This is a genomic window from Candidatus Enterovibrio escicola, from assembly GCF_002464935.1.
In the GTDB taxonomy this organism is placed as follows: Bacteria; Pseudomonadota; Gammaproteobacteria; order Enterobacterales; family Vibrionaceae; genus Enterovibrio; species Enterovibrio escicola.
This window is the reverse complement of record NZ_NBYY01000003.1, coordinates 1-82,658: the sequence shown is the minus strand read 5'-3', so window position 1 is coordinate 82,658 and position 82,658 is coordinate 1. Positions and strand designations below refer to the sequence as shown.

Below are 82,658 nucleotides of genomic sequence, written 5' to 3'. Positions count from 1 at the left end.
TGGAAGTGCCCTAACTGTGGCATTCAACATGACCGAGATATTAATGCAGCCTTGAATATTCAGCATCAAGGAATAATTGAAATAAAAGCGGCGGGACACGTCGTTACTGCTTGTGGAAGCTTGCGTAAATCTCGTCACGAACGAGTTGCGGCCTAAGAAACAAGAAGCCTAGCCCGATTAGGGCGGGGAGTAGTCACTGAGCATGGTCATGTTTGCATAAAATATGCACCCTGAAGACTAAATTTAAGTCTGCAGTACGCCATTTTTCAATATAGCTGTTAATATGGGTGTTGTTGATTAAATTATGACTATAAAGCATTGCTTCCAATCTTTCTTACAGTCTTAATTTATCTGCGGGTAAACAGACATACTTGAGTTTTATAACTTTATTCCTTCACCTAGTAACTTCCTTCTACCACTATATGTTGTGAGGCTTAAGGCATGTCCCTTTCTATGATACATTTAGCACGATTAAACAGATAAAAGGTATGAATGAATTTCAAAGGTATCAAATCGAAGCTGCTCTGCTTTAAACTTATCTTTACTACGAATTGGGCCATATTCGTACCCAGTCATCCTTGCTATGACACCGATTATTATCATGCAGAAATCGCTAAGATGCTGAAGGGTGGAAGCCTAGAAAATGGCTTTACCACTTACCAATGCTTGGGTTGAGGTCAAGAGCAACATAAAGTTAACTTTGGTTGTAAGGGGAAAGCTTCTCCGCAATGTGGGAAGCGTTATGTACGGGAGAGTATGGTCAAAATAGGCGTTTACCTGTTTCCTAGAGTGAGCTATCAGCAAGTTGTCTTAACATTGCCTGAGCAACTTCGTATTCCTTTCCATAATCACTCCAATCAAAAGCGTTTATATTCTGGGTTTATGGTCTTGGCAGAAGCCTGCTTATCAGCGTTGATTCAGGCGAACTTTAAGACCGATACGTATGAAATTTTCGTCATTTTTTTCATCCACATCCATAGTCGTAATGGCAACTATAATCCGCATTTACATGTAATCTTGGCTGGAGGTGCATTCTTTCCTTCAAATTAGGATTGGAAAGGGTTTCAGCATTTATCGTTATCTTAATTACGATTACGTTGGTAAAAAAACTTACTGAAATTAATGGAGATTGAGTTTCCGGCGCGTCAATATATTATTAATCTAAGCTGCGCTTAAGAAATGAACTAAATGCCAAAGTCGAGATCTGATTGTCTGAAAAAAACTATTGACTGAAGAAGGACTTGGGCATGAATAACTTAGACGCGGTTTTCGTCGATGTCGACGACTTCTCCAGATTTTCCTCCATACATGGAAAAAACACCTCATTTCTTCCGGTATAAAACAAAGAAATAAGCCTTTTCACCTCTCAGTTAACGAAGTGATGAGGATAGTGATAGCTTTCCATCAATCTTGGTATCGAGACTTTAAAACCTATTACATCCACTTTATTTTCTGCTACCTCATCACCAAATCTCCTGAATTAGTCAGCTATATGAAAATGCTTAAGCTCATGCAAGGTGTTTTGGTTCCTCTTTGCTCTTACCTCACTCACGACTAAGTCTCGCCTTCGTTGATTCATCCAAACTACAGGTTTGTCACAACCTACGTATTTTTAAACATCAAGTTTTTAAAGGTACCTCGAAGCGAGGAAAAGGAACGATGGGGTGGTTCTACGACTTTAAATTATACCTTATTATCAATGACCAAGGTGGTATTATCTCAGTCTGAGTGACAACGGTTAACGTGGATGATAGAAAGCCTGTATCTGAAATGTCTGACGAGCTTTGGGGTGTTTATACGGAGATAAAGGTTATATCTCTGATCCATTGGAGCGGGAACTTGCAGATAAGGGAGTGACGCTAATAGCGGGTGTAAAAATAATATGAAACACAAAGTGATGAAACTTTGAGACCGCCTGATACTTCGGAAATGATTTATTATTAAACCCGTTTTTGACTAACTAAAAATATATCTCAAATCAAGCATTTTTGGCAACGGAGTTGCGTTAGCTTTATGGTCAACTTGCTGGCGGGCCTCATCGCGTATTCATTTCAACCAAAGAAGCCGAGCATCAAAATGACGCGGCTTGAGAAGTAAGTACTTATGCAGATCTGAGGTTAATGAGAACCTTATGGGCTAATTATCCTGATGGTTTCTATACCCCCCCTGTTAATGGTCGTAAAATAAAGTCCCAAGCAAAAGATACCGAGGGTTAATACGATACCTACCCAACTATTTGTTATCCCAGCTGATAGGCTTATCTAGGATATTTTAGTATTACTATCAAGCACATAAAACGAAATCAAAAATGTATGAGACAGTGGATGCTCAGGTATTTGTTGGTAGGCTAGTTTAACACATTCTTCCTAAATGATTTCAACGAGTGAGATATTATGGTCTTCAAACGACAGCGAGTTTTAATAAGTGGTATCGAAGTGATAGCGAGAACAGCAGGAGACTTGGTGGATACAATGATGAGCTATACTAAACGTATTAGCTATGTAGAGCTTTTCGAAGAGGTAGCACGTTGTAATCCTTACAATGTGTTTTTTGTGGGAGAGGGACGGGGATGGAGTTTATTTGGCTCTCCCACCCAAAGCATGGTATATTCTTCGATTTATTTGCTTCAGATAGTGGTTAATTGCTATTGTTTTTGTTCTCGTTATCACTCCGCCTTTTGCAGAATCTAACTGTGTTAGTATTCTAGAAAAATACTATTGGCGAGGACTCAATTTTCAATATCAATTGGGCCAGAGAGATGATGTTTACGCGCGATCTAGTGTGACGTACATAGGCATTGACACCACGGGTCTTGCTTAGGCGTTTGGGATTTGGTATACGCTATATGCGAATCATCCCCTCAAAGCCGTCGCAATTTACTATAATAATAAAACGAAGGAACGACCCGTATTAAAAATGCTCGACGTGATAGACGCCCATCGGCTGCATTTTGATTTGGAATATAAAAACTTCATCCTAGCATTCATGTTTATAAAACGAGTGATCCACGGAAGTGGAAATATAATTAACTTTATATCTCGAACCTTTGGGACTTTGAGGGTAAGTTCGCTGAACTCAGTTTGTAGGTGACGCTCAGGCAAATGGCCATTGCGAACCACTCCCTGCTTTCCGTTATCTTGAAGTGATGTAAAATTATTAAGCAATGATTGAACCTCGGCTTCTATAGCTTGAGCAACAGTCTCTGTGCATCTTGTTTTAGCAGTTTATTAAGCGGTTTTTACAGTTTATGAAGCTTGGTAAAGTTATGATTAATGTCCATTCGGTGTATGCCTTGTTGGTTATTGATCTGGCGAGATCAATCAACAGATTACACCGCATTATTTCCTACCCATATACTAGAAATCACTATAGCTCTTAGATCGTGACGTTGGCATTTAGTTCATTTCTTATGCGCAGCTAAGGTTAAGTTAGTTCTCTTGGATGACAATCGCCTTATCAAACTATTAGTCTACTCATTCAGTTTCCGATTACTTGACAGATAAGATCTGTCAAAATAGAAATAAGCGTCTGTAATTTCGGCAATCTCTTCATGTTCGGCGAACTTTATACCGTTGTCTGACGTGAAAATTTTTAATTTATGGACGGTGGAATCTACAATATCAATACATGTTTCTACCACGTTAAGCAGAAAACATTTGTGCTAAGTCCCAACGATAGTGTTAATTTCGAAATGATCAAACTCGGTCTTCTCGTCTGCAATATCAGGTCGTTTCTCAAAACTAACTAGGTTTTTTATCTTTACCTTATCGTCGCTAATCACATCCGGTGACGTATGTGTGCTGAGGTGCTTATGAATGAACGCCTTCGTTCTCTCTGGAATACACAGCCAAAAGCCAGCCTATTCGTAGCGTTATAGCGGGGAGATTTGATAGTAAAACTGATTTTGAAACAAGGCTATTTATCACTTGTGATAATGCTTTTTTAAGGGATTTGCTACTGTTGCAAAGGATCCAATGAAATCAACACGAGTGTACTTACATTTTTACCACTTGAGTGTCATCTGGGTATTGGACTTACCTTCCTTAGGCTCTAACCCTACACTCAGTCCAATAAGACGGATTCCTCGTCCATTGACACGCGACAAAGCTTCTTTTAATAAAGCAGAGAAAAAAGCTTTATCAATGATGATTTGTTTGTTCTCAACCGTTGTTTGCTGGAAATCATCGAACTTGAGCTTGAGGCCTTACCGTATGATTCTTTTTTCATGAGAAATTTCACTTAATCGTCTTTCTAATTCTTCATAGAGTGATTCAATAGCTTCCAAATATTCTTGTTCAGTCCAAATATCTTGAGTGAATGTTTTTTCAACTCCCAACGACTTCCTTATTCTCGTTTATGTGACTTCACGCCGATCAATTCCATGACAGCGTTCCCATAAAGAGATGCTAAACTTACCAAACTGTTTGAGGAGCATGAACTGATCATAATTCTTTACATCAATGCCTTTGTAGAGCCCTAGGTTGTTTAATTTTTCCAGCGTCACCTTCCCTACGCTAGGAATTTTTCATAATTCTAGATCGTCAACAAAGCCCTCAATATTATCAGGTATTACAACACAAATTCCGTTGGGCTTGTTAATAGAAAAAGCGACTTTTGCTACAAATTTTATAGGCGGAATACCAGCACTGGCCGTAAGATTTAATTCTAATTTAATCGCCTTGCGTATATCCTTTGCGATTAATGTTGCCTCTCCTTTAAATAACTGATAAGTAGTGACATTGAGATAGGCTTCATCCAAGGAGAGGGGTTCTATAAGCTCTGTATATCGAGAAAAGATCGCATGGATCTGTTTGGATACAGTTTTATATTTCTCCATATCGCCACGTATAACCTTTAGATTTGGGCGCAATTTGAGAGCACGGGCTGTCGCCATTGCCGAGCGAACGCCGGATTTTCTGGCAATCTAGTTACACGTTGATATCACACCTCGCCGCTCAGGGGAGCCACCAATCGCCGATGGTATTTCCCTCAATTCTAGATTATCTCTCATTTCAACTGCGGCATAGTAGCAATCAAGATCTATATGGATAATTTTTCTAGTTATTAGACAACCTAGAAGCAACTGGTCATTTGGCACATCTTGCACGAGAACCTAATTGTGGAAGCCCCTTAATAAAGGGAGTGGCTTCCACAGTGAAAATGTTATCTACCTGAACAGGATGGCTTGGCACTTTCTTTTCATGTCGATTTATCGATTTCACATGCTGTTTTCTTAGGCAGGCTGTTAAGCCAGAAGTAGTCAAGGATAACCTAATCTACGAATAAAAATGAACTAAATTCCCACGTCGTGATCTTTTCGTTTGAAAAGAACTATTGACTTCATAAGGACTTTGGCATGAGAATTTAGACGCTTTTTTTGTCGATGTTGACGACTTCTGCCAAACTTTCCTCCCTGCATGGGAAAAACATCTAATTTCTTCCGGTGTTAAACAAAGAAACAAGCCTTCTCGCCTCTCAGTTAGCGAAGTGATGATGATAGTGATAGCTTTCCATCAATCGGAGTCTCGAGAGTTCAAAACCTATTACATCCACTTTGTTTGCCTCTACCTCACACAAATCTCCTGAATTAGTCAGCTACACGTGAATGCTCAAGCCCATGTAAGGTGTTCATCGATTTCACATTTTCCAGTGCTTCACTAACTTGAGAATTGTAATTAGATCTGCATAAACGCTTGCTTATTAAGCCTAGTTATCTTGATGTTAGGTTTCTTTGGTTGAAACGAATACGTGATGATCTCTGCCAGTAAGTTGGCCATAAAACTGACATAACTATGGTGTCGAGAATACTTGATTTGGGATGTTTTTTTATACCACTTATAAGTGGTTACTCCCTTGTCTGTAAGTTCCCGCTACAATGGATTAGAGATATAACCTTTATATCCGTAGAACCACCCCATCGTTCCTTTTCCTCGCTTCGTGGTACCTTTAAGAACCTGATGTTTGAGAATGCGTAGGTTATGACAAACCTGTAGCTTGGATAAATCAACGAAGCAATCCCTGTAGGTTTTATTTGACGGTGAGTGAGGTAATAGCAAAGCGGAACTAAAACACCTTGCATGAGTTTAAGCATTCGCATGTAGCTGGGCGTTGTTTCCAAAAGATCTGAACTAATCGCTATTCCTAGGATCAGATCATCATAGAATTAAGCGGGAGATTATAATAGGAAAGGTCAAGCACAAGATCAACAACTGGAAACAATATAATCAAACATTAGTAAACCGTGGTTCAGTCACTTTTGGGATAGACGACGATGCCATTGAGGCATGGCATTGTCCAAAGCATCACGGCCGGGGGTTTATATTTGTCGCAATCGCGATTGAAACGGTACTGATGGTGAAAGGTATTTGTGAGTTCACTCTTCGTTATTACAATATTCAAGTTGCTGAGGCACTGACAAATCTGACAGCAATAAACAAAGTTATCAGACTCGGTGTGCCTATTCGACAGCAGACAAATTAAGACTGAAAATAAGATTGGAATCACTGTATTATAGGCTTGATTTAATCAACAACGCCACTTTAAAACACTTATTGTTTAAGAAAGTTGTATCCACAATACTAAAGAGTAGTCATTTGCTTTTATCATGCTAACTTGTGTTTTACCGTCGGTGATCAAGTTAAATAACTTACCTTTAGATCATAAGATATTAGTTACACTTCTAATCATATTTCTTGTGACTTAATATGGTTTGATCCACATTAAATAACAATGATATCTGTAGAATTAATTCTTAAAAACGTGATAATAACTTGATAAATTATAAGCAGGATGTATCCTTTAAAAGGCTAAACCATTAGACATCTAAAGGATTTGTTAATCGAATGAGCACCCCTAACATTTACCATGATTCGTGGTTCACGTGTTTAAGTCAGGATGAAAATCCTTGGGTAATGCGGGCGCCAACCCTGAGAGATGGTATAAAGATCCACGACCTCATTACTAGTTGTCCCCCGCTTGATAAAAACTCCACCTACTGCAATTTCCTTCAAGCCTCCCACTTCCATAAAACCTGCATCCTTGCAGAAGACGATGATAAAATAGCTGGCTTTATTTCAGCCTACTTAAAGCCTGATGTAAACGATGAACTATTTATTTGGCAAGTAGCAGTATCACCAACGATGCGTGGTAAAGGCCTTGCGGGACGCATGTTGAAAGCATTGCTTATGCGCGAGCATTTACAACTTGTACAAGCTGTAGAAACCACAATAACAAAGTATAATGATGGATCATGGAATTTATTCAATAAACTAGATAAAGCAAATGGGAATAGTGGTTCGGTGTCAGTTTTTCTCGATGAACAAAAGCACTTTAAAGGGCATCACGACACGGAGTTCCTTTACCGTGTTCCATTGAAGAACAATCAATAATCTGGAGATGAAACGAAAGAATCATGGATATATTCAAAAAACAAGAATCAAATGTAAGATCTTATTCGAACAGTTTCCCTGTTGTTTTTTCTTCTGCAAAAGGGTGTTGGTTGGAAACTAATAACGGTGATAGATACATCGATTTTCTCGCAGGAGCAGGGTCACTAAACTACGGACATAATAACACTCTTTTAAAAAAAGCACTTATCAACTACATAGAGAACGATGGCGTAACACACGGCCTTGATATGCATACCGAAGCCAAAGCTTCTTTCTTATTCGCACTTCATAATCATATTTTTGTACCTAGAGATCTTGATTACAAAGTACAATTTACGGGCCCAACAGGTACTAATGCGGTTGAAGCCGCCTTGAAATTAGCCCGTAAAGTAACAGGTCGTACTAATATCATTGCATTCACCAATAGCTTCCACGGCTGTACTTATGGTGCACTAACAGCAACATCTAATCAGCATCACCGTGGTTGCTCTGGTATGCCGTTAGTAGGCGTGTCTCGTTTACCTTATGAGGGTTATGCTGATGTTGATGGCCTAGCGTTACTTGAAACCATGCTCAATGACAATTCAAGTGGTTTAGATAAACCTGCTGCAGTACTTCTTGAGGTTTTGCAGGGTGAAGGGGGATTGAACGTAGCCTCTAAAGCATGGCTTCAAAAACTCAGTAGGATCTGTAATGACAACGATATCCTAACGATCGTAGATGATATTCAAGCTGGCTGTGGGCGTACCGGTACCTTTTTTAGTTTCGAGCCCTCCGGAATTAAACCTGACATTGTTACCCTCTCTAAATCCATTGGTGGCTATGGTTTACCGATGGCGCTAGTGCTATTCAAACCAGAACTAGACGAATGGATACCAGGTGAACACAATGGTACTTTCCGAGGCAACAATCATGCCTTTATCACTGCAACTAAAGCCATTGAGAGCTATTGGGTTACCAACGAATTTGAAAAACATATTGCTGCATGTAGTAAACAAGTGAAAAAGGTTATCGATTGTACATTGCAGCGTTTTCCCTCCATTCTTGTTCGCGGAAAAGGGCGTGGTATGATGCAAGGTATCGAATGTAAAAACGGCGCTCTGGCATCTGCAATTTCCAGTCGCTGTTTTGAAAAAGGCATGATCATTGAAACGGCAGGATCGAATGATGAAGTGGTAAAATTTTTCTGCCCGTTGACCATCAGCAAATCTGAGCTTGAACAGGGCCTCCACATTTTCGAACAAGCAGCAGAGTACATTGCTCAATGTACCACCAGAAAGGCGTCTTAAAAACCAGATAAATGGTCGAAGAGCTCTGGAAGAGAGTACAAAAACGTGAACTTCGTGTCATATCTGAATCATAGTGCTTGTCTTCTTCTTGAAGATGGCAATATAGGTCTCTCTTTCTACATCACCCCAATTTACCAAAGTACTGAACCCTATATTTGCTATCATCAGGCTATATATAAATAACCTAAGGTTTTTATAAACACCGCTTATTCATTTCAACCAAAGAAGCCAATCATCAAGATGACTAGGTTTGATAAGCAAGCGCTTATGCAGATATAAGGTTAATTAACCTTATGTATACTTTCTTGGAAGGAAAAAGAGAGCAGAAAGGCGGAGAAATTAGCGAGTATTTGTTTTAAAGTATATTATGAATTACTATCGTGAAAACATATCTGGTATTGATATATTCTACATGTTCCTTTACGTGTCAACGCTTGCTATACTCTCGGCTCTGATATAAACCAGTAATTGTTTATTAGAGACAAAGAATGACAGATCTAAATAAATACAGAAACATCGGTATTTTCGCGCATGTTGATGCGGGTAAAACCACTACGACTGAACGCATCTTAAAACTGACCGGTCAGATTCATAAAACTGGTGAGGTTCATGATGGTGAATCTACTACCGACTTCATGGAACAGGAAGCTGAGCGTGGTATCACCATCCAGTCTGCAGCAGTAAGTTGTTTTTGGAAAGAGCACCGCTTTAATGTTATTGATACTCCAGGACATGTCGACTTCACCGTAGAAGTGTACCGTTCACTAAAAGTACTTGATGGCGGCATTGGCGTATTCTGTGGTTCAGGGGGTGTGGAACCACAGTCAGAAACTAATTGGCGTTACGCCAACGACTCAAAAGTTGCACGTATCATCTTTGTAAATAAACTAGATCGTATCGGAGCTGATTTTCTTAATGTTGTTGAGCAAATCAAGAAGGTTCTGGGTGCTCCTCCTTTAGTGATGACTCTACCCATTGGCCGTGAAGACGACTTCGTTGGTGTTGTCGACATCCTAGATCGTCAAGCTTACGTTTGGGATGATACTGGTTTGCCAGAAAATTACACTATCATAGATGTTCCTGATAGCATGGTTGACGATGTTGAGATGTACCGTGAAGAAATAATCGAAACTGCTGTTGAACAAGACGACGATCTGATGATGGGATACATGGATGGCATCGAACCTTCTATTGATGATATCAAGCGTTGTATCCGTGCCGGTACTCGTACTTGTACTATTTTCCCAACATTTTGTGGTTCTGCATTCAAAAATAAAGGAATGCAGCTCATTCTTGACGCAGTTATTGACTACTTACCTTCTCCTACAGAAGTAGATCCCCAACCGTTGAGTGATCTAGAAACGGGAGCGCCAAATGGTGAATTCGCACTGGTATCTGTTAATGAACCGTTGAAAGCGCTTGCGTTTAAGATCATGGATGACCGTTTCGGTGCCCTAACATTCGTTCGTATTTACTCTGGCAAAATAAACAAAGGTGATACGATTCTTAACAGCGCAACCGGTAAGAATGAACGTGTTGGTCGTATGGTTGAGATGCAAGCTAATCAACGTACCGAATTGACTTCTGCACAGGCAGGCGACATTATTGCTATCGTTGGGATGAAGAATGTTAAAACCGGTCACACTCTGTGTGATGTTAAGTTCAAGTGTACACTTGAACCGATGATTTTCCCAATTCCAGTAATCTCAATAGCTGTTGCTCCTAAGGATAAAGGTGGTTCAGAGAGAATGGGTATCGCGATCGGTAAAATGGTTGCGGAGGATCCAACGTTCCAAGTTGAAACTGACGAAGATTCAGGCGAAACCATCCTTAAGGGTATGGGTGAACTTCACTTGGACATTAAAGTTGACATTCTTAAGCGTACTTACGGTGTCGATCTGATCGTTGGTAAACCCCAAGTCGCTTACCGTGAAACTATCACTAAGGAAATTGAAGATAGTTACACTCATAAGAAACAATCTGGCGGTTCAGGCCAATTTGCTAAGATTGATTATCGTATCAAACCAGGCGAGATAAACTCAGGATTCACTTTTAAATCATCTGTCGTTGGTGGTAATGTGCCCAAAGAATTTTGGCCTGCAATTGAAAAAGGCTTCAAAAGCATGATGAATACAGGTGTTCTTGCTGGATTCCCTGTGCTTGATGTCGAAATTGAACTGTTTGATGGTGCTTTCCACGCAGTCGATTCATCTACAATCGCATTTGAAATCGCAGCTAAAGGTGCATTTCGTCAGTCTATGCCTAAAGCAGGAGCACAACTTCTCGAACCAATAATGACTGTTGACGTGTTCACACCCGATGATCATGTTGGTGATGTTATCGGAGACCTTAACCGTCGTCGAGGTATGATCAAGGATCAATTACCAAGTGTTACCGGCGTACGTATCAAGGCGGATGTACCTCTTTCAGAAATGTTCGGTTACATAGGTACTCTACGTACTATGACATCTGGTCGTGGTCAGTTCTCTATGGAGTTCACACGCTACGCACCATGTCCCACCAATGTTGCTGAAGCAGTGATTATTGAGCAAAAAGAAAGGAACGCTAAGAAGTAATTTATAGCTGAAGATTGTGCGGCTTGAAAAATTATGGAATCTTTGCTCAGCAAAGACTAATGCAAGGTAGCTTGCGTTTCTCGTCGCATTCCTTATGTTCTTTTTATTCCTCGTCAGATCAACAACTAACAATGCATACACCGCATGGACAATAATCATAACGTTACCGAGCTTAATAAACTAGAAAACACGCTTAATAAACTGCTTAAAAAAGGCATACAGCAGTTGTTGGCACAATCTATAGAAGCCGAGGTTCAATCCTTGCTCGATAATTTTACATCACTCCAAGCTAACAGAAAGCAGGGAGTGGTTCGCAATGGCCATTTGCCTTAGGGGCACCTACAAACTTGGCTCGGCGACATTACCGTCAAAGTCCTAAAGGTTCGAGTATAGAACAGGGAGAGGGATCAAGTTCAATAGCACACTGGTTACGCCCTATATCAAGCAAACCAAAAACATAAAAGAACTTATCCCTTGGCTCTATCTGCAGGGGATCTTCACGGGAGGTATGCAGCCAGCCCTAGAATCGCTCTTAGGTAAGCAAGCCAAGGGGTTGTCAGCAAACTGTGTTTCTCGATTCAAGCAGCAGTGGGAAGCAAAATAAGACCAGTGGTATAAGCGCGACCTAAGTAACCTCAGATCTGCATAAGCGCTTGCTTCTCAAGCCGCCTCATTTTGATGCTCGGCTTCTTTGGTTGAAATGAATACGCGATGAGGCCCGCCAACAAGTTGACCATAAAGCTGATATAACTAAGGTGCCGAGAATGCTCGATTTGGGATATGTTTTTTAGTTGGTCAAAAACGGTTTTGATAATAAATCATTTCTGAAGCATCCGTCAGTCCCAAAGTTTTATAACTTTAGGTTTCATATTCTTTTTCATACCTGTTATAAGTGTCACTCCCTTATCTGCAAGTTCCCGCTCCAATGGATCAGAGATATAACCTTTATCTCCGTATAAACACCCCCTCGTTCCTTTTCCCCACTTCAAGGTACCTTTAAAAACCTGATGTCTGAAAATGTGTAGGTTGTGACAAACCTGTAGCTTGGATGAATTAACGAAGACAATCCCTGTTGGTCTTGCCTCACGATGAGTTAGGTAAGAGCAAAGAGGAGCTAGAATACCTTGCATGAATTTGAGCATTCGCGTGTAGCTGACTAATTCAGGAAATTTATTGGTGAGGTAGCGGAAAACAAAGTGGATGTAATAGGTTTAAAAGTCTCGATATCCAGATTGATGGAAAGCTATCACTATCGTCATCACTTCGCTAACTAAGAGGCGAAAAGGCTTGTTTCTTTGTTTGATACCGGAAGAAATTAGGTATTTTTCCATACAGGAAGTAACGTCTGGCAGAAATTGTCGACATCGCTGAAAACAGTATCTAAGTTATTCATGCCCAAGTCATGGGGCAGTAAATAGTTTATTTCAAACGATCAGATCGCGACTTTGGCATTTAGTTCATTTCTTATGCACAGCTCAGGTTATTTAGCTATAAGTTGTGCATTTCACCTGAAGGAGGGCGTAAGAGTTACACAGTCAACCTAGAAGGGGAAATAAAGAAAACCCACTAAGTTATATTAGTTATAACCTATCACTATCTCTAATGATCTCTAATGGATAAAGATGTTGTTGTGGAGTATGTTTTTTGGATGACATGCGTTGAGAAATACCCTTTAATCGTTGTTAACTCCTCTTGTTTGGAATAAACTAAAGGTTATATTATGGTGCGGCGCAATTGCTAAAATGTTGAACTAATCACAATCCCTACAATCAGGTCATCATGGAATTAAGCGGGAGGTTACAATGGGAAAGCACAAGATCAGTAACTGAAAACAATATAATCAAGCATTATTAAACCGTGTCTCAGTCACTTTTCGGATAAATGAAGCTGCCATTAAGGCATGGTATTGTCTAGAGCATCTCGATTAGCGTGGTCGTGAGTTTGTATTTTAGATACCGCAATTTAAACGGCACTGATGGTGAAAGGTATTTTCAATCTCTCACTCCGTGGATTAGAAGACTTTCTTAATTCGCTTCTTACATTGATGCATCTCCCTATGAAATTCCCTACATACACTTGCATAAGTAAGTGTTCTAAGATCGTAGAAATTAAGTAGCGTTTACTGAGTTGAGGAGCTGTCTCCCACGTCGTTATTGATACTACAAACCTAAAGGTATATGTAAAGGTGAATGGAAAACACGTAAATACGTTAAGGAGAAGCGGCGGATTTGATGCCAACTTTATCTTACCTGTGAGGTGTCTACTCATGGGGTTATTGCTGTAAAAGTTAACCTATTTTCTGTGGGTGACAATGAGGTTTTAACTATATTGCTTAACCTATTACGACGAAAGATATAGTAAGTCAGTGCTGATGGAGCCTATGATATAAGAGCATGTCAACATGGACTGAAAAACAAAGGAATAATGCCTAATATTCTACCTCTAAGGTAACGCGGGGTACTGGGAGTATAGCATCCTAGACATGAAGCTATAAAGGTTTTAAAAGATGACAAACAGGCGGCGTGAAAAAATGATAGGGGTTATCATAAACGTTCATTAGCAGAGACAGCAATATTTCGCTATAAACAGTTGCTAAGACCTAAAATAACGCTTCGTGATTATAATGCTCAAGTTGGTGAAATGCTGGTAAATGTGAAAGCGATGAACAACGTTATAAGACTCGGTATGCCTGTTCGCTAGCAAATAAATTAAGACTGTAAAAAAGATTGGACTCAGTGCGTTATACGCTTGATTTAATCAACAACGCCTTCTTGTAGTATTCTAGTTTCAAGCGGAAAGCATATGCGAGTTAATGTCTTTCTTTAAGGCATCAAGTAATGCTTTCTGTGTTATGTACTTACCCTGTAATACTTCTAAGATAGTCATATCAATAGAATCAGTAACGGCTAAATGATGAATGAACACAGGTTTTGTTTGGCCTTGTCGGTGAAGCCGAGCATTAAATTGTTGATATAGTTCAAGCGACCAATTCAAGCCAAACCAGACCATAATATTTCCACCATGCTGCAAATTTAGACCATACCCAGCACTTGCTGGGTGCGCTAGTAGTATTGGTACTTTTCCTTCGTTCCAACGATCTAGTGTGTCAGTAGCGTTGGTAATGTGCTCAGCTTGCGGAAACTTCTGAAGGATACGAACAAGATCTGACTTATAATTGTAAGCAACCAATACAGGCTGACCTACTGCCTCTTGAATAATTTCATCCAATGCTTCTATCTTGGCATCATGTACAATTTCAAAATTCCTTTTATCGTCCGTGTACACAGCACCATTACTGAACTGAAGAAGTTTATTTGTTAGTGTTGCAGCATTACTTACTTCAATCATTCCTTGCTCTAATTCCAGAAGGAATTCTTTTTCTAATTCTTTATATTGCTTAACAGCTTTCGGTGGAATTGACAGTGGCATGATATTATTAATCTTTTTCGGCATTGTTAGATAATCCTCAGCCGATAGTGTTAGGCAAACATCTTGAAGTTTTGCGTATATAGTTTCTTCAGTGTTGGGTCGAGGTTCAAAGCTGTACCCCATATAGTCACCTATGAAATAACGGTCACGAAATTTGCTGAATGTTTTACCCAAACGTTTACCTTTATCAAGAAGGTATACTTGTGACCACACGTCCATCAATCCGTTACTGGCAGGCGTTCCCGTCAGTTCTACCATACGATCTATCTTTGATAGAATTTTCTTAAGGGCTTTAAATCGTTGAGCTTTTGGCGATTTAAAGCTACTGGCTTCATCTATCACAACCATGTCATAAGGCCACTTATCCCCTAATAGGTTAACCAACCATGCTACCAACTCGCGGTTAATTATATGAATAGCAGATTTTGTTGCTAACTTGATATTTCGTTGTGATGGGGTTCCTGTGATCAGGTTAAAGGATAAATGTTTGGTATGCTCCCAACGACGTAATTCTGTAGGCCATATGTGTAAAGCCACACGAAGGGGGGCGATAATTAACACCCGTCCTACTTCGCAGGTATCAAGTAAATCTGCAATAGCTGTCAGTGTGGTTACTGTTTTACCCAGCCCCATATCAACCCACAGGGCACAAGAAGGTTTGTCTTTTATCCACTGTACCATGCCGTTTTGATATTCGTGTAATAGCTCTCTATTTTGTGTTGGATTCATGTCGCCACTTTTTTCAGTTAATTAATAGTGTCAGTGATTAAATAAATCTATTGGTAACCTAATTTAACACTGTCTACAACAATCATCCGAAATCCGTTGTCTTGTAGCTTCTGAAGTTTTTTATCGATGGCCTTAAATTCTAAAAAATGGACAGATCCTGCGTGTAAATACATCCTGTCAGGTTTTCTCCTGTTGGGTTGACCAGTTAGTTTTAGAAAATTCCACTCTTTTTTGTAAGCATACTCCGTCACTATTTTTTCGATAGTAGACTAACACATCAATGTAATTCATTAAAATTCTGAAATAAAATATCATCGGCAATATTCGTTAATATAATTTAGTTTGATATTACACCAAAGAACATGCATCAAAAAGTTCTTTAAATTAGAGTCGTTTTAGCTCCCCAATACCCGCGTGTTGGGGTACAATGGGACTAATATCATGGATATTTTGAATTTGTATAATTCATTATTTTATATACCGAGTGCAATGAAGATTGAGGGACGATGATAGTAATTGTACTCTTCTTCCCGAGCATTACGTTTTATAACATAAGACCTTCGCCAAGGTCGACACATAAAGTGCCACTTAGTACTTCTCAGACGAAAATAAAACCACTTACAAGTGGGGTGTGCTTTTATACAATGGAGTGTATTTGCGTTTACAGAAGTAACATTGGTCAGCAATGACTCATTGCCACTAAAGAAATGATGTAATTGATCAAATATCATTTGGATAAAATAATGAATGTTCTGCAATAAATCGTAGAATTATTGGTTCAGATGCAGCAATTAAATTAGGGCAAACACTTGCTGGTCTGGGACTCTACGTCCCAATTAAAGCGATTAAATACCCTCTTTGATGTTGGTGTAGGGTGAAGCACTGCTTCCAATCTTTTTTATAGTCTTAATTTATCTGCTGGCAAATAAGCATACCCTGTCTTATGGTCTTATGATTTTTTTCATTACTTTCACATTTGCCAGTGCCTCACCAACTTGAACATTGTAATCAGGAAGGGGCAGTTTAGGACTGAGCTACTTCTTATTAGAGATAGATTGCTGTTTCGGCTAATGAGCGTTTGTGATAACTCCTCCGCTTTGTCATCTTTTAACGCCTTTACAGCTTAATTTTTAGAATGCCCTTCCTCCCAGTACCCCGCATTACTTCGAGGTGGAAGTAGTAGGTGTTATTCCTTTGTTCTTCAGTATGTGGTGACATAATCTTGTATTATAGGCTCCATCAGCACTGACTTGCTGTATCTTTCGTCATAATGGGTTCCGCAATATAGTCAAAAACTCATTGTCACCCACAAAAACTAGGCTAACTTTTATAGCGATAACCTCATGAAGAGACACCTTAACGGCAAGATAAAGTTTGCGTCAGATCCTCCTCTTCTCCTTCAACGTATTTACGTGTTCTCCATTCACCTTTGCATATACCTTTAGGCTTGTGGTATCAATAACTACGTGGGAGACAGCTCCTAAACTCGGCAAATGCTACTTAACTTATACGGTCTTCGAATGCTTATTTATGCAAGGGTATGTAGGGAATTTCATAGGTAGATTCATCAACATAAGAACTGAATTAAGAAAGCCGTCTAATCCATGAAGTGGGAGATTGAAAATACCTTTCACCATTAGTGCCGTTTCAATTGCATATCTGAAAATATAAACTCATGACCACGCTGATCGGGATGCTTTAGCAAATGCCATGCCTTAATAGCTAGTTACGGCTATCTAACAAGTGACTGAACCACGGTCTATTAATGCTTGATTATATTGTTTCCAGTTGCTAGTTTTGTGCTTTGGCTTTCCCATTGTAACCTCCCGCTTAATTCCATGATGATCTGATTGTAGAAATTATGATTAATTCAGATAGTTAGGAAATAACGCCGAGTGACACTGATAACTGGTATGAAAAAGAATATGAAACCCAAAGTTATAAAACTTTGGGACTGACGGATGCTTCAGAAATGATTTATTATCAAAACCGTTTTTGACCAACTAAAAAACATATCCCAAATCAAGCATTCTCGGCACCGTAGTCGTATCAGCTTTATGGTCAATTTGCTGGCGGTGATTATCGCGTATTCATTTAAACCAAAGCAACCGAGCATCAAGATGACTCGGCTTGATAGGCAAGTGCTTATGCAGATCTGAGATTAATTAAAATACTCAAGTTAGTGAAGCACTGGCAAATGTAAAAGCGATGAAAAGAATTAATAAGACTGGATATGCCTATTTACTAGCAGACAAATTAAGACTGTAAAAAAGATTTGGTGCAGTGCATTATAGGCCTTATTTAATCCACAATGCCTATTAAGAATTGGGAATTATCTCTTCGTACACGCTTGAAACTACCCAATCTAAAAACTATTGGACACTAAAAATCAACCTAAATGCACGACAAAGTGAGCGGTATATTCATTTAAATTATAATCGACTTATTGAATAGATAACTGGAAACACAGTGAATAAACACCTACAGAGGCTCTATTTAAAATCAACTACCGACCGAAAAATAGATAGAATACGGGCAAACAGAAAAGGAAGAAAATTCTCCTTTTCTGATGTTAGTCATTGGGTTATGACATCGTTTTATTAACTTCTCTCTCCAAACGCATCAGTTCCTTAATTTGACGGGTAGTTTCGCCGCGTTCTTTAGAAATTTCAGCACCTTTGATGATGTGGTCATCAATGCGGTCTTCATAGTCCACTTTCATATTTTTGACAATTTCTACGATATCTCCACGGCTCATTTCTGGCTGAATATAGTCAAGCAGGTTCTCAAGCAGTGTAACACGCTTTTGGTTGTCGCGAATCTTTCTATCGTTATCCTGAATTTCACGCTTCAGTTTATTTTTACGACGTAAGAACTTGACGATTTCGAATACGTTACTCATAGGTTTATAACCTTCCATGTATGATCCTGATGAAATTAAACCACATCACTAGCCTTTGAAACAGTTTTTTGATGAAGGAAATATCAGGAATTTTAGTGGTGATTTAGGTTTATATAAGCGTACTCTCCTAGAGCTGATTTACTTTAACTCTATGTTTTTTAGTGAAAATGTATAAGCAATGACTCCCGCAATCAAGTTGATCATAAAGTTTATTTTAAAACTATAAAACCATCCAATTTTTCCCTTACCTTATTTAGCCACCACATTGAACACGCGATGCCCTAGCATACATAACTTATGACAGACCTATAGCTAGCTCAAAATAAATTAGCATAATCTACATGCTGATAAAACAGATCGTCAATGAAAAAGCGCTCTTTCTTTCTTCATAGACTTCACATCTACCCATTTATATTCTATTGGGTTGACCTAAGCTGCGCTTAAAAAATGAACTAAATGCTAAAGTCGCGCTATGACCGTTTGAAATTTTTGTCGATGTCGATGACTTCTGCCAGACTTTCCTTCCTGCATGGGAAAAACCTCTAAAATTTTTCGGTATCAAATAAAGAAATAAGCCTTTTCGTCTCTCAGTTAGCGAAGTGATGACGATAGTGATAGCTTTCCATCAATAGGGAGATCTAGACTTCACAACCTATTACATCTACTTTGTTTGTCGCTACCTCACCCACGAATTTCCTGAATTAGTTAGCTATACGAGGATGCTCAATCTCATGCAAGGTGCTCTGGTTCCGCTTTTCTCTTACCTCACTCACCGTCAGGGATTGCTTTTGTTAATTCGTCTAAGCTACAGGTTTGTTACAACCTACGCATTTTTAGATATCAGGTTTTTAAAGGTACAGCGAAGCGAGGAAAAGGAACGATGGGCTGGTTCTACAGTTTAAAATTACACCTTATTATCAATGATCAAGGTGGTATTATCTCAGTCAAAGTGACGATGGCTAACATGGATGATAGAAAGCCTTTATCGGAAAGGAAGTTATACTGATAACGAGTATAAAAAACATATCCCAAATCGAGCATTTTCAGCACCATAGCTGTGTTAACTTTATGGGCAACTTGCTGGCAGGGATCATCACGTATTAACTTCAATCAAAGAAGCCTAGCGTTAAGACGATTCGGCTTGATAATCAATCAGCTTATGCATATCTGAGGTTGATTAGATCATGTTTATAATACACTGATCCCAATCTTTTTTAAAATTTTAATTTGTCTGATGGCGAACAGCCATACCGAGTTTTATGACTTTTTTCGTTGCTTACACATTTACCAGTAGAGTAAATTTAGGACTTGGCAACTACTTATAGCTCTTTACTTTCCACTTGGTTATCTATATTCGATGTTGCATTTTGATGCATACCCAGTTTCAATGTATACGATATTTATTTCGACAATACACACCGTATTTAGAGGGAAAACTTGACCCTCCATAACACGTTTTAAACGACTAAATCGAAAATAATTGAATATTTAAAGTTAACTAAAATGTACAATAAAGTGATTGGTACACTCATTATATCTGAATATTACTTTTAAAGTATAATCAACTTATTAAATACAGACCGACTTGTCTAAGTTACGAGAATAAAAAAGCCAACTTAACCTCTATGCTTCAGATAATTATACATCTACAGTATGACATCACCCCCGCGCTCTCGATTAAAGCGACGCTCACCTCGGACACGTTGACCACTGTTGTTATCACAACGACGACCATTAGTACGATCCCCAGTGCTACGACGACGTGGTGGTTCCATGTTTACATGGCCTTCCACCAATTCAGCCTCAGTCACTTTCTGACGAATACGCAGTTGCTTAAGTTGGTTCAACAAGTGTTTTGGCATTTTCTTCGGAAGTTGAACATAGGTATGGCCAGTAGCCAGCTTGATAGAACCAATAGAGTTTTTATCAAGACCCAGTTCGTTTGCAATAGCACCCACGATATCTTTAACTTGTACACCTTGATCCCTACCAACTGCAAGTTGGTAAGTATCCCAGTGGTCTGAATTGTGGCTACGACGTTCACCTCGACTTTCTGAGCGAATACCATCACGTCCACCCCGATCGTCACGACGTTTACTATCACGTTGAATAGCCGAAATCATTGGGTCTGGAGTAGTGTAGAACAATGGACGCTTACCTTGTTGATGTTGAAGCAACATTGCAGCAAGTATTACTGTATCTACACCCATTTGTGTTTGCAGTGTCTCGATCAAACCAACAAAAACTTCTAAGCTATCAGATTCTTTTTGCTGCTCAAGGTTGATTGCAAGTGCTGCTAGACGCGCAGCTGCAACTTGATCACGCATTGGGAGCTGAAGTTCTGACATACGTGTTGAAGTTACACGTTCGATAGTGCGGAGCATTCGAACTTGGTTTGTACGCACCAACAAAATCGCTTTACCTTCCCGACCCGCACGGCCAGTACGACCGATACGGTGGATGTATGATTCAACATCGAATGGAATATCATAGTTGAATACGTGAGTAATACGTGAGACATCAAGGCCACGAGCCACAACGTCCGTCGCAACCAAGATATCAATTACACCACGCTTGATATGATCAACAGTACGTTCACGCAGCGACTGAGGAATATCACCATGCAGTGCTGCAGCTTTGAAGCCACGCGAAGACAACCAGTCGGCTAGGCGCTCAGTATCCTGACGTGTACGCACGAATACGATAGATGCATCTGCTTTTTCTGTCTCCAGCAAACGTGCCATTGCTTCATCTTTTTGTACGCCTTTAACAATCCAGAACTGTTGTTTTACAGTTTCAACTGTTCGATTACTACCCGCCACATCGATACGGGATGGGTTGCGTAGAAAGCGATCGACAATGTCTTTAACCATGGGTGGCATTGTTGCAGAGAATAGCACTCGCTGTGCAGTTTCTGGCGCTTGTTCCATGATCCAAGTAACATCATCAACAAAGCCCATTTTCAACATCTCATCGGCTTCATCTAGAACAAACGTTTTAACTTCATCCAGATGAAGACGTTCACGTTTAATCAGATCTTTAACACGACCAGGTGTACCAACAATAATATGAACACCGATACGAAGAGCTCGCATTTGATCAACAATGGAAGCACCACCGTAGATTTCAAGTACTTTTAATCCGCTAATTTTTTGACCAAGCAGTTTAACTTCTGCTGCGACTTGAATAGCCAACTCACGTGTTGGAGCCATTATGATTGCTTGAGGTTTGTGTTGACTCAAGTCAATTTTATTCAGAACTGGCAATGAAAATGCAGCAGTTTTACCTGTCCCAGTTTGGGCTTTACCCAGCGCATCTACGCCTGTAAGAAGAAGAGGAATCGAGGCTGCCTGAATTGGAGTCGGTGATGTAAAGCCGATTGTTTCAAGAGCAGAAAGAAGGCACGGTGCTAGGTCAAGTTGGCGAAATTCAGTAACAGTATCTTGCATTAGGATCCCGATATGTAAACGAAAAGTAAGGAGCCTCTACTAGCAGTTTTGCACTGTTATCTTTTACTGATACTGGGTCACTTTTAGTTAACAAAATGACACCCCACTCTCTGTAACAGCAATCAACGCTACGAGCCTCGACAAATAAGGGAGAGAATTCTGCGCTAATAAACCAAGAAAATCCAGGGAAAAATTGAACAACTTCACATTTTTCTACGACTGGTAGATTTTTAGCTGTAAACATTTAGTTCTTTAACAATGTACTGTTACTCCTAAAATTAGCTGGTTAAGCTGTATTAATCATGATGATCCAGTTTATGCATAAAGAGTTTTTTACCTATTACTTTCGCCATCAAACAGGTTTTATATGTCTCAAATAATATTTTTCGCAACCTTACCAAGGGTGTTGATCTTTGCTGTACATAACTCGTTTAACAATATAATGACAGCCATATTAACATGAACTTCTAGGATACCATCTAGGCGTACTTTAGTTCCAATTATAATTGGAACTGAATGATATTATTTAATTCGCCTAAAGGCATTTTTTACTAAATGACAATACTTATTATAGAGATAAGCTTATACCACTTTTATTGATATCTCACCCCTAATTCCGTTTAATAATGACGGTCTTTGCACTTTAATAAGCAGCGTTGTCTCCTAAATAACCTCAGATCTGCATAAGCGGTTACTTCTCAAGCCGAGTCATCTTGATGCTCGGCTTCTTTGGTTGAAATGAATATGCGCGATGAACCCTGCCATAAAGTTGACAAAACTACGGTGCCGAAAATGCTTAATCTGGGGTATGCTTTTTAGTTAATCAAAAACGGTTTCAATAATAAATCGTTTCCGGAGCATCAAACGGTTCCAAAGTTTCATCATTTTTGGTTTCTTATTCTTTTTCACACCCGCTATCAGTATCACACCTTTGTCTGTAAGCTCCCGATCCAATCGGACTAGAGATATAACCTTTGTCTCCGTATAAACATCCTTAAAGCTCGTCAACCATTTCCGATATAGGCTTTCTATCATCCACGTTAGCCATCGTCACTTTGACTGAGATAATGCCACCTTGGTCATTGATAATAAGGTGTAATTTGAAACTGTAGAATCAGCCCATAGTTCCTTTTCCTCGCTTCGCAGTACCTTTAAAAACCTGATGTCTGAAAATGTGAGGTTATTACAAACCTGTAACTTGGATGAATCAACGAAGGCAAGACCTTGTGGTGAGTGAGGTAAGAGCAAAGCAGAACCAATACACCTTGCATGCGCTTGCGCATTCGCGTGTAGTTGACTAATTCAGGAACTTCGTTAGTGAGGTAGCGGCAAACAAAGTGGATGTAATAGATTTTGAAATCTCGATACCCAGACTGATAGAAAGCTATCACTATCGTCATCACTTCGCTAACTGAGAGGCGAAAAGGTTTGTTTCTTTGTTGGACACCGAAAGGAAATTAGGTATTTTGCCCATGCAGGGAGGAAAGTCTAGCAGTTTTCGTCGATATCGACGAAAACTGCGTCTAAGTTATTCATGCACAAGTCCTTGTGCAGTCAATAGTTTATTTCAAATGATCAGATCGCGACTTAGGCATTTAGTTAATTTCTTAAGCGCAGCTTAGGTTAACTACAAGTAAGAAGAGTATAAATGTTAAAAATGATCCCTCATGATAGGGGATCATAAGTATTAATGGCTGTGATATTGACATTTACGTGAGCAATTCTTTTGCTGTATTAACGACGTTCTCAATGGTAAAACCAAACATCTCGAATAGTTTACTAGCAGGCGCTGATTCACCGAAGGTGTGCATGCCGATGATCCGCCCATCAAAGCCAACATATTTGTACCAGTAGTCTGCAATACCTGCTTCAACAGCGATACGGGCCTTCACATCTGAAGGCAAAATTGATTCACGGTAAGAAGCATCTTGTTTGTCGAATGTATCCGCTGATGGCATTGAAACCACACATACTTGCTTACCATCTATCGCTAGTTGCGCCGCTGCTTCTACTACAAGTGGAACCTCTGAACCCGTTGCTATTAAGATAAGTTTAGGCTTGCCTTCACACTTTCTTAGGATATAAGCACCTCTGGTGATGTTTGCGACTTGTTCCGTATCACGCCCTTGTTGTTCTAAAGTTTGACGTGAGAAGATCAACGCAGTAGGGCCATTCCTACGCTCAATAGCCAGCTTCCACGCGACCGCAGATTCTACTTGGTCACATGGCCGCCATGTGCTCATGTTGGGTATCAGGCGTAGCGAGGCTATTTGCTCAACAGGTTGGTGGGTTGGTCCGTCTTCACCGAGACCAATGGAGTCGTGGGTGTAAACTTGAATATTCGGTACTTTCATTAGTGCTGCCATACGCATCGCGTTACGGGCATATTCCATGAACATTAGGAAAGTCGCACCGTAAGGTATAAAACCACCATGTAGTGAAATACCGTTGATGATAGCTGTCATCGCAAACTCACGCACCCCGTAGTGGATATAGTTTCCAGACGGATCGTAAGCTGTGATGGCTTTTGATCCAGACCACATGGTTAGGTTTGAAGGCGAGAGGTCAGCCGATCCACCTATTAATTCTGGCAGAATTGAACCAAAAGATTCCAATATATTTTGTGAGGCTTTACGTGACGCAATATTCGCTGGGTGTGCTTGCAGATCTGCAATAATTTGTCTAGTTTTGGCCTCCCACTCTACGGGAAGTTCACCGTTTACGCGGCGTTTGAATTCAGCAGCTAGCTCAGGGTGTTCGTTTGCATACTTAACCAGTTTCTCATCCGAAGCAGATTCTTTTACAGCTCCGGCTTCCTTGGCATCCCAGTGACTATAAATTTCAGCAGGAATCTCAAATGGACCATACTCCCAGCCAAGTTGTTTACGCGTGGCTGAAATTTCCTCAGTACCTAGAGGAGCACCGTGGCAGTAATGTGTGCCCGCTTTGTTTGGTGATCCGAAACCGATGATGGTTTTGGTGCAAATTAGGGTTGGACGACCAGTTTCTGCTTTCGAGTCTTCTATGGCAGTATTGATTGCATCTGCATCGTGACCGTCTACTCTTGGGATAACATGCCAACCATAAGCTTCAAACCGTTTTGGTGTGTTATCTGTAAACCAACCTTCAACGCGCCCGTCGATAGAAATGCCGTTATTATCCCAAAAGGCGATTAGTTTTCCAAGACCTAATGTACCTGCAAGTGAACACGCTTCATGAGAGATACCTTCCATTAGACAGCCATCTCCCAAAAAAACAAAGGTGTGGTGGTTAACGATGTCATAGCCGTCACGATTGAATTGTGCAGCTAGTGATTTTTCTGCTATCGCCATACCAACTGCATTAGATATACCTTGTCCCAGTGGACCAGTGGTGGTCTCAATACCGGGTACGTAACCGTATTCAGGATGACCTGGGGTTTTTGAGTGCAATTGGCGGAAGTTTTTCAGATCGTCAATCGACAGATCATAGCCTGTCAGGTGAAGTAGTGAATAGATCAACATTGAACCGTGGCCATTTGACTGTATGAAGCGATCACGGTTTGCCCATTGAGGGTTTGTAGGACTGTGGTTCATATGGTTTCGCCACAGGACTTCAGCAATATCAGCCATACCCATAGGGGCACCTGGGTGACCAGAATTAGCTTTTTGTACGGCGTCCATACTCAGAGCACGGATGGCATTGGCAAGGATCCTACGTTCCATCTTGAGTTTACCTTGTTAAATGATGTTTAGGTTTATACCTATCTTATCTTGAATTAGCCATATTGTTGACTGCATTCTTTCAGTCCTATTACCTAGCTTGTTTATATTCATTGGTATAGTTCACTTGTTATTTAACCTCAGATCTGCATCAGCGCTTGCTTATCAAACCTAGTTATCTTGATGCTTAGCTTTTTTGGTTGAAATGAATACGCGATAAGCCACGCCAGCAAGTTGACCATAAATCTGATATAACTACGGTGCCGAGAATGCTCGATTTAGGAGATGTTTTTTAGTTAGTCAAAAACAGTTTCAATAATAAATTGTTTCCGGAGCATTAGGCGGTTTCAAAATTTTATCACTTTGGGTTTTATTTTTTGGATTGATATACTTCACTCCACCAAGAATGACATTATTCCTGTGCGACAGTGAAGCGTCTAGGATATCTCTGTAATGCTGATTGTTAAAGACCTAGATGAATTTACAAAGAAAAAACCACATTTCCTGTGTGCAATTTAATTGATTAAATATCAACAAGTTAAATTTACTCTGAAAAATATAGTGTTATTTCATCTAAGAATTTCCTCTCAGAAACTAGATGTGGTGGGGCTTAAGCAATGTCCCTTTTTGTTATATATTTAGCACGATTTAAGAGACAGCAAATCTTTACCGCCCAACGACGGCTCGTAGTTGATCAATTTAAGATTGAATGTCGCCAGTAGTTTTTCTATTCATATTGCACTTTTCCCCATTGCAGCAACTCTTACGAACACTTAACTCTTATCAAATTGTTTAGGCATAGGCCGCTGAATATCACATATTTGTTTTATGTTTGATTTGTCTTTTAAACGGTTTTGGTTTCTTGCTGGTAATGAACCAGCGCGATACTTATCAACGTATTTCTTCAATACCCTCCGGTATTTTGATCTTTCGTCTCTCTCACTCAAATAACTACGGCACAGAAAACCTACCTATTACATCGCCCAGTATTCGATATCGCTTTCTGGTTTCCTGCGAATCATTTGATCGAAAGCGTTATTAAAATTGACAATCGCTTGTCAGCCCAAAGAAATAAACTCCGATAAGCTTGGTAGCCATACATCGACTTTCCGCAAAAAGTAACTAACAACCCTCCACACATTTCGTTTGGATCCAATCCTCCCCGCTTCACTGAACCAATTGACCTTCTACTCGGTGCTGAAGAGTGGCAATAACGCTTGAGCAGCACCGCGTTGTGTTGTTTATATCGGTTTTGTTGATGGCTTGTTTTATCAGTCCTTGGTCGATTGCTTTCATAGTCATTACTCCAGCGTTCTTGGTTCAAGTAAGTCGTAAGGTGTAGTTTATTGAATCCGAATTGTTGGTTACCCATTCGGGTTTTAATATGCTGACAGAGTATGTTTATAAATTCATCCACTGGCTCATTTCTTGCTTGAAGCCAACTCTTAAATTTTGCCAAAAAAATTTTTTTAGATTTCTTCGTTGGAAACTCAAACCACACACGCTCTAAATAGCGTTCAATTTCAGTCACATATTTTGTTTCTTTTTTATAGATTCTAATTGACTGGTTCTGGGTAACACAGGATCACTAGGTTGGTGATAGTGTGTCACTAGGTAACCTGAGCTGCGCTCAAGAAATAAATTCGATGCCTAACTCAAGATCTGATCGTTTGAAAGCCACAATATCTCACTCGTTGAAATTCTTTAGGAGGAATGTGCTGAACCAGCCTGCCAACAAATACCTTAGCATCCACTATCTCATAGGTTTTTAACTTCGTTTTATGTGATTGATAGTAATACCTGACTATCCTAGATAAGCCTATCGGCAGGGATGACAAATATTTGGTTAGGTATCGTATTAACCCTCGGTAGCTTTATTGCTTGGGACTTTATTTGTACGACCATTGCGAGGCTGGGCATAGAAACCATCAGGATAATTAGCCCATAAGATTCTAATCACATATTCACACGCTGGAAACTTAATCTTCCATTAACTTCAGTAAATGTTTTTGCTAGAGTAATCGTAGCTAAGATGACGATCAATGCTGAAACTCTTTCAAATCCGCGTTTGAAGGAAAGAATGAACCTTCAGCCAGTATCGCATGTAAATGCGGATTGTAGTTGCCATTACGACTCTGGGTATGGATGAAAATAATGACGGCGATTTCATACGTATCGATCTTTAAAGTGCACCCGAATCAACTCAGATAAGCAGACTTCCACTAAGACCATAAACCTAGAATACAAACACTTCTGATTGGAGTGATTATGGAAAGGAATACGAAGTTGCTTAAGCAATGTTAAGACAACTTGCCGCTAGCTCACCCTAGGAAACAGGGGATGCCTATTTTGATCATACTCTCCCATGCATAATACTTTCCCCTTATAACTAAAGTTAACTTCATGTTGCCCTTAGACCGTAACCCAAATATTGGTAAGTGGCAAAGCTATTTTCTGAACTTCCACACTTCAGCATTTTAGCGATTTCTAAATGATAATAATAGGTGTCATAGCGGGGATAACTGGATATGAATATGGCTAAATTTGTAGTAAAAACACGTTGAAAGCGAAGCAGCTTTAATTTGATACCTTTGAAATTCATTCATGCCTTTTATCTATTCAATCTTGCTAAATATATCACAGAAAGAGACATGCCTTAAGCCCTACCACATATAGTTCCTTGGAAAAAATTTCTAGGTGAAAGAACAAAGGAATAACGCCTACTATTCCACCTCGAAGCAACGCGGAGTAGTAGGATGAAGTCATCTTAGAAATGAAACTATAGAAGGCTTTAAAAGAAGATAAACTAGCGGAGTAAAAAAAGGATTGGGGTTATCACAAACGTTCATTAGCAGATACAGTAATGTTTTGCTATAAACAGTTGCTCAGCCTTATAACTCACTCTTCGTAATTACAATGCTCAAGTTAGTAAAGCACTGTCAAATGTGAAAGCGATGAACTAAAGTTATAAGACTTGGTATGCTTGTTCGCCAGAAGACAAATTAAGACTGTACAAAAAATTGGGAACAGTGTGTTATAAGCTTGGTTTTATCAACTACTCCATTATGATGTACCGTTCTATATAAACATTCTGGACAGAGAACATTCAATAGATCACACCATACCCCAGAAATCATCATATCTCCTACTACCTTCTTAGATAAAGTGAAGCAGTTTTTATACAGACAAAAACCACTTTAATTAAAATATTATGAACTAGCTTACGTGTTTGCTTGAAGTAGGGTCGCACCAGCGGTATTCTCTTGTTGTCTTTAATACTCACTCAATTCACTGTTCAGGATAATTTCATTGATTAGTATAGCTAATATAAGCCAGCAATTTGGCGCAAAACCTCTTTTCGAAAATATTTCCGTTAAATTTTGTGATGGAAACTGTTACGGCTTAATCGGCGCAAATGGTTGTGGAAAATCTACATTTATGAAGATCCTGAGTGGTGAATTGGATCCTTCTCAAGGTAACGTAAGTGTTAGTACCAACGAACGTGTGGCCAAGTTGAGTCAAGACCAGTTTGCATATGAAGAGTTTACTGTTATCGACACTGTTATAATGGGTCATACTGCACTTTGGGGCGTAAAACAAGAACGTGACCATATCTACTCACTACCAGACATGACTGAAGAAAATGGCATGCGCGTTGCTGATTTGGAAGTTGAGTTTGCCGAGTTGGACGGTTACACCGCAGAATCTCGTGCGGGGGAACTGCTACTGTCTGTTGGTATTCCTGTAGATCAACATTTCGGTTTAATGAGCAAAGTGGCACCAGGTTGGAAACTGCGTGTGTTACTAGCACAAGTGCTGTTTGCTGATCCGGACATCATGCTGCTTGATGAACCAACGAACAACTTGGATATCGATACCATTCGTTGGTTAGAACAAACTCTGAATGAACGTAACTCAACTATGATTATCATCTCTCACGACCGACACTTCCTGAATTCTGTATGTACACACATCGCAGACTTGGATTACGGTAAGCTGCGTATTTATTTAGGAACTTATGACGAATACATGCTTGCAGCAACACAGGATCGTGAACGTCTACTTTTTGACAATGAGAAAAAGAAGGCACAAATTTCAGATCTGCAATGCTTTGTAGCCCGTTTTTCAGCAAATGCATCAAAAGCGAAGCAAGCTACATCGCGTGCTAAACAAATCGATAAGATTAAACTTGATGAAGTAAAAGCATCAAGTCGTAAAAACCCGTTCATCCGTTTTGATCAATCTAACGAACTGTTCCGAAACGCATTGGAAATTAGAAATATGGCACAAGGATTTGAAGGGATGCTATTCCTAGGTCTGAATGGTATTTTTGAAGTGGGTGAGCGTATCGCGATCATAGGACAAAATAGTGTGGGTAAAACCACACTTATTAATACGTTAGCGGGATATTTAGAGCCTAAGGCAGGTTCATATAAGTGGTCAGAAAACACTAATATTGGTTATTATGCTCAAGATCATACAGCAGAATTTATAGAAGACTTAAATGTATTTGATTGGATGTCTAAGTGGAAACAAGACGGTGACGACGAGCAGGTAGTTCGCGGTTATTTGGGTCGTTTGCTATTTTCACAGGACGATATCAAGAAATCCGTGAAAGTACTATCTGGTGGTGAACAAGGCCGTATGCTGCTTGGTAAACTAATGATGCATAGACCCAACATTTTATTGCTTGATGAGCCTACTAACCACATGGATATGGAATCTATTGAGTCGTTAAATATGGCGTTGGAGCAATATAAAGGTACCTTGTTTTTTGTGTCTCACGATCGTCAATTTGTGGATTCTTTGGCGACAAGAATTCTGGAGATTCGTGATAGGAAGGTATTTGACTTTAAAGGTACCTATGAGGAGTTTATGAAGTCGCGGGGTTTAGATTAACTACTCCTATTTTGGTCAAAACAACCTATGAAGCCCGTCTTTCATATATAAATTCTTCGAAAAAGATCGAGGGATTTTTCCCTTAATTTTTGTATCGTTGATCTTAATAAAAATCTTGTGTTTGAGGTAATTCCTGAATTCTGATAATAGCTGCGACACTTATTGTATCCTGTACAAAAAACCAACTACCGGAAGTGGTAAGCTCTTCTCGCTAAAAAAACAAGCAGTACTGCGATGAATTACCAATAGTTGACAGAAGGAAGAAAATATTAAAATTTAGTACCAAAATTTAATCAGGCTACCTGATTAGGAGTGATATCATCGTCTTGGATGCTATCACTAGGAATGACTTGAAGAACATGACGATATACTAAAAAAGGCGACGAATCTCTTGACTGTCAGACTTACTGAATAAATATCATTAGCTGATAAGTCTAGGAAGAATCGCGCTGTATCCACAAAATGTAATTTATTCAGTATTCACAGAAGTAGCTACAAGTATTGGCGTTGTCATCTAAAAATGATCGAACCCTAGTTCCGCAGGTGCAAAAACCGCCACTGATATTATCACGATTAAAGTGAAGTCACTCAGCAGTTACAAAACCAATAAGTTAATGAAACAGTTCAGGTTAAATATACTCAAACAACTTGAAGATATAGGTTTCCGCAGGCTTTACCGATGTCATGATCACGGTATGCATTGGTAAGTGTAGTGAACTACACCAAAAAGAGATAACATCGAATATATCGTTAGTAAATGCAGTCTGCAAAAGGGAACCTTGGCATCTATTTTTTCGTTAAATCTCCGTGAAAGAGATAGAGTATTCCTATGAGAAATTGCTGCGAACTGAATGCATAGATGACCTTTTAAACCGAGCAACTTCAAGTTATTTTGGTATAAGTTACTTTTACGGTAAAAGTCAACCTATCTCTTTGATATTTAGGCATAGAGTAAATATCTGTTGACTTAGGTGGTCGCACCACGTTCATTAACGACTTGTTAGTCAAGTTATACGGATACTTTACACGTTTAACTCTGCTGAATATTTTATTGATCATTAAGTATGATCAGGTTGATGTTTTAGTGTGATTCACATATATGAGTTTAGAATTTGAAAATCCGAATTACTGTTTGAATGCCCAAGGTTTACGGTGTCCAGAACCGGTGATGATGGTGAGAAAAACGATTCGCAATATGTTAGAAGGTGAAACTCTGCTGGTTGTTACGGATGATCTATCGACTACACGTGACATCCCAAGCTTCTGCCGTTTTATGGATCACACCCTTGTTGGACAAGATGCCGAAAGGTCACCCTATCGTTATTTGATCCGTAAGGGTCTCTGATAATTAACCTCAGATCTGCATAAGCGCTTGCTTATCAAACCTAATCATCTTGATACTCGGCTTCTTTGGTTGCAATGAATACGCGATAATCCCCGCCAGCATGTTGACCATTTAGGATATGTTTTTTTAGTTAGTTAAAAACAGTTTCAATAATAAATCGTTTCCGGAGTATCAGGCGGTTTTAAAGTTTGATCACTTTGGCTTTCATATTTTTTTCACACCCGTCATCAATGTCACTCCCTTGTCTGCAAATTCCCACTCCAATGGACCCGCGATATAAACACCCCAAAGCTCGTCAACTATTTCCGATACAGGCTTCCTATCATCCACGTTAACCGTCATCACTCAAACTAAGATAATGCCACCTTGATCATTAATAAAAAAGTGTAGTTTGAAGCCGTAGAACCACCCCATCGTTCTTTTCCTCTCTTCGAGGTACCTTTAAAGAGCTGATGTTTGAGAATTCGTAGGTTGTGACAAACCTGTAGCTTGGATGAATCAACAAAGACAATCCATGACGGTGAGTAAGGTAATAGCAAAGAGGAACCAGAACATATTGCATGAACTTTAGCATCCTCGTGTAGCTAACCAATTTAGAAAATTTGTTAGTAAGGTAACGACAAACAAAGTGGATGTAATAGGTTTTGAAGTCTCGATACCCCGATTGATGGAAAGCTATCACTATCGTCACCACTTCGCTAACTGAAAGATGAGAAGGCTTGTTTCTTTGTTTAATCTCGGAAGAAATTAGGTGTTTTGTCCATGTAGGGAGGAAAGTCTGGCAGAAGTCATCGACATCGACGGAAACAGCGTCTAAGTTATTCATACACAAGTCCTTGTGTAGTCAATAGTTTATTTTGGGTATGCGGATTTAGTGGTTGATTCCCACAGGATGTATTAATTGGCTAAAATCGGATTTAATGATTGTCATCATAAACCAAATACACTTGTATTAAGAACGTGGAGACATCCACAGCCGAACTCAGCGTCGACTCTGAGAAGACAAGGATTTAACCATGAAAACTATCTCTATTGCTGAATTTGAAACTCTGGTAGCTCGCAACGACTGGCAGCGAGAACAAGATTGCGAAGTTTCAGAGCGTCTTGATTGTCAGGTTGAAGAGTGGAACGAAGAAAACGAATCTTTTGATCTGAACGATATTCCTCACGTTTTTGGTTTGGCTTCTAAAACCTCAACCTTAGATGGTATCAAAATTACTTACACCGAAGGCTTTAACTACGACGAATGCGACTCTCTGTCTACAGGAACCACGAGGGACAGGATGATGTTTGGTCTGTAGAAAGCGTTACGGTTGTTGATGAAGAGGGTGACGAGCTGAATGCACACGAATTGGCTGACTATCTGGATTCTGATTTCAGCAGCATTAATTACAGCGTACTTGAGATAGAGCAAATAATTGACGTAGACGAGGACTCTGACATGGAAACATTTACACTTGATATTGATAACGCGCCAAACGTTCGCTTTACTGGTGAACTGGTAGCAAATGCGGCTAGTTCTGATAATTAATCTATTGGTAGTAGTTATAACGGTTAAACTGGTCGTTGGACAGAGTTATCTCTTTACAAGACCAAAGGCGGAAAATTCATCTGTCATCAAGTTGGTCGCACTAGAAGGCAAGATGAGCGTGACCGTTTTAGCGGCAAGGTCTGTGAAATGCGGGAAGAGGTTAAAGAATTTTTTGGCCACCGATGGCTATCCAAAGAGTTGTACGCTGAGGCTAGCATTGATGATGTAGTAGAAGTGGAGTGACAACAAGGGGCTTCGGCTCCTTTCTTTTTGACTATGACAAATATTTTGAATTGGCCTGACTACAATGTTAGTCAGGTTCATGAATCTGAGTATGATTATCAGGTTTACGCTGAACTAAAATGCCCGCCTTCATTTTGCATCCACTGCTACACATCTGATCTCGTTGGTTTTGGGAAAAGAACCGAAATTCTCATGGATATACCCATGCACGGCAAGCGTGTCGGCATCCACCTAAATCGTAAACGTTTTAAGTGCCAAAGTTGTAATAAGACATTCTACGAGCTTGTATCGCGCAAAGATGAAAAACGTAGGATGACTAAACGGCTTATTGAATACATCGAGCGAGAGAGCTAGAAACGTACATTTTTAAGTATTGCAGATGATATAGGTGTGGATGAAAAAACAATCCGTAACATATTTCAAGATTACTGCGAGCGTGAAGAAGAACGACTGAAATTCGAAATGCCAAAATGGTTAGGAATTGATGAAATTCATATCATCAAGAAACCTCGATGCGTGTTAACCAATATTGAGCATCAAACAGTCATTGATATGCTCGACAACCGTAATAAATCAACTCTACTTCGCTACTTTACAAAACGTGAAGACAGAGAGCGTATTGAATTTGTCGCAATGGACATGTGGCATCCTTAATAAGGACACGGTAGAAACCATGATACCGAATGCCACTATCGTCATAGATAAGTTCCACGTAGTCAAAATGGCTAACAAGTCGTTAGAGCGTGCAAGAAAAGCAATACGTAGCCAACTTACGCCACAACAGCGCCGTGGACTACTAAAAGATAGGTTTATACTGCTAAAGCGAAAGCACGAACTCTCAGATGCGGAATACTTACGTTATTCTGGCTGGATACTTAACTATCCCGAAATGGGAGAAGCTTACGAACTTAAAGAGTCTTTCTTTGTCATTTGGAACAGTCAGACGCGTGATGAAGCTCAGCAAGCTTACTACGCTTGGCTACGACTGGTTTCACCTGAAATGACGCGGTATTTCGATCCGCTAATCAAAGCTATGGGTAACTGGCACAATGAAATTTTTGCGTATTTTGATCATCCAATAACGAATGCTTATACGGAAAGTCTCAACAACCTCATTCGAGTTATGAACCGTACTGGTCGAGGTTATAGCTTTGGAGCTCTTAGGGCTAAGATGCTATTTACTGAAGGATTCCACAAAGATGAAACGTCCACTATATCAACGAGATCCAATTTATAATGATGCCATTAGCTTGTTTGATCTGGCTGCGGAACCGCAAATAGTAACGAACTATGGTTCGAGCATATTAACTTTGATCAAAGAATTTGAAAGGGATTTTAAAAGTCCCATTTTACTCACTAAATCCGCATACCCTTTATTTTAAACGATCAGATTGCGATTTTGGCATTTAGTTCATTACTTATGCGCAGTTTAGGTTAATTAGGCCTGCCTGAATTCCGATAATAACTGCGACACTTATGGTCTAGCGGAGAAGAGGGAGCAAACTACCGAAGGTAGTATACTCTTCTCTCCAAGGCAACAAGCAATACTGCCATAAATTATCAGAATTTTACCTGACAGAGGGTGAACAGGCATACTGACTATTATAACTTTGTTAATTGCTTTCACATTTGCTATGTTATTCATTAACTTGAGTATTGTAATCGCGAAGAGTAAGTTTAAGACTGAGTAACTGCTTATAGCGATACATCGCTATTTTGGCTAATGAGCGTTTGTGATAACCCTGTCCTTTTTCCACTCAGTCAGTTTGTCCTTTTTAAATGCCTTTGCTGCTTCATTTCATAGGATGTTCGTTTTCTCAGTAACCCGTGTTGATTCGAGGTGGAATAGTGGGCGTTATTCCTTTGTTTTTCAGTACGTGGTGACGTGCTCTTATATCATAAGCTCCATCAACACTGACTTGATGTATCTTTCATCGTAATGGGTTAAGCAATATAGATCAAACCGTACTGTCACCCAAGGTCATTAGGCTAACTTCGGTGCGATAACCTAATTAAGTAAATACATCAACCGCAAGATGAAGTTTGTGTCAGATACGCCGCTTTTCCTTACCCTGTTTATGCATTTTCCATTCTACTTTGCCATATACCTTTAGGGCTGTGGCATCAATAACAACATGGACGAAAGTTTCTTAACTGGGTAAACGGTACTTAATTTCCACGGTATTTTAACGCCAAAAGTGGGAGCATAAAAATAGCTTTAACCATCAGTTCCGTTTCAATCTAAGTATCATAAAATATAAACTCACGGCTAATATTACCCGTGCTATTTTGCACAATGCCCTACCTTAATGGCAGCGTCGTCTATCACAAAAAGTAATTAAGCCACGGTTTACTAATGCTTGATTATATTATTTCCAGTTGCTAATCTTTCGCGTTGCCTTCCCAATCATCACCTCCTGCTTAACTCCATGATAATCTGATCGTAGGAATTGCGATTAGTTCATTTCTTATCCACAACTCAGATTAGTTATACAGATTTGAGGTTAAATTAAGAAATTCCTCATTTTGTATACCTTGGATTTATCACTCTAAATCAGTATAGTGTTTCCGTTCACATTCTGAGACCATACTAATGTTTCAAAATAATCCGCTACTTGAAAAGTTGAAACAACAAATCAAAGAAAGCCTCCCTAAAAAAGAAGGCACGATTAAAACCACCGAAAAATTCTTTGGCTTTCTGGAAACAGCTGATAAAAACAGCTACTTCATTCCGCCACCGTACATGAAAAAAGTGATGCACGGTGACAAAGTAGTGGCATTGATTCGCACAGAAAAAGATAAAGAAGTTGCAGAACCTAACGAGTTGTTAGAACAATCTGTGGATCGCTTCATAGGTCGTGTTAAAATGATCCATAATAGACTTAATGTAGTTCCTGATCACCCACAACTTAAAGACGCGATTCGGACGAAAACGAGGAGAGGCTTGAGCCCAAAAGAACTTACCGAAGGTGACTGGGTAGTTGCCAAATTGACTCAACACCCTCTTAAAGGTGAAAATGGATTTTTCTGCCAAATTAGCGAAAAGATCACTGATGCGAATGACAGCATTGCACCTTGGTCGGTAACACTAGCTAGGCACGATCTGCCAAAAAAAGATCCTGAACCTCAAAACCATTGGGAAATGCTGGACGAATCTTTGATTCGTACAGATTTGACCCAACAACCATTCATTACCATTGATGGTGAATCCACCACAGATATGGATGATGCACTGCACAGTATCGCCAATGATAATGGTACCTTCACACTGACTATTGCTATTGCTGATCCAACAGCATACATTGCTGAAAATACAGAATTGGATAACCAAGCTAGGAAGCGCGGTTTCACCATCTATTTACCTGGCCACAACATCCCAATGTTGCCGCGTAAACTGAGTGACGATCTGTGTTCGTTGCGTGAAGATGAAGTGCGACCAGCACTTTGCTGTCGTGTCACCATAGAAGCTGATGGAAATATCTTAGATAACGCTCATTTTTTCTCGGCTTTGATCAAATCTCAAAGCCGTTTATCCTACGACAATGTATCAGAACTGATTGAAAACGGCAGTTGTGGAAACTGGTGGCCTTCAAAGATTATTGCTGAACAACTGACTGCACTGCATGCGATAACAAAAGCACGGATGCATTGGCGTAAGACTAGGGCGGCAACCTTTCCAGACTATCCGGATTACCGTTTCGAGCTGAGTGAAGACAATGATGTTATTGCTATTCATGTCGACACCCGCCGGATTGCAAACCGCATGGTTGAAGAAGCGATGGTCACAGCAAACATCTGCGCTGGTCGTACGCTTCGCGGACATTTTGGTTTTGGTGTATTCAATACCCACACAGGATTCAATAGTGAAAAAATGGTAGATGTCGTTGAACTTATTAACCAATATGGAGGAAAAACCTCGGCAGAAATACTAGAAACACTGGAAGGGTTTAGCACACTTCATCACTGGTTGAACGTACAAGACACCAGCTATTTGGATAGACGGATTCGCAAATTCCAATCTTATACCGAAATCAGCAATGTTCCTGCACCACATTTCGCTATGGGTCTCGATGTCTACGCGACATGGACCTCCCCCCTTCGGAAATATGGTGATATGATTAACCATCGTTTGCTAAAAGCAATCGTAAAGGGCGAAACATCTGTAAAAATACCAGATGACATGATTGGTGAAGAACTAGCTTTGCACCGTAAGCATCATCGTATAGCTGAACGCCAGGTTACCGATTGGTTATACGTTCGCCATCTAAAAGATTGTGTTGAAGAAAAAACAACCTTCAAGGCTGAAATTCTAGATGTTAATCGTGCTGGTATGCGGGTTCGTTTGTTGGAGAATGGTGCAATGGTATTTATTCCAGGTACATTGATTGTCGATAACAAAAAACGTGTTGAATTTAATAGCGAGCAAGGTATTGTCTTGATCGATGGAATTAAAGAATTCCAACTTGGTAATCATATCGAAGTTGTTCTTACCGATATAAAAGAGGCTACTCGCTCTATCATTGGTAAACCAACTTGTAAATTTGCTACCACTGCTGAAAGGCAAAAAGTGGATGTGTTGGAGGATACTATTAAAAATAGAATAAGTCCTAATAATGCTAAATGATTTGATCTGAAGTTAAGTTATTCATGCACAAGGAGTTGGTCATGAATAACTTAGACGCTGTTTTCGTCGATGTCGACGACTTCTGCCAGACATTTCCTTCCTGCATGGTAAAAACACCTAATTTCTTCCGGCATCACACAAAGAAACAAACCTTCTCATCTCTCCGTTATTAAAGTGATGACGATAGTGATAGCTTTCCATCAATCAGGATATAGAGACTTGAAAACCTATTACATCCACTTTGTTTGTCGCTACCTCACCAACAAATTTCCTAAATTAGTTAACTACACGAGGATCTTCAAGATCATGCAAGGTGTTCTGGTTCTGCTCTGCTATTACCTCACTCACCTGTCAGACAAGGTCGACAAGGGTCGCCTTCGTTGATGCGTCCAAGTTATAGGTTTATCACAATCTACGCATTCTCAGATATAAGGTTTTTAAAGGTACCGTGAAGCGAGGAAAAGGAACGATTGGGTGGTTCTACGGTTTCAAATTACACCTAATTATCAATCACCAAGGTGGCATTATCTCAGTTACTGTGACGACGATTAACGTGGATGATATAAAGTCTGTATCGGAAATGGTTGACGAGATTTGGGGGTGTTTATACGGAGAGAAAGGTTATATCTCGGGTTCATTGAAGCGGGAACTTGCAGACAAGGGAGTGATACTGATAACTGGTGTGAAAAAAAACATGAAACCCAAAGTGATGAAACTTTGGAACCGCCTGATACTCCGGCAACGATTTATTATTGAAACCGTTTTTAACCAACTAAAAAAACATATCCTAAATCTAGCATTCTCGGTACCGTAGTTGTATCAGCTTTATGGTCAACTTGCTGGCGGGGCTTATCGCTTATTCATTTCAACCAAAGAAGACGAGCATCAAGATGATTAGGTTTGATAAGAAAGCGCTTATGCAGATCTGAGGTTCGTTATACAGCGGGGTGTAAGTTTTTAAAACCCGGACAATCAAATTAATATTGATCTGTTGCACTAGAGAGGAGTTTAAGGATACCTACATTATTCATAGCTAGTTCAATAATTTACTATTTTATCTCCACCTGACAAACCGTGTTTAAATATCCAAGCTGGAAGGCTCGGCAACATGCCTAGCAATGATAACAACGCTATCATGCTTTTTAACTGTTCTTGTTTGCTGGCAAAAACAACATTTAACATCAATGCTGGCTATAATGATTAGCCTGTAAAAATAAGAAGTCTACACGAAGTGTAATCTGTTGAATATATAACTGTCACTCTCGTAGAGAGTGAGCTTCTCCTCATTTTATTGAAAAGGAATGATCTTGAATGATTACGGGGATATATATAAAGTATTCCTAAAGAACGTCATACACCAATTTATTATGATTTTACGTTTAGGATGTTGCAGAATAAGTAAAATCATTCAACCACATCGAGTTTGAGGATCTAACGAAATGGAACATGCTATCCGCGCAGAAATGCGAGTACTCCCATCCATCGATCCAAAATTTGAAGTTATACGTCGCGTTAACTTCATAAAAAAGCGTCTACAAGATTCTCGAACCAAATCTTTAGTCCTAGGAATCAGCGGTGGCATTGATTCATCAACATGTGGTCGACTTGCTCAGCTGGCCGTAGAACAACTAAATCAAGAGACGGATACTGCTGATTATCAGTTCATTGCTATTCGCCTACCATACGGCATACAGCAAGATGAAGATGAAGCCCAGATGGCCTTAAATTTTATAACCCCAACACATTCGATCAACGTTGATATTAAAGACGGCGTTGACAGTCTTCATTCATCTGTAATGTCCTCTTTATTGAATACAAAACTGTTGTTACCAAACACATTAAAAATTGATTTTGTTAAAGGCAACGTGAAAGCACGCTATCGCATGATTGTGCAGTATGAAATCGCAGGTCTTGTCGATGGTTTGGTCCTAGGTACAGATCATTCTGCAGAAAATATTACGGGTTTCTACACCAAGTTTGGTGACGGAGCCTGCGATTTAGCTCCGCTATTTGGTTTAAACAAACGTCAAGTTCGTCAACTTGCTGTGCATTTAGGTGTACCAGACATATTAGTTGTTAAAACCCCAACTGCCGATTTGGAAGAACTTACATCTCAAAAATCTGATGAAGATGCTCTACAACTAACTTACGATCAAATCGATGATTTTCTTGAAGGCATACCTGTTGAAGAGATAGTCTCTGGGCGATTGATTACCATCTACAACGCAACACAACACAAACGCCAACCTATCCCTACCATCTATGATGATGAGTAATTTAGCGTAAAAGATGATTTATAAACCCTTCTCTCTAATAAGCAGTCTTTATTCCTAATGAGATTAAGATCTAGCCGCATGTAAGAGTTCATCAGTTTTTTATCTAGGAAAAAGTAATGATTATCCTCCGGACTGAATCTGTTTACTGAGGGGTTCTTCCGGACTGTTAAACATCCCACATAAAAAGAAATATTTTAGAAGTAAATCATAGCCGTGGTAGCATCGGATTACAGGTAAGAAAACTTACTTATTCCTGAACGGTGAAATAAATGGTTTTGTCGCAAAGTTTGAAAAGAGGCAGGGATCAACTTTCTCCGGACACACTTATTTTGCCAGTCAATAAGACTGCTCCTAGACAGGCATGTTTTCCGCCTCTTCCATCTGATATTTCCTGAGCATCTGCCACAGCTCAACACCAGCTATCATAGTCTTGGTATCGTCAACAAATTTCCATCCTAGGTACTGGCGCATCTTCCAGCTTCAGAGGAAGCTGGCTCTGCGCCACGATGTTGTTCAGCTATTTCAGCTCGATTGCCTCTATTATCATCCCTGCCAACGCCGAAAACCAGATGACACAGTGTAGGGTTAAACAGCGCTAGTACATTGGCACTGCTCTTGTCTATAACCCTTTTACAGAGAGGCTATACAAGCCGATAAACTTATCGAAAAAAGCCATGGTAATAGACTCACCGCGGGTTTCAGAGAGATAGAAATCTATAATGCTACTGTGCTTATCGACAGCGCGATAAAGGAAATACCATACTCCATTGATTTTCACGTAGGTCTTATCTATTCGCTATGGACGTCACTAAAGCACATTTATTTTTCTTAAAAGTCAGTTCCCGTTGAGGTGCATATTCCAAAACCTAGTGGTGGAGGATTACGTGATCCCTGCCCAGTCCCAGTTCTTTAAATATTGCCTCGATGTCCCAGTAGCTAGGCTGATAGGAAACGTAGTAGCGGACAGCTCGAAGGATCAGTGTGTCCGAATATTGCTTTTTGTTGACATCAATGCCATTGAGTTAATGCCACCTAGAAATGTAGGAGCATTTTCAACATGTGAAATACCCTATCAAACTCGTCAATGCCTTGGAATACGTACATTGTGACAGATCTGTAGTTTGGTTGAATCAACAAACACAATACCAGTAGATCTAACTTGATCGTGAATCAAAGAAGAACAAAAGAAAACCTGACAGAATCGGCGATATCGGTAAAAACAGCGTCTAACTTATTCATGTCGAAGTCCTTATGCAGTCTATAGTTTTTTAAACGATCAGATCACGACTTGGAAATTTAGTTCATTTCTTATGCGTAACTCAGGTTAATAAGTTGGTTTCTATCTAGAGAATAGATTTTTTCATGGTTACAAATTCTGTTAGAACACAGGATATCTGCAATAATAAATAACTGGGCTACAAGTCATACTGACGAACCATTCAATTTATTGAATAAATAAACTACTATTGGTACAAGTTCTTCTGTTCATTCATAGCAAACATGTGTATATGTGTAAGAGCTAAATTCTCCTATTATCTGACTCACTATAGTCTGTTATGCCTGTTCTATAATAACATTTTTATTTCAATCTGACTTGATAAATTCGCTACAATATAAGGCTTAATGTGGATGTGTGGATCTCAGTGAGATAATGAATGTTTGGAGTACACATTGATCTCTGTAGAAAAATATGAGGGATTGACTGCACGAATTGCAATAGTTAATGAAGAGATAAAAAAACAAGATATTGAATTCTATCTTTTTATTCCAGGAGAACTACCTTTTTCCAAGAAAGTGTTAAATGAGGACGAGTTTTATAATAATGTCCTTGCAAATACGCGTACCTATTTTACATCAGAAAACCATCTACCGCTGGTACACTCTCGTTTAGCTAGCCGAGATAAATTACCATCTGATAAATATCGCGTCAGTTTGAGCTTGTACGCTTACCAATACGCTTTATCACTTGAAAAAACGACACACCGATTTTTTGATACGGTCGCTGATGTTAAAGAAGAAGAAGCAGTTGAGCAGTTGGAGTTCATCACGGACATGGCGGTTGAAATCCTGCGTCGGTTGCGTCGCTATGTGCCGAAAGAAGAGAGCTTATTCAAGTATTATAATAACATTGATAACTACCTATCTTGGTTGACAGAACAACGCTTTTTATCATTGGTTTCACACATGCCTAGGAGTGCAGTATTTAAACCGATTAACGAACAACTGATCGCCTTTTGTAAATCTGAAGCTGCGTACCGCATCGAACGAAACTATAACTCTGAGAAAGCACAGGTCGATTCGACACGGATGGTTAACAAAATGCGTCTTGCCAGACGCTTGATTGAGTACCCAGTAACCATTAGACAACGTGACCTAGTTCTAGGACAAACACTAAATAAAGTTACGAAAGGTACGGCAACAGGGTTGGTGATGATCGTGGTTACGGTAGCACTCATTCATATGCGTGACTTCCTAGGAGAAATTACCCTTTCATTTATCCTCGCGATGGCAGGAACTTATGCATTGCGTGAGATCTTCAAAGATGATCTTCGAGATGTACTTTGGCGTTGGATTCGTCGAGGACGTCCTAAATGGCGCAAATTGTTTACCGATCCAACATCTGGGCAACGGATTGGTAGTCAGTTGGAATGGTTAGATTACATTCCATTTGATAAATTGCCGGATGAGGTTCGTAAGAAGCGTAAAGGAAAGTTGCGCCAGCGAGAAGAATTCGTGGTGCGCATGAAGATGATCACACAAATGTCAACTACCAAGTTTCTTAGTGGTTATGACATGACACGCGAAGTTTTGCGAATAGATTTTCGTCCATTTTCTCGGTTAATGGCACGAGGAAAAGAACGATTTTATTCTCTGAATGACGGGAAAGTTGTACGTGAATCGATAGATAAACGTCATCAGTTTAATTTGATTGCCAAGCAAAAATCGCCCAATGGCATAGTTACCCTACAGCGTTGGAAAATTACAGTGAATCGTTCAAAAATCGTGGACGTAGAAGAAGTTTTCTAATGTTGGTATGGCTACGAGATAGGAGAACACTACCAATAGTTCTACTCTTCCGTAATGAAGGAAGAAGATACTGAGTGATTTTGGTAAACCTAAAGTATTGAACCCTTGTACTTCATGGAAAAAACTTTCTGCAACTATACCAAAATAACTTAAAGATGTAGGTTTAAATATCTGACACGCTCACCGTCAGGTGAAATGCACAACCTAGCTAAGAATCAGCCAGACTAAAGTACACTCCCAGCATCCTATTTTAGCTTGGAGATGTGCATAGCTCATAAAAAGTTAAATGACAATGACTGATATTATATTGAGTAACGATTGGCTGAAGGTGATTCCTTTAACCAGATTGCTAAAAGACTTGGCTATGCTTACTCCACTATCAGTCGAGAAATAAAGCGCCATATCCTAGATGGACTTTTACGGTGTAGTCTATCATCAAATTACATAAAAACAGGCTAAATAAACCCGTGCCAACACCACGAAAAGGACGGCTTCTGGCTGTATTTCAGAGAAAACTAAGAGCTTCATTCATGGGCGTCTCAGTATGCATATGTCATCCAATGTGGATATCGGTGAACTAACTCTAAAGCACGATATGATCCTCAGTGAAAGCACGCTGTACCGATATATATGGTCTAACAGGGATAACGGCAGGTCGCTATACAAGGATCTCCCCATCATAGAAAACCCTACAAAATCAAGATGAGCAACGGCGATAATGTAAAGATAAAAAACCGTATTAGCATTGAAAAACAGCCTGATATTGCAGACGAAAAGATCAAGTTTGGTCATTTAAAAAATGATACTGTCGTCGGGACTGGGCAAAAATCTTTTCTGCTTACTGTGCTAGATAAAGACAATAAACTCTGCTGCATAAGGAAGATACCCAATAAGAAGGTGGGTACAGTGGTGGAGGGTGTTGTTATAGCTTCCACTGAGAATCAGTACAAATAATACCGCCAGTCATGCACAACTAATCTTACATACTACGGTTGTAATCTACACTCTAGATAAAATATTGTATTGTTAAGCGTTGTTCAACGCAGTATCGTCCTTTAAAATTTATGCCTTGAAATTGATTTAAAAGGAAAAACAATGAATAAAAGCTTTCTTACCCATGTGATTGCTATCGTGATCTTTGCAGCTGGTTATTACTTAGATGAGGCTGTTGCACTTTATGGTGGTTTGTTTGCACTATCTGGGTCACTGACCAACCTTTTGGCTATTCATATGCTGTTTGAAAGAGTACCCTTCCTTTACGGTTCTGGAGTGATTCAAGTGCGTTTTGAAGCGTTCAAACTTGGTATCAAATCGCTGATTATGGATCAGTTTTTTACCAAAGAAAACATTGACCGTTTCTTTAGTAAAAAAATATCAGAAAGCTCCACCTTTAACTTTGCTCTTATTATCGAACATATTGATTTCAATTCAACATTTGATGGACTGATTGATGTCATCAATAACAGCTCTTTTGGCAGCATGTTGATGCTAATGGGCGGTCCAGAAGCGCTGATACCACTACGAGATCCATTCGTTACGAAGATGCGTGAGTCTATAATCGGAATTATACAACAAAAAGATTTCCTCGATGCCGTAAAAAACCAAGTCCAACAACTAGATACCATGAACAACGTTACTTCAAACGTTGAATCGATAATTGAACAACGTTTTACTGAACTAACGCCAGAATTGGTAAAAAACATCATTCAAACCATGATCCGAGAGCACCTTAGTTGGTTGGTAGTTTGGGGTGGTGTATTTGGGGCTATGATTGGTGTTATCTCTGCTCTAGTTACCAGTTGATGGATTCTATTATCTGGTCAGTGGTATTTGGCTATCAGCACCTTTAAGTCTCAATCTCTGTTATGCCCGTTATTTAAACATCATTTGAACACCTTAGAGTATGAACCTCAAGTGAAAATTGGTATCTCACAAGTCTCTCATCCATTATACCAAAATAACTTGAAGATGATCTATTTCCAAAGGTCATCAGGGCGTTTAGTTCGGGGTAAATCCTCATAGGAATAATCAGGGTTCTGTCGCAAAGTTGACGGCGTGGTCTTGGTCAGCCAATCTATAGAATAGAATTGGAGGTCATCTAGCAAAAATCAGCATCTTGCTGTTGCTTGAATATGCATTCGATGGCAACCTTACTGGGGGAGTCTATACATGTTGGAGATCTTGTTTTGTACCTAGGGAAATCTTGATGACGCACATTGATTTTAAAAAGAAGATTAGTTTCGCTCGCCTTCGCACTTCGGGTTCCGATATCCATCACGCATTTGAAAGCGATCGTGGCATGATTATCAATTCTACTCCTATCCGCCGACTTCAACAAAAAACACAAGTATTTCCACTCGAACGGAATTCTGCTGTGCGTAGTCGCCTCACCCACTCGCTTGAAGTACAGCAAGTTGGCCGCTCTATTGTTCAATCTATTTTTGAACAACTAAGCAATGGACAAATGAACGAATATGGATTGACTGGATTAGAACGTGCTATAGAGTCATTGGTGGAAGTTGCTTGCTTAATACATGACATGGGCACTCCCCCCTTCGGTCACTGCGGTGAAGATGCTATCAACCGATGGTTTAAAGAAAACTTACCTCATCTTGCACCAATTAAGGCTCTATATGAATCGCATCCCGACAGCATGCTTGAACCTATCATTCACGAACTGATTCATTTTGATGGTAACGCGCAGGCAATTCGCCTCGTGCAATCATTACATCGATTTAACCTAACATACAGTCAGGCGGCATCCGTACTTAAATATACACGTCCTGGCACAGGATATAAAATACAAGTGCCAGATGACAAAAATTATCTCACTAAAAAAGTTGGCTTTTATATTACTGAAAAATACTATATTGATTCGATGATGCTAGAGCTGGAGATGGCACAATATTGTCGTCACCCACTCAGCTATATTATGGAAGCGGCAGATGATATCTCATACAGCTTGGCTGATTTAGAAGATGCTGTAGAAAAGCGGATCCTCTCTCTTGAAACCCTCAAAGCGCATCTTGAGGTGACTTTCCACCAATTAGAACCTGAAAATCGTGCCATTAAAGCTGCAGAAACTTTTCAATCCGTACTAAACGATATATATCAGGCCGCACAATATGATGAAATCAATCCTGTACATAAGTTCTTTATCTATTTACGTGTAGAAATGGTGCAACCATTGGTCAAGCATGCTGCACACCAGTTTATCCACAATATTCACCAAGTTTATCACGGTAATTTAAATCGTGCATTGTTGGAAGATCATAGTCAGTTTCATGCGTTGACAGAAACATTCAAGAACATTGCATTCAACTATGTTTTCAATAATCCTGAAGTCGAAACTCTAGAACTCCAAGGGTATAAAATAATTGGCGGATTATTATCCGAATATCGTCCCTTACTTGAGCTAACACAAGATGAATTCCAAATCCTTGTAAATAAGAACGGACATAACAATTCTATTGAGAGACGCTTTTTCAACAAACTTTCAAGGGGACACGTGGCTGCATATCAACTTGCCTTGAAGAATAACGACGTGGGTATAACTGACACGAAACTATGGGAGTTTTACCTCCGTTGTCGTCTTTTACAGGACTACGTAAGCGGAATGACTGATCAGTTCGCTTTTGACGAATACAAAATACTGATCGTCAGCAACTAACGAGTGGTAAGTCGTCATGACTCTAAAGTTCTTACCGTATTTTTATACACTGACATGTTCGTAAAAATGACAATATTAATTTTTGTCGCAAAAATTGAAAAGAGGTGGGAGTAGCGTTTCTCCGAATATACTTATCCGACGTTGTTTATTAGATTAGGCCTACCGAGTCTTATAACTTTGTCCATATTTGGCAGCGCTTCACTAACTTGAGTATTGTAATTATACAGAGTAAGTTTAGGCCTTAGCAACTGTTTATAGCGAAACCTTGCTATCTATGTTAATGAGAATTTGTGATAACCCCTGTCCTTTTTTCACTCCGCCAGTTTGTCCCCTTTTAAAGTCTTTAAAGCTTAATTTCTAGGATGCCATTCCTCCCAGTATCCCGCGTTGCTTCGAGATGGAATACTAGGTATTATCCATTTTTTCTTCAGTACGGGGTGACATGCTCTTGTGTCATAGGCTCCATCAGCACTGACTTGCTGTATCTTTCGTCGTAATGGGTTAAGCAATATAGGTAAAAACTTATTTTACCCTCAGAAACTAGGATAACTTCTGCAGCAATAATCTCATGAGTAGACACGTCAACGCAAAATGGAGTTTGCGCCAAATACGCCACTTTTCTTTAACTGTGTTTACGCGTTTTCCATTGACCTTCTCCGTATACCTTTAGGCTGTAGCATCAATAATAACGTGGGCGAAATCTCCTTGACTCGGTAAACGGTACTTAACTTTTACGGTTTTAGACCACTTACTAATGCAAGTGTATTGTAGGTGATTTCAGTGGAACATTCATCAATGTAAAAACCGAATTAAGAAAGCATTGTAATACATGAGGTGGGAGCTTAAAAATACCTTTCACCATCAGTTCCGTTTCAATCGCGGTATCCGAAAATATAAACCCACGGCAACAATGATCGTGATGCTTTAAACAATGACACACCTTAATGGCAGCGACGTTTATCCAACAAGTGACGAATCCTTAGTTTACTAATGTTTGATGACATTGTTTCCAATTTCTAATTTTGTGCTTGGTCTTTCCCATCATCACCTTCTACTTAACTCCATGATGATCTGATCGTAGGGATTGTGATTAGTTTAAATATTTGGGAAACAACACCCTTTTGCTAGACTTTCCTCGCTGCATGTGAAAAACACCTAATTTCTTCCGATATCAAGCAAAGAAACAAGCATTCTCGCTTCTTAGTTAGTGAAGTGATGACGATAGTGATAGCTTTCCATCAATTAAGGTATCGAGACTTCAAAACCTATTACATCCACTTTGTTTGCCGCTACCTCATCGTCAGATAAAACCGACAAGGATTGCCTTCGCTAATTTGTCCAAGCTACAGGTTTTTCACAACTTACGAAGTTTCAGACATCAGATTTTTGAAGGTACAGCGAAGCGCTGAAAAGGGGAAATTGGATGGTTTTACAGCTTCAAATTATACCTTATTATTAATGACCAAGGTGGTATTATCTCAGTTAAAGTAACGATGGTTAACGTAGATGATAGAAATCCTGTGTCGGAAATGGCTGACGAGCTTTGGGGGCGTTTATACGGAGATAAAGGTTATATTTCTAGTCCATTGGGGCGGGAACTTGCAGACAAGGGAGTGATACTGATAACGGGTGTGTAAAAGAATATGAAACCTAAAGTGATGAAACTTTGGGACCGCCTGATACTCCAGAAACGATTTATTATTGAAACCGTTTTTGACCAACTAAAAAACATACCCAAAATCGAGCATTCTCGGCACTGTAGTTATATTAACTTTCAGGCAGGGCTCATCGCGTATTCATTTCAACCAAAGAAGCCGAGCATCAAGATAACTCAGCTTAATAAGCCCCGCTTAACTCCATGATGATCTGATCATAGGCATCGCGATTAGTTCAGATATTTTGGAAAAAACACCATTATTAGACTAATAGACGGCTAATTTCACGATTAAAATAAACGATTTAATTTCAAGTCCACCGAGGAATATTTATGAATATAACACCTTTCTGAGTGTTTGAAACTTTTGTTTTTTCCTGAACAGCTTATCCACTCGCATCATTAATGGAAATAACTTGTCTTTGGTAAAGTTATCACCAACAATCCGCGCTTCATTTATATTAAGTATATCAAGACAAGTTGCAAATATTCGTACACCTTAATCTACACTAACACATTAACTTCTCCCTTGAATTTCGGTATTAGATTCGATACGTTGTTGTGCTTGGATGAAGCAACCCCTTTTATCACAGGGGATAGTGCAACTTTTATCAATCACTTCACTTGGTATAGTTTCAGTTAAATGAATATTGGCATAGCACTTGTGTGCTATGGTTTTAGCCTTTTAGTTTCTTATTTTTACTGCAGACCACCTTAAATATTATGGCAGCGACAAGTGTGCCATTGTCAGACACAAAAGAATTATGAGCTCGTCCAGACTATTTTGGTTCTTGTTCAACTTTCGCTGTAATTGCAGGATGCATATTAATGAACTTGCCGTTTTCATCCCTGTAATTATCATTACGGAAGCGCTCAACAGCTAGGGTGTGTATTGCACCTTCCGGAAGGTGTTTATCCTAGGGACAGGATCCCGTACACATTGGAACCTAGTAAATAGAAAAATTTAATATGGATAACCAATTGAAACATATTGTATACTTTTCCGTAATAACCGAATGAATGCGCAATTATTTTCTTCAATGGAAGTTCAAAGCCATGAAGAAAAACCTGATAGAAATCGGTGAGTTTTATGCAAACATCGTCTTAATTACTCATGATAACGTCCTTTTATGACTGATGATTTAATCCAAACGATCAGATCTCGACTTCATCATTTAGGCCATTTTTTATGCGCAGTTCAGGTTACTTCAAGTGTAATATTAAATACCTACACTTTTCCATAAAAAGGATACCCTCACGTCTTCACATTAGGGTATCCGTCAGTTTATTGACTGAATTCATAGATGCAGATTCAGAACTGTCTAAAACTCACTCTAAGTAGAAATTCACCCCATTAATCTTTGATAGGTTCAACGGTAAACTTACCGACATCAACCGCAACAACCTTTACAATTTGGCCAAGTTCAACTACGGTATCACGATGATGAGGTTCAAGAACTAAGGTCCAATTTACTCCAGAATACTTCATAGCTACAGGATGTTGCACATCAAGGCGAGACTCCAGTTCGAGAACCAAGCCAACAAAATCACTATGGATATTCCGTTGCCTACTCTCAACATGTTGTATTTTCTTCATCGGCAGCCAAAGTGCTGCGGTTAAAATACCAGCACCAATACCAGAACTGCCTATCACAGAAATAAAGGTTGACGGTAGTAATCCCAGCCAAACCAATGTCCCCGTGGCCACCGTTGAGAGTCCTAGTGTCAGCAAGACGATAGTCGATAACCCCAACACCAAGATTTCCACGATCAGGAAAACTAAACCTGTGATTATTGTCACTTCTGCCAAATTATCGTTAAGATAACTGACCACAGCCATTAGGACTTGCTTGCATTTAAGGTGTTAATAATGCTCATTGATTCAGCAACAATGCTTGCAGCACTGGATTGACCGTCGGGTAACAACACCACCGTAGACTCTCTCGCAATAGCTCTCTTTGCTTCAATTGCTTTGTCCGCCAAATCAAGCTGTATAGCTTTTTGACCTTCTGCTGTAGCTGCCGTGCGACCCACCACTTCCAGTGCTTCTGCTTGCGCTTGGGCTACCGAAATAATCGCTTGCGCCTCACCTTCCGCTTTCAGAATTTGCTCCGATCTCTCAGCTTCTGCAGCTAACACACGAGCTCGCTTATTACCCTCAGCCACGTTAATTTCTGACTGACACGTGCCTTCGGATTCTAGAATCACTGCACGTTTCTCACGCTCAGCTTTCATCTGACGTTCCATCGCATCCAATACAGAACGTGGTGGATCAATATCTTTAATTTCATAACGTAGCACCTGTACACCCCATGGTGCTCCTGCTTCGTTAATCGCACTTACGATTGCGGTATTCAAATTTTCACGTTCTTCGAAGGTTTTATCGAGTTCCATACGCCCGATTTCGGATCGCATTGATGTTTGAGCCAACTGTGTGACGGAAAAAACGTAATCATCAACACCGTAACATGCTTTAACTGGATCAAGCACCTTGATGTAAAGAACACCGTCAACTACCAGAGAAATATTATCTCGAGTAATAGCTGATTGACTTGGTACATCAAATGCTTGTTCTTTCAACGTGCGCATATAAGCCACTCGGTCAATAAACGGTACTAGCCCGTTCAAGCCTGCTTCCATGGTTTTATGGTATTTCCCAAAGCGTTCAATAATATAAGCTGTATTTTGTGGCACAAACTTCACTGAAGTGCGAAGCGCAATGACAACCAGCACCGCAAGTATAACCCACGGACTAAAAATCGTCGAAAGCATTTGTAATATTTCCATTATGTTTTTTCTCTAGCCGATTAATTGGTTGAACAGTATACCCAATTTATCCAAACATATTTATGTTCAAATAACTAAAATTAACAAAGACTAATAAAAAATTAGACGGGATTCAAAAGAAAAGGGATTACTAGGAAAGTATTGTCACTGTATCGTGCTTGTTTATACTGTAATACGCATATATTTTAGTTAGAGATTCTTTGGCAAATATTTATAGGGACAAAGAGGTTTTGTACTCAATGTAATCCAAAAAACCTCCGACCTTAACATGCTTCAGTCTTGATGGGGATATGAATTTACCAAATAATGAACCGTCTTCCAAGTAGAATAGAAATTCTGATAACAATTAGGTTATACATCCAATTGGCGGTGTTTCCCAAATATCTGAACTAATCGTGATTTCCACGATTAGATCATCATGGAGTTAAGCGGGAGGTGATGATAGGAAAGACCCAGATCAGAAACTGGCAACAATATAATCAAGCATTAGTAAACCGTGGCTCAATCACTTTTTGGATACCGAGATTGAAACGGCACTGATGATGAAAGATATTTTCAAGCTCTCACTTCGTGGATTATAAGGCTTTCTCAATTCAATCTTTACCTTGATAAATGTTCGACTAAAATCCCCTATATACACTTGCATTAGTAAGAGTTCTGAGACCGTAGAAGTTAAGTACTGTTTGCCAAGTCTAGGAGCAGGTGCCACAGTCCTAAAGGTATACGACGAGGGTGAATGGAAAACACGTAAACACGATTAAGGAAAATCGGCGTATTTGGCGAAAACTTCATTTTGCCGTTGATGTGTCTACTCATGAGGTTATCACTGCAGAAGTTAGCCTAGTTTTTGTGGGTGACAATAAGCTTTCACCTACATTGCTTAACCTATTACAACGAAAGATACAGCAAGTCAGTACCGATGGAGCCTATGACACAAAAGTATGTCACCACGTACTGAAAAATAAAGGAATAACACCCAGTATTCCACCTCCAAGCAACGCTTGATATTGGGAGGAAAGGCATCCTAGAAATGAAGAGGTAAAAGCGTTATGAAGAAGATAAATTGGCAAAGTGGAAATAATGACAAGGTTTATCACAAACGCTCATTAGCAGAGACAGCAATGTTTCATTATAAACAGTTACTCAGCTCTAAACTCACTCTTCGTGATTACAATGTTCAAGTTAGTGAAGCGTTGGTAAATATGACAGCAATAAACAAAGTTAGAAGACTTGATATACCTGTTCGCCAGCAGATAAATTAGGATTGTAAGAAAATTGGGATCAGTGAATTGTAGGCCTGATTTAATCAACAACGCCAAGTGCATTTACCATGATGAGGTATTATCATTTCATATCTACCCTGCAGGATTGTTACCCCTCAATCCGTAAAACTGTTAAGTTCAACTCACTTAGTTATATTAATCAAACAGACCTATAACCGTATCGTACTTGACATGAATTTCGGTGGAGCTATAGTGATTTTTGGTGTATGAGTAGGAAAGAATGCGGTGTAACCTGTTGATTAATCTCGCCAGATCAACAACCAATAAGAAACACACCTCATGGACAATAATCATAACGTTACCGAGCTTCCTAAATTAGAAAAATCACTTAATGAACTGCTGAAACAAGGCGCACCGCAGTTCTTGGTTCAAGCTATAAAAGCCGAAGTTCAATTCTTGCTCGATTATTTTACAGAACTTCAAGCTAACGGAAAGCAGAGAGTGCTTCGCAATGGTCATTTGCCTGAATGGCACCTATAACCTTAGCTGGGCTACATTACCGTCAAAGTTCTAAAGGTTCGAGATAAAACAGGAAGCGAGATCAAATTCAACAGCACACTGGTTCCACTCTATCTCAAGCGAGCCAAAAACATAAAAGAGCTTATCCCTTGGCTTTATCCTCGGGGGATATGCAGCCAGCTCTAGAATTGTTATTAGGTAAGAAAGCCAAGGGCTTGTCAGCAAACAAGGTTTCTCGACTCAAGCAGCAGTGGGAAGCAGAATACACCCGTGGCGTAAGAGCAACCTAAGTAAACGACGGTATGTCTCCATTTTAGCCAATGGTATTTACTGTAAAGTTCAAATAGATAACAAGCTTTGCCTGATTGTTGTCATCGGCGTAGATGATGCCTGCCGCAATGAAGTGCTAGTTGTTGTCGATGGGTACAGGGAGTCAGAGGTCAGTTAGCTTAAAGTGCTATCACAGCTAACGTCCCAAGGTATCAATATCGATCCTGAACTCGCCATTGGTGATGACGATTTCGGTTTTTTAAGTGAAGTGATAAAGCATTGGCTAACTACGCGTCATCAGCTTTACTGGCTACACAAAACGGCCAATGTATTAAACAAAGTCCCAAAAGCTGTTCAACCAAGAATAAAAAATGCTTCAAGATATCTGGATGGCGGAGACACAACAATAAGCACATACAGCCTTCGGACAATTCGAAACACGATATGGTACTAAATATTCCAAAGCAGCGGAGTGCCTGACCAAAGACGAAGTGGAAATACTGGCATTTTACGATTTCCCCACTGAATCAATGTTTGCAACCGTGAGGCTAATCACGAACAAACCAAGAATTGTGGAAACCGAAAAACGCCACTGGCAATGGTCTGAAAACTAATGCGAACCTCTGAGGTTAACTGGCGTACAGTTGCGAGGCTTTCAATTACTCGCGGATATCATCAAAGGCGTGAAATTTAGAAATACATTCGTGAAACAAACGTCAATCATCAAGATACTGCTCTGGAAGCTGTACACCAGATTTGACCATAGTTCGTCTGAATTCAGGAAATTCGTTGGTGAGATAGCGGCAAACAAAGTGGATGTAATAGGTTTTGAAATCTCGATATCCAGATTGATGGAAAGCTATCACTATCGTCATCACTTCGCTAACTGAGAAGCAAGAAAGTTTGTTTCTTTGTTTGATACCGGAAGAAATTAGGTATTTTTTCCATACAGGAAGGAAAGTTAGGCACAAGTCGTCGACATCGACGAAAATAGCGTCTAAGTTATTCATGTTTAAGTACTTATAAAATTGATAGTTTTTAAACAATCAGATCGCGACTTTGTTATTTAGTTCATTTCTTATGCGCAAATCAGGTTGACTATTTAATTATTAGAAGACTTTCTAGTAGCCTAATTTTATCGTCAAAGTTAAAACCATCACCTAGAATTAGGACAATGATTCAGTTACATAGCTTATCTGATAGGAGATTCAAATCTATAACCTAGTATGAACTCAGCTTACCCGTATATATACCGAAGGTAAAAGTTAACTAAATTTTGGTTATTACAACACGACACCCTTCAGGCCAGTGAAACACCTCGAGGAAACAAGGAGGTAGCGTAATAATGAGAAAAATAAATTTTGATGTATTTAACGGCGATGCCGATGGCATTTGTGCACTCATTCAACTCAGATTGGCCGTACCCAAAGAGTGTTCTCTGATCACGGGCGTCAAACGAGATATCGCATTGCTCCAACAAGTTGATCCCACAGTGACACAGGATGTTACTGTACTAGATGTAGCGATGGATCCTAACCGTCCCGCGTTGGATAACCTGCTTTCGCAGGGTGCCCATATATTTTATGCGGATCACCACAATCTGAATCAAATTCGGACACACGCTACACTTACAAACCATATTAATACCTCTTCAAGTACCTGCACCAGCCTAATTATCGATAAATTGCTCGATGGCAGATATCGAGATTGGGCACTGGTGGGCACATACGGTGATAATTTGTTTTCAGTGGCAGATAAGTTGGTAGAAAAAACGGGGTTGTGCGATATCAGCCGAAATAAGCTCAAACAATTTGGCACTTACATTAATTACAATAGTTATGGTGTATCGCTGTTAGATTTGCTATTTCCTCCTGCAGAACTTTATCAATTGATGGCACCTTACCCTTCACCATTTGATTTTATAACTGAACATCCCCGTGTTTATACAACGTTAGAGCAGAGTTATTTACATGACTCCGAAAAAGTATCCTCTGTTGTTCCTTATTCTGAACATCTAGGATCTCGCGTATTCATGCTTCCTGACGAGAGATGGGCACGACGCATCAATGGCGTGTATTCTAACAGTCTCGCCAACCAAGACCCAAGCATTGCCAATGCAGTAATCACCGCGAAATCGAACGGCAACTATGCTATCAATATTCGCGCACCCTTGAAAAATAGTGTGGGGGCTGATGAGTTAGCAGCATCCTTTCCAACCGGTGGGGGACGCAAAGCGGCAGCAGGAATCAATTGCCTACCTACAGAACAACTTTCAGCATTCATCAGTGCATTCCAGCAGCGTTACGCACTGAGAACATAGGAAATTACTGAACATGACTGAAATCCTGACGTACTCAATTAATACATACGTGAATACTCTAGATGACCTTAGATCTGCATAAACGCTTGCTTCTCAAGCCGAGTATCAAGATGACTCGGCTTCTTTGGTTGAAATAAATACGCGATGGATCCCGACAGCCAGTTAACCATAAAGCTGATACAATCACGGTGCCGTGAATGCTCGATTTGAGATATGTTTTTTAGTTAGTCAAAAACAGTTTCAATAATAAATCGTTTCCGGAGCATCAGGAGATCCCAAAGTTTCATGACTTTGGGTTTCATATTCTTTGTCACACCCGTTATCAGTATCACTCCCTTGTTTGCAAGTTCCCGCCCCAATGGACCAGAAATATAACCTTTATCTCCGTATAAAAATCCCTAAGATCTGTCAGACATTTCCGAAACAGGCTTTCTATCATCTACGTTATCCATCATCACTTTAACTGAGAGAATACCACCTTAGTCATTGATAATGAGGTGTAATTTGAAGCTATATAACCACCCCATCATTCCTTTTTTTCGCTTCGTGGTACCTTTAAAAAACTGATATCTGAGAATACGTAGGTTGTGACAAACCTGTAGCTTAGACGAATCAACAAAGGCAATCCCTGTCAGCCGTACCTGACGGTGAGTGAGGTAAGAGCAGAGCAAAACAGGAACACCTTACATAAGCGCGTGCTTATGCAGTCGATAGTTTTTCTCAAATGATCAGATCGCGACTTTGGCATTTAATCCATTTCTTATGCGAAGTTCAGGTTATTTAGCTATAACAATCGTTGATTCAACAAAGTTACAGCTCTGCTACAATTTACATATCTCACGGCATCGTGTGTTTGATGGAGTTGTTAAACTCGGTAAGGGAACTATGGGATGGTTCTATGTTTTTAAACTTCACCTTAGAATCAATGACCAAGGCGGTATCATGTTGGTAAAGGGAACAAGACCCCATGTTAATAACAGGAGACTTGTGCATGATATGGCCAATATTCTCTGGGAGATTACTTTATGGAAATAAGAGCTATATATCGAGCCACTTTGAAGAAACTCTCGAAGAGAAAGGGGTTACTTTCATCACGAATACACGGAAGAATATTAAATTAAAGGTGGTGGAGCTTTTGGGTCATCTTATGTTGGAAAAACAATTTATCATCGAGACAGTCTTTGATCAACTAAACAATGTATCTCAAATAGAGTATGTTAAGCCCCGAAGTGGAGGGAGCTTTATGGTTGCTGGATTCATTGCTTATACGTTCCAATCAGAAAAGCTCAGCCTTAAAATTACTCGGCTTGAAAAAGCCATGCTTATGCAGATTTGAGGTTAGTTACAATAGGATACCGCCAAACACAAAGCCTAGTGCAACTGCTGTAGCGATAGTTACAACACCAGGTACAAAAAATGGGTGGTTGAATATCCAATTTCCGATGCGAGTTGAGCCTGTATCGTCCATTTCAACCGCCGCCAGCAACGTTGGATAAGTCGGCAGAACAAACAGCGCACTTACCGCTACAAACGAGGCAATGGCAGTTAACGGTGTAACACCAATTACCAATGCGGCAGGCATAATAGAAACAGTGGTGGCACCCTGTGAATACAGCAACATAGAGGCAAAAAACAGGATTATTGCGAGCATCCACGGATAGTCAGCCAGCAAGGTACCTGCAACTTCTTTGATGCCCTCAACGTGATTGTTAACAAATGTCGACCCTAGCCATGAGATACCAAGAATACACACACAAGAGGCCATTCCTGAACGAAATGTTGGTGTTGATGAGATTTTCGAACCATCAATACCTGTGATCAATACGATAATTAAGGCGGCTGCCAACATAAAGGTCATAATTGCTTCATTACGGCCAAGTGTTGGATTCTCAATCAAACCTACAGAACTAGAAATCGCTGTGGAGTATGCAACAACCAAAATAATAGCGGTCAAAATTATGATGACCGTTTTTTTTGCATTCGGATCGATATCACGTTTAATGGTACCCTGAAACTTAATTAAACCTTTTTCAAGACGCTCTTTGTATACACGATCGTTTTTCAGTTCACAGCCTATAAAGTTTGCAGCGAAGGCACCCACCAGACATGCAATAAGAGTGGCTGGAATACTAATCGATAACAAAGTTAAATAACCAACACCCAAGGGTTCAAGGATGCCTGAAAAAAAAATTACTGCTGCCGAAATAGGGGATGCAGTAATTGAGATTTGTGATGCGACAACAGCAATAGATAATGGACGAGATGGACGAATACCTTGCTCTTTTGCCACTTCCGCGATGACAGGTAATGTTGAGAACGCGGTGTGTCCAGTACCTGCTATCATGGTCATAATATAGGTAACAATTGGTGCATAAAAGGTAATTTGTTTCGGGTTTTTTCTCAGAAAATTTTCGGAAAATTCAACCAACAGATTCATACCACCGGCGACTTGCATTGCAGAAATAGCCGTGATTACTGACATGATGATCAAGATAACATCGATAGGAATATAGCTTTTGCTGGTGGGCATGTTTAATACTAATGATAAAACAATTACACCTGCACCACCAGCTAAACCGATACCAACACCACCAATACGTACGCCCAAAAATATGAAAGCTAGTACAACAGATAACTCCACTGCTATCATGGGTAACTCCTATTTTAATGTTGAAGATAAAAACCAAACGGTATTATTCTTTTACCAGACAAAAAAGATCCATACGATAGTCGCATAGAATGCTACATTTAGCGTGCTATACTGCGCGTTGAGGATCATGTATACTTAAACAACTTTCGAAAGGAACTACGCTTGTCTCTTCAAAGACACCAGCAGTACTACCCTGTATTCTCAGCAGTGAACCTAGTGAAAGAAGATACTAGGTTGCAACCATTTGGGAACGGGAGATTTCAATCTCTGATATCGCAAAGACAATTAAGTGCCATTTTTTCTCAGTTTACCGATATTGGGAAAGGTACATGAATAATGGAGCTTATTTCCTTAAAATTGCTTAAGATCTGTAGACGAATAATTACAAGCAAGTAAAAACACAATACTAACAGATCAAAGATCTTTCGTTCATCTGTTACTTGCAAATAATTGGACTTCCGAACAGATATCATAGGTACTAACTAACCTAAGATCTGCATAAAAAATGAACTGAATGACAAAATCTTGATCTGATCGTTTGAAATAAACTATTGACTGCACAAGGAATTGTGCATGAATAACTTAGACGCGGTTTGCGTCGATGTCGATGATTGCTACTAGATTTTCCTCCCTGCATGAAAAAATACCTAATTTCTTCCGGCATCAAACAAAGAAATAAGCTGTCTCGCCTCTCAGTTAGCGAAGTTATGACGATAGTGATAGCTTTCCATCAATCGGGATATCGAGACTTTAAAACTTATTACATCCACTTTGTTTATCGCTACCTAACTAACGAATTTCCTGAATTAGTTACACGAAGATGCTCAAACTCATGCAAGCTGTTCTACTTCCGCTTTGGTTTTACCTCACTCACCGTCAGGCAAGGCTGACAGGGATTGCCTTTGTTGATTCGTCTAAGCTACAGGTTTGTCACAACCTACGCATTCTCAGACATCAGGTTTTTAAAGGTACCGCGAAGCGAGGAAAAGAAACGATGGGGTGTTTATACGGAGATAAAGGTTATATTTTGGTTCATTGGAGCGGGAACTTGTAGACAAGGGAGTGATACTGATAACGGGTGTAAACAAAACATGAAACCAAAAGTGATGAAACTTTGGAATCGCCTGATACTCCGGAAACGATTTATTATTGAAACCGTTTTTAACCAACGAAAAAACATATCTCAAATCGAGCATTTTCGGCACCGTAGTTGTATCATCTTTATGGCCAACTTGCTGGCTTGGCTTATCTCAACCAAAGAAGCCAAGCGTCAAGATGACTAGGTTTGATAAGCAAGCGCTTATGCAGATCTGAGGTTCGTTAGGAGGCATGTTTTTGTAAATAGAAAGTTACTACTCCAATTACATGGGGTGCTGCCATTGTATATCTATCTGTATCACTATAAATCCCCGTTAAAATGATAGAATCACCTAAAGCAAATATGTCTACACAACGACCAATATTAGGATAGGAAGAATGCTTATTATTATAAGAAGTTGATGCTACTATAATTACTGTGGGTTCTCTAACAGGTGAGAATAGAATAAACATCTGCTCCATGCTCATTAAAAGCAGATATAACGTATATTATTCCAGCATGAAAAGAGTTAAAATAGCATCATCTAAAGGACGATGATGGACCTCTGATAGTTACACACCGGTTTACTACTGCTGGCTTTATGTGGTTTTTAGCTATCCAATCAACACCTACCAGTATGTCTGAGTGAAATCCCGTGTTAGTGCAGCCGAATACTTTGATACTATACAAAGTCACTTTCTTAGCTACACCCTCTCGAGTACCACCTAAGGTACCTGCCACAGAGGTGCCATGACCAAGGCAGTCATCAGCATCACTATGCTAGTTTATTAAGATCATAACCATTACCTATCCGACTGATAAATTCTCGATGAAATGCACAAATACCTGAATCAAGAATATAAGCATGCATACCTGTACCAATGCTGGTGTAGGCATATTTATCATCTAAAGATACTTGGTCTAAGCTAGCAACCCCATCAACCATAACATAATGAACTTCTGCTTGTTTCTTTGAATTTTTCAGCAACTTCTGGAGTTAAGGTGGCAGAGGAATAACCATGCCCTCGTTTATTTTTAATACTTAGAAGTAGTAGTATACGATGTTTGAGCAGTTACATCAGCAATCAATCTTTCTGCTACTTATTGAACTGATTGTCCAGCAGTAAAACCAAGATCGCGTCTAGTCTCTCCATTTAAGAGAGAAAACTGACTCCTTGAAAACAACTACATAACTATATAGGAATGATTTCAATATCATTGCTAACAGTCAACTCTGTCGTCAGTATAGAAATACTGGTAAACAGATTAAAAAACAGACTACATGTAGCGATAAACAGATATTTCTTTATGTTTATACCTATTAAATAGGTCAATGTAATCAACAACGCCGTTTATGAACCATGCACATATTCATCCTCAAAGGAGGATATGATAGTGTATTTCAGTCTGACTGGCTCTCCGCTAGGTTGTGCGTTCCATCTAACGGAGGGCGTTTTGCATCTTCTGACCTTGTCAACTGTTGATCATTTATGGTAATACTGCTCAGTTCTTTAGAGAGAAGATTCTATATCCAGATAATTTGAAGATTTAGGTTATTTAAATATAGAAAAAGGGAAGATATCTACTAACTAAATTAAGGACGAGTTATCTCCCTACAACTCATGTGTACCGTTAGAAAAGAATAATTACAAAGGGTTGTTTCGGCATTCCTTAACTCCTCAGTCAGTAGAAAATAAGGAATCTACATAATATATTTTTACGAAAAAATTGCCTGATTGTGCCGTTTCAACAATACGAGGAAACGGAATAGGATACAGCTCTTACGAACTTTAAATGTAAAACAATGGCAATCTAGGAAAAATAGCTCATTTTACAACTCTCCTTGATGGTTATCAGTAAACTCCGTTTCTTATTCTTTGAAACATGATCAAGAGAGAATGCATTGAAGTTGTATTTTGGATCTTACGATAAACATTCACACTCACTATAGAAAACTGGATGTGACACGAATCTCATCACAAGGTGCATTAGACTTGTGTTACTCTTGCAAGAAATGATAATCTACGGAGATACAGTGAATAATGGTGTTTTAACCTCACTGTCTGCACGATGGCTGCTAGAACAGGCTAAAAATCAAAAGAAGAGTTTGATAATTGCCAATATAATTGCACTTTTCGCCACGTTGATAAGCGTACCAATTCCATTGCTAATGCCTCTAATGGTAGATGAAGTTCTTCTGAATAAACCCGAGAAAGGGATTGCATTCTTTAATTATCTATTACCTGAATCTTTACAACATCCAGCAAGCTACATTGTGGTGGTATTAGTACTCGTGCTTGTTATGCGTATAGTTAGTCAGGCATTAAATATTTGGCAAAATAGACAGTTTATTCTGGTGTCTAAAACTATCACTTGTTACGTGCGTCAGCAACTGCTCGATAAGCTCGGACGTGTGAGCATTAAAGAATTTGAGCAACGCGGTAGTGGGGGATTGAGCTCCTACCTCGTTACCGATATAGAAACCCTCGATAATTTCATTGGAAATAGTCTTAGTCGTTTTGTTGTTGGTGTTTTGACTGTCTTTGGTACTGCTATCATTTTGTTATGGCTAGATTGGAGACTGGGTTTGTTCATATTATTGGTGAACCCGCTGGTGATCTTTTTGTCACGAAAAATGGGCCGACGCGTTAAACACCTTAAAAAAGCTGAAAACCAATCGTTTGAACGATTTCAACAGCGTCTGGTGGAAACATTAGACGGCATATACCAACTGCGTGCCGCAAACCGTGATAAGGCGTATCTGGATATACTAAAGGAAGATGCCGAATTTATTCGGCATGATGCCGATAGATACGCATGGCAAACAGAAGCAGCCGGACGTATTTCGTTTCTGATGTTCCTGATTGGATTTGAACTCTTTCGAGCTGCGGCGATGCTAATGGTACTATTTAGCGATCTATCGATAGGTCAGATCTTTGCTGTGTTCGGATACTTGTGGTTTATGCTTAGTCCCATCCAAGAGCTATTAGATATTCAGTATGCATGGTTCAGTGCTTCTGCTGCCATGAAACGCCTCAATGGCTTGTTGGTGTTGGAAGAAGAGTTTACACTGGTAACATCAAGCGCAGATCCATTAGTGAAACTTGATACATTCGGTGTGGAAGTGCGAGATTTGACGTTTGCGTATGACGATGATAAAACCGTGTTAAATGGTTTGTCACTTTCCCTTCCTGCCGGCAAGCGAGTGGCATTGGTTGGCGCGTCTGGTGGAGGGAAATCCACTCTGATTCAGCTGCTACTTGGCTTGTACCGGAAATCATCGGGTGATATTCTGATCGATGGAAAACCTGTCGAAAGCATTGGATACGAAACACTGCGTCAGCATACAGCAGTAGTGCTACAACAGCCAGTCATCTTTAACGATACGCTGTACGCTAACCTTACGTTAGGTCGTGATGATTTCACGGAAGCACAGCTTTGGCAATCATTGGATATTGCCCAATTGAGCGATGTAGTCGATAAACTTAAGACTGGATTAAACTCACAGTTAGGACACCACGGATTGAAACTATCTGGCGGGCAGAGGCAGCGTTTAGCGATCGCTCGGATGATTCTGAGCAATCCAAAACTGGTCATTATGGATGAAGCAACATCCGCACTGGATACTGCGACTGAAGCAGCTCTACATCAAGCATTGAATAATTTCTTGCAAGGGCGTACAACACTCATAGTTGCTCACCGTTTATCTGCCGTAAAAGAGGCGGATCTGATTTATGTGCTTGAAGACGGCAAAGTTGCGCAAAGCGGTATTCACCATGATTTGGTGAATACCGATGGGGTTTACCAAACACTTTATGGCAATCTCCAAGCGGGATAAGTGACAAATTTACCGAACTGAACGGTGTTGTTTCCAAATATCTAAACTAATCGCAATTCCTACGATCAGATCATCATGGAGTTAAGCGGGAGGTGATGATGGGAAATACTGGATCATGTATTCAATAAGTTGATTATGGTTTAAAGGTAATACTCACGTTCAATGAGTGTATCGATCACTTTCTAATGAATTTCCGTTGATTTTAAGTATCCAATTATTTTCTGATTCAGTCGTTTAAAGCGTATACAGAGGGTTAAATTTTCCCTCTCAATGTGTTGTGTATAGAGCTTGCAACAATGTGTTTATCCCCAGGATAGATATCATACAAATTGAAACCGTCCATGCACAAAATTGCATATGGATAATCGATTGAAAAGTACATTGAATGTATTTCTTCCGCGACACCAGAATGCGTGAGCAATGATTTTTTAATTGAAGCTCCCAAGCATACAAAAGCCAGCTAGGGGTATTTCTGTTACCTACGAAAGACCATTGCTCATCTACTTCGCAGATAAATAAACACCACTTCCTATACATCAGGAAGGAATGTGGTTACACAGCGTGTGTGTAAGTTTTTTAAAACTCTAAAAACAGCATTAATGCTGATGTGTATCACTCGAAAGGAGTCACGAACACTAGCATTATTCATAGCAAGTTCAACTAGTTGCTCTTTTATCCCCGCCTAGAAAGTTCGGCAACAGGCTGGGCAACGATAGCGTTGGTGGACACCAACGCCGACACCCTGCTTTTTAACCGTTTTGTTTGCGGGCAAAAACGACATTTAACGTCAACGGTAGCTATGATGATTATCATGTAAAAACATGGCATTTTACATGAAGAAAAATCTATTGAATACATGACCAAAGACCAAGCACCAGATCAGCAACTGGAAATAATATAATCAAGCATTAGTAAACCGTGGTTCAGTCACTTTTTGGATAAACGTCGCTACCATTAAGGTATGACATTGTCTAAAGCATCACGATCATTGTGGCCGTGAATTTATATTTCCGGATACCGAGATTGAAATGGCACTGATGGTGAAAAGTGTTTTTAAACTTCCACTTCGTAGATTAGAAGGCTTTCTAAATTCGGTTCTTACGTTGATGAATGTCCCGCTGAAGTCCCCTACATACACCTACATTGGTAAGCGTTCGAAGACCGTAAAAATTAAGTACCGTTTGCCGAGTCGAGGAGCGGTTTCCAACGTCATTATTGATGGTACAAACCTAAAAGTATACGACGAAGGAAAATGGAAAACGCGGTAACACTGGAAGAAGAAACACCGTCTCTGGCGCAAACTGCATCTTGCTGTTGATGTGTATACTCATGAGTTTATTACTACAGAAGTTAGCCTAGTTTCTGTGGGTAACAATGAAGTTTTACCTATATTTCTTAACCCATTACAACGAAAGATACAGCAAGTCAGTGCTGATGGAGCCTATGACACAAGAGCATGTCACCACGTACTGAATAACAAAGGAATAACGCCCAGTATTCCACCTCGAAGCAATGCGGGGTACTGGGAGGAAGGGCATCCTATAAATGAAGCTATAAAATCTTTAAAAGAGAATAAACGGGCGGAGTGGAAAAGGACAGGGATTATCACAAAAACTCATTAGCAGAAACAGCAATATTTCGCTATAAACAGTTGCTAAGCCCTAAACTTATAATTTGTAATTAACCTCAGATCTGCATAAGCGCTTACTTATCAAACCTAGTGATCTTGATGCTCGGCTTCTTTGGTTGAAATGAATATGCGATAAGCCAAGCCAGCAAGTTGGCCATAAAGATGATACAACTACGGTGCCGAGAATGCTCGATTTGAGATATGTTTTTTCGTTGGTTAAAAACGGTTTCAATAATAAATCGTTTCCGGAGTATCAGGCGATTCCAAAGTTTCATCACTTTTGGTTTCATGTTTTGTTTATACCCGTTATCAGTATCACTCCCTTGTCTACAAGTTCCCGCTCCAATGAACCAAAATATAACCTTTATCTCCGTATAAACACCCCTAAAACTCGTTAACCATTTCCAATACAGGCTTTCTATCATCTACGTTAGCCGTCGTCACTTTGACTGAGATAATGCCACCTTGGTCATTGATAGTAGGGTGTAATTTAAAACCATAGAACCACCCCATAGTTTCTTTTCCTCACTTCGCGGTACCTTTAAAAACCTGATATCTGAGAATGTGCAGGTTGTGATAAAGCTGCAGCTTGGACGAATCAGGTAAGGCAATCCCTGTCAGCCTTACTTGACGGTGAGTGAGGTAAAACCAAAGCAGAACTAGAACAGCTTGCATGAGTTTGAGCATCTTCGTGTAACTAATTCAGGAAATTCGTTGGTGAGGTAGTGGCAAACAAAGTAGATGTAATAGGTTTTAAAGTCTCGATATTCTGATTGATGGAAAGCTATCACTATCGTCATCACTGCGCTAACTGAGAGGCGAGACAGTTTATTTCCTTGTTTGATACCGGAAGAAATTAGGTATTTTTTCCATGCAGGGAGGAAAATCTGGCAGAAATCGTCGACATTGACGAAAACAGAGTCTAAGTTGTTAATGCCAAAGTCCTTATGCAGTCAATGGTTTTTTCAAACGATTAAAGCGCAATTTGGATATTTAGTTCATTTCTTATGCGCAGCTCAGGTTAATTATAATGATCAAGTTAGTGAAGTAATGCTTAAAGTTATAAGACTCAGTATGCCTGTTCTCAAGCAAACAAATTAAGATTCTAAAGAAAATTGGGATCAGTGAGTTATAGGGCTGATTTTATCAACAACACCTCTTCAGCCAATATCACATGTAAATGCGAATTGTAGTTGCCACTACGACTATGGGTATGGATGAAAACAATGACAGCAATTTCACACTCCAGCATCTTAGCGATTTTTAAATGCTAATAATCGGTATTATAGTGGGGATGCTTGAATACGAATATGGCTAAATTCATAGTGAAAATACATTTAAATCGAAGCTGCTTCGCTTTGATACCTTGAAAATTCATTCATGCCTTTTATCTGTTCAAGCGTGCTAAATATATCACAGAAATGGACAGGCCTTAAGCCTCACCACATATGATTTTTGGGTGAAATAAAAAAGAACTTCCGATGGTTAATTGCCACTTGAAGTGGCCTATGTTCCGATATAATACGTGATAAGTTTCACTTTTGCACGAACAGAATAGTTTGAGGCTCCGTATCTAATGGTACTTATAGATTCAGTGAATTGAAATCTCAATTTTACATCTATAATATAGGTGTTACACCATGAGAAAGACGAACAAAAATATATCCTTTACTCAATTTTTAAAAGACGTTGTAGTAGCAAATTGTTTAGTTTTATAACTGTTGAACTTAGAGGACATGCAAGCAAATACCTAATTTAAGAATAAAATATTTAAGTATTACATAATGAGCACAATCAGTAATGGTATGACCTTTAAACAATTCCTAGACGCCGTTGGCGTACGAGAAAGTGATATCATGGAAATCAGAAAAGAGGACGCATTAAATGCGGTTAGACAAGATGCTTACTCCCTTCAATATGTGGCTGATTCTAATCAGACCTCTAAAATATGCCTGACAGCGGTTATGCAAGAAGGTAGCACACTTGAATATGTGGCAGATATTCACCAAAGTCCTGAGTTGTGTTTAACCGCGGTTTACCAAGACTCGGGGGCGATTCAATTTGTGAAGAGATGCGGTTTTAAACGCGAATAAGGTTCTCTATCTGCATATCAGTTGCACACGAACCTACTACTGTTATTCATTTTTTACTACCGTTTTGTTGCTAAAACCTGTACTGGGAAGGGCTAGGTATATGTCTTGAAGTTTTTTGACGTACTTAACCTCAGATATTCATCAGCAAGTGCTTATGCAGATATGAGGTTAAATACAATGCTCAGGTTGGTGAAGTTCTGGCAAATGTGAAAGCGATGAACAAAGTTCTAAAACTCGGGATGCCTGTTTACCAGCAGATAAATTAAAACTGTAAGAAAGATGGGGATCCGAGCGTTATAGGCCTGATTTAATCAACAACGCACGAGCATAAAAGAGAATCTGACAAAATTGGTAATCTTGTTTAAATTATTCAGGCTAACGTCCTTTTACGACTGGTGATTTCGTCCAAACGATCAGACCGTGATTTTGGCATTTAGTTTATTTCCTATGCGCAGATCAGGTTAAGAAAAAACATATCCTTAACACACGTGGTAGAGCGAGTCTTGGGTATCGTTCTCCTAGCGATATTTTCTAGAGTATTTGATGGACTCTTAAGATATAACACCTGTGCATTTCAGATGACGGAAGGTATAATGAATACAGGAACATGATGCATGTATTCTTAATTTGCTTCAAGTAAATACAATTTTAATATATAAGACAAATAACATTCAGAACAAAAAGAAATTTAATAATGAGAAAGAAAATCATTCTAATTACTCTCTTTGCATCATTTTTTTCTTTTGCTTACCCAAACAGTTTTAATCAAGCTAAAAAAGAAGCTGTAAATATATACAAATACCATCCTTATTCATTTTACTGTGGTTGTAATATCAAATGGAAAGGTAACAAGGGTTCAGGTAAGCCAGATCTAAAATCATGTGGATACGAAATTAGAAAAGAACCTAAAAGAGCAAACAGAATAGAATGGGAGCACGTCATGCCCGCTTGGAATTTTGGGCATCAGATGCAATGTTGGCAAGAGGGTGGTAGAAAAAACTGTAAAAAAAACAAAAGGTTCAAGAAAATGGAGGCTGATTTACATAACCTCGTTCCTGCAATTGGAGAAGTGAACGGCAACAGAAGTAATTATAAATTCACTCAATGGAACGATACAAGAGGTATTTCATATGGTCAGTGTGATATGAGAATTGATTTTAAATCAAAACAAGTTATGCCTCCTACTGAAAGTAGAGGAAAAATAGCAAGAGCCTATCTTTATATGAGTGAGACCTATAAAATCAAACTATCCCCTCAAGAAAGAAAGACAATGACTGCTTGGAATAAACTTTACGACGTTACAAATTGGGAGTGTGAAAAAAATTATAAAATAATAAAGATTCAAGGTAGTAGTAACCCATTTGTTTCTAGACAATGCGGAAATTATAAATGAAGAATTTTATACAATGGCTTATTGCTAGTATAACTTCCGGCAATCTCCATGGGCATTGTTGATTCAATTAAGCCCATAACGCTCGGATCCCCATCTTTACTTACAGTTTTAATTTATCTGCTTATCTGCTGGTAAACAGGCATACCGAGTTTTATAACTTTGTTCATCGCTTCACCAACTTGAGTCTTGTAATCAACCTGAGATACACAATAAAAAATGAACTAATTGCCCAAGTCGAGATCTGATCGTTAGAAAACTACTACCCATTGACGTATAAGCTACATATAATCGTGGAGGGAACGGGATATCACCGAAGTGACCTAGTTGAAAATTCCATATTCCTCCTCAATATCCAACTCCACTATCTATCGATTTGTAGTCAGAGTCAGAGTCCGAATCCAATAGAAAGGCTTCGGAAGGTGATGAATGAAAGGTCTCAGAACAATATTGTTTAAAAACAAACGCGATTTTGAAGAGGTCATTGACCAATTTTTGACTGTAACTCTTCCAGATATTATAGACTCTTTGACATCCAAAATTAGGCGATAAATTACAGGTATTTAAACTTGAATTTTTAGGCCTAATTGGGTATAGAAAACGGATATTTAGTATGACTAAGCATTGGGCTTCATCTGCTGTTGCCGTCGCACTTTTTAGTGTTGGCATGTATCTTCATTTAGGATCAGGCAGTACTTCGGTAGTTTTTTCTACCTTGACAGTTGGGCTAGGAACGATCGAAAAGAAAGCCGTAGCTGTCGGCAAAATGGTACCGGCACACTCGGTGTCTATCAAGTCTCAGATTAACGGTATTGCTGGGGAGATTTACGCTCGAGTTGGTGAAAAAGTAGAACAGGGTCAGCCACTTATCAAGATTATGCCTAACCCAACTCCACAGGAACTTACCGATGCTTCTACCACGCTTATGCTTGCCGAAGTGGATTTAGAAGCAAAAAAGCAGAGGCTTACTAATCTAGAAAGTCTGATCAAACAGGAAATCATTCTATCAAACTATAATGATTACGTCGACGTCAGTTCTACGGTGAAAGCGGCACAAGCAAAAGTGCTACAAAAGCGACAAATGCTTGAACTCATCCACAGTGGGGAAGCCTTTATCGGTGATACTAGACTGACTTCTACTATCTATGCCCCTATCAAAGGTACGGTGCTAAATCTAAAAATTGAAGTCGGGGAACCGATCATTTCGACCGAGTCTCGTCAGGTAGCGACCCAGATAATGTCATTGGCAGATATGAAAACGATGATCTTTAAGGGCAGCGTTAGTGAACACGATGCAGCCCAGTTGATACTGGGCATGCCGGTCACCCTAACTGTAGCACCTTACCCTGAAGTCGAAATACGAGGTGTACTGACCAAAGTGGCTATTCAGTCTGAACAACTCAATTATCCTACCGATACCAAGACTAAAAGTTTCGACAACGGCTTTGAAGTGGAAGTGGGAGAGCTGGTGATCCCTGAGAATGTTCATCTACGTTCAGGGTTCTCATCTACCGCCAAGATCACGTTAAAAAAGTCTGAGAATGTGCTGACGATTCCGGAACGAGCACTGAAGTTTAAAGGGAAAACACCAATGGTGCTGATTCCAGACCAGTCTGAGCAGGGTTTTTATACTCGTCCGGTAAAACTTGGTCTTTCTGATGGTATTAACGTTGAAGTGTATAAAGGGATTGAAGCGGATGAGAAAATCATAGATAACAGCACGATGGGAGAAATTCATGATTAATAAAGTGCTAAATGTGCTGGGTTACACCGTGATAGCAGTGCTAAACCAGTCAGCGCAAGCGATTTCTATTGAGCAGGCTTGGCAAGCAGCCAAGCGGTATGATCCGACTTATGAACAGGCTCAGATTGGAGTAAAGTTAGGAGAAAACAATATAATGACTAGCCGAAGTGCTTTACTCCCGTCATTGACGGCTAGCACCACTTCTATTTGGAATAAGAAAAAAGGTACTAGCAATACTTATACTGCTAGTCTTAACCAAACTATCTGGAATAGCAGTCTGTGGTCCCAAATGGATCAAGCTGATGCAAATCTAGTCATATCACAGCTTCGGTTGTCTAAAGTGCATAACGAGTTGGTGAAACGACTTATAACTGCCTATCTGGCACAGGCCAGCGCCCAAGGCGACTTAGAGCTAGCTCAAAGAAAGCGTGATGAGGGAAGAAAACTGCTGGTTATCACCGAGCAACGCTTTAATGCCGGTAAGGTGAAGTCCATTGAGGTAGAAGACATGCGCACCAACCAACTAGAGGAAAAAACGGCTATTTTAAAAGCCCAATCCAAACTTGAGGATACACGCTCTGAGCTGCTAGCACTTATCAATCAATTTCCAGATCATGTCGATCAGATCCGTGGCCACAGTCTGGCAGAGCCAACTATGCTCGTGGACTCGCAGCAACGCTGGTTAGAACTCGCTAAAGATAACAACCCTGAGCTACTCGTCGCAAAACAGAAAGTCAAAGTTAGTGAATACGATAGAGACATGGCTAAGGGTGGGTATTACCCGACCCTGCTAGGTACTATAGGTTATCAAAATATAGATAAATCCTCTGCTGGGGAATTTAATGCTTCACTAACTTTAAAGGTTCCAATTGACCTTAATGGATCAACTCAGGCAAAAGTCGATACAACCTTACTTAATATACGCCACACACAACAGGATCAACGTAAAATCGAAATCAATATTCAAAAACTGGTACAAAAGCAGTTCTCTCAGGTGAGTATTAACTGGCAGCAAGTGTTGATGGCTAAGGAATTAGTAGATTCCCGCGAACGGGTACTGAAAAGCAAACAGACCCTGTATAATGCTGGGATGTCAGAAGCATCGAACGTGATCGACGCACACAACCATCTGTTCAGCGCTCGCAACAACCTTCAGATTAATCTGTACAACTACTGGCAGCAGCGTGTAGACCTGCTTCAAACTGCTGGCATGCTTGACAATGATACCATCAATCTGATCTCTGTAGCTCTAACATCATGAGTCCGATCTTCAGCCAAACCTGGCAAACTCTAACCGCGTATCGGATGAGAAGCACCCTAGCTGTCGTAGCCATTACTTGGGGCGTGATCTCTATTGTGGTTCTGGTAGCTCTAGGTGAAGGTTTTTATCAACGTCAAAGTGCATCATTTGCCTTGCTGGTAAGCAATACGCAGAGTGCTTGGCCATTTCAGACCAGTAAGCCTTGGAAGGGGCTGCCGTCACGTCGGGTAGTGAAGATTCCCGATGAAAAAGCTCAACTCCTAATCCAATCTGGCTTTGTTCAGGAACTTTCTCTGATATATGAAAAGATGAATGCGAAGGTAACTAATATAAAAGGCCAGTTACTGACCTCGTATGTTGGTGGTATTGACAGTGCTTATTTACCACTGGCTCTGCTCAAGACCCAGCAGGGTTCACGTAATATCTCACCCACTGATATCACCAACCACATTCGGGTGGCGATATTGAATGGTGAAATAGCAGAGATGGGTAAAATAGTTATCGGGGATTCGGTAAAGATCAATGGTATTCCGTTTTACGTGATCGGCCTACTCAGTGAGGCTGATGGGGGGAATCCATTTCGTTACAGTCCTAAGGTACTGATCCCTAAAACTACTTATCAGGATATCTGGGCAGACAAGCCGAGATGGATGCTAGTAAAGCCAGCAGAAGGAGTAAGTATACCTCAACTCAGACAGGAGATCCTAAGTTTTTTTTCTCGCCAGATACACTTTGACCCGACCGACCGAGATGCAATCTATCTGCCGGATTTAGGTGAAGGTGTGAACATGATCAATGCGTTCCTGCGTGGAATTCAGATCTTTCTCGGTGCCAGTGGTGCAATGACCATGGCAGTCGGGGCGATTGGTGTGGCAAACATTATGTTCTTGTCGGTTACCGAGCGGACTCGTGAGATAGGTGTTAGACTAGCGATCGGTGCGACTCCTCAAACCATCTTAGGGCAGTTTATGGTTGAAGGGATGGTACTGATTTTCATAGGCACTTCACTGGGACTACTTGCCTCTTATGGGGTCGTTGCACAACTCGGACAAGTATCGCTTCCGGATTGGATAGGCATACCGACTATCACCCTTAGCTCTGTAGCACTATCCTTGCTGGTTACAGCAATGTTGGCAGTGTTAGCATCTTACTTTCCTGCACGAAGGGCGTCTTGCCTGACGCCTGTTATAGCGCTGAGTGCGAGGTTTTAGTCATGCTATTACCAATAAAACAAATTTTTCAGGAGATGGTAGCAGAGAAGCTACCTCTTGGCCTGACAATTCTCGCAGTAGCATGGGCAACGCTCTGTATCGCTGGTATGCTCTCCGTCGGAGAAGGTATCCGACAGGGTATCCTAAGAACTATACAGAATGGTAATGGCAACCTTATCTACCTTACAGGGGGAATGGCCACGGTAGATAATGACGTGTTCCACCATGGGAAATGGTTAAAGCTAAAAGTGGATGATCCCGCCGCGTTGATAGCGTTACCTGGGGTAATACTAGCGCTTCCTACGGTTCAATGGGACGAGTACCTATCGGTGGAAGACCGTATTATTTGGCATAAACCGCTTGCAGTTACCCTCGGATTCAATTTGATGACTGGGCTTAAACTTCTTCCAAAAAGTCGCTGGTTTAATCCGTTAGATGAAAAAGAAATGCGTAAAGTAATAGTCCTCGGTTACGAGACAGCTAGCAAACTTTTTAATCCTGAAGAAGACGTTAGCTGGTTTAAGCCTATCAATCTCAAAACAGATCCGGTAGGCAAAGTGGTAAAAATAGGCTCGGAGGAATTTACCGTGGTGGGCGTATTGGCTGAAAACAGCTCTTGGATAGAGGAGAGTGATCAGATTAACTCCACTAGCTTTGTGCCGATGGCGACTTGGAAACGTTTCTACCCTAATGGTGATATCGGGGCGATTAATATTCAGCCTGAAGCTGGTATAAACAGGATTAAGCTGGCGAAGATGTTACGTCAAGTCATTGCCAGAAAACACGGCGCTGACGTTACCGATAAGCAGGTGGTTCAGATTCAGGATATGTTCCTAGAGCAAAAAAGTACGCAGAAGTTTCTAATCGGACTACAGAGTTTTCTCAGCATTATCGGTTTTATCACCTTGGCCGTAGCTGGGCTGGGTATCGCCAACATCATGTATGCCACAGTGAAACGTTCGACCCGAGATATTGGGGTTAGAATGGCGGTAGGAGCAACCCCGATGGCCATCCGGTTACATTATTTGGTTCAGACCATGATGACTACAATGCTTGGCGGAGTTTTGGGGTTGACTGTCACATACGGGTTAGTGACTCTCATCCGATCGGTCAATCTTGGAGGCTCTGGCTTTTATCAAACCTTGGGTAAGCCCGTACCTGAGATCTCTTTTATCGTAGTGGTGGTGGTGATCGTGACTTTAATGGTGATCGGTGTGGTCGCAGCTTGGCTACCAGCTAACCGTGCAGCACGCATAACACCGTTGGAGGCACTGCAAAGTGCATGATTTTAGTAAAAAGATAGTTAAGGTATCAGAAAAGCCTTTGGTTCATTTAGAAAACATCTGTAAATATTACACCGGCGGAGGGACAGAGGTTCGAGCTCTAGACGGAATCAATCTGTGCATTTACAAAGGTGAATACCTGTCTATCCTCGGGCCTTCCGGCTCTGGCAAATCGACCCTAATGAATATACTAGGCTGTCTAGACAAACCGACCCACGGAAAATATCACCTCGATGCCCGTGATGTCTCATCCATGACGGCTAATGCCATTTCGGCAATTCGTAACCAAAAAATTGGTTTTGTCTTTCAGAGTTTTAATTTGCTAGAATATGCCACCGCGCTCGATAACGTTGCGTTGCCGCTGGTTTATTCCGGCGTAAAAACTAAAACACGCCGAAAACGCGCTGCGACGCTACTTGAACAGGTGGGATTGGGTGACCGCATCAACCATAAACCTAACCAACTTTCCGGAGGGCAAAAGCAACGGGTAGCAATCGCCAGAGCATTAGTGAATGACCCACAGATAATTTTAGCTGACGAGTCTACCGGTGCGTTGGATTCTAAATCAGGCTCAGAGATTGAAGCTCTGTTTAACGAACTACACTCCGAAGGTAGGACACTGATTCTCGTCACTCACAATAACGCGTTAGCTGAGCGAACTAAGCGGGTGATTACCATAAAAGACGGCAAGGTAATTTCAGACCAAGCAACGTAAATATCAAACGGCATTGACATGGCGTTGTTTCCAAAATATCTGAACTAATCGCAAGTCATACAATCCAATTATCATAAAGTTAAGCGGGAGGTGATGAGGGGAAAGGCCCTGCACAATATCAGCAACCTAAGATGCGCATAAGAAATGAACTAAATGTCCAAGGCGCGATCTGATCGTTTAAAAAATAAACTATTGACTGCAGAAAGACTTGGATAAGAATAACTTAGCCGCTGTTTTCGTCGATGTCGACGACTTCTGCTAGAATTTCCTCCCTGCATGGGGGAAGGATATCTAATTTCTTCCGATGTCAAACAAAGAAACAAACCTTCTCTCCTCTCACGTTAGCGAAGTGATGATAGTGAGAGCTTTCCATCAATCGGGGTATTGAGACTTTAAAAACTATTGCATCCACTTGGTTTGCAGCTACCTCACCAACGCATTTCCTGAATTAGTCAGCTACACACAAATGCGCTAGCTTATGCAAGGTGTTCCGCTTCCTCTCTTACTTTAATCACTGTCAGGCCTTGCCTGATAGTGATTACCTTCGTTGATTCGTCCAAGCTACAGGTTTGTTACAACCTACGCATTATTAAACATCAGTTCTTTAAGGTACCTCGAAGCAAGGAAAAGGAACGATGAGGTGGTTTTACGGTTTCAAATTACACCTCATTATCAATCACCAAAGTGGCATCATCTCAGTCAAAGTAACAATGGATAACGTGGATAATAGAAAGCCTATGTCGGAAATTGATGACGAGATTTGGGGGTGTTTATACGGAAACAATGGTTATATAGCTGATCTATTGGAGCGGGAACTTACAGACAAGGGAGTAACACTGATAACTGGTATGAAAGAAAATATGAAACCAAAAATAATGAAACTTTAAGACCGCCTAATGATCCGAAAACGTTTTATTAACGAAACCGTTTTTGACCAACTACAAAACATATCCCAAATCAAGCATTCTTAGCACCGTAGTTGTATCAGCTTTATGGTCAACTTGCTGGCGAGCCTCATCGCGTATTCATTTCAACTAAAGAAGCCGAGCATCAAGATAACTAGGTTAGATAAGCAAGTGCTTATACAGATATGAAGTTAATTAGTAGACACTTCAACTGCAAGATGAAGTTTGCGTCAGATACGACGCTTGTCGTTACCGTGTTTATGCATTTTTCATTCACTTTAACCGTAGATCTTCAGGTCTGTGGCGTCAATAACGACGTGGGCGACAGCTCCTAGACTTGGTAAACGACACTTAACTTTTACGTTCTTCGAACACTTACTAATGCAAGTTTATGTAGGGGATTTCAGCGGAACAGTCATCAACGTAAAAACCAAATTTAGAAAGACTTCTAATTCACGAAGTGGGAGCTTGAAAATACTTTTTACCATCAGTGCTGTTTCAATCGCGGTATCCGAAAATATGAATCTACGACCACGATTACCATGATGTTTTAGACAATACCAGGCCTTAATGTCAGCGATGTCTATCTAAGATAGTTATTGAGCCACGGTTTACTAATACTTGATTATATTATTTCCAGTTACTGGTATGATACTTGGTCTTTCCCCTCATCACCTCCCGATTAACTCCATGACGATCTGATCGTAGGAATCACGATTAGTTCAGATATTTGGGAAATAACGCCCTTTTAACATCTAACATCCGGTGTTTTTTCTAAGCAGGAAGTAAAATTTGACAAAATCCGCAATATCGGTGAAAACAGTGGCTGAATTATTCAATCTAAAGTCCTTTATTGACTGATGATCTTATTTAAACAATCAGATCGCGCCTTGGGCATTTAGTTCATTTCTTATGCGCAGTTCAGGTTTAAAGGGTATGTGAATGTATATCCATGCCTATATGTTTTGTGCCACAGTCGGTTTGGGTTTGCATGTTCATGAGAGAGATAACGCTGAAATAATTGACTGACCAAGCAACTCTCAAATCACGGATGTTGTTGGCGTAAATGGCAGCACTCGAGGGAGTGCACCTCTGAAATCCACATATCGCACAATTATCAGACAATCTATAATTTGAATGGTTCGTCGGTATGACTTGCAACCTAATTGTCTACTACTGCAGGTATCATACTGTCCTAACAGGATTTGTAATACTTGGGAAAATTAATTTTTTGGGCTGGAATTAACTTGAATATACGATATCAAACCTATGTCTTCAAGTTGATTGGGTATAGACATGAAAAATTAGCTCATCTATTCACGTTAATAGGCACGAAATTCGGGTTATCAACTAAATTAGTACTTGCAAGTCTTTCAAACTTTATATATAATAGGGTTCCTTCTCGTGAAGCGCGTGTAAGTATTGAGCGGTATTTTATATCATTGCCAAATTTTCCCTCTTAGTTCAGTTGGTAGAACGGCGGACTGTTAATCCGTATGTCGCAAGTTCAAGTCTTGCAGGGGGAGCCACATTCGGTCGTTCTCATCTTTTGATGGGGACGACCAGTAAAATAAGACCTAACTTCTAGGTTATTCTTTTCATTGTAAGCTTGTGTGGCGTATTCTCATATATCCATGTGGCCTGATGTTTATTCACCTTAAATTCCTTCCTGCGTAAAAGTCTCAGCTAACTTCTTTCAGAGAAATCTGACAACAAAATATGGGATGCGATTATTGAAAATACCACCAAAATTCTTGCTTGTGGTAATACGGCCTTCAATACCCGTAAATATCGCTGCAACGATAGCGAAGACACCCACAAAAGATTCATCAACTAGACCGGCGTTGTTGATCAAATCAAGCCTATAACGCACTGATTTAATCAACAACGCTCGGAAGAACACTAAAAAGCACAACTAGAAAGGGTTCCGTTAAGGTATTTCAAGAGCCGTCAAATCAATTCTGAGAGGGGTTATTGTTTTATAACATGAAAGTGTGATTAAGGAGGTGATATGGATCTTTAGAGATAGGAACGACGGGGACGTATGACAAACACTACTACGTAGTTAGTTAACCTGAGCTGCGCATAAGAAATGAACTAAATGTCCAAGGCGCGATCTGATTGTTTAAAAAATAAACTATTGACTAAATAAGGACTTAAGCATGAATAACTTAAACGTTATTTATCGTCGATGTCGACGACTTTTGCCAGACTTTCCTCCCTGCATGAAAAAACACCTAATTTCTTCCGGTATCAAACAAAGAAACAAGCTTTCTCGCCTATCAGTTAGCGAAGTGATGACGATAGTGATAGCCTATCAGCAAACGTGGGTAACCAGCGATGGCGCAAGGCGTACATTTGTAGCAAGTCACTTTTATCTAATGACACAACTGATTTCTGCTTGCATAACAAAGTTGTGTGAGGCACTTGTGACTTCACCCAGAGCAAGATCGCTTAAATATACTCCCCGTACAGGCTGAGTTACAGATTGAAGGACGTGCAATCACTGATCTTTAGGAAAAGGGGATCCCTCCGAAGGAGGGATAGAAATTTCTTAAACGTCAAAGACGTTAATGCGGCCTCTCCTGTTGCTGGATGTATTTCTTTATCATATATAACAGAGCACCGCCGCAGGTTCCCGCAAAATAACTTCGACTCCAAAGCACCAAGACCATATCAATTAACCACTATCGGAAGCAAATAAATCGAAGAATACACTAGGCTTTCGGTGGAAGAACCGAACTAGCTCCATCCCTCTCCCGCAAAACACACATTTTAAGGGATTACGACCTGTTACCTCTTCGAAAATCTCTACATAGTTGATACGTTTGGTGTAGCTCATCATTGCATCCACCAAGTCTCCTGCTGCCTTCGTTATCACTTCATACCACTTCTTACAAACGCGCTGTCGCTTGAAAGCCATAATATCTCACTCGTTGAAATGCTTTAGGAAGAATGTGCTAAACCAGCCTGCCAACAAATACCTAAGCATCCACGCTCTCATACGTTTTCAACTTCGTTTTATGTGATTGATAGTAATACCTGACTTGATGACCGTCATACCCAACTATCCTAGATAAGCCTATCGGTGGGGATAACAAATAGTTTGTTAGGTATCGTATTAACCCTTGGTATCTTTTGCTTAAGACTTTATTTTTACGACCATTGCTAGGATGAGCATAGAAACCATCAGGATAATTATCCCATCAGGTTCTAATCACATATTGACGTGCTGGAAACTCAATCTCCATTAACTTTAGTAAGTGTTTTTACCAAAGTAATCGTAACTGAGATAACGATAAATGCTGAAATCCTTTCCAATCTTGGTTCGAAGGAAAGAATGCATCTTTAGCCAGTATCACATGTAAATGTAGATTTTAGTTGCCATTACGACTATGGATATGGATGAGAATAATGACGGCGATTTCACACGCATCGGTCTTAAAGTGCGCCTAAATCAACTCTAATACGCAGGCTTTCGCCAAGACCATAAACCCAGAATACAAACGCTTCTGATTGGAGTGATTCTGAAAAGGAATACGAAATTTCTCAGGAAATGTTAAGATAACTTGCCGATGGTTCACTCCAAGAAACAGGCGGACGCCTATTTTGACCATACTCTACCGTGCATAACGCTTTCCTCATTGCGGACAAGCTTTCCCCTTACAACTAAAGTTAACTTTATGTTGCCCTTGACCGCAACTCAAGCATGGGTAAGTGGCAAAGCCATTTTCTGAACTTCCACACTTCAGCATCTTAGCTATTTCTGACTGATGATAATCGGTGACATAGCAGGGATGACTGGATATGAATATGGCTCAATTCGTAGTGAAAATAAGTTTAAAGCAAAGCAGCTTTGATTTGATACCTTTGAAATTCATTCATGCCTTTTATCTGTTCAATCGTATTAAATATATCACAAAAAGAAACATGCCTTAAGCCCCACCACATATAGTTTCTGGGAGGAAATTCTTAAATGAAAGAACATTAAACCAGAGGTTGATGAAGCTTTTGGATTGTCTTATGTTGAGAAAACAATTTATCATCAATAACGTTTTTTGATCAACTAAGAAATATATCTAAAATATAGCATTCTCAGCCCCGTAGTGTGGGAGCTTTATGGTCAACCTGATTGTTGGACTTATTGCCTATACGTTCCAACCAAAAAAGCCTAACCTTAAAATTACTCAACTCGAAAAAATCGCACTTATACAGATCTGAGGTTAATTACAAGAATGGCATCTAAATCAGCAGCTGATATCACTGCAGTGACAATTGATTTACGGATGCCATGCAAAAAGCATGTTCATACAATTACGGTAGATAATAGTCGAGAGGTTTCTTATCTGAAAAGATAACACAACTTTGGATGTTAAAATTTTTTGTCTACCCTTACTCTTCATGGAAGCAAAAGGTAAATAAAAATGCTAATGGGCTTTTGAGATAGTACGTAAAAGAAAAGAAAAAAATAAACTTAAAAATGGTCATGGATGAAGAAATTCCCTTCACTTAAGCAAGGATCAATCATCGGTCTAAAAGATATTTAGGATTGAGACAGTCCGTCGTTATTTTTAAAGAAATGATATTATCAGCTTGATTAGAAAGTATCTCACTCCAGACTTGAATTCAGGAATTGACACGAATAAAAATACTATTCAACATGGCAGGTTATGAGGTTTATTGTAAAGTCATTCCGTTTTAATGAGGTACAGAGTATGCTGCACAGATACGTCCCTAAATCATGCCTTTGACTGTAAAATTATGTACTGAGTAACCGTGTCGGAAGCAAGGCAACCACAAGGAATTTCCATTGAGCAACAAACTGATCATTCTCGATTTGTTTTTTGTTATTGAAAAACTGCTGCCAGGAAAGCGCACAGTCGCGCTTTTTCGTAAAAATACTAAACATCTTCCCGTCACAACACTTACCCTTTCGCACTGTGATTCTGCTTCAGCCTTGCTGCTTGCTCTGTTTAAATACTGCATGAACTATGTGGCTTTTTCTCATGGAACTCCACTCTCTGATGATTATTCAATTGATGGTAAAAATAATCAGCTCCAGCTAGCGACACAGATTTTAGCTGGCTTTATACGTGGCTCTTATTGGTGGGTTGAACATTATCTTGAAATTTACAGGGAAGACTGGAGCAAGGTTCAGAAAGAACAATGGCTCAAAGATTTGAAACTATTGGTGCAAGCCATTATCGGAATTGGTAATTGTAGAAAAGCCGAATGGCTAATCAAAAACCGCAGTGCCATAAAAGTATTAACCTACAGCAGTCACATCACACCGTTTCTGCAACATTACGATTAATCAGCTCATCATTTCAATTGCATTGCATCAAACCACGACGCCCTCTCCGTCAGATGAAATAAACAAACTAGCGGAGAGTTAGTCAGACTAAAGTACACTCTCGCATGGTGTTTAAGCCATAAAAGATGGAATATACAATTTCAATAAACGTTTCCACTACTAGTATAGTACCCGCCTGCTTATTTAAGATCTTTCTAATATAGTAGAATTGACAAAGGCTAGCACTTCCTTGCGGCAGGCATCATCGACGCCGATGACAACAAGCAGGCAAAGTTTGTCATCCATCCAAGCTTTGCAGTAAACACCATCTGCCTATTGGTTTTATCTACCAAGGTAAACAAAAAAGGCTGACACCAAATACCGATGACAGTGTCAATCTCTAAATAATAAAACTCGACATTTCCATCAGGAATATCATGGCGTTGCTCAGTGTCAACACTGTTCTTTATCTTTGCCTTATCACCGTTATTCATTTTTATTTTGTAGGGCTTACCATGATGAAAAAGATCCGTGTAGAGCTCCCCACCATTATCCTTATTATGCCATATATATCGGTAAAAATACTTCCACTTGGCACCTCATTGTGCTTGATAACCCATTCGACGCTCATTATATTGGGTGACGTATGTGTGCTAAAATAATTATGAATTAACATCTTAGTCCTCTCTAAAATGCCAATAAGATCCAGCCAAGTCATAGCGTTGAAGCGAGTTACTTTGGTATGTTCTAAGGCGTTGTTGATTAAATCAGGCCTATAACGCACTTCTCCTAATTTTCTTTATAGTCTTAATTTATCTGCTGTCACCTAACAGATAAATTCCTTGATTAGGTTAGCTATATACGGATGCTTAAGTTGATGCCATGTACTCTGGTTCCCCTTTGTTATTATCTGATTTATCTTCAAGTAAAACCTACTGGCATCTCGTTCGTTAATTCAAGAAAGCTACAGATCTATCACAACTTACGTATTCCATAGCGGCACGGGTTTGAGGGGGTGACTAAACAACGTTTGGGAACGATAGAATGGTTCTATGGCTTTAAACTTCACCTTATAATCAACGACCCATGCGGTATCATTTCGGTAAAAGTAACAACAATCAATGTGGTTTCGTCGTAAAGTTTAAAAAGAAGCGGGGATCGACTTTCTCAGTATACACTTATGCTACCAGTGAATAAAACTGCTTTCAGACAAGCATTTCTCCCGCTTTTTCAATATGACCTTTCCTGAGTATCTGCTACAACTCAACACCGTCAATGGATCTCCATCCTAGGCACTGGCGTATCTTCCACTTCACCATACGATGGCTCTACTCCACGATGTTGTTCAGATATTTCAGTTTCATTACTTCTATTAATATCCCAGCTAACACCGAAAACTAGATGACGAAATTAAAGTTGAACAGCGCCAGTACATTAGCAATATCGCCGTAAACCCTCGCCCAATGCGGGCGGGGATATAAGGCGAACTCCCGTAGGGAGTTAAAATGCTCAATTCGGTGTGGATTGACTGTTCACGTAAGCTTTTAACGTCTCTATTGTTGCACCTCCGGCAGTGCAAGCAAAATAAGAGCGTGACCATAACGCAGAGCTTTTACTCTGCCTTGCAAGGTGCGTATTTTGCTGACGAAGCTGACGGGACGACACTGCTTTTAAATTATTGACCATCACACTGATTGCAAGCTTTGGTGGGTATGC

The 82,658-nt window shown here is 39.9% G+C and carries 57 protein-coding genes, 1 tRNA gene and 32 pseudogenes; 52 read left to right on the top strand and 38 right to left on the bottom strand.

The features are described from left to right. From BTN49_RS19895 to BTN49_RS21620, 3 genes and pseudogenes are all read left to right on the top strand, one after another. On the top strand, positions 1 to 156 hold a 156-nt coding region (locus BTN49_RS19895; protein ID WP_146678983.1), incomplete at its 5' end, for a zinc ribbon domain-containing protein. 600 nt (positions 157 to 756) lie between these two features. Then, complete coding sequence (locus BTN49_RS01280; RefSeq protein WP_097355697.1) at positions 757 to 1,050, top strand: hypothetical protein; 294 nt, start codon at positions 757 to 759, stop codon at positions 1,048 to 1,050. Positions 1,051 to 1,247: 197 nt separating this feature from the next. Further along, positions 1,248 to 2,097: pseudogene (locus BTN49_RS21620) on the top strand (IS982 family transposase). A 782-nt stretch (positions 2,098 to 2,879) separates the two neighbouring features. On the opposite strand, the gene BTN49_RS12585 reads toward BTN49_RS21620, so the two are convergent. Both BTN49_RS12585 and dinB read right to left on the bottom strand, forming a co-directional pair. Beyond that, positions 2,880 to 3,164, bottom strand: coding sequence for a hypothetical protein (locus tag BTN49_RS12585; RefSeq protein ID WP_146678981.1), 285 nt, complete (start codon positions 3,162 to 3,164; stop codon positions 2,880 to 2,882). A gap of 839 nt (positions 3,165 to 4,003) precedes the next feature. After that, positions 4,004 to 5,065, bottom strand: a pseudogene (dinB, locus tag BTN49_RS01270) (DNA polymerase IV). A gap of 296 nt (positions 5,066 to 5,361) precedes the next feature. On the opposite strand from dinB, the pseudogene BTN49_RS21615 reads away from it, so the two are divergent. Next, a pseudogene (locus BTN49_RS21615) lies at positions 5,362 to 5,602 on the top strand (IS982 family transposase); the annotation flags it as partial. Positions 5,603 to 5,675: 73 nt separating this feature from the next. On the opposite strand, the pseudogene BTN49_RS21610 reads toward BTN49_RS21615, so the two are convergent. Beyond that, positions 5,676 to 6,112: pseudogene (locus BTN49_RS21610) on the bottom strand (transposase); the annotation flags it as partial. Positions 6,113 to 6,180: 68 nt separating this feature from the next. Between BTN49_RS21610 and BTN49_RS16960 the strand changes: the two are divergent. The 5 genes from BTN49_RS16960 to BTN49_RS01240 all read left to right on the top strand — a co-directional run bounded on the left by BTN49_RS16960 (position 6,181) and on the right by BTN49_RS01240 (position 11,586). Then, positions 6,181 to 6,480 carry a transposase gene (locus BTN49_RS16960; protein WP_263363840.1) on the top strand — a complete coding sequence of 100 codons (300 nt, stop codon included), beginning with the start codon at positions 6,181 to 6,183 and terminating at the stop codon, positions 6,478 to 6,480. Positions 6,481 to 6,842: 362 nt separating this feature from the next. Beyond that, positions 6,843 to 7,388 (top strand): diaminobutyrate acetyltransferase, encoded by a 546-nt coding sequence (ectA, locus tag BTN49_RS01255; protein ID WP_097355694.1) that lies wholly within the window; start codon positions 6,843 to 6,845, stop codon positions 7,386 to 7,388. Between the two features lie 23 nt (positions 7,389 to 7,411). Continuing rightward, positions 7,412 to 8,677 (top strand): diaminobutyrate--2-oxoglutarate transaminase, encoded by a 1,266-nt coding sequence (gene ectB / locus BTN49_RS01250; RefSeq protein ID WP_097355693.1) that lies wholly within the window; start codon positions 7,412 to 7,414, stop codon positions 8,675 to 8,677. A gap of 488 nt (positions 8,678 to 9,165) precedes the next feature. After that, on the top strand, positions 9,166 to 11,253 hold the full coding sequence (gene fusA / locus BTN49_RS01245) for an elongation factor G (RefSeq protein ID WP_097355692.1): 2,088 nt from the start codon (positions 9,166 to 9,168) through the stop codon (positions 11,251 to 11,253). A gap of 144 nt (positions 11,254 to 11,397) precedes the next feature. Next, entirely contained in the window at positions 11,398 to 11,586 is a 189-nt protein-coding gene (locus tag BTN49_RS01240) for a hypothetical protein (protein WP_097355691.1), read from the top strand. A 302-nt stretch (positions 11,587 to 11,888) separates the two neighbouring features. Here BTN49_RS01240 and BTN49_RS01235 read toward each other — a convergent pair. Continuing rightward, positions 11,889 to 12,646, bottom strand: a pseudogene (locus BTN49_RS01235) (transposase). A gap of 409 nt (positions 12,647 to 13,055) precedes the next feature. Here BTN49_RS01235 and BTN49_RS01230 point away from each other — a divergent pair. Then, positions 13,056 to 13,953 (top strand): annotated as a pseudogene (locus BTN49_RS01230) (IS5 family transposase). Positions 13,954 to 14,040: 87 nt separating this feature from the next. Here BTN49_RS01230 and BTN49_RS01225 read toward each other — a convergent pair. Beyond that, the gene (locus BTN49_RS01225) at positions 14,041 to 15,411 is read right to left on the bottom strand and encodes a DEAD/DEAH box helicase (protein WP_097355690.1); all 1,371 of its coding nucleotides are present in this window, start codon (positions 15,409 to 15,411) and stop codon (positions 14,041 to 14,043) included. Between the two features lie 941 nt (positions 15,412 to 16,352). Beyond that, positions 16,353 to 17,228, bottom strand: a pseudogene (locus tag BTN49_RS01220) (IS5 family transposase). Positions 17,229 to 17,306: 78 nt separating this feature from the next. Between BTN49_RS01220 and BTN49_RS21605 the strand changes: the two are divergent. Then, positions 17,307 to 17,570: pseudogene (locus BTN49_RS21605) on the top strand (transposase); the annotation flags it as partial. A gap of 425 nt (positions 17,571 to 17,995) precedes the next feature. Here the strand turns inward: BTN49_RS21605 and BTN49_RS01215 are convergent. After that, positions 17,996 to 18,313 carry a DUF496 family protein gene (locus BTN49_RS01215; RefSeq protein ID WP_097355701.1) on the bottom strand — a complete coding sequence of 106 codons (318 nt, stop codon included), beginning with the start codon at positions 18,311 to 18,313 and terminating at the stop codon, positions 17,996 to 17,998. Between the two features lie 485 nt (positions 18,314 to 18,798). Between BTN49_RS01215 and BTN49_RS16955 the strand changes: the two are divergent. Continuing rightward, a pseudogene (locus BTN49_RS16955) lies at positions 18,799 to 19,414 on the top strand (transposase); the annotation flags it as partial. Between the two features lie 545 nt (positions 19,415 to 19,959). On the opposite strand, the gene BTN49_RS01205 reads toward BTN49_RS16955, so the two are convergent. From BTN49_RS01205 to BTN49_RS19875, 6 genes and pseudogenes are all read right to left on the bottom strand, one after another. Beyond that, positions 19,960 to 21,762 carry a DEAD/DEAH box helicase gene (locus tag BTN49_RS01205; protein WP_097355688.1) on the bottom strand — a complete coding sequence of 601 codons (1,803 nt, stop codon included), beginning with the start codon at positions 21,760 to 21,762 and terminating at the stop codon, positions 19,960 to 19,962. Between the two features lie 691 nt (positions 21,763 to 22,453). After that, positions 22,454 to 23,298 (bottom strand): annotated as a pseudogene (locus BTN49_RS19880) (IS982 family transposase). Positions 23,299 to 23,471: 173 nt separating this feature from the next. Next, on the bottom strand, positions 23,472 to 25,466 hold the full coding sequence (tkt, locus tag BTN49_RS01190; RefSeq protein ID WP_097355686.1) for a transketolase: 1,995 nt from the start codon (positions 25,464 to 25,466) through the stop codon (positions 23,472 to 23,474). A 137-nt stretch (positions 25,467 to 25,603) separates the two neighbouring features. Then, positions 25,604 to 25,810, bottom strand: a pseudogene (locus tag BTN49_RS16950) (transposase); the annotation flags it as partial. A gap of 671 nt (positions 25,811 to 26,481) precedes the next feature. Continuing rightward, on the bottom strand, positions 26,482 to 26,994 hold the full coding sequence (locus tag BTN49_RS13690; RefSeq protein WP_158523556.1) for a hypothetical protein: 513 nt from the start codon (positions 26,992 to 26,994) through the stop codon (positions 26,482 to 26,484). Positions 26,995 to 27,118: 124 nt separating this feature from the next. Further along, entirely contained in the window at positions 27,119 to 27,322 is a 204-nt protein-coding gene (locus tag BTN49_RS19875) for a transposase (protein ID WP_097355685.1), read from the bottom strand. 1,450 nt (positions 27,323 to 28,772) lie between these two features. Between BTN49_RS19875 and BTN49_RS01175 the strand changes: the two genes are divergently transcribed. Both BTN49_RS01175 and tusA read left to right on the top strand, forming a co-directional pair. Beyond that, on the top strand, positions 28,773 to 30,362 hold the full coding sequence (locus tag BTN49_RS01175) for an ABC-F family ATPase (RefSeq protein ID WP_097355684.1): 1,590 nt from the start codon (positions 28,773 to 28,775) through the stop codon (positions 30,360 to 30,362). A 1,099-nt stretch (positions 30,363 to 31,461) separates the two neighbouring features. Further along, positions 31,462 to 31,707 (top strand): sulfurtransferase TusA, encoded by a 246-nt coding sequence (gene tusA / locus BTN49_RS01170; RefSeq protein ID WP_097355683.1) that lies wholly within the window; start codon positions 31,462 to 31,464, stop codon positions 31,705 to 31,707. Between the two features lie 9 nt (positions 31,708 to 31,716). On the opposite strand, the pseudogene BTN49_RS21600 reads toward tusA, so the two are convergent. Beyond that, positions 31,717 to 32,533: pseudogene (locus BTN49_RS21600) on the bottom strand (IS982 family transposase). Positions 32,534 to 32,723: 190 nt separating this feature from the next. On the opposite strand from BTN49_RS21600, the gene BTN49_RS14530 reads away from it, so the two are divergent. The 6 genes from BTN49_RS14530 to BTN49_RS14505 are packed head-to-tail and all read left to right on the top strand — an operon-like array spanning position 32,724 to position 34,718. After that, entirely contained in the window at positions 32,724 to 33,008 is a 285-nt protein-coding gene (locus tag BTN49_RS14530) for a hypothetical protein (RefSeq protein ID WP_199399258.1), read from the top strand. 50 nt (positions 33,009 to 33,058) lie between these two features. After that, a complete protein-coding gene (locus tag BTN49_RS14525) occupies positions 33,059 to 33,238 on the top strand; it encodes a hypothetical protein (RefSeq protein WP_199399257.1) in 180 nt (59 codons plus the stop codon). 4 nt (positions 33,239 to 33,242) lie between these two features. Beyond that, the gene (locus BTN49_RS14520; RefSeq protein WP_199399256.1) at positions 33,243 to 33,467 is read left to right on the top strand and encodes a hypothetical protein; all 225 of its coding nucleotides are present in this window, start codon (positions 33,243 to 33,245) and stop codon (positions 33,465 to 33,467) included. A gap of 47 nt (positions 33,468 to 33,514) precedes the next feature. After that, on the top strand, positions 33,515 to 33,835 hold the full coding sequence (locus BTN49_RS14515) for a transposase family protein (protein WP_199399255.1): 321 nt from the start codon (positions 33,515 to 33,517) through the stop codon (positions 33,833 to 33,835). A 36-nt stretch (positions 33,836 to 33,871) separates the two neighbouring features. Further along, the gene (locus BTN49_RS18775; protein ID WP_199399254.1) at positions 33,872 to 34,135 is read left to right on the top strand and encodes a transposase; all 264 of its coding nucleotides are present in this window, start codon (positions 33,872 to 33,874) and stop codon (positions 34,133 to 34,135) included. Continuing rightward, a complete protein-coding gene (locus BTN49_RS14505; RefSeq protein WP_263363835.1) occupies positions 34,083 to 34,718 on the top strand; it encodes a transposase in 636 nt (211 codons plus the stop codon). The genes BTN49_RS18775 and BTN49_RS14505 overlap by 53 nt, the downstream gene beginning before the upstream one ends. Positions 34,719 to 35,066: 348 nt before the next feature. Here the strand turns inward: BTN49_RS14505 and BTN49_RS01150 are convergent. Next, positions 35,067 to 35,850 (bottom strand): annotated as a pseudogene (locus BTN49_RS01150) (IS5 family transposase); the annotation flags it as partial. Between the two features lie 224 nt (positions 35,851 to 36,074). Here BTN49_RS01150 and BTN49_RS01145 point away from each other — a divergent pair. Continuing rightward, positions 36,075 to 38,105, top strand: a complete 2,031-nt coding sequence (locus BTN49_RS01145) for an exoribonuclease II (protein ID WP_097355682.1) — start codon at positions 36,075 to 36,077, stop codon at positions 38,103 to 38,105. Between the two features lie 41 nt (positions 38,106 to 38,146). Continuing rightward, positions 38,147 to 39,034, top strand: a pseudogene (locus BTN49_RS21595) (IS982 family transposase). A gap of 109 nt (positions 39,035 to 39,143) precedes the next feature. Here BTN49_RS21595 and BTN49_RS13685 read toward each other — a convergent pair. Further along, entirely contained in the window at positions 39,144 to 39,287 is a 144-nt protein-coding gene (locus BTN49_RS13685; RefSeq protein ID WP_158523554.1) for a hypothetical protein, read from the bottom strand. 257 nt (positions 39,288 to 39,544) lie between these two features. Between BTN49_RS13685 and nadE the strand changes: the two genes are divergently transcribed. After that, a complete protein-coding gene (gene nadE, locus BTN49_RS01135) occupies positions 39,545 to 40,381 on the top strand; it encodes an ammonia-dependent NAD(+) synthetase (protein ID WP_097355681.1) in 837 nt (278 codons plus the stop codon). 619 nt (positions 40,382 to 41,000) lie between these two features. Here nadE and BTN49_RS01130 read toward each other — a convergent pair. Further along, on the bottom strand, positions 41,001 to 41,174 hold the full coding sequence (locus BTN49_RS01130; RefSeq protein ID WP_097355680.1) for a DDE-type integrase/transposase/recombinase: 174 nt from the start codon (positions 41,172 to 41,174) through the stop codon (positions 41,001 to 41,003). A gap of 291 nt (positions 41,175 to 41,465) precedes the next feature. Then, positions 41,466 to 41,564 (bottom strand): annotated as a pseudogene (locus BTN49_RS19860) (transposase); the annotation flags it as partial. Positions 41,565 to 42,052: 488 nt separating this feature from the next. Between BTN49_RS19860 and BTN49_RS01125 the strand changes: the two are divergent. The 5 genes from BTN49_RS01125 (at position 42,053) to dgt (ending at position 47,078) form a co-directional block, all read left to right on the top strand. Next, entirely contained in the window at positions 42,053 to 43,408 is a 1,356-nt protein-coding gene (locus tag BTN49_RS01125) for a hypothetical protein (protein WP_097355679.1), read from the top strand. 318 nt (positions 43,409 to 43,726) lie between these two features. Continuing rightward, positions 43,727 to 43,867, top strand: coding sequence for a helix-turn-helix domain-containing protein (locus BTN49_RS19855; protein WP_199399251.1), 141 nt, complete (start codon positions 43,727 to 43,729; stop codon positions 43,865 to 43,867). Between the two features lie 243 nt (positions 43,868 to 44,110). Continuing rightward, positions 44,111 to 44,362 (top strand): hypothetical protein, encoded by a 252-nt coding sequence (locus BTN49_RS14485; RefSeq protein WP_199399250.1) that lies wholly within the window; start codon positions 44,111 to 44,113, stop codon positions 44,360 to 44,362. Between the two features lie 141 nt (positions 44,363 to 44,503). Further along, positions 44,504 to 45,211, top strand: a complete 708-nt coding sequence (locus BTN49_RS01115) for a DUF445 domain-containing protein (RefSeq protein WP_097355678.1) — start codon at positions 44,504 to 44,506, stop codon at positions 45,209 to 45,211. A 403-nt stretch (positions 45,212 to 45,614) separates the two neighbouring features. Continuing rightward, complete coding sequence (dgt, locus tag BTN49_RS01110; protein WP_097355677.1) at positions 45,615 to 47,078, top strand: dGTPase; 1,464 nt, start codon at positions 45,615 to 45,617, stop codon at positions 47,076 to 47,078. 131 nt (positions 47,079 to 47,209) lie between these two features. On the opposite strand, the pseudogene BTN49_RS01105 reads toward dgt, so the two are convergent. Further along, positions 47,210 to 48,120: pseudogene (locus BTN49_RS01105) on the bottom strand (IS5 family transposase). Positions 48,121 to 48,209: 89 nt separating this feature from the next. Here BTN49_RS01105 and BTN49_RS01100 point away from each other — a divergent pair. Further along, a pseudogene (locus tag BTN49_RS01100) lies at positions 48,210 to 48,940 on the top strand (IS982 family transposase); the annotation flags it as partial. A 1,146-nt stretch (positions 48,941 to 50,086) separates the two neighbouring features. Here BTN49_RS01100 and BTN49_RS01095 read toward each other — a convergent pair. Further along, on the bottom strand, positions 50,087 to 50,572 hold the full coding sequence (locus tag BTN49_RS01095; RefSeq protein WP_097355676.1) for an NfeD family protein: 486 nt from the start codon (positions 50,570 to 50,572) through the stop codon (positions 50,087 to 50,089). Further along, the gene (locus BTN49_RS01090) at positions 50,572 to 51,519 is read right to left on the bottom strand and encodes an SPFH domain-containing protein (protein WP_097355675.1); all 948 of its coding nucleotides are present in this window, start codon (positions 51,517 to 51,519) and stop codon (positions 50,572 to 50,574) included. Before BTN49_RS01090 ends, BTN49_RS01095 begins: the two co-directional genes overlap by 1 nt. Positions 51,520 to 51,957: 438 nt before the next feature. Here BTN49_RS01090 and BTN49_RS01085 point away from each other — a divergent pair. Further along, positions 51,958 to 52,781, top strand: a pseudogene (locus BTN49_RS01085) (IS5 family transposase). 300 nt (positions 52,782 to 53,081) lie between these two features. Next, a pseudogene (locus BTN49_RS19600) lies at positions 53,082 to 54,291 on the top strand (IS256 family transposase). 19 nt (positions 54,292 to 54,310) lie between these two features. On the opposite strand, the pseudogene BTN49_RS19850 reads toward BTN49_RS19600, so the two are convergent. Then, a pseudogene (locus BTN49_RS19850) lies at positions 54,311 to 54,541 on the bottom strand (IS982 family transposase); the annotation flags it as partial. Between the two features lie 335 nt (positions 54,542 to 54,876). Between BTN49_RS19850 and BTN49_RS01070 the strand changes: the two are divergent. Continuing rightward, positions 54,877 to 55,851, top strand: a complete 975-nt coding sequence (locus BTN49_RS01070) for an acetyltransferase (RefSeq protein ID WP_097355674.1) — start codon at positions 54,877 to 54,879, stop codon at positions 55,849 to 55,851. Between the two features lie 68 nt (positions 55,852 to 55,919). Here the strand turns inward: BTN49_RS01070 and BTN49_RS16920 are convergent. Continuing rightward, a pseudogene (locus BTN49_RS16920) lies at positions 55,920 to 56,531 on the bottom strand (IS982 family transposase); the annotation flags it as partial. Positions 56,532 to 56,613: 82 nt separating this feature from the next. Here BTN49_RS16920 and BTN49_RS19845 point away from each other — a divergent pair. Both BTN49_RS19845 and BTN49_RS01050 read left to right on the top strand, forming a co-directional pair. Then, positions 56,614 to 56,886 (top strand): transposase, encoded by a 273-nt coding sequence (locus BTN49_RS19845; RefSeq protein ID WP_369073707.1) that lies wholly within the window; start codon positions 56,614 to 56,616, stop codon positions 56,884 to 56,886. Next, positions 56,843 to 57,187, top strand: a complete 345-nt coding sequence (locus BTN49_RS01050) for a transposase (protein WP_158523551.1) — start codon at positions 56,843 to 56,845, stop codon at positions 57,185 to 57,187. The genes BTN49_RS19845 and BTN49_RS01050 overlap by 44 nt, the downstream gene beginning before the upstream one ends. Positions 57,188 to 57,193: 6 nt before the next feature. Here BTN49_RS01050 and BTN49_RS01045 read toward each other — a convergent pair whose 3' ends face one another. Beyond that, a complete protein-coding gene (locus BTN49_RS01045; protein WP_097355669.1) occupies positions 57,194 to 58,501 on the bottom strand; it encodes an anaerobic C4-dicarboxylate transporter in 1,308 nt (435 codons plus the stop codon). 573 nt (positions 58,502 to 59,074) lie between these two features. Here BTN49_RS01045 and BTN49_RS19840 point away from each other — a divergent pair. Then, positions 59,075 to 59,815 (top strand): annotated as a pseudogene (locus BTN49_RS19840) (transposase). 6 nt (positions 59,816 to 59,821) lie between these two features. On the opposite strand, the gene BTN49_RS12570 reads toward BTN49_RS19840, so the two are convergent. From BTN49_RS12570 to BTN49_RS01035, 3 genes and pseudogenes are all read right to left on the bottom strand, one after another. Beyond that, positions 59,822 to 60,052, bottom strand: coding sequence for a S8/S53 family peptidase (locus tag BTN49_RS12570; protein WP_146678979.1), 231 nt, complete (start codon positions 60,050 to 60,052; stop codon positions 59,822 to 59,824). A gap of 67 nt (positions 60,053 to 60,119) precedes the next feature. Further along, positions 60,120 to 60,344, bottom strand: a pseudogene (locus tag BTN49_RS19835) (S8 family serine peptidase); the annotation flags it as partial. A 10-nt stretch (positions 60,345 to 60,354) separates the two neighbouring features. Next, the gene (locus tag BTN49_RS01035) at positions 60,355 to 60,525 is read right to left on the bottom strand and encodes a hypothetical protein (protein ID WP_190319255.1); all 171 of its coding nucleotides are present in this window, start codon (positions 60,523 to 60,525) and stop codon (positions 60,355 to 60,357) included. A gap of 1,089 nt (positions 60,526 to 61,614) precedes the next feature. Between BTN49_RS01035 and BTN49_RS01030 the strand changes: the two genes are divergently transcribed. After that, positions 61,615 to 63,417, top strand: a complete 1,803-nt coding sequence (locus BTN49_RS01030; protein WP_097355700.1) for an ABC transporter ATP-binding protein — start codon at positions 61,615 to 61,617, stop codon at positions 63,415 to 63,417. 182 nt (positions 63,418 to 63,599) lie between these two features. Here BTN49_RS01030 and BTN49_RS01025 read toward each other — a convergent pair. Then, positions 63,600 to 64,218: pseudogene (locus tag BTN49_RS01025) on the bottom strand (IS1 family transposase). Positions 64,219 to 64,295: 77 nt separating this feature from the next. Here BTN49_RS01025 and BTN49_RS16915 point away from each other — a divergent pair. After that, positions 64,296 to 65,086, top strand: a pseudogene (locus BTN49_RS16915) (IS5 family transposase); the annotation flags it as partial. A 35-nt stretch (positions 65,087 to 65,121) separates the two neighbouring features. Here BTN49_RS16915 and BTN49_RS21590 read toward each other — a convergent pair. Then, a pseudogene (locus BTN49_RS21590) lies at positions 65,122 to 65,982 on the bottom strand (IS982 family transposase). Between BTN49_RS21590 and BTN49_RS01005 the strand changes: the two are divergent. The 10 genes and pseudogenes from BTN49_RS01005 (at position 65,954) to BTN49_RS21585 (ending at position 75,838) form a co-directional block, all read left to right on the top strand. After that, a complete protein-coding gene (locus BTN49_RS01005; protein ID WP_146678975.1) occupies positions 65,954 to 66,148 on the top strand; it encodes a hypothetical protein in 195 nt (64 codons plus the stop codon). The pseudogene BTN49_RS21590 and the gene BTN49_RS01005 sit on opposite strands and share 29 nt — an antisense overlap. A 683-nt stretch (positions 66,149 to 66,831) precedes the next feature. Beyond that, a complete protein-coding gene (locus tag BTN49_RS01000) occupies positions 66,832 to 67,140 on the top strand; it encodes a DUF4116 domain-containing protein (RefSeq protein ID WP_097355664.1) in 309 nt (102 codons plus the stop codon). Positions 67,141 to 67,834: 694 nt separating this feature from the next. After that, on the top strand, positions 67,835 to 68,533 hold the full coding sequence (locus tag BTN49_RS00995; protein ID WP_097355663.1) for an endonuclease: 699 nt from the start codon (positions 67,835 to 67,837) through the stop codon (positions 68,531 to 68,533). Positions 68,534 to 68,781: 248 nt separating this feature from the next. Next, positions 68,782 to 69,082: pseudogene (locus BTN49_RS16910) on the top strand (IS630 family transposase); the annotation flags it as partial. Between the two features lie 61 nt (positions 69,083 to 69,143). After that, positions 69,144 to 70,274 carry an efflux RND transporter periplasmic adaptor subunit gene (locus tag BTN49_RS00990; RefSeq protein ID WP_097355662.1) on the top strand — a complete coding sequence of 377 codons (1,131 nt, stop codon included), beginning with the start codon at positions 69,144 to 69,146 and terminating at the stop codon, positions 70,272 to 70,274. Next, a complete protein-coding gene (locus tag BTN49_RS00985; RefSeq protein ID WP_097355661.1) occupies positions 70,267 to 71,535 on the top strand; it encodes a TolC family protein in 1,269 nt (422 codons plus the stop codon). Before BTN49_RS00990 ends, BTN49_RS00985 begins: the two co-directional genes overlap by 8 nt. Further along, a complete protein-coding gene (locus BTN49_RS00980) occupies positions 71,532 to 72,746 on the top strand; it encodes an ABC transporter permease (protein WP_097355660.1) in 1,215 nt (404 codons plus the stop codon). Before BTN49_RS00985 ends, BTN49_RS00980 begins: the two co-directional genes overlap by 4 nt. Before the next feature lie 2 nt (positions 72,747 to 72,748). Further along, entirely contained in the window at positions 72,749 to 74,032 is a 1,284-nt protein-coding gene (locus tag BTN49_RS00975) for an ABC transporter permease (RefSeq protein ID WP_097355659.1), read from the top strand. 13 nt (positions 74,033 to 74,045) lie between these two features. Next, the gene (locus BTN49_RS00970) at positions 74,046 to 74,744 is read left to right on the top strand and encodes an ABC transporter ATP-binding protein (RefSeq protein WP_097355699.1); all 699 of its coding nucleotides are present in this window, start codon (positions 74,046 to 74,048) and stop codon (positions 74,742 to 74,744) included. Between the two features lie 208 nt (positions 74,745 to 74,952). After that, positions 74,953 to 75,838, top strand: a pseudogene (locus tag BTN49_RS21585) (IS982 family transposase). A 44-nt stretch (positions 75,839 to 75,882) separates the two neighbouring features. On the opposite strand, the pseudogene BTN49_RS16900 reads toward BTN49_RS21585, so the two are convergent. Then, positions 75,883 to 76,321 (bottom strand): annotated as a pseudogene (locus BTN49_RS16900) (transposase); the annotation flags it as partial. 781 nt (positions 76,322 to 77,102) lie between these two features. On the opposite strand from BTN49_RS16900, the gene BTN49_RS00955 reads away from it, so the two are divergent. Then, positions 77,103 to 77,178 (top strand) — tRNA-Asn (locus BTN49_RS00955). Between the two features lie 167 nt (positions 77,179 to 77,345). Here the strand turns inward: BTN49_RS00955 and BTN49_RS13680 are convergent. Then, complete coding sequence (locus BTN49_RS13680; protein WP_158523550.1) at positions 77,346 to 77,504, bottom strand: hypothetical protein; 159 nt, start codon at positions 77,502 to 77,504, stop codon at positions 77,346 to 77,348. A 307-nt stretch (positions 77,505 to 77,811) separates the two neighbouring features. Here BTN49_RS13680 and BTN49_RS14445 point away from each other — a divergent pair, with 307 nt between their 5' ends. Then, positions 77,812 to 78,129, top strand: a complete 318-nt coding sequence (locus BTN49_RS14445) for a hypothetical protein (RefSeq protein ID WP_190319254.1) — start codon at positions 77,812 to 77,814, stop codon at positions 78,127 to 78,129. Positions 78,130 to 78,219: 90 nt separating this feature from the next. On the opposite strand, the pseudogene BTN49_RS00945 reads toward BTN49_RS14445, so the two are convergent. The 5 genes and pseudogenes from BTN49_RS00945 to BTN49_RS19825 form a co-directional block, all read right to left on the bottom strand. Next, positions 78,220 to 78,315: pseudogene (locus BTN49_RS00945) on the bottom strand (transposase); the annotation flags it as partial. Between the two features lie 14 nt (positions 78,316 to 78,329). Further along, positions 78,330 to 78,572, bottom strand: coding sequence for a hypothetical protein (locus tag BTN49_RS00940; protein ID WP_097355655.1), 243 nt, complete (start codon positions 78,570 to 78,572; stop codon positions 78,330 to 78,332). Between the two features lie 61 nt (positions 78,573 to 78,633). Next, a pseudogene (locus tag BTN49_RS19830) lies at positions 78,634 to 78,777 on the bottom strand (transposase); the annotation flags it as partial. A 324-nt stretch (positions 78,778 to 79,101) separates the two neighbouring features. Next, complete coding sequence (locus BTN49_RS13675) at positions 79,102 to 79,266, bottom strand: hypothetical protein (protein ID WP_158523549.1); 165 nt, start codon at positions 79,264 to 79,266, stop codon at positions 79,102 to 79,104. Positions 79,267 to 79,290: 24 nt separating this feature from the next. After that, positions 79,291 to 79,458 (bottom strand): transposase zinc-binding domain-containing protein, encoded by a 168-nt coding sequence (locus BTN49_RS19825; RefSeq protein WP_223823738.1) that lies wholly within the window; start codon positions 79,456 to 79,458, stop codon positions 79,291 to 79,293. A 190-nt stretch (positions 79,459 to 79,648) separates the two neighbouring features. Here BTN49_RS19825 and BTN49_RS21580 point away from each other — a divergent pair. Further along, positions 79,649 to 79,870: pseudogene (locus tag BTN49_RS21580) on the top strand (transposase); the annotation flags it as partial. A gap of 589 nt (positions 79,871 to 80,459) precedes the next feature. Beyond that, the gene (locus BTN49_RS00930; protein WP_097355653.1) at positions 80,460 to 80,963 is read left to right on the top strand and encodes a hypothetical protein; all 504 of its coding nucleotides are present in this window, start codon (positions 80,460 to 80,462) and stop codon (positions 80,961 to 80,963) included. Positions 80,964 to 81,181: 218 nt separating this feature from the next. On the opposite strand, the gene BTN49_RS00925 is transcribed toward BTN49_RS00930, so the two are convergent. Beyond that, on the bottom strand, positions 81,182 to 81,436 hold the full coding sequence (locus BTN49_RS00925) for a hypothetical protein (RefSeq protein WP_097355652.1): 255 nt from the start codon (positions 81,434 to 81,436) through the stop codon (positions 81,182 to 81,184). A gap of 521 nt (positions 81,437 to 81,957) precedes the next feature. On the opposite strand from BTN49_RS00925, the gene BTN49_RS19820 reads away from it, so the two are divergent. Next, positions 81,958 to 82,080, top strand: coding sequence for a transposase (locus BTN49_RS19820; protein ID WP_097355650.1), 123 nt, complete (start codon positions 81,958 to 81,960; stop codon positions 82,078 to 82,080). 371 nt (positions 82,081 to 82,451) lie between these two features. Here BTN49_RS19820 and tnpA read toward each other — a convergent pair. After that, positions 82,452 to 82,658: IS200/IS605 family transposase (gene tnpA, locus BTN49_RS00910; protein WP_146678973.1), on the bottom strand; the 207-nt coding region annotated here is incomplete at its 5' end.

What these genes read in the sequence shown, in the direction of transcription:
- BTN49_RS01240 (WP_097355691.1), top strand. Translation starts at nt 11,398, where the DNA reads ATGGACAATAATCATAACGTTACCGAGCTTAATAAACTAGAAAACACG.
- BTN49_RS01045 (WP_097355669.1), bottom strand. Translation starts at nt 58,501, where the DNA reads ATGATAGCAGTGGAGTTATCTGTTGTACTAGCTTTCATATTTTTGGGC.
- BTN49_RS14445 (WP_190319254.1), top strand. Translation starts at nt 77,812, where the DNA reads ATGAATAACTTAAACGTTATTTATCGTCGATGTCGACGACTTTTGCCA.
- fusA (WP_097355692.1), top strand. Translation starts at nt 9,166, where the DNA reads ATGACAGATCTAAATAAATACAGAAACATCGGTATTTTCGCGCATGTT.
- BTN49_RS00925 (WP_097355652.1), bottom strand. Translation starts at nt 81,436, where the DNA reads ATGAATAACGGTGATAAGGCAAAGATAAAGAACAGTGTTGACACTGAG.
- BTN49_RS01225 (WP_097355690.1), bottom strand. Translation starts at nt 15,411, where the DNA reads ATGAATCCAACACAAAATAGAGAGCTATTACACGAATATCAAAACGGC.
- BTN49_RS01050 (WP_158523551.1), top strand. Translation starts at nt 56,843, where the DNA reads ATGATATGGCCAATATTCTCTGGGAGATTACTTTATGGAAATAAGAGC.
- BTN49_RS14530 (WP_199399258.1), top strand. Translation starts at nt 32,724, where the DNA reads ATGAAAACTATCTCTATTGCTGAATTTGAAACTCTGGTAGCTCGCAAC.
- BTN49_RS12570 (WP_146678979.1), bottom strand. Translation starts at nt 60,052, where the DNA reads ATGTTTATTCTATTCTCACCTGTTAGAGAACCCACAGTAATTATAGTA.
- BTN49_RS14485 (WP_199399250.1), top strand. Translation starts at nt 44,111, where the DNA reads ATGAGCAACGGCGATAATGTAAAGATAAAAAACCGTATTAGCATTGAA.
- BTN49_RS00975 (WP_097355659.1), top strand. Translation starts at nt 72,749, where the DNA reads ATGCTATTACCAATAAAACAAATTTTTCAGGAGATGGTAGCAGAGAAG.
- nadE (WP_097355681.1), top strand. Translation starts at nt 39,545, where the DNA reads ATGGAACATGCTATCCGCGCAGAAATGCGAGTACTCCCATCCATCGAT.
- BTN49_RS01215 (WP_097355701.1), bottom strand. Translation starts at nt 18,313, where the DNA reads ATGAGTAACGTATTCGAAATCGTCAAGTTCTTACGTCGTAAAAATAAA.
- BTN49_RS01115 (WP_097355678.1), top strand. Translation starts at nt 44,504, where the DNA reads ATGAATAAAAGCTTTCTTACCCATGTGATTGCTATCGTGATCTTTGCA.
- BTN49_RS01145 (WP_097355682.1), top strand. Translation starts at nt 36,075, where the DNA reads ATGTTTCAAAATAATCCGCTACTTGAAAAGTTGAAACAACAAATCAAA.
- BTN49_RS13685 (WP_158523554.1), bottom strand. Translation starts at nt 39,287, where the DNA reads ATGTTAAATGTTGTTTTTGCCAGCAAACAAGAACAGTTAAAAAGCATG.
- BTN49_RS01000 (WP_097355664.1), top strand. Translation starts at nt 66,832, where the DNA reads ATGAGCACAATCAGTAATGGTATGACCTTTAAACAATTCCTAGACGCC.
- tkt (WP_097355686.1), bottom strand. Translation starts at nt 25,466, where the DNA reads ATGGAACGTAGGATCCTTGCCAATGCCATCCGTGCTCTGAGTATGGAC.
- BTN49_RS00995 (WP_097355663.1), top strand. Translation starts at nt 67,835, where the DNA reads ATGAGAAAGAAAATCATTCTAATTACTCTCTTTGCATCATTTTTTTCT.
- BTN49_RS00980 (WP_097355660.1), top strand. Translation starts at nt 71,532, where the DNA reads ATGAGTCCGATCTTCAGCCAAACCTGGCAAACTCTAACCGCGTATCGG.
- BTN49_RS01280 (WP_097355697.1), top strand. Translation starts at nt 757, where the DNA reads ATGGTCAAAATAGGCGTTTACCTGTTTCCTAGAGTGAGCTATCAGCAA.
- BTN49_RS01205 (WP_097355688.1), bottom strand. Translation starts at nt 21,762, where the DNA reads ATGCAAGATACTGTTACTGAATTTCGCCAACTTGACCTAGCACCGTGC.
- BTN49_RS14515 (WP_199399255.1), top strand. Translation starts at nt 33,515, where the DNA reads ATGACAAATATTTTGAATTGGCCTGACTACAATGTTAGTCAGGTTCAT.
- ectA (WP_097355694.1), top strand. Translation starts at nt 6,843, where the DNA reads ATGAGCACCCCTAACATTTACCATGATTCGTGGTTCACGTGTTTAAGT.
- dgt (WP_097355677.1), top strand. Translation starts at nt 45,615, where the DNA reads ATGACGCACATTGATTTTAAAAAGAAGATTAGTTTCGCTCGCCTTCGC.
- BTN49_RS00940 (WP_097355655.1), bottom strand. Translation starts at nt 78,572, where the DNA reads ATGGCTTTCAAGCGACAGCGCGTTTGTAAGAAGTGGTATGAAGTGATA.
- BTN49_RS13675 (WP_158523549.1), bottom strand. Translation starts at nt 79,266, where the DNA reads ATGGTCAAAATAGGCGTCCGCCTGTTTCTTGGAGTGAACCATCGGCAA.
- BTN49_RS01095 (WP_097355676.1), bottom strand. Translation starts at nt 50,572, where the DNA reads ATGGCTGTGGTCAGTTATCTTAACGATAATTTGGCAGAAGTGACAATA.
- ectB (WP_097355693.1), top strand. Translation starts at nt 7,412, where the DNA reads ATGGATATATTCAAAAAACAAGAATCAAATGTAAGATCTTATTCGAAC.
- BTN49_RS01090 (WP_097355675.1), bottom strand. Translation starts at nt 51,519, where the DNA reads ATGGAAATATTACAAATGCTTTCGACGATTTTTAGTCCGTGGGTTATA.
- BTN49_RS19845 (WP_369073707.1), top strand. Translation starts at nt 56,614, where the DNA reads ATGCGAAGTTCAGGTTATTTAGCTATAACAATCGTTGATTCAACAAAG.
- BTN49_RS00985 (WP_097355661.1), top strand. Translation starts at nt 70,267, where the DNA reads ATGATTAATAAAGTGCTAAATGTGCTGGGTTACACCGTGATAGCAGTG.
- BTN49_RS00990 (WP_097355662.1), top strand. Translation starts at nt 69,144, where the DNA reads ATGACTAAGCATTGGGCTTCATCTGCTGTTGCCGTCGCACTTTTTAGT.
- BTN49_RS01070 (WP_097355674.1), top strand. Translation starts at nt 54,877, where the DNA reads ATGAGAAAAATAAATTTTGATGTATTTAACGGCGATGCCGATGGCATT.
- BTN49_RS01035 (WP_190319255.1), bottom strand. Translation starts at nt 60,525, where the DNA reads ATGGTTGATGGGGTTGCTAGCTTAGACCAAGTATCTTTAGATGATAAA.
- tusA (WP_097355683.1), top strand. Translation starts at nt 31,462, where the DNA reads ATGAGTTTAGAATTTGAAAATCCGAATTACTGTTTGAATGCCCAAGGT.